The 115,343-nt window shown below is 45.8% G+C and carries 99 protein-coding genes (1 of these 99 only partly in view); 31 read left to right on the plus strand and 68 right to left on the minus strand.

Annotated features, from left to right (window positions below):
• The 11 genes from ACQW03_RS09400 to ACQW03_RS09450 form a co-directional block, all read right to left on the minus strand.
• Positions 1-428 carry the 5' portion of an FAD-dependent oxidoreductase gene (locus ACQW03_RS09400; protein ID WP_441949423.1) on the minus strand. Its footprint begins 1,183 nt before the window's first position, so 428 of the gene's 1,611 nt are visible here — the first part of the coding sequence; it begins with the start codon at positions 426-428; its stop codon lies beyond the left edge, outside the window.
• Between the two features lie 25 nt (positions 429-453).
• A complete protein-coding gene (locus tag ACQW03_RS09405) occupies positions 454-1,416 on the minus strand; it encodes an ROK family protein (RefSeq protein WP_441949425.1) in 963 nt (320 codons plus the stop codon).
• A gap of 129 nt (positions 1,417-1,545) precedes the next feature.
• Positions 1,546-2,385, minus strand: a complete 840-nt coding sequence (locus ACQW03_RS09410) for a MurR/RpiR family transcriptional regulator (protein ID WP_076293884.1) — start codon at positions 2,383-2,385, stop codon at positions 1,546-1,548.
• Entirely contained in the window at positions 2,363-3,082 is a 720-nt protein-coding gene (locus ACQW03_RS09415; protein WP_068938318.1) for an N-acetylmannosamine-6-phosphate 2-epimerase, read from the minus strand. The genes ACQW03_RS09410 and ACQW03_RS09415 overlap by 23 nt, the downstream gene beginning before the upstream one ends.
• Before the next feature lie 5 nt (positions 3,083-3,087).
• Positions 3,088-4,629 carry a DUF4127 family protein gene (locus ACQW03_RS09420; RefSeq protein WP_441949428.1) on the minus strand — a complete coding sequence of 514 codons (1,542 nt, stop codon included), beginning with the start codon at positions 4,627-4,629 and terminating at the stop codon, positions 3,088-3,090.
• A gap of 97 nt (positions 4,630-4,726) precedes the next feature.
• Positions 4,727-6,553 (minus strand): protein O-GlcNAcase, encoded by a 1,827-nt coding sequence (locus ACQW03_RS09425; RefSeq protein WP_071639229.1) that lies wholly within the window; start codon positions 6,551-6,553, stop codon positions 4,727-4,729.
• A 50-nt stretch (positions 6,554-6,603) separates the two neighbouring features.
• Positions 6,604-7,494 (minus strand): carbohydrate ABC transporter permease, encoded by an 891-nt coding sequence (locus ACQW03_RS09430; RefSeq protein WP_076293880.1) that lies wholly within the window; start codon positions 7,492-7,494, stop codon positions 6,604-6,606.
• Positions 7,494-8,375, minus strand: a complete 882-nt coding sequence (locus ACQW03_RS09435) for a carbohydrate ABC transporter permease (protein WP_071639225.1) — start codon at positions 8,373-8,375, stop codon at positions 7,494-7,496. Before ACQW03_RS09435 ends, ACQW03_RS09430 begins: the two co-directional genes overlap by 1 nt.
• Before the next feature lie 63 nt (positions 8,376-8,438).
• The gene (locus tag ACQW03_RS09440) at positions 8,439-9,713 is read right to left on the minus strand and encodes an ABC transporter substrate-binding protein (protein ID WP_025721754.1); all 1,275 of its coding nucleotides are present in this window, start codon (positions 9,711-9,713) and stop codon (positions 8,439-8,441) included.
• 183 nt (positions 9,714-9,896) lie between these two features.
• Positions 9,897-10,463, minus strand: a complete 567-nt coding sequence (locus ACQW03_RS09445) for a DUF420 domain-containing protein (RefSeq protein ID WP_420538170.1) — start codon at positions 10,461-10,463, stop codon at positions 9,897-9,899.
• Positions 10,464-10,752: 289 nt separating this feature from the next.
• Positions 10,753-11,028, minus strand: coding sequence for a GNAT family N-acetyltransferase (locus ACQW03_RS09450; protein ID WP_013308402.1), 276 nt, complete (start codon positions 11,026-11,028; stop codon positions 10,753-10,755).
• Between the two features lie 315 nt (positions 11,029-11,343).
• Between ACQW03_RS09450 and ACQW03_RS09455 the strand changes: the two genes are divergently transcribed.
• From ACQW03_RS09455 to ACQW03_RS09465, 3 genes are all read left to right on the plus strand, one after another.
• Positions 11,344-12,306, plus strand: a complete 963-nt coding sequence (locus tag ACQW03_RS09455; RefSeq protein ID WP_076293879.1) for an ATP-dependent DNA ligase — start codon at positions 11,344-11,346, stop codon at positions 12,304-12,306.
• Between the two features lie 111 nt (positions 12,307-12,417).
• On the plus strand, positions 12,418-12,960 hold the full coding sequence (locus ACQW03_RS09460; RefSeq protein WP_023986644.1) for a MarR family winged helix-turn-helix transcriptional regulator: 543 nt from the start codon (positions 12,418-12,420) through the stop codon (positions 12,958-12,960).
• Positions 12,945-13,868 (plus strand): alpha/beta hydrolase, encoded by a 924-nt coding sequence (locus tag ACQW03_RS09465; protein WP_441949431.1) that lies wholly within the window; start codon positions 12,945-12,947, stop codon positions 13,866-13,868. The genes ACQW03_RS09460 and ACQW03_RS09465 overlap by 16 nt, the downstream gene beginning before the upstream one ends.
• 60 nt (positions 13,869-13,928) lie before the next feature.
• Here the strand turns inward: ACQW03_RS09465 and ACQW03_RS09470 are convergent, their stop codons facing one another.
• Entirely contained in the window at positions 13,929-14,864 is a 936-nt protein-coding gene (locus ACQW03_RS09470) for a manganese-dependent inorganic pyrophosphatase (protein WP_441949433.1), read from the minus strand.
• Between the two features lie 363 nt (positions 14,865-15,227).
• Here ACQW03_RS09470 and ACQW03_RS09475 point away from each other — a divergent pair, with 363 nt between their 5' ends.
• Positions 15,228-19,520 (plus strand): S8 family serine peptidase, encoded by a 4,293-nt coding sequence (locus ACQW03_RS09475; RefSeq protein WP_441949435.1) that lies wholly within the window; start codon positions 15,228-15,230, stop codon positions 19,518-19,520.
• 83 nt (positions 19,521-19,603) lie between these two features.
• On the opposite strand, the gene ACQW03_RS09480 is transcribed toward ACQW03_RS09475, so the two are convergent.
• The gene (locus tag ACQW03_RS09480; RefSeq protein ID WP_220030611.1) at positions 19,604-21,094 is read right to left on the minus strand and encodes a sensor histidine kinase; all 1,491 of its coding nucleotides are present in this window, start codon (positions 21,092-21,094) and stop codon (positions 19,604-19,606) included.
• Positions 21,091-21,777, minus strand: coding sequence for a response regulator transcription factor (locus tag ACQW03_RS09485; RefSeq protein WP_441949438.1), 687 nt, complete (start codon positions 21,775-21,777; stop codon positions 21,091-21,093). The genes ACQW03_RS09480 and ACQW03_RS09485 overlap by 4 nt, the downstream gene beginning before the upstream one ends.
• A gap of 287 nt (positions 21,778-22,064) precedes the next feature.
• Between ACQW03_RS09485 and ACQW03_RS09490 the strand changes: the two genes are divergently transcribed.
• The 5 genes from ACQW03_RS09490 (at position 22,065) to ACQW03_RS09510 (ending at position 27,804) form a co-directional block, all read left to right on the plus strand.
• Positions 22,065-24,419, plus strand: coding sequence for a glycosyltransferase family 39 protein (locus ACQW03_RS09490; RefSeq protein WP_441949440.1), 2,355 nt, complete (start codon positions 22,065-22,067; stop codon positions 24,417-24,419).
• Positions 24,420-24,436: 17 nt separating this feature from the next.
• A complete protein-coding gene (locus ACQW03_RS09495; protein ID WP_071639214.1) occupies positions 24,437-25,528 on the plus strand; it encodes a glycosyltransferase family 2 protein in 1,092 nt (363 codons plus the stop codon).
• Between the two features lie 3 nt (positions 25,529-25,531).
• Positions 25,532-25,954 (plus strand): GtrA family protein, encoded by a 423-nt coding sequence (locus ACQW03_RS09500; protein WP_441949443.1) that lies wholly within the window; start codon positions 25,532-25,534, stop codon positions 25,952-25,954.
• Entirely contained in the window at positions 25,951-26,832 is an 882-nt protein-coding gene (galU, locus tag ACQW03_RS09505; RefSeq protein WP_071559450.1) for a UTP--glucose-1-phosphate uridylyltransferase GalU, read from the plus strand. The genes ACQW03_RS09500 and galU overlap by 4 nt, the downstream gene beginning before the upstream one ends.
• A 144-nt stretch (positions 26,833-26,976) precedes the next feature.
• Positions 26,977-27,804: a class I SAM-dependent methyltransferase gene (locus ACQW03_RS09510; protein ID WP_441949445.1), complete on the plus strand. Its 828-nt coding sequence runs from the start codon at positions 26,977-26,979 to the stop codon at positions 27,802-27,804.
• A 167-nt stretch (positions 27,805-27,971) separates the two neighbouring features.
• Here the strand turns inward: ACQW03_RS09510 and ACQW03_RS09515 are convergent, their stop codons facing one another.
• From ACQW03_RS09515 to ACQW03_RS09565, 11 genes are all read right to left on the minus strand, one after another.
• On the minus strand, positions 27,972-28,718 hold the full coding sequence (locus ACQW03_RS09515; protein WP_069080765.1) for a glycerophosphodiester phosphodiesterase: 747 nt from the start codon (positions 28,716-28,718) through the stop codon (positions 27,972-27,974).
• A gap of 88 nt (positions 28,719-28,806) precedes the next feature.
• Positions 28,807-29,868, minus strand: a complete 1,062-nt coding sequence (locus tag ACQW03_RS09520; RefSeq protein WP_441949448.1) for a hypothetical protein — start codon at positions 29,866-29,868, stop codon at positions 28,807-28,809.
• Between the two features lie 24 nt (positions 29,869-29,892).
• A complete protein-coding gene (locus ACQW03_RS09525; RefSeq protein ID WP_071639206.1) occupies positions 29,893-31,788 on the minus strand; it encodes an HSP90 family protein in 1,896 nt (631 codons plus the stop codon).
• A gap of 420 nt (positions 31,789-32,208) precedes the next feature.
• Entirely contained in the window at positions 32,209-33,723 is a 1,515-nt protein-coding gene (gene arfA, locus ACQW03_RS09530) for an arabinosylfuranosidase ArfA (RefSeq protein ID WP_025723872.1), read from the minus strand.
• 216 nt (positions 33,724-33,939) lie between these two features.
• The gene (locus ACQW03_RS09535) at positions 33,940-35,526 is read right to left on the minus strand and encodes a S8 family serine peptidase (protein ID WP_441949451.1); all 1,587 of its coding nucleotides are present in this window, start codon (positions 35,524-35,526) and stop codon (positions 33,940-33,942) included.
• A gap of 150 nt (positions 35,527-35,676) precedes the next feature.
• Complete coding sequence (locus ACQW03_RS09540; RefSeq protein ID WP_076293867.1) at positions 35,677-36,459, minus strand: muscle M-line assembly protein unc-89 Uncoordinated protein 89; 783 nt, start codon at positions 36,457-36,459, stop codon at positions 35,677-35,679.
• Between the two features lie 123 nt (positions 36,460-36,582).
• Positions 36,583-36,858: a peptide maturation system acyl carrier-related protein gene (locus tag ACQW03_RS09545; RefSeq protein WP_076293866.1), complete on the minus strand. Its 276-nt coding sequence runs from the start codon at positions 36,856-36,858 to the stop codon at positions 36,583-36,585.
• A gap of 13 nt (positions 36,859-36,871) precedes the next feature.
• Positions 36,872-37,996 carry a TIGR04066 family peptide maturation system protein gene (locus tag ACQW03_RS09550; RefSeq protein WP_441949454.1) on the minus strand — a complete coding sequence of 375 codons (1,125 nt, stop codon included), beginning with the start codon at positions 37,994-37,996 and terminating at the stop codon, positions 36,872-36,874.
• Between the two features lie 11 nt (positions 37,997-38,007).
• Positions 38,008-39,462 (minus strand): Cys-rich peptide radical SAM maturase CcpM, encoded by a 1,455-nt coding sequence (ccpM, locus tag ACQW03_RS09555; protein ID WP_256703340.1) that lies wholly within the window; start codon positions 39,460-39,462, stop codon positions 38,008-38,010.
• Between the two features lie 71 nt (positions 39,463-39,533).
• Positions 39,534-39,719 (minus strand): CLI_3235 family bacteriocin precursor, encoded by a 186-nt coding sequence (locus tag ACQW03_RS09560; RefSeq protein WP_071559456.1) that lies wholly within the window; start codon positions 39,717-39,719, stop codon positions 39,534-39,536.
• A 104-nt stretch (positions 39,720-39,823) separates the two neighbouring features.
• Positions 39,824-41,566 (minus strand): ABC transporter ATP-binding protein, encoded by a 1,743-nt coding sequence (locus ACQW03_RS09565; protein WP_441949457.1) that lies wholly within the window; start codon positions 41,564-41,566, stop codon positions 39,824-39,826.
• Between the two features lie 229 nt (positions 41,567-41,795).
• Here ACQW03_RS09565 and ACQW03_RS09570 point away from each other — a divergent pair, with 229 nt between their 5' ends.
• The gene (locus tag ACQW03_RS09570) at positions 41,796-42,371 is read left to right on the plus strand and encodes an RNA polymerase sigma factor (protein WP_441952356.1); all 576 of its coding nucleotides are present in this window, start codon (positions 41,796-41,798) and stop codon (positions 42,369-42,371) included.
• A gap of 159 nt (positions 42,372-42,530) precedes the next feature.
• On the opposite strand, the gene ACQW03_RS09575 is transcribed toward ACQW03_RS09570, so the two are convergent.
• The 8 genes from ACQW03_RS09575 to ACQW03_RS09610 all read right to left on the minus strand — a co-directional run bounded on the left by ACQW03_RS09575 (position 42,531) and on the right by ACQW03_RS09610 (position 52,322).
• Positions 42,531-44,378 carry an ABC transporter ATP-binding protein gene (locus tag ACQW03_RS09575; protein WP_441949459.1) on the minus strand — a complete coding sequence of 616 codons (1,848 nt, stop codon included), beginning with the start codon at positions 44,376-44,378 and terminating at the stop codon, positions 42,531-42,533.
• A 65-nt stretch (positions 44,379-44,443) separates the two neighbouring features.
• Complete coding sequence (locus ACQW03_RS09580; RefSeq protein WP_071639201.1) at positions 44,444-45,589, minus strand: hypothetical protein; 1,146 nt, start codon at positions 45,587-45,589, stop codon at positions 44,444-44,446.
• On the minus strand, positions 45,586-46,275 hold the full coding sequence (locus ACQW03_RS09585) for an ABC transporter permease (protein WP_071639200.1): 690 nt from the start codon (positions 46,273-46,275) through the stop codon (positions 45,586-45,588). The genes ACQW03_RS09580 and ACQW03_RS09585 overlap by 4 nt, the downstream gene beginning before the upstream one ends.
• A gap of 4 nt (positions 46,276-46,279) precedes the next feature.
• Positions 46,280-47,158, minus strand: coding sequence for an ABC transporter ATP-binding protein (locus ACQW03_RS09590; RefSeq protein WP_081366789.1), 879 nt, complete (start codon positions 47,156-47,158; stop codon positions 46,280-46,282).
• A complete protein-coding gene (papB, locus tag ACQW03_RS09595; protein ID WP_441949462.1) occupies positions 47,148-48,569 on the minus strand; it encodes a PapB family radical SAM/SPASM ranthipeptide maturase in 1,422 nt (473 codons plus the stop codon). Before papB ends, ACQW03_RS09590 begins: the two co-directional genes overlap by 11 nt.
• Positions 48,570-49,274: 705 nt before the next feature.
• On the minus strand, positions 49,275-50,129 hold the full coding sequence (locus ACQW03_RS09600; protein ID WP_071639196.1) for a carbohydrate ABC transporter permease: 855 nt from the start codon (positions 50,127-50,129) through the stop codon (positions 49,275-49,277).
• An 18-nt stretch (positions 50,130-50,147) separates the two neighbouring features.
• Positions 50,148-51,032: a carbohydrate ABC transporter permease gene (locus ACQW03_RS09605; RefSeq protein WP_071639192.1), complete on the minus strand. Its 885-nt coding sequence runs from the start codon at positions 51,030-51,032 to the stop codon at positions 50,148-50,150.
• A gap of 36 nt (positions 51,033-51,068) precedes the next feature.
• A complete protein-coding gene (locus tag ACQW03_RS09610; RefSeq protein WP_441949465.1) occupies positions 51,069-52,322 on the minus strand; it encodes a sugar ABC transporter substrate-binding protein in 1,254 nt (417 codons plus the stop codon).
• Between the two features lie 601 nt (positions 52,323-52,923).
• Between ACQW03_RS09610 and bglX the strand changes: the two genes are divergently transcribed.
• The 3 genes from bglX (at position 52,924) to ACQW03_RS09625 (ending at position 59,719) form a co-directional block, all read left to right on the plus strand.
• On the plus strand, positions 52,924-55,086 hold the full coding sequence (bglX, locus tag ACQW03_RS09615) for a beta-glucosidase BglX (RefSeq protein WP_081366788.1): 2,163 nt from the start codon (positions 52,924-52,926) through the stop codon (positions 55,084-55,086).
• Positions 55,087-55,111: 25 nt separating this feature from the next.
• Entirely contained in the window at positions 55,112-58,552 is a 3,441-nt protein-coding gene (locus tag ACQW03_RS09620) for a GH36-type glycosyl hydrolase domain-containing protein (RefSeq protein ID WP_441952359.1), read from the plus strand.
• 162 nt (positions 58,553-58,714) lie between these two features.
• On the plus strand, positions 58,715-59,719 hold the full coding sequence (locus ACQW03_RS09625; protein ID WP_441949467.1) for a LacI family DNA-binding transcriptional regulator: 1,005 nt from the start codon (positions 58,715-58,717) through the stop codon (positions 59,717-59,719).
• Positions 59,720-59,812: 93 nt separating this feature from the next.
• Here ACQW03_RS09625 and ACQW03_RS09630 read toward each other — a convergent pair whose 3' ends face one another.
• From ACQW03_RS09630 to ACQW03_RS09655, 6 genes are all read right to left on the minus strand, one after another.
• Entirely contained in the window at positions 59,813-60,490 is a 678-nt protein-coding gene (locus ACQW03_RS09630) for a hypothetical protein (protein WP_071639185.1), read from the minus strand.
• Positions 60,491-60,582: 92 nt separating this feature from the next.
• Positions 60,583-61,803: a stalk domain-containing protein gene (locus ACQW03_RS09635; RefSeq protein ID WP_441949470.1), complete on the minus strand. Its 1,221-nt coding sequence runs from the start codon at positions 61,801-61,803 to the stop codon at positions 60,583-60,585.
• Between the two features lie 349 nt (positions 61,804-62,152).
• The gene (locus ACQW03_RS09640) at positions 62,153-62,638 is read right to left on the minus strand and encodes a CcdC protein domain-containing protein (protein ID WP_076293857.1); all 486 of its coding nucleotides are present in this window, start codon (positions 62,636-62,638) and stop codon (positions 62,153-62,155) included.
• A 40-nt stretch (positions 62,639-62,678) separates the two neighbouring features.
• Entirely contained in the window at positions 62,679-63,446 is a 768-nt protein-coding gene (locus ACQW03_RS09645; RefSeq protein WP_071639181.1) for an ABC-2 transporter permease, read from the minus strand.
• Positions 63,443-64,156, minus strand: a complete 714-nt coding sequence (locus ACQW03_RS09650; RefSeq protein WP_441949473.1) for an ABC transporter ATP-binding protein — start codon at positions 64,154-64,156, stop codon at positions 63,443-63,445. The genes ACQW03_RS09645 and ACQW03_RS09650 overlap by 4 nt, the downstream gene beginning before the upstream one ends.
• Positions 64,153-64,566, minus strand: a complete 414-nt coding sequence (locus tag ACQW03_RS09655; RefSeq protein WP_023986610.1) for a GntR family transcriptional regulator — start codon at positions 64,564-64,566, stop codon at positions 64,153-64,155. The genes ACQW03_RS09650 and ACQW03_RS09655 overlap by 4 nt, the downstream gene beginning before the upstream one ends.
• Before the next feature lie 213 nt (positions 64,567-64,779).
• On the opposite strand from ACQW03_RS09655, the gene ACQW03_RS09660 reads away from it, so the two are divergent.
• Both ACQW03_RS09660 and ACQW03_RS09665 read left to right on the plus strand, forming a co-directional pair.
• Positions 64,780-65,352 carry a hypothetical protein gene (locus ACQW03_RS09660; protein WP_441949475.1) on the plus strand — a complete coding sequence of 191 codons (573 nt, stop codon included), beginning with the start codon at positions 64,780-64,782 and terminating at the stop codon, positions 65,350-65,352.
• 190 nt (positions 65,353-65,542) lie between these two features.
• Positions 65,543-66,088 (plus strand): GNAT family N-acetyltransferase, encoded by a 546-nt coding sequence (locus tag ACQW03_RS09665; RefSeq protein ID WP_071559460.1) that lies wholly within the window; start codon positions 65,543-65,545, stop codon positions 66,086-66,088.
• 51 nt (positions 66,089-66,139) lie between these two features.
• Here ACQW03_RS09665 and ACQW03_RS09670 read toward each other — a convergent pair whose 3' ends face one another.
• Positions 66,140-66,472: a hypothetical protein gene (locus ACQW03_RS09670; protein WP_013308359.1), complete on the minus strand. Its 333-nt coding sequence runs from the start codon at positions 66,470-66,472 to the stop codon at positions 66,140-66,142.
• Between the two features lie 187 nt (positions 66,473-66,659).
• Between ACQW03_RS09670 and ACQW03_RS09675 the strand changes: the two genes are divergently transcribed.
• Positions 66,660-67,478, plus strand: a complete 819-nt coding sequence (locus ACQW03_RS09675; RefSeq protein ID WP_071639178.1) for an alpha/beta fold hydrolase — start codon at positions 66,660-66,662, stop codon at positions 67,476-67,478.
• Between the two features lie 107 nt (positions 67,479-67,585).
• On the opposite strand, the gene ACQW03_RS09680 is transcribed toward ACQW03_RS09675, so the two are convergent.
• The 3 genes from ACQW03_RS09680 to ACQW03_RS09690 form a co-directional block, all read right to left on the minus strand.
• Entirely contained in the window at positions 67,586-67,801 is a 216-nt protein-coding gene (locus ACQW03_RS09680; RefSeq protein ID WP_013308357.1) for a cold-shock protein, read from the minus strand.
• A 131-nt stretch (positions 67,802-67,932) separates the two neighbouring features.
• A complete protein-coding gene (locus ACQW03_RS09685; RefSeq protein ID WP_007428290.1) occupies positions 67,933-68,133 on the minus strand; it encodes a cold-shock protein in 201 nt (66 codons plus the stop codon).
• 385 nt (positions 68,134-68,518) lie between these two features.
• Positions 68,519-70,954, minus strand: coding sequence for a LamG-like jellyroll fold domain-containing protein (locus ACQW03_RS09690; protein WP_441949479.1), 2,436 nt, complete (start codon positions 70,952-70,954; stop codon positions 68,519-68,521).
• A gap of 429 nt (positions 70,955-71,383) precedes the next feature.
• Here ACQW03_RS09690 and ACQW03_RS09695 point away from each other — a divergent pair, with 429 nt between their 5' ends.
• The 5 genes from ACQW03_RS09695 (at position 71,384) to ACQW03_RS09715 (ending at position 76,783) form a co-directional block, all read left to right on the plus strand.
• Positions 71,384-71,728 (plus strand): DUF805 domain-containing protein, encoded by a 345-nt coding sequence (locus ACQW03_RS09695; protein WP_076293853.1) that lies wholly within the window; start codon positions 71,384-71,386, stop codon positions 71,726-71,728.
• Between the two features lie 154 nt (positions 71,729-71,882).
• Positions 71,883-73,478: a spore germination protein gene (locus ACQW03_RS09700; RefSeq protein WP_220030597.1), complete on the plus strand. Its 1,596-nt coding sequence runs from the start codon at positions 71,883-71,885 to the stop codon at positions 73,476-73,478.
• 36 nt (positions 73,479-73,514) lie between these two features.
• On the plus strand, positions 73,515-74,720 hold the full coding sequence (locus ACQW03_RS09705; RefSeq protein ID WP_071639170.1) for a Ger(x)C family spore germination protein: 1,206 nt from the start codon (positions 73,515-73,517) through the stop codon (positions 74,718-74,720).
• 301 nt (positions 74,721-75,021) lie between these two features.
• Entirely contained in the window at positions 75,022-76,143 is a 1,122-nt protein-coding gene (locus tag ACQW03_RS09710) for a GerAB/ArcD/ProY family transporter (protein ID WP_071639168.1), read from the plus strand.
• 241 nt (positions 76,144-76,384) lie between these two features.
• Entirely contained in the window at positions 76,385-76,783 is a 399-nt protein-coding gene (locus ACQW03_RS09715; protein ID WP_441949482.1) for a hypothetical protein, read from the plus strand.
• Between the two features lie 81 nt (positions 76,784-76,864).
• Here ACQW03_RS09715 and pyk read toward each other — a convergent pair whose 3' ends face one another.
• Positions 76,865-78,280 carry a pyruvate kinase gene (gene pyk / locus ACQW03_RS09720; RefSeq protein WP_071639164.1) on the minus strand — a complete coding sequence of 472 codons (1,416 nt, stop codon included), beginning with the start codon at positions 78,278-78,280 and terminating at the stop codon, positions 76,865-76,867.
• 179 nt (positions 78,281-78,459) lie between these two features.
• Here pyk and ACQW03_RS09725 point away from each other — a divergent pair, with 179 nt between their 5' ends.
• Positions 78,460-79,248 (plus strand): helix-turn-helix domain-containing protein, encoded by a 789-nt coding sequence (locus tag ACQW03_RS09725; RefSeq protein ID WP_071639162.1) that lies wholly within the window; start codon positions 78,460-78,462, stop codon positions 79,246-79,248.
• A 218-nt stretch (positions 79,249-79,466) separates the two neighbouring features.
• Here ACQW03_RS09725 and ACQW03_RS09730 read toward each other — a convergent pair whose 3' ends face one another.
• The 5 genes from ACQW03_RS09730 to ACQW03_RS09750 all read right to left on the minus strand — a co-directional run bounded on the left by ACQW03_RS09730 (position 79,467) and on the right by ACQW03_RS09750 (position 85,874).
• Positions 79,467-80,885: a sucrose-specific PTS transporter subunit IIBC gene (locus ACQW03_RS09730; RefSeq protein WP_081366786.1), complete on the minus strand. Its 1,419-nt coding sequence runs from the start codon at positions 80,883-80,885 to the stop codon at positions 79,467-79,469.
• A 67-nt stretch (positions 80,886-80,952) separates the two neighbouring features.
• The gene (locus ACQW03_RS09735) at positions 80,953-82,428 is read right to left on the minus strand and encodes a glycoside hydrolase family 32 protein (protein ID WP_076293848.1); all 1,476 of its coding nucleotides are present in this window, start codon (positions 82,426-82,428) and stop codon (positions 80,953-80,955) included.
• 184 nt (positions 82,429-82,612) lie between these two features.
• Positions 82,613-83,635: a LacI family DNA-binding transcriptional regulator gene (locus ACQW03_RS09740; protein ID WP_441949486.1), complete on the minus strand. Its 1,023-nt coding sequence runs from the start codon at positions 83,633-83,635 to the stop codon at positions 82,613-82,615.
• A gap of 168 nt (positions 83,636-83,803) precedes the next feature.
• On the minus strand, positions 83,804-84,646 hold the full coding sequence (locus ACQW03_RS09745; RefSeq protein WP_220030593.1) for an aldo/keto reductase: 843 nt from the start codon (positions 84,644-84,646) through the stop codon (positions 83,804-83,806).
• A gap of 31 nt (positions 84,647-84,677) precedes the next feature.
• Complete coding sequence (locus ACQW03_RS09750) at positions 84,678-85,874, minus strand: MFS transporter (protein WP_071639155.1); 1,197 nt, start codon at positions 85,872-85,874, stop codon at positions 84,678-84,680.
• Positions 85,875-86,061: 187 nt separating this feature from the next.
• Here ACQW03_RS09750 and ACQW03_RS09755 point away from each other — a divergent pair, with 187 nt between their 5' ends.
• On the plus strand, positions 86,062-86,427 hold the full coding sequence (locus ACQW03_RS09755) for a winged helix-turn-helix transcriptional regulator (protein ID WP_013308345.1): 366 nt from the start codon (positions 86,062-86,064) through the stop codon (positions 86,425-86,427).
• A 77-nt stretch (positions 86,428-86,504) separates the two neighbouring features.
• On the opposite strand, the gene adhP is transcribed toward ACQW03_RS09755, so the two are convergent.
• Positions 86,505-87,521 carry an alcohol dehydrogenase AdhP gene (gene adhP, locus ACQW03_RS09760; protein ID WP_071639154.1) on the minus strand — a complete coding sequence of 339 codons (1,017 nt, stop codon included), beginning with the start codon at positions 87,519-87,521 and terminating at the stop codon, positions 86,505-86,507.
• 214 nt (positions 87,522-87,735) lie between these two features.
• Here adhP and ACQW03_RS09765 point away from each other — a divergent pair, with 214 nt between their 5' ends.
• Positions 87,736-88,572, plus strand: a complete 837-nt coding sequence (locus ACQW03_RS09765; RefSeq protein WP_071639153.1) for a carbonic anhydrase — start codon at positions 87,736-87,738, stop codon at positions 88,570-88,572.
• A 108-nt stretch (positions 88,573-88,680) separates the two neighbouring features.
• Here the strand turns inward: ACQW03_RS09765 and ACQW03_RS09770 are convergent, their stop codons facing one another.
• On the minus strand, positions 88,681-89,967 hold the full coding sequence (locus tag ACQW03_RS09770; RefSeq protein WP_025722590.1) for a Gfo/Idh/MocA family protein: 1,287 nt from the start codon (positions 89,965-89,967) through the stop codon (positions 88,681-88,683).
• A gap of 138 nt (positions 89,968-90,105) precedes the next feature.
• Between ACQW03_RS09770 and ACQW03_RS09775 the strand changes: the two genes are divergently transcribed.
• Positions 90,106-90,942, plus strand: a complete 837-nt coding sequence (locus tag ACQW03_RS09775; RefSeq protein ID WP_071639152.1) for a helix-turn-helix transcriptional regulator — start codon at positions 90,106-90,108, stop codon at positions 90,940-90,942.
• Between the two features lie 11 nt (positions 90,943-90,953).
• Here the strand turns inward: ACQW03_RS09775 and ACQW03_RS09780 are convergent, their stop codons facing one another.
• The 5 genes from ACQW03_RS09780 to ACQW03_RS09800 form a co-directional block, all read right to left on the minus strand.
• Positions 90,954-91,784, minus strand: coding sequence for a carbohydrate ABC transporter permease (locus ACQW03_RS09780; protein ID WP_013308340.1), 831 nt, complete (start codon positions 91,782-91,784; stop codon positions 90,954-90,956).
• Positions 91,774-92,646: a carbohydrate ABC transporter permease gene (locus tag ACQW03_RS09785; RefSeq protein WP_071639151.1), complete on the minus strand. Its 873-nt coding sequence runs from the start codon at positions 92,644-92,646 to the stop codon at positions 91,774-91,776. The genes ACQW03_RS09780 and ACQW03_RS09785 overlap by 11 nt, the downstream gene beginning before the upstream one ends.
• A gap of 38 nt (positions 92,647-92,684) precedes the next feature.
• A complete protein-coding gene (locus tag ACQW03_RS09790; RefSeq protein WP_071639150.1) occupies positions 92,685-93,983 on the minus strand; it encodes an ABC transporter substrate-binding protein in 1,299 nt (432 codons plus the stop codon).
• Positions 93,984-94,233: 250 nt separating this feature from the next.
• Positions 94,234-94,791, minus strand: a complete 558-nt coding sequence (locus ACQW03_RS09795; RefSeq protein ID WP_441949492.1) for a GNAT family N-acetyltransferase — start codon at positions 94,789-94,791, stop codon at positions 94,234-94,236.
• 118 nt (positions 94,792-94,909) lie between these two features.
• Positions 94,910-95,953, minus strand: coding sequence for an iron ABC transporter permease (locus tag ACQW03_RS09800; RefSeq protein ID WP_441949494.1), 1,044 nt, complete (start codon positions 95,951-95,953; stop codon positions 94,910-94,912).
• Positions 95,954-96,071: 118 nt separating this feature from the next.
• On the opposite strand from ACQW03_RS09800, the gene ACQW03_RS09805 reads away from it, so the two are divergent.
• Together ACQW03_RS09805 and ACQW03_RS09810 are read left to right on the plus strand one after the other, a co-directional pair.
• A complete protein-coding gene (locus ACQW03_RS09805; protein WP_441949496.1) occupies positions 96,072-96,926 on the plus strand; it encodes a hypothetical protein in 855 nt (284 codons plus the stop codon).
• Positions 96,927-96,939: 13 nt separating this feature from the next.
• Positions 96,940-97,554: a hypothetical protein gene (locus ACQW03_RS09810; RefSeq protein ID WP_441949498.1), complete on the plus strand. Its 615-nt coding sequence runs from the start codon at positions 96,940-96,942 to the stop codon at positions 97,552-97,554.
• Between the two features lie 70 nt (positions 97,555-97,624).
• Here the strand turns inward: ACQW03_RS09810 and ACQW03_RS09815 are convergent, their stop codons facing one another.
• The 9 genes from ACQW03_RS09815 to ACQW03_RS09855 all read right to left on the minus strand — a co-directional run bounded on the left by ACQW03_RS09815 (position 97,625) and on the right by ACQW03_RS09855 (position 107,346).
• A complete protein-coding gene (locus ACQW03_RS09815) occupies positions 97,625-98,080 on the minus strand; it encodes a hypothetical protein (RefSeq protein WP_076293842.1) in 456 nt (151 codons plus the stop codon).
• A 49-nt stretch (positions 98,081-98,129) separates the two neighbouring features.
• The gene (locus tag ACQW03_RS09820; RefSeq protein WP_441949500.1) at positions 98,130-99,113 is read right to left on the minus strand and encodes an ABC transporter ATP-binding protein; all 984 of its coding nucleotides are present in this window, start codon (positions 99,111-99,113) and stop codon (positions 98,130-98,132) included.
• On the minus strand, positions 99,085-100,122 hold the full coding sequence (locus tag ACQW03_RS09825) for an ABC transporter ATP-binding protein (protein ID WP_441949502.1): 1,038 nt from the start codon (positions 100,120-100,122) through the stop codon (positions 99,085-99,087). The genes ACQW03_RS09820 and ACQW03_RS09825 overlap by 29 nt, the downstream gene beginning before the upstream one ends.
• A 59-nt stretch (positions 100,123-100,181) precedes the next feature.
• Positions 100,182-101,027, minus strand: coding sequence for an ABC transporter permease (locus ACQW03_RS09830; protein WP_441949504.1), 846 nt, complete (start codon positions 101,025-101,027; stop codon positions 100,182-100,184).
• A 4-nt stretch (positions 101,028-101,031) separates the two neighbouring features.
• Complete coding sequence (locus ACQW03_RS09835; protein ID WP_441949506.1) at positions 101,032-101,982, minus strand: ABC transporter permease; 951 nt, start codon at positions 101,980-101,982, stop codon at positions 101,032-101,034.
• A 72-nt stretch (positions 101,983-102,054) separates the two neighbouring features.
• Positions 102,055-103,674 carry an ABC transporter substrate-binding protein gene (locus tag ACQW03_RS09840; protein WP_071639141.1) on the minus strand — a complete coding sequence of 540 codons (1,620 nt, stop codon included), beginning with the start codon at positions 103,672-103,674 and terminating at the stop codon, positions 102,055-102,057.
• Between the two features lie 157 nt (positions 103,675-103,831).
• On the minus strand, positions 103,832-104,194 hold the full coding sequence (locus ACQW03_RS09845; protein ID WP_023986563.1) for a DUF1304 domain-containing protein: 363 nt from the start codon (positions 104,192-104,194) through the stop codon (positions 103,832-103,834).
• A 129-nt stretch (positions 104,195-104,323) separates the two neighbouring features.
• Positions 104,324-105,835: a methyl-accepting chemotaxis protein gene (locus tag ACQW03_RS09850; RefSeq protein ID WP_441949509.1), complete on the minus strand. Its 1,512-nt coding sequence runs from the start codon at positions 105,833-105,835 to the stop codon at positions 104,324-104,326.
• 257 nt (positions 105,836-106,092) lie between these two features.
• On the minus strand, positions 106,093-107,346 hold the full coding sequence (locus tag ACQW03_RS09855) for a cation:dicarboxylate symporter family transporter (protein ID WP_023986561.1): 1,254 nt from the start codon (positions 107,344-107,346) through the stop codon (positions 106,093-106,095).
• A 211-nt stretch (positions 107,347-107,557) separates the two neighbouring features.
• Between ACQW03_RS09855 and ACQW03_RS09860 the strand changes: the two genes are divergently transcribed.
• Entirely contained in the window at positions 107,558-108,862 is a 1,305-nt protein-coding gene (locus ACQW03_RS09860) for a sensor histidine kinase (RefSeq protein WP_076293836.1), read from the plus strand.
• Positions 108,863-108,867: 5 nt separating this feature from the next.
• The gene (locus ACQW03_RS09865; protein WP_023986559.1) at positions 108,868-109,797 is read left to right on the plus strand and encodes a response regulator; all 930 of its coding nucleotides are present in this window, start codon (positions 108,868-108,870) and stop codon (positions 109,795-109,797) included.
• Positions 109,798-109,999: 202 nt separating this feature from the next.
• Here ACQW03_RS09865 and ACQW03_RS09870 read toward each other — a convergent pair whose 3' ends face one another.
• The gene (locus ACQW03_RS09870) at positions 110,000-110,503 is read right to left on the minus strand and encodes a MarR family transcriptional regulator (RefSeq protein WP_441949512.1); all 504 of its coding nucleotides are present in this window, start codon (positions 110,501-110,503) and stop codon (positions 110,000-110,002) included.
• 318 nt (positions 110,504-110,821) lie between these two features.
• Here ACQW03_RS09870 and ACQW03_RS09875 point away from each other — a divergent pair, with 318 nt between their 5' ends.
• Both ACQW03_RS09875 and ACQW03_RS09880 read left to right on the plus strand, forming a co-directional pair.
• Complete coding sequence (locus tag ACQW03_RS09875; protein ID WP_023986557.1) at positions 110,822-111,319, plus strand: DinB family protein; 498 nt, start codon at positions 110,822-110,824, stop codon at positions 111,317-111,319.
• Positions 111,320-111,550: 231 nt separating this feature from the next.
• Positions 111,551-112,750, plus strand: coding sequence for an MFS transporter (locus ACQW03_RS09880; RefSeq protein WP_441949515.1), 1,200 nt, complete (start codon positions 111,551-111,553; stop codon positions 112,748-112,750).
• 23 nt (positions 112,751-112,773) lie between these two features.
• Here the strand turns inward: ACQW03_RS09880 and ACQW03_RS09885 are convergent, their stop codons facing one another.
• Together ACQW03_RS09885 and ACQW03_RS09890 are read right to left on the minus strand one after the other, a co-directional pair.
• Positions 112,774-113,595, minus strand: coding sequence for an endonuclease/exonuclease/phosphatase family protein (locus ACQW03_RS09885; RefSeq protein WP_441949517.1), 822 nt, complete (start codon positions 113,593-113,595; stop codon positions 112,774-112,776).
• Between the two features lie 5 nt (positions 113,596-113,600).
• On the minus strand, positions 113,601-115,265 hold the full coding sequence (locus ACQW03_RS09890; RefSeq protein ID WP_441949519.1) for a PTS transporter subunit IIBC: 1,665 nt from the start codon (positions 115,263-115,265) through the stop codon (positions 113,601-113,603).
• Between the last annotated feature and the right edge of the window lie 78 nt (positions 115,266-115,343).

The raw sequence follows: 115,343 nt of genomic DNA on the forward strand, positions 1-115,343 counted from the left end.
TCCGTCTGAACGGCAATAGGCACGGTGTGATAGTATACATGAACACGCCCCGTATTCAAATAGGGAGCGAGCATATCTTCAAGCACCCGCAGAGCTACCCGTGGTTCATGGGCCAGACGGCTTACCCAACCGTTCCCAGGGTTAAGAATGGGATTATTCCGTGCTTCTTCGGTTAACGGATAGTTCTGACGGTAATAGTCACGCACACGATTACGGAACTCACGGTATGTTGATGTGCAGCCAAATTGTTCGATCCATCGATGCTCATCTGGGGGAACCGCCTGTGAAGTTAACTGCCCCCCTAACCAATCCGTCTCCTCCGTCACGATGACTCTCATGCCAGCCTTCGCCGCCGCAAGAGCTGCCGATGTCCCCCCCAGACCTCCGCCAATCACAACAATGTCGGTATCAAGCCGTTTTTGCGTCATGGTTCGTTCCCCTTTCATTCTTGTACTAGGACTCGGTCATTTCAAATGCAAGCCGTGCAGCGCCGATGATTCCAGCGCGATTGCCCAACAATGCCCGACTTACTTCCGTTTGAACTCCAAGTTGGTGCAGATGCTTTTCCAGCATGGGCCACCAGACCTCTCCCGCGTCCGCTACTCCTCCACCTACAATGATCACCTCAGGATCAAGAGGCACCGAGATATTAGATAGAAGCACAGCTAAATCTGCGGTGTAATCATCCAGCACCTGGATTGCTTCCTGGTTACCGTAAGCGGCCTCTTTCACAATCTCGTTCCCTGAGCGGTACAATTTACCGACGTGTTCCCTACCTCGACGTAACAGGGCGCTCCCCGATACATATTGCTCGGCGCACCCTTTTTTTCCACAATTGCAGGGATGTCCCCCCGGGAATAAAATACTGTGCCCCCAATCACCGCCGCTCCAATGAGCCCCTCTGCACAAGAGGCCATTTTCCATATATGCACCTCCGACACCTGTTCCCAACGTGAGCATCACCAAGCGTCGCTTGCCCTTCCCCGCTCCCTGCCACGCTTCTCCAAGTAAAGCGGCGTTCGCATCATTATCAGCAACCGCTCGTAAAGCCAGTTTTTCTCTAGCCCACGTTACTAAGGATGTACCTTGCCAGCCAGGTAGGTTATCTGTGGCATACACAACTTCGCCGCTCTCCACATTTACTCGGCCAGCAGTAGCAATACCTAGAGCGCCTACATCTATATGAGCACCGATGCTGGTATCTCCAAAAGAACGCAACAGTCCGAGCACAGATTCTGACACCCGCGACAACACCCATTCACGTCCACGGGAAGCGTCCGTATCCAGCCGGATTTCATCAAGCACCGATCCGTCCCGTGCCACTATGGCGGCCTTCACCGATGTGCCCCCAATGTCGATTCCAATGACTCTGTTCACGGCAGCTGCCACCACACCAACCTCCTTGTTGCCCCTCATAAAAGCTTACTAGCTCTTTGTACAAACCTTCTATTAATAGCAATACATGAAATACCCATTCATAAGCACCACAAACACAAGTCATTGAACTGTCGGAGCGCACAGTTTTCAATCCACAACTGAAAAATCTCAATAACTTCGTTCAATAACCGCCCTCGCTGTTTTTTCCTTCATCTGTTTGCTGTGACTCGTGTGCTTGCGAGCAAGCCCTTCGCAGATGAGGTCAATCACGAATAGTTGTGAGATTTTAGCGCCGATTGAACCACCTTCTATCGGGGCTTCCTTGCCTGCGGTCAGTAACACGATATCAGCAATGGAGGTAATGGGTGATTTCGCATAATTCGTAATTGCGATAACAGTTGCACCGTTTTGCTTGGCTTTGTGCAGCATATCGTTCGTATCCAGCGTACTTCCTGATACACTGATGCCGATAGCGACATCACCCGGGTTCATGGACACCGCCATCATCGACTGAATATGTCCGTCTGCCACTGCCTCGGCGCGGCGCCCAATCCGTAAGAAACGATTTTTAGCATCCTGCGCGGAAATTCCCGAAGCGCCTACGCCGAAAAATTGAACATAGCCCGCTTGATCGAGACACGCAATCGCACGACCAAGCTCTGAATGGTCCAGCAGTCCCATACTGGAGTGCAAAATATCGAGCATGTTGTGATACACCGTACGCGTAATATCTTGTTCGTCATCTGGGTCGATATTCTCCTCGCCCATATCGGTTTTACGATAAGTCTGGTTTTGTGCCAGGGACAGTCGGAAATCCTGATAACCTTTGAAACCAATTTTCCGACAAAAGCGCATCACCGTCGTTTCGCCTGTACCTGCAAAATCCGCCAGCTCCGTCACGGAGAAATATATGATATCTGCGGGATGCTCCAGTACGCACAAGGCGACTTTCTGCTCCGATTTCGTTAATGAAGGATAATACGTGTTAATTCGGTCGTTCATCTCCATAGATGCATTTCACTGCCTTCCTTGCGGCATCGGCAAACCGCTGCGTAATCAATTGGGGTCTGGTAATCGCCGAGCCTACAACCACTGCATGTGCTCCCATTCGGAATGCTTCCTCAACCTGCGCTGGATCATAGATTTTGCCCTCTGCAATTAAAGGAACAGGAACCAGTTCCGACGCTCTCCGAACCAGCTCCAGATCAGGACCCTCAATCTGAGTAGAGTACGGCGTATACCCGGATAACGTGGTGGATACGCAGTCTGCGCCAAGGGAGGCCGCATGAAGCGCCTCCTCCAGTGTCGATATGTCTGCCATGGAAGTGACTCCCTGCTCATGGGCATAATCTAGGAGCCTCTTCAGCTTGCATCCCGCTGGGCGCGGTCGTAATGTGGCATCCAGCGCAATGATATCCGCGCCTGCCTCCACCAGTTCCTCCATTTCACGAAGGGTAGGCGTAATGTAAATATCAGAATCATCATAATCCCGCTTAATCAAGCCAATCACTGGTAGAGAAATCGCCTGTTTAATCGCACGTACATCCGATGCGCCATTGGCGCGAATCGCTACAGCTCCACCTTGCTGTGCGGCACGCGCCATTTTGACCATAGAATCTGCTCCATGTAACGGTTCGCCTGGTAGCGCCTGACAGGATACGATCAGTCCGTGCTGAACTTTGGATAATACACCTTCCATTCCCATAGGAATCACCCTCTCTTCTCGGCATGATGCCGTACGGTTAATCCGACTTCAAAGGTGCGGTTCCACGGCATGTAGCAATCTGTAATTTCCACGCGGTCTTCCGGCCCGTTCACATATTCATTGAGCGCCTGCTCCAGCCGTCCGCGAATAACCGCAGCTACCGAGCCTCTCGGTCCATCGAGCATAAACTTGGTAAAACCCATCTGCTCCACAATTCCGTTATTCATAGCCGTACGTACCACAGCGCAATAACAGGCATCCTCGGCGTAGCGCAGCGACAGAAAATCCAAATGTTCCTCCGTAGAGCCATAGTGGGTATACAGCATGGACTGGGCAATGACGGTGCCCAGCGTGTTAGAACTGGTATTCCAGCCTGCATAACCTGCCAGCTTAAAAAGCAGTCCTTTTTGCTTTAATAGTCTAAGTAGCTTGAGATCTGCGCCGTTGGCGTAGCCCACATCAGCAACTGCAACATTTTGGCCTGCATATTGCAGCATATAAGAACCGTACTCAACCAGCTCTACTACATTCCGATGTACATCATATCCGGTCATTGCACGCTGCTGGGATGAAGCCTCTGCCATCGTGTCACCGGGTGTGTTAGCCAACAAAATCAAATCAGCCTCCGTTGCTGAGGAAGCTATCAGCCCACCTGCCGCCATAATCTGATATTTTAAGGTTTCGTAAAAATAGCGATCTTCAAAAAGCGGAACTACGAATGCCCCCTGCAAAGCAGACAATCGGGGATACACCAGTGGGACTACATTATTCATCTTGTTAACCCAACGAGCTAGCAACGTACAACCCACTTCATCTGCCCCCGGGTACATGTATACATTCAAATCCAGCCCAAGCTCAGAAATACGACTTCTTAGCCGCTGCTGATCTTTGGCGGTATAGCCGTAGGGAGCCGAATCATCCTGTGGGATAATCATAAAATCAATGATACCTTCTGCTACGAGATCCAGTGCAACTTCATTAGCCTCCAAATTCACATGGCGACGCCCCAGGTAATCATCCAGTATTTCCATTGGCAAACGCTCGTTAATATCAGTTAATTCGAGCAACTCTTCTGCGGTAGCGATCCCCAGCTCCTGACGATGCTCAATGAAGCCCTTTCGGAATATCTCACGCCCCCAATCGGCATAGTAATCCGGTTCTTCATCAGCCAAAGAGTATTGTGGACAACGCATAATTAGTTGAAATGCATACAGAGTCAGTTGCGGATATAGTTGCTTTAGCCTGCGAAGCCGATTCACTCTATCTCTGACCTGCTCGCTCGACATACCGTGTAGTCGAGAAGGGACGATTCCTCCGTACAGCAACGTATCCATCGCCACAATGGCTCCATCAGCAGTAGCCGCGCGTTCTTCGAGCCATGCCCATAGTCTGGTCGTATCGCCAGGGGTTTTCTTTTGTCCCATCCATTCTAATGGGGGTCGCTCCATTTCCAAGTCGGTGCCCTGTGCCAGTAAATAAGGAAATTGATAATTACAGGGCCGCTCATCCAGCGGTATAAAAAGTAATCGGGTGTTTGACTTCAACATACGTTCCACCTCTCCTGAAAATTACCGTTATCCTAACGGCAAATGATTATTTTCAGGGCAGCTATGCTGCCTTGGTTTCTTAATCCAACGCAAAAACTCACAAGATCAGTCGATATTTGCCTTGTTCGTCCTGATCGACATAACCCCACTGCGCGGCAGCACGGATCGCCGGATTGCTACCCAGCCGAGCCTCCGCTTCTAAGCAAGCAGTGATACCGCGTCGCAGTTCTCCTGCGATTTCGTCCGTCAGAGGCGACGGCTCTTGCCCGTCAACTGCTTCGCTCGGCATGCTGCTTCCCCTTGAATGTGCATCGTCCTGTCGCTCGCCACTGAGCGCAGCTTGGCGCAGCACATGCCACAGGCCTGCGTCCAGCTCGGCACGTTCCAGCCACGGCGCGGCCTGGGACACGAAACCTGCCGCCGGATCATCGGCAGGCACGTTCCGTAGGACGCTCACCGCCTGAAGCAGCCGCTCAAAGTATATATCCAGCGCAGGGATATCGCGCATTTGCAAAGCAAGATCCACGTCCTCATACGCGCTGCCGCCCAGTCGGCTGTTCCTGTTTTGACGACAGAAAAACATCAGTTCATCCGCACGCTCTCCCGCTAACTCTCGCGCAGCCCGTTCCCAAGATAGCTCAGGCATATACCGTTCACTGTTCCACATATAGTGGGACATCGTAATGAGCGTCACTTTGGAGCATTCCCACTGATTCATCGGGTTGGCCACCATACCGGTATGTCCGCAGTCTGGTAGCCCGGAATACCGTCCGCGCAGCGGATCAAGGAATAACCGATCATGGTCACAATCATTCACCGGGATGTTATCCCACAGCCACAGCTCATGCCCGAAGAATGCATGATTATCGGCGGCGTGCTCTCGACTAATCTGTGGGGCAAAAACAAAGTACCCCGTCCAGAACACCTTAATCTCCGGATGCAGCCGCTCACGGAAATCCTTTTTGTATTCGGTATCCCAATACGACCAATATTCCGAGGGACAGACTGTCAGTGTAAACTCAGGCAGCCGTTCAGCCAGCCATGTGTGAACCTTGTTCGTCAAAAAGACATGAGCGTGACCCGACCGGCCCAGCAAATGTCGATTTTCCCCTTTGAGTACATAATCAATATCATCCATTAATACAGAAAAATGACGTACGCCAATCGCAATCACGGCCGCCAGCTTTTCCGTCAATTTAAGGAAATCTTCATCGCTGCCAAAGCTTAGGTCGTTCCCTGGACTGATACAATAATGAAAATCAATCTCATGCCGTTCGCAGGCTTCCTTCAATTCGCGGATCTGGGCAAACGTATCCTCAGGGTACGGCTCTCTCCATAGCTCACGATGATATGGATCATCCTTGGGGGCATACATGAACGTGTTCATCCGATGCGCAGCCATAAAACGGACGGCATCCAGCCGATCCGCGAAACTCCACGGTTTCCCATAGAAGCCTTCAATAATTCCTCTGACCGGAAAGGAAGGCTCATCCCGAATAGACATCACTGGCAGAGTACATCGCTCCTGTTCCACCTGAAGCAGGGGATGCAGGGCATCCATGCCGTATTTGAGCCCTCTTTTATTGGAAGCATGGATTTCAATCCGCCCGTCCTTCTGAATGTCCAACCGATATCCGTCTGCAGCAAGCGTTCCGTCATATTCGAGCACCAACTGTACGCTTCCCCGTGTTTCAGTCGGTACACCCGGTCCTGGAGGCACAATGAGCTTGATCGGTCCCTCTGGGTCCAGCACACCTTCATACTCCTGATTCATTGCAAAGCGAGAGGACAGTTCACAGATCAGACGCGGTTCGGAGATAACCAGCCTTTCCCCGCTGTCATACACATCACGAAAATAATATTGAATCTCCTGCGGTGTTAGCCCTACATCTGAATGAGACCCCATTCCTTTGGACAATTTCATCGCAATCGTCTCCTTCCATTCACAGGCTCTTCGTAGCCGTGACTACTGGCTTATCCTTTTACCGCTCCCGCCAGGCCTTCCATATAGTAGCGCTGTGTAAACAGGAACAATATAATGATCGGCAGTACCGAAATCATTGTGCCTGCAGCGATCCAGCCGAAGTTATAGGCAAATTGACCGTTGAGATACGTGAGCGCAGCTGCCAGCGGATATAGCTCCGTATCATTCAAAATAACGATAGGCCATAGAAAGCTGTTCCAGAACGACATCGCCTCCAACAGAGAAATTACAGCGAGCGCCGGCTTGACCAGCGGAAGCACCAGCTGCCACCAAATTCGAAACTCCGAAGCGCCGTCCATTTTACCGGAATCACGCACATCGGTGGGAATATGAATAAACGTCTGTCGCATTAGAAAAATGTTGAACACGGAGACTGCCCCGGGCAACACCACACCCAAATATGTATTGCCCAGATGGAGCCCTTGAATGGTCAGATAATGCACAATAAATGCGGTGTAGGAAGGAATAATCATCGTGGCAATCAGCAGCGTAAATACCAGATTTTTACCCTTAAAACGAAATACAGCCAAGGGATATCCCGTCAGACTGGCGAGTACCACATTGAGCACAACGCCTAACACCGTAATGATGACCGTATTCAGCATATACTTTGGAAAATTCATGAACTGCCACACCTGAACATAGTTGTCGAAATCAATAAAGGTCGGAAAAATAGCGGGCGGCGTTGAAAAAATGTTACGACCTGGCATGAGGGATACGCTGAGCAGCCATAGGAACGGTCCCATTAAAAAGAGGGCGAGTAGCACTAGAAGCACGTAGATGACCGTCATTCTCAGCATTCGAGCAAGACTGCGCATGATGCGGCTGCTTTCCTTTTTAGGAAGAGATGAGCGTAGCAATTTGTCATCCTTTAGATTCATCAATAGGGATTGACACCACCTTTCCTATTGAATCGGAATACGATAATACTAAGTACGGCAATCATTGCACCGACAATTAAGCCAAGCGCTGAAGCATATCCAAAATTGAACTGCTCCATGCCCTTTTGAAAAATATACAAGCTGGATGTCAACGTGGCCGTTCCCGGTCCACCCTTGGTTAGTACATACACTTCATCAAATACACGAATAGCTGACATGAGCGATATAAGGGTACAGAACAGAACGTAGGGTCTCAGCAGTGGAAGAGTAATATGGACAATCAGACGCCATCGGCTTGCTCCGTCGACTCTAGCGGCTTCGTACAGATCTTGAGGAATATTTTGTAATCCAGCCAGATAGAGCATCATATAATACCCGAGTCCCTTCCACATTGTGATGAACATCAGTACATACAAGGCCAAGTTGCTGTCCGATAACCAGTGTATGTCTTTGCTAATCAAGCCGACCTGCATGAGCAAGTAGTTCACTACGCTGTTATTGCCCAACAGCCAGCTCCAAATTAAGGCTACCGCTACCATCGAAGTTACAACAGGGATGTAGTAGGTCGTACGAAATATTTTAATTCCCGGGATACGGCTATTCACAAGCACGGCCATCAGGATGGAGAAAATTTGGAGAAAGGGGACAATGAGCACGTACAACAATGAGTTCCAAATTGAAATAAGAAAGTTACGGTCCTTAAACGCCGCTTCAAAATTATCCAAGCCGACAAAATGGGTATCTGATATGACAGAGTAGTCTGTCAATGCCAGCGGGATGCTGTAAATAATAGGCCAAAATACAAAGACGGCAAGCAATAACAGTCCTGGCGTCATAAAGGCCCAGGCCGTAAAGGACTCCGACCTTAACCATTTGATCATGCTGCATCACCACCTGATTTTGATAAATGAACAGGGGAGTATTCATTTACTCCCCTGTCAAACCTATTGCTTTAAAATATCGTTCACTTCCTGCTCCAGGGCAGTAAGCGTCTGCTTCGTATCCGTGCCGTTCAATACAATATTTTGCAAAGCTCGCGCGATGGCACTGTTCACATCTTTGGCATTAGGCACACCGACCATATAATCTGTCGCCTTATCCAAGCTTTGCGCGGATACTACCTTGGCTTGTGCTTCTAATGATTTGTCAGACTGAGTAAAATATGGATCTTTAATGGAGTCTTTCGTGGAAGGTAGTGTATTCGCCGCTTTAGAAAAAGCTGTTTGACTCTCTGCGTTTGTCAAGAAAACAGCAAATTTCACTGCTTCGTCCACATGTGCAGACTTAGCAGGTACAACCAGGTCCATGGAGTTGGAGAGCCGCACATCAGCTTTACCGGTTGGGACAGGAACAGCAATTGTGTTCTTATAAACATCCGGCGCTGCCGTTTTGATAAAATTGATGAACGTTGGGCCTGCCAGCTCGAAAGCAACCTGCTCGCCGGCATAATATTTCACTTGTTGTGAGAAGTCAGCGTCTTCCTTGAGCACAACGCCATCTTCCATCTGTTTTTTTAGATTATCAATCATGGTGACTGCTTCTGGTGTATTGAACGCCGCTGCTGTCTTTTCTTTATTTAGAATGGGAATGCCGTCCACAGCGAAAAGTTTGGATACAAGCTGCTGCGCATAGCCTGCTTTGCCAATTTTTCTATTGATCTGACGGCCCCACTCAGACAATTCCTCCCGGGTTTTGGGCGGATGAGCAGGGTCCAATCCGGCGGCTTTGACCAGCTTTGTATTCATGTAAAGCACTTCTGTACCGGTATACCAGGGTAGCGCATAAGCTTTACCGTTAATGACTGTGGAATTATAAATACCCTCGAAATAAGCAGCTTTTTCCTCGGGCGACAAATGCTCATTCATATCAACAACAGCACCCTTGGAGCCCATTTGGCTAGCAAATTCTGTATTGAGATTGACTACATCCGGACTGCTGTTGCTAGCGATACTTGTCAACAGCTTGTTGGTTACTGCGTCATAGGGGTAATCCTTCCAGTCAATTTTGACATTGGGGTTCTTCTGCTCATAATCGGCAATCACCCGATTGAAATACGGGGTAAATGTAGGTTGTAGTGCAATGGTCCAAAATTGCAGTGTTACTTTCCCTCCGTCAACCTTTTCCGACTTTGATCCTCCACCACCGCAGCTGCTCAGCAGTACAACCAGCGCCAGCATAGATACAAGCAACCGTAACCTGCCTTTCGCTTTCTTTGTCACATGGTGACCCCCTTGTTCTTAGTTGATTAAGGCAAATTATAGCAGAAATACCGCTAAAGAAGGAACGTTTTTTCAATAAAATAAATTTAGAAGGAATAATTTTTCTTTTATTGGATACAAAAAAGACGCCTCTTCAGCAGAGACGCCATTTTCTTAAATCAACCCGCAAAGGGTTCACAACTATTAATAGTATGGGGCCATGAAAACGTACACCAGTACCCCGGTCAAGCTCACATATAGCCAAATTGGCATCGTCCAGCGCGCAATCTTACGATGTTTTGCTACCTGCATCGTCCATCCCCATACAACCGTGAACAGTGCCAGCGGGACAATAATCGCAGCCAGTATGCTATGCGAAATCAACAGCGTAAAGTAGATCGGCCGAAGGATACCCACACCACCATATTTTGCAGTTTCCGGCGAAATGTAGTGAAAGGTCAGATAGGAAAATAAAAATAAAACGGTACTGGCGAAGGCCAGCAAAACAAAGGTTTTATGAACCTTAATGTTCTTTTTGAAAATAGCAACCAGTGCAGCCACCAGGAAAATAAATGTGAAGCTGTTAAAAATCGCATTCAGCCTTGGGAAAATAGTGAGATCAAAACTCACACTACCCTGGTATCCGATCGGCGAAAAGAACAGCAGCAAAATAATCACGTTGGCTATAATGGAAACGGTGATAATCAAGGCTGTAAAATTACGATTGCTCGTTGGAACGTACTGCTTGTCCTCACTCGCTTTATTCATCATGAGCGTCTCCTTCGTTAAATTCAGGTTTTCGTTACTGTTGTAGTCATAACCATAATATATTATATAGAACTCATAGACAGCCTGTGAAGTGACAACAGTATGAACAATTTCACAGCCATCTGTCAGAAAATATGCTTCAACATTTAAAAATAGCCCTTTACTTCCCTATATCAACGGTAGAATGCATTGATTTTACAAGCTTTATGCACACAAAAAACACCGGGAAGGTCTGATTACCCGCTCCGGTGTTGTGTCGGTTATGCATTTAAGCAGCCTCGATGATCCATATTCATTGCTGCCATACGTCACTGTACTCCTGATGGCGCTTGAACAGCGCAAGCGCGTACGAGCAAGCAGGGATAACCTTTTTATGCTGATTCCTTGCCATGTCAACCACTCTGTCGATGAGCTCCTTGCCGATTTTTTGACCCCGTAACTGCTCGGATACAAATGTATGGTCAATGACCAATGAGTGGTCATCTATGGATTTATAGCCTACTTCTGCAACTACCTGTCCATCATCCACCATGACTACTGCATGGTCCTCCTCGCGAATTTGTCTCATGAAACCAATCTCCTTTCTGACTGAAGAAAATCCCGTTACAACTCCATGCTAACGAATTACTGCAATCACTTCATGCCGACGCTAGATATCCTTATCATTCCCCTATTTAGGAATTAGCGAAACATCACATACGAGGATTTTGCAAAAATCCCATAAGCGACTTCCAATGAACAAGATATAGATCGAAATGGTTTAGTTCGTCTATATCTTGTACTTCGGAGCGACTGGAATCGAATTTTGCAAAATCCTGATACATAAAATAAGATCTATCGTCGACACTATATTTATTCCAATTAGGGCAAGGGAGGTGCTGCGTTGCCTACAGAAATAAAACCTGTCATCCCGTTTGAGCCGGAACTGAGCGAAAAAGTACCTGTAGATCCGGGCCTTTGGCGTTACGAAATAAAATGGGACGGTACGAGAATTATGACGTATCACGACCAGGGCGGTACGCGTCTGTTCAACCGCAAGCAGCATGAACGAACGCTTTTATACCCGGAGCTTGCTCTCTTCCCCTCCTACTGTAAGGCTGATTCGGTCATATTGGACGGGGAAATGATCGCACTCGGTGCCGACGGTAAGCCATCGTTCCATGAAATTATGCGACGGGATCTGATTCGTCGGACGGATCGAATTCAGTCAGCCTATGAAGCTGTACCCGCTACTTACATGTTGTTTGATATTGTTTATCTGAACGGGGAGTGGGTTCATCTTAAACCGTTACAGGAAAGGCTTAAGCTGCTGCATCAGATCATCATACCGAATGAACGGATTCAACTGGCTCCCGCTCATCCTGATGGACAAGCTCTATTTCAGGTCATGTGCAGCCAAGGAATGGAAGGCATTGTTTGTAAAAAGCTGGATAGTCCGTACACATTGGGCGGAAAGGACGGACGATGGCTCAAGGTCAAAAATTATGGCGATATTATTGCCGTTATCGGTGGCTATACCCTAAACGGAGGCATTATCAATGCTGTGTTGCTGGGCCAATATGATAAACAAGGAATGCTGCGCTATATCGGGCATGTGGGGACGGGTAAGCTGACTCGGGAAGCTTGGCGTCAGCTTACCGAGCGCCTGCTGCCACATACCATATCGGAGCGACCTTTTAACAATAAACCGGATCGGCATCAGGACGCATTTTGGGTGCAACCCATGTATACCGCCAAGGTTCAATATAGTGAGTGGCGGTGGCAAGAAGGACGTACTCTGCGTCAGCCCTCCATACAAGCCTTTGTGAATCAGGGCCTCGATCAGTGTATCGGCCCCTGGATGTGACGTTTTACAGATATATTTTTAAAAAAATGCGGAACAAAGTTTGTATAAATCATTGCAACCAGTGGTTAATTAAATTACAGTTAACTAATTAACTACATCGAGGTGGATCGCATGTTCTTTTTTTTGGACTCCGAAATTCGTCAACTGGCCTATAATCTCTTTCCAGGTGGCAATAAACCGATTGGTGTTTTGGTAGATTTATTTTCCATAACGTATGAAATACGTAAAAACATGGAAAAACGTTCGCGTGAATTTGGTCTCTCCTACGGGCAATATATCGCGCTTTGTGTACTTTCGGCGCAAAGAGATGAAATGTCGTCTCCTTCTGCTTTGGCTGAAAAGATGGGGGTAAGCCGAGCAGCTATCAGTTCTATGGTTATTTCTCTCGAACAAGAGGGTTTCATTAATAAATATGACGATCCCAATGACAAGCGGGGAGTGTTCGTGTCCCTGAACGATAAAGGAAGAAGTAAAATTCAACAGATGGACCCCTTTTTCGTAGGGCTGGCTTCACGTCTGATGTCAGACTTTAGTGAGTCGGAAATCTGTCAGTTCCAAACCTATTTGTCACGCGTACGTTCTGCGTTTGAAGATGTCAAAGGTTCGCGTCTAACCGACTCCAGAGAGGAGAGAGAAAAATGGTGCGAAGACTGAGACAAAAACTGTTCGTCAAACTTGCCCGCATATCGGCTGGCAGAATGGTAGCTGCGTCCGATTTCAAACCTTCGCGTTCTCCCAAAGTACATCGGAAAGAAAGGATCATTCCCACCTCTGTTGGTGACTCCAGGGTGATTGTATATGAACCTTCTCACCGGTCTGCTGATCCACTCCCTGTATTTGTAAATTTCCATGGCAGCGGCTTTGTAATGGGCAGCGCCGAAATGGATGATCCCTGGTGTCCGGTCATTGCTGAACGTGCGAATTGCGTCGTCGTTAATGTCGATTATCGCTTGGCCCCGGAGTATAAATTCCCTATCCCGCTACAGGAAAGCTATGATGTGGCCCAATGGTTGTACAAGCATCCTGATGTGCTCAACGTAGATCCTCAATGCATTGCGGTCGGGGGACACAGTGCAGGTGGTAATCTAGCGGCAGCGCTGTGTCTTATGGCCCGGGATCGCAAGGAATTTCCGATTGTATATCAGGTACTGGATTACCCACCATTAGATATTGCTACAGATCCCAAATTGAAGCCCCAATTCGAGAAAGCGATTCCGCCACGAGTAGCAAAAATCTTTAATGAAAGTTATCTGCACTCACCAGATGAGGCGCGGAATCCGTTAGTTTCCCCCCTTTTTGCAGAATCACTACATAATCTTCCTCCTGCTCTGATCATAACCGCAGAGTTGGACTCCTTGGCTGACGAAGCCGAGTTGTACGCTAAGCGGCTGATTGAAGCGGATGTGCCCGTGACGTATAAAAAATACATGGGTGCCGCACATGCATTTACCCATAGCGGCGATCTCGCTGTAGCTGAAAATGCCTGGCACCTGATGAGCGATCAGTTGAAATTGGCATTTGAATTCCACATCGGAGACGTTCTAGTAGAACTGAAGAAATAAAAATAAGCCTCCTGCTTCCACTGCCATTATGCAGGGGTACAGGAGGCTTATTTTTTATCCTTACAAACTGTTAAAAGCGTCAGTCAATACAGGCACAATTTGCGATTTTCGCGATACAACGCCTTTTAGAACAGCCTTGTTGTCATCCAACTGTACATTATAGGCTTTCTCAACCGCTTGTGCTTGGCTTCCCAGGGCAATACCAATGGAATCACTGTTCACAATGTCTGTTACAACGAACAGGAACAGATCGAGATTTTTGGCCTCAATGGTTTGGGATAATGCAACTTCTAGGTCAGCTTGACGCGATAGCACATCGTTGACGTCTACTGCGTTCACTTGAGCAATTTCCACTTTGCGACCATTCATCTGAAATTCTTTGGCATCCAGACTTACTAACTGTTCAATGGTGTGACCACTCAAATCGGCCCCCGCTTTAAGCAAGTCAAATCCGTAACGATCTGCATCCACACCAGCAATTTCAGCCAGTTCACGAGCAGCAGCTACGTCTTGATCCGTGCAGGTTGGGGATTTGAACAACAGGGAATCGGAAATAATCGCGGACAGCATTAGACCTGCGATTTCTTTCGGAATCGCTACACCATTTTCCTTGTAGAGCTTGTTCAAAATGGTGGCTGTGCAACCCACTGGCTCAGCGCGGAAGTATAACGGCTGGCTTGTTTCAAAGTTAGCGATCCGGTGATGGTCGATGACTTCAGTTACACGTACTTTGTCAATATCAGCGACGCTTTGCTGGCGCTCATTATGATCGACCAAAATGACATTGTCCGTTTCAGCAGCAACCTGCTCAACTAGACGCGGCGCGCTCACTTTGAAATAATCCAGTGCATACTGCGTTTCCCCGTTCACCTCGCCCAGACGAACCGGCTCTACGTCCGCGCCCAGTTTGGTTTTTAAGTCTGCATAAGCAATAGCTGAGCAAATGGTATCCGTATCCGGATTTTTATGCCCGAAAATCAATGTTTTTGCCAACATAATCGACTCCTTTGCCTTAGGCATTTTACATGATTGTGAAACCTCAACAATTCCAATGCAGATTATATCATTAAATCTCGCATTCTCCCATTCCCCTTCGATTGTTTTTCAAAAATAATCTAGTAAATTCATAACATTTCCATGGAATCTATATGTGATGTTGCCCTTATTTTTTCTAAAAATATAAAAAACATATAGTAATATATCCCACCAATATGGTAAGATATGCCTCAAAACTGGCAAGTTAGTCACCAGTGGTCAATTCTATTATTTTAGATATTAAGGGAGGCGTGAGAACAACGGCAGTGGCTTCAAATCCTAGTATGTAGACATATCATATTTTGATTGAAAAGAGGGAAATCTTTGAAAAAGCCGATCATTTTGCAAAAAATACCTGTCGTATCACTCGCTCTTGCCTTGACGGTAAGCTTGTCTCTGCCGTCTGTCAGTTCTGCTGCTACCGCAGATCTGCAAATCAACTCATTTTTGGAAGCTCAGCAAGCATTGACTCTTGAGGCGACTCCGGCCTTCATTTCGCCAGAGCTAAGCACAGATTCTTCCCGCCAGGTCAGAGTTATCGTACAGCTTGATGGTGAGCCCCTAGCCGTGGACAAATATGCGGCACGTTCAGGCGTACAAGCTTTCACAGCTCAATCTGAGCAAAAAGCGGAATCCGCGATTGCCACCGAGCAAACTACGTTCGTGGACCAAGCCGCTGAGCATGGCATTTCTCTTCAGGTGAATTACCAGTACAACACGGTGCTTAACGGCTTGGAGGTCACACTACCAGCCAATAAGATTCCAGAACTGGCTAAACTGCCAGGTGTAAAATCCATTCATGAAAACAAAACGTATTATTCCATCCCCGTACAGGACCCGCCAACACTTACAGCCAGTGAAGCCACTTATGATAACGCACCGCTGGACCAGATTGGTGTTCCTGAAGCCTGGGCCAAAGGACTGAATGGCGAGGGAATCAAGGTCGGGGTTATTGATACCGGTATCGATTATGAGCATCCGGATTTGAAAGAAGCCTATAAAGGCGGATATGACTCTTTTGAACAAGACAACGACCCTTACGAGGAACCGTTCCTTGAAAAAGAAAATGACCCATACGGCACAGGTTTTAGCGGAACGACACATGGTACTCACGTCTCCGGCACGATTGCCGGTAAAGCCGCAAATAAATCCTCGGATATTGTGCAAAAGGGTATTGCCTATAAATCGGACTTATACGTGTATAAAGTGCTTGGACGCAATACCAAGACAGGTCGCTCCTCCGGTTCCTCCGCACAGGTCATTGATGGCATTGAACGCGCTGTCAAAGATGGTATGAACGTCATTAACCTGTCGCTGGGCTCGGATTCCGAAAAGGACCCGAACTCCCCAGATTCCATTGCTATTAATAATGCTGTACTTTCCGGCGTAGTCGCGGTCATAGCGAATGGTAATGCGGCACAGGAAGGCCCCTATTTTTATTCCATGGGTTCTCCCGCAACATCACAGCTGGCGATTTCCGTCGGTGCAGCTACTTCGCCGAGCAAAAGCTTCTCGGGTACAGCTTCGGTCACCCGTGACACCTATTGGGAGGCTAACGGTGAATTGAAAAAGACCGTAACTAATGATGCTTATGCACATTATGATTTTAATTTGATGGGCTGGGAGACAGGCAGAGAAGACTTTGCCTCCATTTTGGGAACTGCCCCTTATGAGCTCGTATATGCGAATCTGGGACAACCTGATGATTTTGAAGGGAAAGACGTAGCAGGAAAAATCGTCCTCGTTTCACGCGGCAACTTGGCATTCGTGGATAAAATCGCAAATGCGAAAAAAAACGGTGCGAAGGCTGTTATCGTTTTTAATGGGAATACGAAAGCGGGCGACATCACCAAAGCTGATTTAGGGGAAAGTATTTCAGGTCGCGATGACTACGTAAATTCCAATTTGGGTGACAGCTTTGACTTTATTCCCACCTTTGACATGAAAGGTAAGGAAGGTCGTGCGCTGGCTAAACAAATCGTAGACAACGCGGGAGAGAAGTTCTCCGTTTCCTTTGGAGCAGATTATATTCGTACAGATAATGCAGGCAATACGATGGCCGGATTTAGCTCCCGCGGACCGAACGGAGATGAACTGCTTAGCATCAAACCAGACGTGAGCGCACCGGGGGTTGGCATTTTGTCAACCTACCCTGCCTTCGCCAAGTTCTATCCAGATGCATCTTATGAGCAAGCTTACAGTCGTAGCAACGGTACAAGTATGGCATCTCCGCATGTGGCTGGACTTGCTGTGCTGCTGAAGCAGCAGCATCCAAACTGGACACCGTTTGATATCCGTGCTGCTCTGGCAAACACTTCGGTTACACTCTTCGATGAGGATAAAATCCAATATGATGTGTATTCCCAAGGTGCAGGCCTAGTAAACATCGCTAATGCGATTCAGACTCCCGCCCTGCTGGAAACTGTTGAAAAGATAACGATTCTCGACAAGAACTTTAATCGGCAGGAGGTTGTGAATTACAATCCTTCCGCCAGCTTCGGGGTGTTACGACCTGGTAGTGATGCGAAGCAGATTCAGCTTCAACTCAAAAACCTGTCCACTAACTCTGTACAGTATGAGGCGAGCTATATTTTACATGATATTGTAACCTCAGATCCCAAGAAGCCAATCGCCACGCCAGATGTAAGCAACCTTTCCGTTCAGTTGCAAGGTGTCGGCGCGAATGGAGCAATCTCGGCAGAACCGGGTAAATCGCAACCGTTCTTCCTGTCTGTACAACCAAATTCGGGCGCAGCCACAGGTGTATATGAAGGGGAAGTTATTCTGAAAAGCGCAGGACTGCCAACGCTTCATCTGCCGTTCGTCGTTCATGTCGGCAAAGAAAATCCTACAACTGGCTTCGGCTTGCAGGACTTGAGTGTCACCAACCCGATTATTTATCCGAGTCGTACAGGTGCTCAGCGCTCAACAGATTTGGCATTCCGCCTGACTACGGATAAAACGAACCTGATCGCGCTCTATGTGTACGGCGTAGATGACAAGTTAATCGGTCTGATCGATGGAATTACGACCTCCAAGGAACAAGGTGACAATGCACGCCTCAAACAAGGCGTCTACTCCTTTAAGGGCATTGACGGAAGTTACGCCGAATTAGATGACAATGGAAAATCTGTTCTGGATGCTAACGGTCAGCCCGTGATTCAGCATTTGAAGGACGGAGTATACAAGCTGGAAGTCAGCGCTCCGGAGTTGAATGCAAAAGGCGAAGTCGAGAGCACTACTAAAGGTCCTAAACTCTTCACCGCCACTAAAGCTATCCGTGTGGATAATAGCGCCGCATCCAGCGGTAGTGTTGGAGGCGGAGGTGGTGGAGGTGGCGGCAGAAGCAATACTACACCTTCTGCTGCAACGAACACATCCACTCCTGTTTCTACATCTGCACCTTCACTTCAAAGCGTTGTGAAACAAGGGCAGGCTGTTAAAACTGTCACTACAGCCGTTGCATTGAACAATAATGTACAGTCGCTGACAGTAACCGATGCAGATTTGCAGGCTACCGTGACAGCAGCAGGTTCCAGCCCGACAGCTATTGTACTGTCGGCTACTAGCCAAGCAGGCCAAACGACGAAAGCATCGCTCACTTCCACACAACTGGTAACGCTGGGCAAGGCTGCATCAGGAAGCAGCTTGATTGTAAGCAATACAGGCTCTTCTCTGGCTTTGCCAGTATCCGCTCTGAAAAATGTTCCTGCTGGTGCAGGCATTGAAGTGATAATCAGCAGCCAGACAGAGGCGAGTGGCACTTTTACAAGTAAGCTGAAAGGCTCCAATGTGATCGGCACCCCAGTAGGATTTGAAGCTAATGTTGTCACTGGTGGCAAGAGTCAATCGCTCAAAGTTGCTCCAGGACAGTTCATTAGCAGATCCTTTACCGTACCTGGTCAAATTGATTCCAATACAGCTGGTGTACTCTATATGGCAAACGGAAATGTCTATCCCGTTCCATCCGTCTTCACCAAGCAGGCAGATGGATCTACCGTCGTCAAGGTAAGCCGTCCGGGCTTCTCGACGTATGCAGCGGCGACACGTCCCGTTAGCTTTGAAGATATTTCATCGTCGTATGCCCAATCCGAAATTCAATCGCTAGCGAACAAGTTGCTGATCAACGGCACGACCGACACGACTTTCTCACCGAAGAAGAACGTGACGCGTGCAGAATTTGCAGCCCTGATAACCCGAGCACTCGGCCTGACACCAGGTACTGCTGCACCATTCAGTGATATTCCGGCAGGTAGCTGGTACTCCGGCGATGTAGCAGCCGCTTATGAAGCTGGATTGATTACGGGTCGCAACAGCGACAAGTTTGATCCGAACGCTAATATCAGTCGTCAAGAAATTGCTGTCGTGCTGGGTAAAGCTGTAGATCTGCTTCAAATCAAAGCAGCAGTCGATGGCCCTGCACGTACACCGTACCATGATGCTTCATCCTTTGTAGGCTATGCCAAGGACAGTATTGAAAAAGTAAGTGCAGCAGGTATCATCAACGGAGAAGCGATTAAAGGCTCCTCCTACTTCCAGCCGAATGCACCTACAACCCGTGAGGCATCTGCCAAGGTGCTGCATGTGCTTTTACAGAAAGCTTCGCTGATTAACTAACAATAGAAAAGCCTCCCGAGCCGTGTTATAACCAAAGCTGCGGTTCGGGGGGCTATTTTTATGTTACGCCATAATCTTAAATACTATACTGTTCCCGCTAAAGGTAACGTTACTTTGAATACACTTCCCGTTCCTGGTGTACTTTCGGCTGTAATGTTCCCGCCGTGTGCTTCTACGATAGACTGTGTAATGGCCAGACCAAGGCCCGCCCCGCCTGAGCTACGTGTACGCGATTCATCTCCACGATAAAAACGCTCAAATATCCGCTCCAGCTGTTCTTTACTCATGCCTGGTCCGTTATCACGAATTTGGATATCCACCAACTTCTTACCTGCAGACAGGTTTACCTGGATCACACCTCTTTCCATATCGGTATGCTGAACAGCATTGTGAAACAGGTTGAGCACTACCTGCTTGATTTTATCCCCCTCTGCCAATACCCGTATACCTGCCGTCATATCAAAAACCACTTTACGTGTACCTGCCAGCATAAGGAGCTGCGGTTTCATTTCCAGCAGCAACGCATCTAGTGATATGTCTTCCAGCTTCAACTCCGGTGTTCGATCCAGTTTAGCCAACAATAGTAAATCAGAGACAAGTTTATTCATCCGCTTGGATTCACCATACATACTTTCTAGTGCCGACTGAAGCTGCTTCGGATTAGATGCTGCCCCACGAAGCAGCACTTCCAAGAAGCCGTGAATAGACGTGAGCGGGGTGCGCAGTTCATGGGAGGCATCCGCAATAAATCGTCTCATCTGCATCTGCAATTCCCGTTCGGCAGCAAAAGAATGCTCCAGCCGTTCCAGCATCCCGTTAAATGAAACCGCCAACCGATCCACTTCATACTGACCCTGCTCGGCGTCAAAACGCTCGTCCAGATTCCCGGCATCAATACGTTTGACCGCCTCAACCATCCTCGAAAGGGGCACCAACGTACGGCGCAGCACAGGAAGCATGAGGGCCAGACCAATCGCAAGCGCAATCAGAGACAATAAAATAAAGGTACGGAGCTGATTAATCAGCTGCTCTTGCATGGAAGTCGTGGATACGCCCATTTGAAGCATACCTGACGAACGGTCAGGCGGACCAAGCGGACGGAACACAACCAGTTGCTCATTCCCTTGAGCATCCGTGATCAATTGATAGCCATGACGCATGCGCTTGCTCTGCTGCATCGCTTGATACTGCTCAGTGGTGAGACGCGGTGGGTTAAGTCCGTTTTCACTGGACAAGCTTCGGAAGGTTCCATCTATGCCTATAGCTGCGAGCGACATATCCGGCCAAAACAGGAACGGCCCCGGTCGATTATCCCTTCGATTGTTTCCTCCCTGGGGAGTAACACCCTCACTCTGCTCTTGCGAGTCCCTAATCAATAAATCAGCAGGAATGGAGTTTAACTGCGTTCCCATAGCATCTGCACGACTCCGATACAGAAAGTCTTTCATCAGAAAATATTGTAGAAAACCAATCAATACGAGCAGCAAAGCCAAAATGAGTAACGTTCTGGCCAAAAGCTGGGACCGGAGAGATCGAAGTGCATATTTTCTCCGACTTTTCCCGCCCGCCTTCATAGCAAATCCACCCGGTAGCCCACACCGCGCAGCGTACGAATGACCCGATGCTCCTTGTCTTTGAGTTTTTCACGTAAGGAGCGAATGTACACCTCAACAATATTATCCTCGCCCCCAAAATCGTACCCCCATACCCGGTCCAGAATACGACTTTTACTCAGCACAATCCCGTGATTAAGCACCAGAAACTTCAATAGTTCATATTCGGTAGGCGACAGCTCCAGCACCTGACTCTGATAACGAATTTCCTTCCGTCGATCATCCACTTGAAAGGGGCCGTGAACCACTTCCCCCAGCAGATCGGGGAACTGATTGCGCAAGCGCGCTTCAATGCGAGCCAGCAGCTCATTAAAACTGAAGGGCTTTACGACATAATCATCCGCGCCGAGTTTTAATCCCTTTACCCGATCGTCTACGTCATCCTTGGCGGTCAGCATAATGACCGCGATGTTATCCTCCGTCTCCTTGAGACTTTGGCACACCTCAAAACCGTTCATTTCCGGCATCATCACATCCAGCACCGCTACATGCGGACGAAACTCTTTTGCCAAATCGAGCGCTTTACTCCCGTTCTCGGCGGTTCTGACTTCATATCCTTCATTAATCAGTCCAAGCTCTAAAAATTGCAAAATATGAGGCTCATCATCTGCCAGCATAATTTTAACTCCGTGTATTGGATTCATTATTAATCTTCCCTTTCATGTTGCCGCATTTTTCTCATAAAAAAGTCAGTTCATTTTTCACCTGTATCTAATATACCTGAATCCTGTCGTAAAAAAAGCACCCCTGCTCAGCTTTCAGCTAACGTTCAGGGAGCGCTCAGAACCCATTAAGGTACGTATGGCATGATAATAGCAAGCCGGTAGTTCACCGGGCCAAGATCAGAAGCGACTGGTCATTCCGCAGTCCTGAAGATAGCGGCAGAACAACGGAATAAATACAAAGAATTTTCACAGGGAGTGGAATGAACATGATTAAGAAATGGTTTAAGACCAGGGCGGACATCCCTCTGATCATCATTATGCTGATATCCGCATTTTTGAACGGATACAACATCTGGCAAGACAAATATGTAAACACCTACTATACGACGGCCGTAGCAAGCATGCTACAGAGCTTTCACAACTTCTTTTTTGCCTCACTTGATTCTGCCGGATCGGTAACGGTAGACAAACCGCCTGTGGTGTTCTGGATTCAGACACTGAGCGCCTATATATTCGGACTTCACGGATGGAGCGTTATCTTGCCACAGGCGCTGGCTCAGGTCGGATCGGTCTTGCTCGTTTACTTACTCGTCAAACCGAGCTTCGGTACGATGGCCGCACGATTGGCCGCCTTCGCCATGGCAACGACACCGATAGCCGTAGCAGTTAGCCGTACGAATAATATCGACGCTATGTTGGTTTTCACACTGTTGCTCGCAACATGGCTATTGTTCAGAGGCATTAGAAATAGCAAAACCGGGCTGATCCTTGCTGCTTTCGCAGTCGTAGGCATCGCCTTTAACGAAAAAATGTTGCAAGCCTATATGATCGTTCCCGCACTGGGTCTGTTCTATCTGATGGCTTCCAAGTTTAACTGGAAGCGAAAAGCAGTAACACTGGTAGGATCAGCAGTTGTCCTTCTGATCGTATCGCTCTCCTGGGCAGTCGTAGTGGACTCCACTCCGGCAGATGAACGCCCTTATATGGGGAGTAGCGGTACCAACTCTGTGCTGAATTTAGCCTTTGGTTATAACGGCCTGTCCCGTCTGACAGGAGATCAGGGTACAGGTGGCAATCGTGGCGGCGAACGTACGGATCGGAACAATAACGCTATAACGAATAGCAGCAATACAAACACAGATCAAACTCAGAGGACTACAACATCGGACAGCACTACCACTACAGATGACTCTGGTGCCAACGACATGGCAGTAGGCGGATTCGGTGCAGGTGGTCAAATGCCACCGGGTGGATTTGGCGGCAACGGACAAGGTGGTCCTGGAGAAGGGCAAGGTGGTCAGGGGGGGCCAGGCGGTGGACCAGGAGGAAATTCCGGTGGCGGCATGTTCGGCACTGGCGAAAAAGGACCTTTGCGGTTGTTCCAATCTTCCCTGTCAGGTCAAGCCAGCTGGCTGCTTCCATTTGCATTAATTGCTTCCATCGGCCTGCTTGCAAGCATTCGACGTCGTAATATCACACAAAAACACAAAGAGGTCATCTTCTGGCTGGCCTGGTTGATTCCCGTAGCTGCATTTTTCAGCGTAGCAGGATTCTTTCATCATTATTACCTGATTATGCTCGCGCCACCAATTGCAGCGCTCTTTGGAGCAGGATTCGTAGAATTGTGGAAGCAGTATCGTGAGCGTTCCAACTGGCTCTCCTGGCTGTTACCCGCAGCAGTTTTGGCAACCTCGGTATTTAGCTGGTTTGTTTTGCAAAATTACAACGATACGATTGGCAGCGGCTGGTCCATCGCGGTATTGATCCTAGGGATCATCGGCACAGTGCTGCTGATAGTAGCACGAATGAAATCTGAGAAGTTCACAAGATTCGCCATCATTGCAAGTGTACTTGCTATGTTTATCGGTCCTGCATACTGGGCATTGACACCGATCATCTACGGGGGGAACAGCATGATTCCACAAGCCGGACCCACTCAATTTGGTGGTGGTGGCGGAATGCCAGGCGACAATGATCGCAATAGAGGTCAGAGCGCCAATGGACAACAAGCCGAAGGAACTCCAACTCCAACGAATAACCAGACCAATAATGCAGAGAACTCCAGTCCTGATGGAAGTACTTCAAGCACACAAACAAGTATAGACACGGAACAAAAATCTTCTATCCGTTCCAGAGGAATGGGAGGACCCAACGGTAGCCAAAGTTTAGATCAAAAAACGTTGAGCTACTTGCAAAAAAATAACACAGGTGAAACCTACCTTTTTGCAGCAAGTAATTATTCAACGGCTGCTCCTTACCTGGTCGAGGCCGGACAAAAAGTAATTATTATGAACGGTTTTGTATCTTCCGATCCAGTCTATACCGTCGATAAAATCAAGGCGCTGGTCGAAAGCGGCCAAGTGAAGTACTTCATGATTTCTGGTGGAGGCGGCGGACCGGACGGCGGTAACTCTGAAGTCACTGCATGGATCAAAGAACACGGCAAAGTGATCCCTACAGATGAATGGAAAACAACAACAGGCGAAACAAATACAGACGTTAAAGCAACCGAGAGCGGAAGCGACACCACGAACAGCAATGCGAACGCCCAGGATGGTCAAGGTGGACCTGGCGGAGACGAACGTGGCGGAAGCGGTACTTTATACGAAATCACATTATAAATGAGGAGGAACTACGAATGAGTGAACCCATCCGTTATTCCATAGTTATTCCGATGTACAACGAGGAAGCCGTTATTACGGAAACCTACCGGAGGCTGAAACAAGTTATGGGCTCGATGGGGGAGCCCTACGAGCTGATCTTCGTAAATGATGGAAGTTCGGACCGCAGCGTCCAATTGATCAAGGAATTCAGTCTCAGAGATGACACCATTGTATTGATTGATTTCTCTCGCAATTTTGGTCATCAGCTAGCGATTACCGCCGGGATGGATTATGCGGTTGGGGAGGCGGTCGTCGTCATTGACGCCGACCTCCAGGACCCGCCGGAACTGATTGTTGAGATGGCTAACAAGTGGAAGGAAGGCTATGAAGTGGTCTACGCCAAACGACTCAAACGCAATGGCGAGACTCGCTTCAAGAAATGGTCTGCCAGCCTCTTCTACCGTGTACTTAAAGCATCAACGGATATTAATATCCCGGTCGACACCGGAGACTTCCGCCTAATGGATCGCAAGGTCATAGAAGAATTGAAACGGCTGCCGGAAAATAACCGATTCGTTCGTGGACTGGTCAGCTGGATCGGTTTCAAACAAACTGCTGTAGAATATGAGCGCGACGAGCGGCTCGCAGGCGAAACCAAGTATCCGTTGAAACGAATGATCAAGCTCAGTCTGGACGGGATCACATCCTTTTCGATTAAACCGCTCAAACTGGCAGGGTATATCGGTGCACTTCTATCCATGTCCGGCTTCCTGTATCTGATGTACGTACTGTTTCTCAACTTTTTCACCGACTCCTATGTGATGAAGGGCTGGTCGTCTATGATTAGCATCAGCCTAATCTTCGACGGGGTGATCCTGATCATTCTCGGTATTATGGGTGAATATGTTGGACGCATTTATGACGAAACCAAAGCACGTCCGCTTTACATTGTCCGTGAGCATCTGGGTGGACAATACGAAAACGGTCCGACGCATGCTATGAAAGTCCCTGAACCCCGTGACTCCCTGTACATGCAAGGAGCCCGTGAGAGCCTGATTTCGACAGGACGCACAGTGCGCGGCAACAGTGCAATATATACCGGACCCAAATCCGGTCATGGAGCCTAACCCATGAAAAGTCGCATAGCCCAGCTGCTTCCTATGATCCGATTTGGCATCGTAGGTCTGGTGAATACAGGTGTAGATTATATCATTTTTATGCTGCTGGCTTGGGGCGGAGTACCGGTCATTGTAGCGCAGATCATTTCGTACAGCTGCGGCACAGCCAACAGTTATATTTTGAACAGCAAATGGACATTCAACAAACAACTATTAAACGACACAAACAAGCGTCAATTACCCAAATTCATCATCATCAACCTCATCGTATTAGGGATAACCTCCTTATTACTGCAAGTGCTTCATACTGGAACCGAGTTGCCACTTGCTTTAGGCAAGCTGATCGCGACCGCAGCCGGAATGATCATCAATTATATCGGGAGCCGATACTGGGTATTCGGTTCCCCATCCCGAAAGGAAAGTGAGTTTCTATGAGAAAAATTACAAAAGCTGTTATTCCAGCCGCCGGATTAGGAACCCGTTTTCTACCAGCTACGAAAGCTTTACCGAAAGAGATGCTTCCAATCGTAGACAAGCCGGCTATTCAATATATCGTAGAAGAAGCCATCAAGTCCGGAATTGAGAGCATCATTATCGTAACGGGGCGTAATAAAAAAGCCATCGAGGATCATTTTGACAAGTCTGTGGAGTTGGAGCAGGTACTGGAGAGCAAAGGTAAATATGATCTCCTACGTGAAGTTCAAAGCATCGGGGGTAAAGCAGTCATTCACTATATCCGTCAAAAAGAACCCCTCGGCTTGGGACACGCGGTAAGCTGCGCTCGTCAGTTCATTGGCGATGAGCCCTTTGCCGTGTTGCTGGGCGATGATATTATGAATTCCTCCATCCCGGCGATTCGTCAAATGATGGATGTTTACGAAGCGACTGGCAAGCAAGTAGTCGGCGTGCGCACAGTGGAAGAACAAGATGTGAGTAAATACGGTATTATTGACTCCACTCACCAGAACGGTCTCATTCACGAAGTCGGCGGACTTGTTGAAAAACCATCTCCGGCAGATGCCCCTTCGCGGCAGGCAGTCATTGGTCGGTATGTATTGGAGCCTTCCATTTTCTCCATATTGGAAAACCTGTCCACTGGAGCGGGCGGTGAATACCAATTGACGGATGCTCTTCATCAAGTAGCATTGCAGAACCAACTGCTCGCATTAGAACTGGAAGGCACACGTTATGATATTGGAGATAAAGCTGGATATCTGGAAGCCGTGCTCCACATGGGTATGCAACGCGAAGATTTGCGTCCAATGCTTGACTCCATGATGCGCGAGTGGGCGCTTGCTTCAATGATAAAATAGGGGGATTTCCTCCCTCCGAAATCCGACGGGTGCTGTGAAATCACGAGAGTAGATGGATGAACATGTAAAATTGTACAATATAGGAGTACAGCAGCATTTGAGTCTACACGGCCGCCCGGTCGATACTAAGGAGGAAAAGGACCTATGATACCTGAAGGAAATCTGCAAAGTAATGTGGATCGTTTCAACGGTTTTGCCGACAACTACGATCAGCACCGCCCAGAAGCACCGTCACTCGTCGTGGAAATCATCAGCCGCTATCTGGAGCGAAACGTAGAGCTAGTTGCCGATATTGGCTGCGGTACAGGACTTTCAACTTTCATATGGGAAAACGCTGCTCGGCAAATCGTCGGTATCGAGCCTAACCCGGACATGAGAGGAAAAGCGCAGCACAAGCTGGAGACAGCAGGAACGACAATGGCAGGAACCATTTCCTTCAAAAGCGGGTTCTCCAACAACCTGCCCTTTGAGGACGGAACTGTAGACGTCATCACCTGCTCTCAATCCTTTCACTGGATGGACCCCGAGAGCACGCTTCAGGAAGCGGGCAGGGTCTTGGCTCAGGGCGGCGTGTTCGCGGCCTTTGACTGTGACTGGCCTCCGGTGCTGCAATGGCAGATAGAGCAAGCTTATACAGAGCTTATCACCAAAGCGGATACCCTTTTGGAACAGGAAACCCCAGTAGAGCAACAAGCTCATAAATGGAGCAAGGATCAGCATTTAGCTAATCTGCACCGCAGCGGACAATTCCGATATGCCCGGGAAATTGTCTTCCATAACCGTGAGCAGTGTGACGCAGCTCGTTATACAGGGCTCGCTCTCAGCCAAGGGGGTATTCAAAGTCTCTTCAAACTTGGCAATCGAGCGCTTGACATCGATATAGCCCGCTTCGTGAAGCTGGTAGAGAATCATTTTAAGGGCAGAACACTAGACATCCTGTTCAGCTATCGTATGCGGCTCGGCATCAAGTAGAAATAAATCAAGGTCATCGTGGATGATACGCTCTTCGGCTTAGGGCAAAAAAAGACTCTCCCTCGCCTCGTAAAAACGAGTGCGTACAGGAGAGCCTTTTTGCTTCAATAAATAGCCACAGTCATATCCTTGCAACCCCTTAGTCACAGTTCCGATGTGTCTTCGACTTAGGAAGAGCGAACAGCCAATAAGTGCGCCAACCGATCAGGATAGTCCGTGATGATGCCGTTCACCCCGGCCTCCAGCAGACGCTTCATTTCTTCTGGCTCATTCACCGTCCATGGGTGGTAGACGACGCCTAATGCCAAAGCCTCTGATACAGCTTCTGGCGTAACAACTTGTTTGTAGGCATGAAGTGCTGTTACCCCGAATTGGGTTGCATACTCGGATGGACGAACCATAATTTCGATATACAGCGCCCCCGTCTTGATTTCAGGAGCAAGCTGCGCACAGAGCGCCAGTGATTCGTGATTGAAGCTGGATATGATTACCCTCTGTTCCAACCCAAAACGCTTCACGGCAGCAATGACCTCTTCCTCCATACCCGGATAGAGATAAATGCTGTTTTTCAACTCTAAATTAATAATTGTATTCGAGGACTGGGCTAGTTCCAGTAGCTCATCCAGCATCGGGACCCGCTCACCTCGGAATTTCTCATCAAACCAACCGCCCGCATCCAGTTTATTTAATTCCTCAAGCGTAATATCCCTTACATCCAGTGAGCAACCTGTCGTACGCTCCAGCGACTCATCGTGAATCAGCACCAGATGCCCATCTTGGGTACGCTGCACATCCGTTTCTATACCTGTTGCTCCCAGTTCCAAGGCGTGGCGGAATGCCGCCATCGTATTCTCAGGACATACACCTGAAGCTCCGCGGTGTGCGAAATTAATCACCTTTTCGGTTACAGTCACAACATAACCCCTCCTGTCATTTCACAGGAACATTATACCTGCTCATTGTTTGGGCTGTATAAAATATTCGTCACAGCTACCACTTCTTCTATGCCGTTTGAACAATTTTCCCGAGCCAATCGGAATAAAACGTATTCCCGTTCCGTCGATCAAAATCAGCCGCCGCTGACTCTGCCAGTGGCCTAAAATACGCAATGATTTCGGTCAATGTGTGATCCTCTTTACCCCATTCCAAAGAAGCCGGCAACCGGATAAATCGTTTTTCTCCCGAAGTATCCAACTTTTGTAGCAGACTCACCATCGTCGCGTAAAAATACATCTGCTCCAGCCCGCTCTCATAGTCTAGCGCCATATGTAGATGACGCTCTACTACTTCGATTCCTTGAACCGGATCAGCAATCGCCAAATATTCGATATGCTCCGCTATCGTTTTCAGAAAGTCGCGGTCATCCCGAATTAGGCGGTATCCTTTGCGATGATTGTCCTTTGCCTGATCAACCTCGCCTTGGCGATAAAGCGGCAATAGCACCTGCGAGAGCGTCACATGTGGTACTTCTGCACATTTCATGCGACCCGACAAAATCGGTTTTGCCACGGCAAGCGCCTGCTCGTCTTCTCCAGTCAAGTAATAGAACCGTACCATCTGGCTCTGCTCGCAGGCTTCACAATCACTCATACTGTCCGACTCAATCAAGCGGAAGGTGTCCAGATACCGCCGTGCTTCATCCAGTTCACCCATGTCCATCGCGATGCGGAACTTATAATAGTAATATGGACGCTCATTATACCCGTATTCGGCATAACGTCTGCGCATATCCTCCACCAGATCTTCTATTTGAGTCTTCGATATATTGGAAAAGCTGCACACCTTCCCGAGTATCCATTTGTAATTCCACAACAACTCAAACGGATCGTACTCCTCTGGATTTTGATCAAATTGGCCCAACTGCCACGAAAAAGCAATCAGCGACTTCAATGGATATCCGTTAAAAATAGCGCAGTCTACAATCTCTCCCCGGATTTCATAAGCGAGTGCCTTCAATCCGGAAGTGTCTGCCAAGCGGACTGCTTCTTCCAGAAGCGCCAGCTTTGCCGCCCCTCCTGGCAGATCCTGCGCCTGCTCCATCAAATCATATATCGTATCTTCCATTTGGATCCCCCTATAATTACGCAATTACGAATTTTGTCCGTTCCCTAATCCCCAATTGATAAAATGCAGTACACTCCGATTCATCAGTCCCAACTCACTGCGGTTCATCGGGTAGTGCCCCATCATAAGCGCATTCACATACATCATTTCTGTAGCAGCCGCGACCATCTGCGTATCGGTAGCTTCAAGAATTCGCGCCACCACTGGGTTGTTCAGATTAAAGTATAAGGTGGAATAACCCGAATTCTGCTGGACTCCTGCTTTCAGACTATCAAGCACATTGGAAAAAAGTGAGGTTGTCTCCTCAACCGTGTTTTCCATGGAGCGCAAGGTCAGTGCATCCTGAGAAATGGTATACAACACTGGCAAACTCGCAGGCTCAAAACGCTTCAACTCAGCGCGGCAACGCATCGGCTGCAAAGCAGCATCCATGACACGTAGCACACCGTAATAATTCTCGCGCTCTTCCTGTGTTAGCCCGGTAAATGAAAGAGATACTTCCTCAGGGCTAAGACGCTCTGTTTGCAGGTTAGAGTCAATCCAAGGCAGCTTTTCCAAAATGTCTGAATCATAAATATAGCCGCCATTGATCACCAACATGGATTGCGCCGCCGCCACATGCGTAATCTGACGATACTCATCTACTGTCGATGTGTAATGCAACGGACGTCCGTCCGCCTCTCGGATCAGTTCTTTCAGCTCACGCCGCCCAAACGTACTTTCGAAGGAAAACCAACGGTACATTATCCGCAAAAATTCATCATCCTCCACGGCGAGCGCCTTCATGGACAGCTCATGCAAACGAATCCAGTGCTGCAAGCGGTCTGGCTCATACTGCGCCATGCGTAGCAGTTCTTCCCGAATACAGGTCCCCAGTTCAGAACGAACATCGTCAAGTTGCTCATTTTCATAAAAATACTCACGTGATGCTGTTGGTTGCAATTCATCTGTCCAAATCAGGCTTTTAATGAAGAATGCCCATTCTGGCAAAACATTTTCCGCCTTGTCCGACACCAGCATATGCTTCAGGTACACCCGATGTAGCCGCTTGCTGTTCAGATTAACACTGCGAGGCAAAATGAATGCAATCCCGCCTGTTCTGCCTGATGCCGTCCGCAACGGTATAAAATCACTGAAGCGCTCACCCATCAGGCGATAGCCTAAATCCAGCACCTCACTACGGCGACTACGCAATTGTTCTGGGTCCTGCATCCAGCTCGTCGATGGAAGATTGACGCGCTTGGTCTCCCCGTCTACAGACAGCATGACCGGGTACGGCAGCAACGCCCCATAATAGATTAAAGACTCCTCTACGTGCGCTGGCTCATAATAAAACTCACTTCCCGGCTTGCAGCGCAAATAAATTTGCGTCCCTACAGGCAGCTCGGTCTCCAAGCGACGAATCGTATACGTCCCATCCGGCTTCCCTCTCCATTCCATGGAGATGCCCTCCTTCACCGAGCGGGTCAACACTACAATTTCATCGCTCACCATAAAGCAGGATAGTAACCCAATCCCAAAGCGTCCGATAAACGAAGTCTCAGAAGCCAGCAAATCGGCTCCCTTCTTGGAAGACTGACCGATAATCGACAAAAAACGGTGAATATCTTCTTCTGACAATCCAATGCCGTTATCCTGAATCATCAATACCTGATGCTCCCCAGAACCAGATAACTCCACGATGACTTTACCTTCATAGTCGTTACTCTCAGAAGCTGTATCTCCAAGGGCCTTGTCTTCTTTCAATACTTTACTTTCAGCAGCAACCTTCCGCAGCTCCTTGCGAGCCGTGATCGCATCTGTTGCATTTTGCAAAACCTCACGTATAAACACTCGTGGACTGCTATATAAATGATTGGCCAAAATATCAATCATACCGCCCAAGTTCACTTGAAAACGATATTGGTCTGTCTGACTCATACAGATCATTCCTTTCTCGAAATGCTACAACCATCATCTGGTTTTAAATAGACTGTCTTTTAAAGTATAACGTGGATTTAAGTCGGATTGCACACCCTGCATTTCAGATATCAATACGTTGACAACGATATAACAGGGTCTTTTTTCACCTGGGAAGTCTGGCACTGGGTCTAATTAACTTCATAAAAATGTAGAGAGTATGAGCAATTAGTGAATAAGGATCATCTTTGTTTAGTTAAATTTAGTAATAAACATAATATTTATTTAAAATCCACTCTTCTCTTAGAACCCTATATCTATGGAGGGACAAATGGCTCATTTTACGCAAAAAGCTCGCATTGCCGCTCTTGTAATACTCTTACAAGAGAGAATGCGAGCTTATTTAGATACAGTCGAAGCTCTACCTTTTACAGAAGAGAATTAATGAGACTTAGCGAGACGGATAACGTTCCACGATGCTTTGCCCAAATGAGCTTTTACAATTCCGTCTTCAAGCTTGGCGTTGCCGCCGTTGTGAGGAGTAACTTTTTCACCGGCTGGACTGTTGGTCGCTTTAAGATCATCATGCTCCAATACAGTATGCTCGACAATGCGGTAGCCTTCAAAACTGCGTACATCTACTGTCAACTCCAGCGATTCAGACAAATGACGGTTCACTGCAAAGACAGTCAGTGCGTCTCCCTCTTCATCATAAACTACAGCGCTGTCCAGATAAGGGATGTCTGTGAAGTCCTTGGAATCATATTTTTCCGAATCCACGACAGGCATCAGCGATACCCCACGACCATAACGGGAGGCATGCAGATACGGATAGAAAATCGTTTGTTTCCACGCCTTTCCGTTATTCTCGGTCATGATTGGCGCAATAACGTTGACCAGTTGGGCAAGGCAAGCCATTTTCACACGATCCGCGTGGCGCAGGAACGTAATCAACATGCTGCCTACCAACAATGCATCCTCAAAGTTATAGATGTCCTCAAGCTGCGGTGGTGCCACAGACCATGGATCAATTTTTTTGTCCGCATCATTGGAGTGGTACCATACGTTCCATTCGTCAAAGCTGAGCATCATTTTTTTCTTGCTGCGTTTCTTTGCTTTGATATAGTCACAAGTCGAAATGACCGTATGAATAAAATGATCCATATCCATAGAACGTGCCAGATAATTAGCCGTATCATTGTCATGATTGCCGTAGTATTGGTGCAAGGAAATATAGTCCGCTACTTCATAGGTATGATCCAGCGTGGTTGCTTCCCATTCTGGGAACGTCGGCATTGTGGAACTGGAGCTTCCACAGGATACAAGCTCAATGTCAGGATCAATCAGCTTCATGGCTTTTGCAGATTCAACAGCCAGACGGCCATATTCTTCTGCTGTCTTGTGACCAATTTGCCATGGGCCATCCATCTCGTTACCAAGACACCAGGTTTTAATCTTATGTGGTTGCTCTACACCGTGACTACGACGTAGATCACTCCAATAGGAGCCACCTGTGTGGTTGCAATATTCCACCAGATTACGCGCAGCATCAATTCCGCGCGTACCCAGATTAACCGCCATCATGACTTCGGAACCTACATCCTTGGCCCACTTGAAAAATTCATTCGTACCCACTTCGTTCGGCTCGACCGTTCTCCACGCCAGCTCCAACTGTCTAGGTCTGGACGCCACAGGGCCGACACCGTCCTCCCAATTGTAACCGGATACAAAGTTACCTCCCGGATAGCGTATAATTGGAACATCAAGCTGTTTTACCAACTCTTTAACATCATTTCGGAAACCGCTTTCATCACTAGTTGAATGAGTAGGCTCGTAAATGCCGCCATATACGGCACGCCCGAGATGCTCTACAAAAGAGCCATAAATGCGTTTATCGACTTCAGCAATACGAAAAGATTTGTCTACAATCATCTTTGCTTTTACAGCTGCTGCCACCTAAACCATCCTCTCTGAATGCGAAAATAAAATCCGTTGTACCACCAAGACTAAGAAGCCGTTTTATTTACGGTTTTAATATAACACACCATATTTATTATAGTCAACATTATTATTAAATACTTAATATTTTTATTAACATTAATGATAAACGATAAGCAATTGGTTACGTACTTCAAAATATTTCGTTTTATAAACAAACTTATTGAGTGAATATCAGTCTACCAACAGTTGTTCTAAATATGTATAAATACCTGCTATATCGCCCACGTTTAAATTCGAGAGGACCCATTCTTTCAAATAGCCCTGCTCTGTCCGTATAGATATATAAATGCGTTCAGTTTCCGCTTTCAACAGTAAAGAAAGCTCAATATCAACGTCTAATAAAACTCGTTCTTTGGTGCAATGCGTAATATTCGTAGCCTCTACACACAAAATAGCAATATCCGTATAAGCGTTATATGCCATTGTACCCGCATTATATAACAATTCCTGTAATCCATTGCTTGCATCCGAAGGGAGCGTATACTCCATATCATGCAACACTGCCGAGGACTGGTCCACCGCGATCCAGCTTTGGTATCCATCCCGGGCAAATTCCCCTCTCAACTCATGCAAAAAATAAATAATGTCAATGCCCTTGTCATAATAAATACAAATAAGCGGAATGCGAGAATCCTCTATTGCGATAGACTCCTCCTGCGACATAAAGAGCCCCCCCTCTTGCTGCCACCAGCGCAAATAACAAGATGAGAAATTCAGTGCGGGGATGTATCGTTGATTTTTAGAGATATAGACGACATGTTTTCCATAACGTGAAGCCAATTGCTCCACTTCCTGCAAACTCACTGGCTCCATTTCCCCTAGCAAGACAATCGTATCTGTAAGGTCGTATACCCGTTGTCCACCTTCGAGCGCTGTGTCCTGTTGTTCTCGCTCCTGCAGGATGGCTTGTTCGAAGATCGCAGCAATTTTGTCGCCAGAGAGTTGAGCTTTCCATTGGGTCTGAAAATAATAGGGTGCTTTCGAGCTAATTGCACAATCCTCTATAAACACATAGGCGCGCCGTATCCAATCCGGATGTCCGTAACGCATTACGGGGATTATGGTATCCTGTACCGGAAGATAACTATACTTATGTAAAATATGTTTTAGCTGTTCTATGGAAGGAACTGACTTGGACTGCTGCAAAACTTTACATATGTGTGCTGTAATCAATGGAGTGGCATAGCTATTGCTGTTGGAACATTGTACAGCCTCTCCAGCTGCACCTACCAGTTCATGCTTGGCAAAAGCGGTAAAATCAATACCACTTGAGAATGCTTTCTCAGCATCATATGTATATTGTCCTGCTGTGAGTATACCGCTATGATCGCAGCGCACACCAATCACATTGGCAAAGGAAGCCGGATAAGTAAGAAGTCCTCCGTTTTGTGCTGCACATACCATAATTAATCCCGCCATAGCTGCATTATTTACAGCTTCCCGCAGTATGCCTCGATCTCGATAATTTATACTTCCCAGGCTGATATTGGCTACCTGTACACCATGCTTTACACACCAATCCAGCGCAGCACAAAGCTGAGCTGCATTTCCTTTTCTATGGTTCATTGTTTTTACACTGCTGATGATCGCATCTGGAAAATACGTTTGTACAATAGCTGCACATAGCGTACCGTGATTTAAGGTGCGTCCATCTTCTACGTCTCCATTAGCTATTTCGACGTTATATAATAATTGGGTGTTTAAAAAGCCAGCATTAACCCCGTCGTCAATAATGGCTACATGGATCTTGCCATTCATTTTTTCTCCCCCTGTCTCTTCGGATTGTGAAATGAATCTCACGGCTCTGTTCCGTTCCATATTAGAGTAAGCGGAGGGTGCCTCTGCGAACGATAGCGTTCGTCTGAAAGCACCCTCCTAATTTAGCGAACCATGTACATGATAGCCGGATCAGACTGCAATATTTACCTTCGTGCCTGCAGTCTTCGCCCCGTCTTTAGCCGAGTCCAGATAGGCATTGAGCTCTTGTTCAGTCCACACCCTATCTGCCTCTGCATTCGACTCCTGCTCATCCTTAGGTTCAACCCGATCTGTAACCATCGGTTCGTTATTCACTGCTTCGCTGATACGCTCATTAATATTCGCAGCGATTTCCATGATCTTTCCATTAAGTCCCTCTGCCTTTTCACGCAAAGCCGCTGATTTTGCAGGGTTAGCGTTTTCCCATCCCTTAGCCTCGCTTCCCAACGTGATTTGTGCCGTTTTGGCTATTTTGGCACTCTTCAACTCATTGTTTGCAGATACAATACTATGCATTGTATAGGTGATCAATCTTTGCTGCTGCTCCTCAGCAGTCTTAGGCGTATATTCTTCCTTTTTGCCTTTCTGAGCTTCTTTTTTACTTTCCTCATCCATGCCTAAAGCCTTTTTTTGCTCTTCCAGTGACTGCTTTTGAATGTTCTCGTCAATTTGCTGAATCTGCTTATCTATCTCTTCCATTTCAGCTTTTACAGCTTCCGGACCGAGACCACGCTTGAGAGCATTACTTAAATAGTCCGAACGCCTCTCCATCAAACTTTGCTTTTGCTCTGTCAATTGTTCAATAACCTTGTTTTGTGGCTTGCCTATACTCTTCCTTTCAGCCTGAGCGGAAAGGGGGTGCCGTAGTTCAAGTCGGTTGTGATCTGCGGTGCGGAACGGCGATTGGTGAGATGATGTAAATGATACATTCATCCTAAAACCTCCAATTCTCTTTTAAATGAGGATTTTTCCAAAATCCTGAAATAAGTGATTCTAGAGGTTTATCGGATTTTTTTGTATGTTTTTGTATGTTTTATCATCATTTTCACAAATCCTTCATTCCTTTTCCACACTTAAGCAGTCCTTTATCGTCTCATACAAGCTGTTATATGTAAGCAACCCCCCTCCCACTATACGCTCTTCTGGAATTAGGATAGCAAAGCTTTTTTCCACTTCAAATAATAGATATACCAGATCTCTGGGGAACAACCCCATATCAGGACCCAGTAATGTAGCCTCTTTATTTATCTCACCCGCTTTTATTTTAAAAAGCTTCCAAAATATATTTTCCAGTTTCATTCCTGTTCCCGTTACATCCTGAGTAAAGTTCATGTTCTTCCCTCCATTACAACTGAACTACGTGATGATCAACCGAAAAATAATGTAAAATATCCTTCGTCAGCCTATTCATATCTTCATCGTTGGACAGATGGAGTACAGGCACGGAATAATTGGAAAACTCCTGCTTTTTCTCTTCCACGAAACGATGATCAACAGATGCATATTGCATATTGACTGTGGAAGAAGAGTAACTGTCGAATACATTGTTACATATGGCATATCCTAATAATGAAGAGGAAAAACGGTTTTCCATGTACTGTTTCACATGCTCCAAATATTTTATATTGTATTCATCATAGTGAAGACAACAGATCAGGCCATCCGGCCTAACAGCGCGGGATACCAAAAATGAGGTTACTCCAAAATAATTCGTGAACGTATTGTTAAAGGGAACAATCCCACCTGGAATGCCCACGAGTATTAGATCAGGCTTTTCGCTCTGCTCTATTTTTTTCAAATACCGATTAAACATGATAATCTTCTGGGTCTCCGTCATACCGCTCTCAAACATAAACTGTGGAAAAGAATGTGCACCAATCAGCTCCCCGCATCCATTAGATGTGATTTGCGACACCCGATATCCTTGTGCTTCAAGCTTCTGCCGAAGGTTAAGCTGCAAATTAAGCTTATGCGTTCGCTCGTTCAGCCCTAATACAAACAGAACCGGTGTAAAAAAATCATGAATAACAGAGCCCGCGTCAGGCGGTAAAATATCTTTCGTGCGTACATCAAATGTATTTTTTAAAATCAGCTTGTCATCTTTCTCCTCACAGGGTTCGATGAATTCCATACATGAGTCTGGCAAAGTGAAATTACACATGACTTTTTTGCCAAGTTGTCCAGCCTTCTTGATCACGGGAAGATACACCTCAGCTACATCCAGCTTGAAATTGGATTTCACCAGTAATATAGCATCACAACGCTCCATTTCTTGCTCCAAACAAGACTCCGGCTTCACTATGAAGCCTGTCGCTTCCCCCTTGTCCGTTACACAGGCATCTTTCCCGATCAACCCCGACCCTTGAAAAGAGATAAGTACAACTTCCTCATAACTTCCTAATAGATTTAAGTTCCTAACCAGGGCTATCGTTTCATAATCAAACGGAAAAATGATTAATTTATTGGTCATGGAGACACCCCTCATGCTTTTTCAAAATCGAGAATCGTATCCTCGGAGAAATCATAGCCCAGCTCATTCATCATGCAATAATCAAGTAAGGTATGCCTAATATCATTTTTGACTACCGAACAATGACTCAGCTTCTTTTCTTTGGACAAGGTATGCAAATCATCTGCTACAGCAACACACAGCGTACAAAAGCGGAAATTCCAACAGTTTTTACATGCATCCTCCGTGATTGTCCCTACATTCAAAATCTGGCTGATTTTATCCACTTCAAAGCCTGTGTCCACCTTTCCAATCTGCACCACCTCCGACTGCTCACTGACCCGTTCACATGGATACAGATTTCCATGCACATCCGCAAACAATCGCTGTACACCAGGCACACAGGGTCCGCCATGATGCGCTTCTATCGGCATTCCCGCAGAAGGCTTTCTATAATGAAACATTCGGAAATACATCTGAATATAATAGTCCTTAATCAGCTTGGAGACATGATTTTCATCTACTCTTCCAAACTTGGAAAGCATCATTTTAACTACCTCATAGCCTCTCTGCTCAATAAATTCATTTCTGTACAAAATTTCATCCTTCACATAAGCATCGTTAATGTAGGACGACCTTACACTGTACAGACTTTCGAAGGTTTCATAATTCGTATAAAAATCATTGATACAACCAAAATCATTACGGGTATCCAACACCACATTAAAATTAATCCATTCAAAGAGGTCTGGGTAATTTCTCTTAATTTTATCCACATTGGCAATAATCGTATCGAAGGAGCCCCGCCCGTTAACAGCAAATCGTCTGTTTCTGTCATGATTCTCTTGATCTCCGTCCAGACTGATCGTAAGCACAAAACGATGTTCATCCAGAAAGTCCAGAATATCGTCATTAAGCAGCGTACCATTGGTCGTCAAATGAAAGCCTACATCTCTATACGCTACCTGCTCCTTGATATATTCCACACACTTCTTGACCAACGGAAAATTAATAAGCGGCTCTCCCCCATAAAAACCAAAATCCAAACGGTCACTGTCTACTGACCTATCAATGACAAAATCGATACACTTGCGGGCTGTCTCAAAATCCATCATCAGACTGGTATGACCTCGATTGTCATATCCTCCTGAATAAACGCAGTAAGAGCATCTAAGATTGCAATTTTGAGTTACCTGTAAGGTGAGGGTCTTCAGCTGATGCTGAAGCATATGTTCCAAGTGCTTTGTTTTAGGATGATTCATAATCTGCGGACGCTGTGAAGATAAAAATCCGTTATCCAACAAGTCACGGATATACTGCTGCAATTCCGGTGTAGCCTCCATCTGATCCAGGTCGAAGCTGGAATGCGAATTCAGGAAATGGTAAGCCTCCTCTTTAATCCTCAAAATTAAATTGGTATTTACATCATATACATAATGGTGGAGTCTCGTCTGAAATGTGTATATAAAGGGTTGGCACATGTTCATGATTCACACCTACTCTGTTTTGATGTGGACAGAAGCCTGGAATGCCCAGGCTCCTCCATACAGATACAAGCTTAATAATTACCAATTCCAGTTCCGTTATCTCTGCGATAAGAACCGTCACTTTCACGCTGAGTATTGGAGCTTCGAGTCAAACTGCCTGCGCAATAACAGGAGCAAGGACAATAACAGGAACAACCACAGCCAAATGCCTCAATCGTGTCGCCTACATTCGTGCTTCTTTTCACAAGCTTACGCATGTTAAACTACTCCTCCCATTCATGATATGATTTAAAAAGGTGTTCACCTATACTAATTCCGTACATGGTGTTAAATCACTCTATGAAAGCGTTTGTTTTTTTCATCATTTTATGGAGACCTCTTTTTCCCCTAATACCCATCCTCTGTATTCTGCATGACAGGTCATAAAATGGGAGTGTGATCCTATTTGGGCTGGTTCGCCGTTCTCCAACAAAATAACTCTATCGACATGCGCTAATATCTCGCTGCGATGTGTAACGATGATTACGGTCTTGTCACGCAACCGGGTCTTCAACAATTGCTGAACATTTAGCCTAGCTGCTGTGTCTAGATTGGAGGTCACCTCGTCGAGAATAAACAATGGCGCTTCCCTGATCAATGCCCGGGCCATAGCAATTTTCTGTCTTTGCCCACCCGACAACATGGAGCCGTTCGAGCCTATGGGGAAGTCATCTGCCGAGTTCTGAACCAATTCTTCCAGACCAACCTCCGCGATAATGGCCTCTATTGCATCATTAGTGACTTCTGTGCCTATGCGGATATTACCAAAAATAGTAGTATCAAATAAATACACCTGCTGACTGACCAAAGCTATTTGACTTCGATACTCATCTATTTCATAGCTTTGGATGTCAATGCCGTCATAAGTTATTATCCCTTGATCAGGCTGGCTGAATCTCATAATCAGATCCAGCAACGTAGACTTCCCTGCCCCATTTGCTCCAATGATAGCTACTTTTTCCCCTCGGGCAATCCTAAAGCTCACGTGGGGCAGTACGGGTTCATCCTTGGTATAGGAAAATGAAACATTATGAAATGCAATATGATCTTCGAATGGCGGCTCAGTAAGAACAGACGCTGGAGTGACTGAATTAGATGTTTCTTCCTCTGCCCAATCCAAAAACTGATAATATCGAATGGCGGAGGGAACGACTTCAGCCAGCATGTAGCCAATGTTTAGAATAGCGAATACAGGAGTGGTAACATAAGCACTGTAAGAAACAAAGGCAAAAATCCCACCTACAGTAAGCTGTAAACGAAAGATAAGATTAGCACCTACAACGTACAAAAGCATCATTAGAAGCTGAATTAAAATAGATTCCGAAGCGATATTCCAGGCGTCCAGAAGTGATAATTTCCGTTCTGAATCTACAATTCGACGCTGCTTGGATGAGAACTGCTGATGCTTATGTGGAATAAGACCAAACATCCGTTGCTCCTTCATGCCCCCGACAGATTCCCCAAACCACTGAGCAAAATCACTACTGCCTTCAATTAAATTCCCCACTAGTTTTTTTCTACGCTTCACAAAATACTTCACCACAACATATTTGATGGGTAAAAAGCACAGCACGATTACAGTCATTTTCCAGTTAATGAGCAGCAAACCACATATACCACCAATCATGCTGAACGCCTGCATAATGACAAAAAATACTCCACTATCTGTGATCCTCGATACATTGCCTACATCCGTGCCAATTTGGTTCAGTAGCTCCGCTTCATTGGTTCGGTTAAAATAGCTCATTCGTACTCTTGTCAGATGCAGATACGCCTTTTCAAATAATGAAAAGGTAACCTGTGCGCTTAAGCCTGCCCGAAAGGTTTCTTTACACACATTCAACAGCTTGTCCAAGCAAACGATTAAAAACGCAGCAGATGTGTACAGGATTACAGCCTGCATATTCCCTTTCAGAAGACCTTGGTCCACAATAATCTTGCTTGTTAAAGGCAGTAATATATTCAAGCCCGCTGATAGGATGAGACATATCAAAATGATAGTGACCGTCTTCAGATAAGGTCTAAATGTTGCTGCCAAACGTTTATATACTATGGATTCTTTCATCCTTTTCCCCCTTTCACCAGATGCACCCTCTCCCCCTATTAACTAATTCCGTATCAGAATCAAAATCACCTTAAAATATCTCTTAACTGTTCTAGTAATTCCACATTTACGAGATTAAATATGATTTATGTCATTCTTGAAAATTGGAATTAATGTATATGATTGGCACATACAAAAATCATTTATTTTTTTATCCGTCCAAAGGGGGCTTGAACAAATGCCGACTACGATGGTTATCGACTGTTGCAAAGAGGATCAATGCAGAGGTAGTTCCAGATGCTTTTACAGAAAAATTTGTGAACTTTATCTGAGCGAGGTATATCGTTTCTGTATGCATTTAATCAAGAATCAGTCTTGCTTTAAATTTATGGCAGAAGAATGTACACAAGATACTTTTGTAGCGGCGAGACAGCAACTGGTCAAGCTCAAACATCACCCCAATGTGAAGGGTTGGCTATACCTTACGGCTAAAAATCTTATATATAAATCATTTAGGTGCTACTATACACAAAAAAAGCATGAAACTACGTTTGATTGTGAGAAGATATGTAGTTTCTCAAATTCGGTAGATGAGGAGTGTGAGAATCGAAGGCTGGGAGATGTGGATACGGTTATTGTTAATATTCTAATGCAGCTTTCAAAAAATGAATATGCGCTCTATCAGGACTACTTTTGTCGACAACTGGCTGTGCCCTTGCTCGCTACCAAATATAATATTTCGGTTACAGCTACAACGACTCGAATCTACAGACTGAAAAGAAAACTTCGTACATTATCCCATCAATATTGTCTAACTCATATATAAATATGTCCCTGTAAAGCAAAAAGGCGGAGCCCCTCCCAAAGAGAAGCTCCGCTGTTCGTTCTTGTGACTATGACTTGTGTATTCTAAATAGTCTACTTCTCTAGGTAAAAAAATAATACTGTTCACAGTCCAAATATATGCCGCAATCCCTATACACAGTTAGCGTGCATCATTAGTAATTAGCGCTTCTTGGAATGTATTAATTTCATCAGAAAATAAATCATAGTAAAGCCCTCGACTCTCAATTAGTTCTTGGTGAGTTCCTTCTTCTATAATCTGACCCTTATCCAGAACTAAAATTTTACCTGCATATAAAACAGAGGTATAACGATGAGAAATGTAGAGGCAAAGCCTATCAATAACAAAATTTTGAAATTGACGAAATACTTGTTTTTCTGATTCTGGATCAAGAAATGAACTAGGCTCATCTAATACGTAAACGTCAGCATCTTTGAAGAGCGCTCTGGATATAGCTATCTTTTGCCACTGCCCTCCTGAAAGCTGTATACCCCCTTCAAAGTTTCTTCCTAGCTGTTGTTCTAATTGATTAGGCAAATCTCGTATTACCTTATCTACTCCTGTATGTTGTGCTGATTTCCATATCCTAGTATCAAATTCAAGATGTTCTATACTGCCAAAACCTATATTTTCTCTTACTGAAAAATCAAATTGAACAAAATCTTGAAATATAACACCTATTTTTTTATAAAGTACTTCTTTATGATAATTTCGAATCGAGATAGAATTAATTAAAATATCCCCTTTATAATCTTCATATAATCCCATTAAAAGTTTTATCACTGTTGTTTTCCCTGATCCATTCCTGCCCACTAGAGCAAGAGATTCACCACGCTTCATTTTAAAACTTATATCTTTGAGAGCCAATTCTTTTTGATCTGGGTAGGCAAACGAAACATTTTTGAATTCTATGCATTCTATTGTTAAATCAGCTTGTATACCTGATTCTCTTAGCAACATACTAGAACTGCCTTGTTTATGTTTTATGTTAAAAAAAGCGAATAATTCATCTAGATACAGATTATGATCACACAATGAAATCAATCCTTGAGATACTGTGTTAATATTTTGATTAGCTAATAATACCGCTTGAACTAATGCATAAATACTGCCAACGAGAAATTCTTCGTTCCATGCTATTTGTATAATCATAATCAAAGCAATGGCTATAAACAATGTACTTATTACTTGAAAAGACAAATATAACGCAATACGTTTTTTGGCTAAATACTTATCCTCTTTGTAGAAAACATCAAAAATGCCCTTATATTTTGCTGTAAAGTAGTCACTAAGTTGATACAATAGGATTTCTTTAAAAGACTTCTCATTAGTCAATAAGTAATTAATATACCTGGATTTACGTTGTAAAGGAGCCCGTTTTTTCTTGGCTAAATATTGAATTTGTGTGAACCTCAATAAAGAATAAAAAGATGCTAGGGGGGAAACAACAAGAATGAGTAAGATCCACCATCTGAATGCTATTAAAATGGCGATACTAGAGCATAATGTAACCATGGAACTTAACAAATTAATGAGTTCTTTATAGATCTGAATAGGTCTATCTATTGAGTCGTTTTGCACTCTTTTGAGTTGATTATGTACTTGCGGACTTTCAAAATCCGCAAGATTAAATGTTGATGTTTGTGATACTATTAATGTTTGTAATTTATTTATCAGTGAAATTTGGAACAATTTATCAGAATATTCAATTAAACTTGAAATAAGCAAACTAGAAAACATCACGATAATTACAGGAAACACTGCACTTATTTGAAGCTTATGCCATACCGTGCTAGTCTCTAATTCAGAAACCAAATACTGTATGGAAAGAAGGTTAGCAATCGGGAGTATTCCTTTTAGTAGATAGCCAAAAATAATGATAATAAAGTAGATAGGTTCTGTACTCCATAATAACTTAGTTAACTTCGGCCAATATTGGAATGAATGAAATATAGCTCTGAAATTCAAATGGTCTGCCTCACGTTCCATGCATTCCATCCCTTTCTTTTTATCTACTATTATTTGTTCTTCATGAAATCTCGCTATTTTAGCTCTCAGTCACCCTGAAGTGTATAGACATTTTCGGGATTTTTTTCTCTAACTTCCACAATAATTTCATTTTTGAGGCGTTTAAAAGCGTCAACTTGCTCATTGGACAAGTGGGTCGATTGCGGCAAAATGTAATCAATCCACTTACTCGCCCAATCCATTCCGAAATTAAACTCTAAAAGCTTATTTGAATAAATATTGATTTGAAGTTTATTATGATTTTGAACTATTATTTTCGGCTCGAACGATGACATGGAGTGTATTCGGGTGATTTCCAAGGTATAGCGAACCGGGTGTGTCTGCTTTTTCTTAGCCACTTGATACAGCGTTTCAAAGAGGGTGGCAAATTGCTTCGCCTGATACGAACTAATCCCCTTATACTCTACTTGTGTTTGTCCCACAGTTATTTTTTGAAACGACGATGTCTGTACATTTTCATTAAATAGCCTCTCATATCCCCATACGCCAATCAGTATACTACAAGCAAGGACCATACTGATCCAAGGGATTATAGACTTTTTGCCGCCTCCGCGCCGACTGGATAACAATGTGCCTAATCCGTAAAATAATAAACTACAGCCTAAGAGTCCAAAGAGATTTCGCCAGTTGATCATATAGGGGTTGAATATATTCACTACAGGAGATATGTAACGAAACTTTTCATTAAAAGACCAGGAAACTAAACCTATAGGAAGGTAAAAAGCAATGAGAAAAGTGAAGGCCAACCCATAATGCTTTACTACCTGCCCCAACAAGAGACCCAACATCGATGAAAAAACACTAGAAAATAATACAATGATAACCAAATTCCATAATGATACATCAGCGAATGATTTCCATAAAAGTCCTACCATCATGAGCACGAGAGGAAACGAAAGAATTAAAGAAACATAAAGCTGGTAAGTGATAAGACGGTAATTAGGAAAGACAGAAATATATATATACGGCTCTGTATGATTACGCTTATGTATACTCGCAATCTGTAAAGAAAAAAAAGCTACAAATAACAAGTTAACGCTATAAGTTATTGCAATACTTTCATTCATTATTAAATTGAATAAAATAACCACACTAAAGGAAACGAGCAAGGTTACTGCTTGTTCTCTTCGGAGTAAAAGCTGTAGCCAGAAACGAACTATAATTCCACTCATTCTTGTACCCTCGCCATCCATAGATGATTACTGACTTTCATCAATACCCACATAAGCAAAAATAGGAATATTCGTCCGAAGGCAAACGACCGTGTAAAGAAATTGGAAATAATCCAATCTGGATTAAACCAGATTGAAATGTAGGGCAAGTTGATAGTAATACTGGTTAAAAGGTAGACGAGCATTACAATGTTCACATACAGTTGTTTACGTAAGAGCAAGTTCAATATGACGGTAACTTGAACAGAATATCCCATAGTTGCTATACCCGCTACTGTTAGATTAAGCAGTGTCAAGAATGGAGCCATACCATGAGTCGTCCATTGAACTACACAAATCATAGCTAAAGAGACAAACTGAAATAAGCAAACCACTCCCCACAATACACAACTCTTACAATAAAAATATTGGGCTCCTTTATGCAATTTAGGCATAATAACAGAAGAGATCATTTTTTGCTTCTCGCCATCATAAAGAACAGAATACATTAACGGCATTAGTAATATGGTAAAGAACATTTGTCCATGATGCAAAAATATCCAAAACTCGTTATTCTTATTCCCTGCTCCTAGATATAAAAATAAAGGAATTAAAAAACAAGAGAACGTTAGTGCTATAAAAAACACTACACTTTTCTTCATAAGCAAAACTTCAAATTGAACTAGGGCTCTGATTACTTTTCCCATTCTGCTAACTCTCCTCCGGATCGGAAATGTACAGATACGCATCCTCAAGATTAGCCGTTTCGGGTGTGACTTCTGTACAACAATCTGGAGGGTGGTTACACAATAATCGAGCCTGAATTCTTCCTTCCTTCCGCACAATGGAGGTGATTCGAGCTTGTTGACTTAATTGTTCCAATTGACGCTTGCCAACATCAACCAACCATACTTTACCCTCGACAGTTCGAATCATATCGTCTATAGCCCCTTGATACAGACAACGGCCTTCTTTTAAAACGAGTAGTTTGTCACATGTGCTTGAAACGTCAGGAACAATATGAGTAGATAACAATATAATCCGGTCTTCTCCATAATTCTGAAGCAAGTTTCGAAAAGCAATTCGTTCTTTGGGATCCAGTCCAACCGTAGGCTCATCAACAATTAACAACTTAGGCTGTCCTAACATAGCTTGGGCAATTCCTAAGCGCTGCTTCATTCCCCCAGACAGCTGTTTTATTTTTTTATGAACTTGATTGATAAGTCCCACCTCAATTAATCGCTGTGATGTTTCCTCTTGAATATGACGCTTACCTTGAATACCTTTTAAAGCCGCAAAATAGTTCATAGATTCCAAAATGGTTACATTTGGAAAAAAATCAAAATGCTGCGGCAAGTAACCCAGTAAAGAACGAATAGCATCCGGTTCTTTTTTCAAAGAATGTCCGAATATTTCAACTTCCCCTCGGTCGAATCTAAGTAAAGTGGCAAGAATTTTCATTAAAGTGGTCTTACCCGCCCCATTGTCTCCGAGCAGTCCGAATATACCATTATCAATGTGGAAATGAAGCTCGTTAAGTACTTGGTGAGAACCATATGACTTACTTAAAGCTTGAATATTAATTGTCAAATGAGACATCCTCCAATAGTTGCTCCCGCTGCCGCTTAGCAGAGAACAGGTTTTTCTTGTCTTCTTTAGTTAATCGTAAATACAATTTCATACAATCCATTATTGCACTACGAGTAAAGTTACAGTATCTATCCACTGGCTCATTAATCGAACCACTAAGCACCATATTTTCTTGAGGACAACCTCCACCACATAGATTCTTAGCCCAACATTCTCCGCATACAGTTCTCTTCTCTAAACGCATCTCACTAAGCATGCCACTCTTCTTTCTTACATCCATCCCTCCCCTTACATTCCCTAAAGAATAATCCTTTTCATTAACAAATCGTTGACAAGGATAAAGATTACCATGTACATCAACGGCAAGCATATGCGAGACCGCCCCACAAAAATAATCTCGCTTAGAAGAAGAATGAATCATCTTCAAGTATTTTAGAATGTTCGATATTTGACGTGCTTCCCCATATTTTTTAGCCTGAAGCAAAGATTCAAAATGAACAACCAATTTGGTGAATTCTTGTGCATACTTCTCAAAGTCTTCCTCACTAAGCATCTCGACTGCAGGATACATCGCAACATGGCGAATACCAATCCCCATTAAATGTGTAAGTGTATGTGTTATATCCAATTGTACTGGTGAAATCGTAGCTCTTGCTGTTATGACACCTTTTTTTCTTAAACTTTCCGTTCTATTTAAAATGATTTCATAGGTACCTTTTCTGTTCTGATAATATCGATTGAAATCGTGCGTCATTTGATCACCATCTAGACTTATCTGAATAGAAACATGATGATCTAATAAGAAGTTTTCAATTTCTTTGGAAATCAAGGTGCCGTTCGTTGTCATACTATATGTAACACGTTTATTTGATTTTTCTTGTTTTAGCTTAGTGTAGGCTACAACTTCTTTAATAACTTCAATGTTCAGAAGTGGCTCCCCTCCAAAAAAGCAAATATTCAGTTCTTCTTCTTCGCCAGCATGATCAAACAGATAATCAACTGCTTTTAATGCGGTCTCTGTGTCCATCCGTCCTCGATCATTATATTCTCCGTCTCCTCCATAACAGTAAGAGCATCTTAGATTACACTCTTGAACCAGCATAAGGATTATAGATGATAGACTTACTTGCTCATCATTGCAACTTTTACATTCCTTTTGAATAGACAAATCTTTATTATATATAACCGATGCTTCCTTCAGACTGGCTAATAACCTATCTACCTCTTCTCTACTAGAACGATGCTTAAGTAATTCATATATTTCTTCAATTTCCTTACCTTCGCTATTACATATATCTACTACGACATCATCAATCTGAAAAAGCCCATTTGTTTTTATATTGTATAAGTATAACTTTTCATTTTGTTCTATGATTTTGACGGGATTTTTTTCAAATGGAGCACTAATCACTATTAATCATCCTCTCAAAGTTACAAAATAGGAGGAAGTCCAAGAAGATTAGTTCCCAGACCTCCTAATTGACTATCTGTGTTTGAACCCCTATCGTTGCGAGTTTTACTTCAATTAATCGCTATCATTATTAGTACACCAATGACCACTTTCTTTGCTACAAAACCAATCGGTAGCATCACAACCTACACAACGATCACGTGTATCACAAAAAACACACGTCATAGGAGAAACGCTTCCTTCAGCTACTTGATTAACAGGATCGAACAATTTGATTCACCTCATTTTTTATATATTTTTCATTTCTTTTCCAATATAATCATTTTTTTCGTTACACTCTATACTTTTTTTGAATTAAATATGTAAAATTTGTTAACATATTATTTTTGAAATATTTTCAATTAAATATAATAAAAGTATATTTTTGCCGAAAAAAGCCGATCGTTGTTAATGTAATGCATACCCTAATGATTCTGGAGGCCGCAACTTTTATTCACCTTCGTAACACTCAATCTGAATTCTAACTTTTTCATTTTTTTGTTCCCCATATATAAACAAAATCCTGATGCAGCTTCTCTAAGAATGAACATGAGCTGACCAGGATTTTTCGTTTTTTTCTATACACAAAAAAAACGGAGGGCTTCTTTTGCTCAAACTAGGAAGTCCTCCGTTTTTTTTGTTTTTATCAATTTACGTATTAAACTATTACTTAATCCCCGAAATTGTATAATTCTCGATAATATACTTTTGGAAAATAATGAAGATAATCATGATAGGAACGACCATGAAGGTCGAGCCTGCCATTTGAAGGGCAAATTGACTTTCGTTCTGCCCCTTGAGCAGTGACAACCCGACGGACAAGGTGTACAGCTTCTCATCGTTCGCAATAATGAGCGGCCACAAGAAGCTATTCCATCCACCGATAAAGGTTAAAATGGCCTGTACTGCCAGAATTGGTGTCGAGATAGGCAATACGATTTGCAGAAAAGTACGGAACTCCCCTGCTCCATCGAGACGTGTCGCCTCCAGCAATTCTTCCGGGATATCGGACATAAACTGCCGAAACAGGAAGATCGCGAACGCGCCTACCAATCCAGGAAGGACAATCCCCAGCATGGAATTGGTCAATCCCATCTGGTTCAGGATCAAGTAGACGGGAATCATCGTCACTTGACCTGGAATCATCATCGTTGCCAGTACCAGGTAGAATAGAAAACCTTTGCCTTTAAATTGGAATTTGGCAAAGCCATAACCCGCCATGGCATTGAGGAATAATCCGAAGAAGGAAGCTAAAACAATGATCAGCGTATTCGTCAGATAGGTTCCAAAAGCCATGCTATCGAATAGTAATTTAAAATTATCCAGTGTAAAATGCTGCGGCCAGATGGTCGGAGGAATTTTGGTTACCTCACCCTCTGTCTTAAAGGAGGATAATATCATCCACGCAAAAGGCAGCACCATCAACAGACCTCCCACGGTCAGGAGAATCGCCACGAACCATTGAAATGTTTTTTCACCACTGCGCGTATTGGCGCGGGCTTGCTGAACAGCTGTTTTCACGTTCATCACCTCTCTCTATCAGGACTCCGCTTTATTTTGCAAACGGAACTGAATCAGCGTCACCGCGATGATCGCGAAGAACAGAATGAACGATCCCGCCGCGGCATACCCGAATTTACTAAATTGGAAGCCGTTATTGTAAATGAACAGGGATGCCGTCAGCGTGCCGTCGAGCGGCTTCCCTTTGGTCATGACAAACGGTTCCTCGAAAAATTGCAGCCAGCCGATCATCGTCGTGATGGACACGAAGAAAATAGCGTAACGAAGCTGCGGAAGCGTAATATAACGAATTTGCTGCCATGTATTGGCACCGTCAAGCTGAGCCGCTTCATAATAAGAACCCGGAATCCCTTTAATAGCCGCAATAAAAATAATCATGTTTAAGCCGATGCCCCGCCAAACTGCTAACACAATCAACGAAACTTTCGCTACTGTTGGATCGGTCAGCCATGGGACGGGACCTAAATTCATCATACCAAGTACATAGTTGAATAATCCAAGCGTCGGATTATACAGGTAGCTCCAAACGACTGCGACTGCAACCACATTCGTTACGGACGGTAGATAGAACACAACGCGGAATACTTTGAAAGCACGTGATTTACCCATGTTAATCAGAATCGCGATGCTAAGCGAAAATATCAGCACCAACGGAACACCGATGATGACGAAGAACAGGGTATTACCAAGGGACTTTATAAAGGAAGGGTCCAATAGTACGTTTGTATAATTTTCCAGACCTATAAAGCGAATACTATCATAATTAACAAGTCCTGACAGATCCATATCCGTGAAGCTGATTACGAGCGCCAGTAGAATCGGCAACAGCGAAAACAGCGTCAACAGGATGATGGAGGGACCGATAAACAAGTATGGCGCAAGCTTCTGCGAGCTTCCTTTCATGCCTTCACTCCCTTTGACAATGACGGATATGGATCATTATTTTTTCATTATACTTGTAGCCTGCTGATTAAAGTCATCCATTTCCTTCTGTACATCGGCATGACCGCGGTAAATACGTTCGAAGCTCTTGATGAATTGTTGAGAAACCTCTTCCCATGCGGCCAGTTGCGGCAATGCTGCGGAATGATCCAACTGTTTGCGAATCGTCCGAAGCATCGGATCACTCTTCAGTTTGGCATCTTCCCACGATTTAGTAGTTGCAGGCAAGTTACTGGACAGATCCATCCATTTCAGCTGTGTTTCTGGTTTGCTCATGTAAGCCAGGAATTTGGCCGACTCCTCTGGGTGCTTGCTGAATTTCATAATTGAAAGGTTGGCTCCACCCAAAACGGACAGGTTGTTTACTTTGCCAGGAAGCTCCGCTATATTCCACTTACCTTCCAATTCTGGTGCCTTGCTCTTGATTTCTTTAATCATGAAAGGACCGCTGATAAACATTGGAACGATACCCTCGCCTTGCAAACCTTGAACGGAATCAATTCCAATATCGACTGCGTTAGAGCCATTTTGGAAAAAGGTATTCACATACTTCACAGCATCCACAAACGGTGGTTGATTGAACAGCGGATTGCCCTGCTCGTCAACCAGCTTGGAACCGTTCTGGAGAGCAAACATAAAGCCCATAGACTGCTCCTTTGCACTAAAGGAGATGCCATATTTGCCCTTGCCCCGAGCCGCCAGCTTTTGAGCAGCATCGGAAAGCTCTTCCCACGTTTTAGGTGCTTCATTATATCCGACTTGTTTCAGTAGGTCAGAACGATAGAACAAAACTCTCGTTTCAGTGTACCAAGGCACACCGACTGGTTTCCCTTCAAATTTTGTCGTACCTACAGCACCCTCGAAGAAATTCTTCGATTCCAGTTCAGGATACTTGCTAATATAAGGGGTAATATCCGTCAATGCACCCGCAGACGCAAGTTCGGGAACCCATGATGTACCTAACTGAACCACGTCCGGACCGGATTTTGAAGCAACTGCTGTCAGCAGCTTATCGTGAGCGTTATCCCAAGGTAACGCCTGTACATCAACGTGAATATCTGGATTTTCTTTCTCAAAATCTTTTACAATTTCAGGCAGCAGTTTTCCTTCCGCTCCCATGCCCCACATGGTGATAGTCGTCTTGCCGTTCGCATCTTTGCCAGACGAATCATCCTTGGACGAGCAGCCTGCCAGCGCGCCCCCCAGTAATAAGGTACTTGCCAAAATGATCCCCAATGTTCTTTTCATCATACGACTTCCTCCCGAGATGATCGGTAAACCGATCATGCAATATGATAACGGATTCAAATACGAGGATTTTGCAAAAATTCAATAAGCGACTTCCAATGAACATTATATAGATCGAAATGGTCTAGTTCATCTATATATTGCACTTTCGAGCGACTGGAATCGAATTTTGTAAAATCCTGATGCATGTAAATACATAGCGATTAAAGCATACCGCTATAACACTTATGTTCAAAGCACAAGGACCATACCCGTCAATAGAAACGTTTCGATAGTCATTATAGAACAAATTGAAACCGTATTCAATAGAAATATTATTTTTTATTTGCACAGAATCCCGACTTTTTTTCATTTATATCATCTTTATTACGTTATTTAGCCTATAAAAACCCCCTGAATTGGATTTGACTCTCCATTTGAAAGCGTATATAATCCAACTGAGTTCAACAATAGAAACGTTTCGATTAATAATACGACAGAATATTATGCTTCTATACTAGCTATTAGCCTGTTCAGCACTTTTTTGAATCAATTTTATCCAAAAAATCTCATGAATCTGAAAAAAAGAGCTGTCCACCAACAATACAGCTTATGGAGGATTATGATGGAACAACACCTGAATTCCTATTTAGAAAACATGACGCTTGAAGAAAAAGTCGATCAACTGCTACAGCTTGTGGGTGCCTTCTTTGAAGAAGCGGGAACGGATAGTCAAATTACCGGCCCCATGGCTTCTCTCGGCATCACAGAGAAAAATGTCCATAACGTCGGTTCCGTGCTTGGTATCGCAGGGGCCAAGGAAGCGATTCGTGTTCAGCAGGCTCATTTGAGTAAAAATCGTCTGGGTATTCCGCTTTTAATTATGGCAGATATTGTACACGGCTTCAAAACGATTTTCCCTATACCGCTGGCCATTGGTTGCTCATGGGATATGCAACTTGCAGAAGAGAGCGCTACCATTGCAGCCCGCGAGGCGGCTGTATCCGGTGTTCACGTCACATTCGCTCCTATGGTCGATCTAGTGCGTGACCCGCGCTGGGGCCGTGTGATGGAATCTACAGGGGAAGATCCTTACCTCAACAGCGAATTTGCTCGTGCGTTTGTGCGCGGGTTTCAGGGTAAAGATCTGACGAACGATACCGACCGGGTGGCCGCATGCGTGAAGCATTTTGCCGCATATGGAGCTGGCGAAGGCGGACGGGATTACAACACTGTAGATGTATCCGCATGGCAGCTGCGAGAGTATTATCTCCCCTCCTACAAAGCTGCTTTAGATGAAGGCTGCGAAATGGTGATGACGTCCTTCAATACCGTAGAAGGCGTAGCAGCAACGGGCAATAAGCGCCTGATGCGTGATTTGCTTCGTGATGAATGGGGCTTTGATGGTGTGCTCATCTCGGATTGGGCCGCCATCAAGGAGCTTATCCCTCACGGCATCGCCGAGGATGAGCGCGAGGCAGCGAAGAAAGCACTGCTGGCTGGCGTAGATATTGAAATGATGACCTCCTGCTATAACGGGCATCTGCCTGAGCTGGTTCGCAGCGGACAACTGGATGAAGCGCTCATTGATGAAGCCGTGATGCGTATATTGAAGCTCAAGCAAAAGCTGGGCTTGTTCGAAAATCCGCTACGCGGCGCAGACCCTGAGCGTGAACGTGAAGTTGTGTTCTGCGAAGCTCACCGTACGGTTGCCAAAGAATTAGCTATTAAATCTTGCGTGTTGCTCAAAAATGATTCCGTTCTTCCATTGAATCGCAATCAACATATTGCGTTGATCGGACCTTTTGCAGAGAGCGGTGATATCCTGGGCTCTTGGTCGTGGAGCGGTTCACAGGAGGAAGCTATTCGCGTTGTCGACGGGTTCCAATCGAAAATATCCTCCTCGCTGCTCACGGTTGCGGCAGGTTTCTCTATCGACGATATAACTGAGGAGCAATATGCGGAAGCTCTGCAAGCAGCCAGCCAAGCAGAGGTTATCGTGTTGGCGCTTGGTGAGCGCTCCGATATGAGTGGTGAAGCAGGCAGCCGTTCCAATATTCGCCTGCCACAAGCCCAGTTGGAACTGGTGAAGCGCCTGAAGACGCTGAACAAGCCTATGGTAGCCGTATTATTTAATGGTCGTCCGTTGGATCTGCACGGTGTCATTGAAGAAGCAGACGCCGTATTGGAAGCCTGGTTCCCTGGTGGTGAAGGCGGCGCGGCGATTGCCGATTTGTTGTACGGTGATGCCGAACCTACGGGTCGTCTGACCATGTCCTTCCCGCAAACGGTCGGACAGGTGCCCGTGTATTACAATCATTTTAATACGGGACGCCCGCAGTTAGATCCGAATACAAAAGAACGCTACGTGTCTCAATATCTAGACGTACCAAACGAACCTTTATTCCCGTTCGGCTATGGACTGAGTTACACCGATGTAGCCTATGACAGCGTACAGCTTTCCGGCGATACCCTTATACCTGGTCAGGAACTGACCATTAAAGTGCAGGTAACGAACACAGGAACACGTCCGGTCGAGGAAACCGTCCAGTTCTATGTTCGTGATATCAGCGGTGATACAGTTCGTCCAATGAAAGAACTGAAGGATTTCTGCAAAGTCCTTCTTGCCCCAGGCGAAAGCCGGGAAGTGGAATTTGCATTGACCGAGCCTCAGCTGCGCTATCATCATGCAGATTTGAGCTTCAGCAGTGACAGCGGTGAATTTGCCGTCTTTACAGGACCTAACAGCCGAGATACTAGTGAAAGCCGTTTTCGGTTAGTGAAATAAACAGGAAAGTGAGGCGTTCCCTTTGATGAATACAAGTCTGGATCAAAATATTTTGCTGCGGGCCGGCGACCTGTCTTTTACCTTCTTAAGCAGTGGTGATGTGTATAAGATCGCCCACGGCTCAACGATGATCAACCAACTGTTGACCAATTCAGTCGACGGTTCCTTGAACAATCTGTACTTGAGATTGTACCGTCCGTCCGGTGTAAGTATCACTCCCCTGCTTGGAGTTCGCTCACCGGGAGTAATCCGACAAACGGATCAGCAGATTATTTGGGAAGGTTTCACCGCTGGTGTAGGCTATCAGGTGACCTTCACGCTAAGCCGCCTGGGAGTATGGTTCTGGGATGTAACCCTACAGGGCGATGACGTGGAAGCAGATATCGTGTACGGTCAGGATATCGGCATTGCCGATACCGCTGCTGTGCGCAGTAATGAAGCTTATTTGTCTCAATATATTGACCACACCGTCTACCATGATGAACAAAGAGGCTACACCGTTTGCTCACGTCAAAACCAGCCTCAAAGTCAGGCGTTCCCATACATTCAACAAGGTTCGTTAACCCGCACTGTTGGTTACTCGACTGACGGATTTCAGTTCTTTGGACTTTCGTACAAAGAAACGAATGAGCCGGAAGCACTCCATCGTGACTCGCTCGCCAATGAAGTGTACCAATACGAATTCGCCTATACCGCGTTGCAATCTGAGCGGGTGAAACTTGCAGGGGAAGCTCGCTTTACTTTTTACGGTCTGTTCCAGCCCAATCATCCAGCCGCAGTGACAAAGCTAGAGTATCAGGAGCTGGTGACAAAGGCACGCAACGAAGTAGCTACCGTTCTAGCGGACGCTTCCGAGACCAGTATACCGGCACACGCGACAAGTGATCTTCAGGCAGGGCGTGTGGCTCCAGCTCAAACCATCGGTGAGCCGCTGCGCACGCTGGACTTAACCGCTGCCGAAGTGAATCAACTTTTCCCGAAACGGCAGGAAGAAGAACGGGATGGCGATGAACTACTTTCCTTTTTCACGGACAGATATGAGCATGTTGTACTCAAATCCAAAGAGCTTCGTGTAGAGCGTCCCCATGGGCACATTTTAATGGGCGGGCATTACTCAGGAGGTAAGGAAGAAACCATTACAACCACCTCCTATATGTACGGGGTGTTCAATTCCCAGCTCGTTATCGGCAATACGAATTTCAATAAAATGATCACCAACGCGCGTAATGCGCTCAATATTCCCAAGACATCCGGTCAGCGTATCTATGTCGGAATCCAAGGGAAATACCGCCTGCTCACGATGCCTTCCCTGTTCGAGATTGGCTTCAATTATGTGCGCTGGTACTACAAAACGGCTGACGATACATTCATTATTACAAACCATACGAATGCCGATAGCCCAGAAGTACGGCTTCATATGCGTGCGGCAAGCGGCAAAACCTATCCGTTCCTCATCACTCAGCAAATGTCTATGCATGTGAACGAATATGAGCTTCCGTTTCATATGGAACGTGAAGGTGACGCCCTGCTCTTCCGGGCAGACTCTGCTTCCCTGAGCGCCGAAGCCTATCCAGACCTGCTGTACCGAATGCACATAGAGGGCGCTCCATTACAGCATGTGAGCGACGCTCACGTACTGCTACAGGGGAATGCTTCCCCTGATGCGTCTCTGGTTGTGCTGGAGCTGGGTGACAGTAGCGAATGGACCTGCACCGTGCAGGGTTGGCTGAATGGGCCTTCAGCCGGGCAAGAATCAACGCACAAAGAGCGTCACGCTTCCTTTGAAGATGAGCGCGAGCGCTATCGGGAATATTTTGCCGAGCTTATGAACGGTTTCCATCTGTCGCTGGGTCAACACGAAACGAGCGAGCTATTCCGTGTGAACGCAGTGGCTTGGTGGTACACCCACAATATGCTCGTTCACTACTCTGTGCCTCACGGTCTGGAGCAATACGGCGGTGCAGCCTGGGGAACACGTGATGTGTGTCAGGGGCCTGTGGAATACTTCTCAGCTACGCAAAAGTTCGACGAGGTTCGTTCCATTCTGCTGACTGTTTTCAGCCATCAGTACGAGGACAGCGGAAACTGGCCGCAATGGTTTATGTTTGACAACTATACTCACGTGCAGCAAGAAGAAAGCCATGGGGATATTATCGTCTGGCCGCTCAAGGTACTGGGCGATTATTTGACCGCTACCCGTGATTACAGTATTCTGGGAGAAAATGTACCTTACACCCATCGGCATACTTTCGATTATACCAAGCAGACCGCGACTCTCATGGAACATGCCCTGAAGGAAATCGAATATATTCGGGAGAATTTCCTTCATGATACGTATTTGTCGGCCTATGGCGACGGCGATTGGGATGATACCCTCCAGCCAGCCAATGCTCAGCTGAAGCAATATATGGCGAGCAGCTGGACGGTTGCACTCACCTACCAAGTTATTAGTAACTTTGCTGCTGCTTTGGAGCAGGCCCCCGCAGGTGTAGTAAGCGAAGCCGACAAGATCGCACAAGATCTACATCAAATGGCCAATGGCATCCGTAAAGACTTTAACCGCTACATGCTGGAGAGCGGAATTATTCCGGGCTTCGTGTATATGGAAGAGCCCGGTCAACCTAAGCTGATGCTCCATCCGTCTGACACCGAGACAGGAATTCATTATCGGTTGCTGCCAATGACACGCAGCATGATCAGCCAGCTGCTCACGCCTGAGCAAGCATTGGCTCATGAGCAGCTCATCCGTGAGCAGTTCCTCTGCCCGGATGGTGTGCGTCTGATGAACCGCCCTGCACAGTATGATGGCGGTGTGAGCTCGCACTTCAAGCGTGCAGAGCAAGCGGCCAACTTTGGACGTGAGGTCGGGCTGCAATATGTGCATGCTCATATCCGCTTTGCGGAAGCGATGGCCAAGTTGGGACGCAAGGATGACGCTTGGCACAGCTTGAAGCTCATCAATCCGGTCGGCATCCGTGCGTCCGTACCGAATGCTGAATGGCGCCAAAGCAACGCCTATTTCAGTAGCTCGGACGGTAAATTTAACACCCGCTATGAAGCACAGGAACGGTTTGGTGAACTGCGTGAAGGAGCCATCCCCGTCAAAGGCGGCTGGAGAATCTATTCCAGTGGTCCGGGAATTTACATGAATCAGCTCATATCGAATGTCCTTGGTATTCGTCAGTCGGGCGGAGATCTGATCCTGGACCCTGTGCTACCGGATCATCTCGACGGATTAGAATTTGAATTTTCCTTTGCAGGAAAACCAATTACCTTCGTCTACCGCATGCTGCAAGAGCGTACTGGTAGTGAGCAAGGCCGTGCAGTATTGAACGGAACACCACTGGAAAGCGTGCCAGCCGATGATAATCGTTACCGCTCCGGTGCCTTGCGTATCAAACGTGAGATTTTCGAGCAGGCCTTAGCAGAACATGACGGTGTACACCGTCTGGAGATTATTTTATAAAGAGTTTTTGATGCTAAATCTAGTATAGGCAACAAAGGGGTGGCGATCTTGCGGGATCGCCCTTTGCTGCTTATGTGTAGGACTACGACATTTGGAATAGATATGTGGTTAATAATGAATATACAATAGCAATTATAAGACGGACGACAAGGAGGTGACGATGTGGTCAGCATTAAGGATATCGCCAAACAGGCGGGCGTTTCCATATCTACCGTTTCATATGCCTTGAATGGTAGCGATAAGGTAACAGAAGAAACTTGCGCACGTATTTTAGCGATTGCCAAAGAGCTTAACTATGTGCCCAATGCCGCCGCACGTAATCTCAAGAAAAGGCAGACCAAAATTATTGGCGTTTTCCTGACTGATTTCCGTGGAGACGTTTATGGAGATTTACTGTACGGCATCAAGGAAATTTTGAACCGCAAGGGCTATGATCTCATCGTATGCAGCGGTAAGCAGTCTCACCGAATGCTGCCGGAACGCATGATCGACGGCGCCATTGTGCTGGATCAGACGTTTGAAAGTCAGGAGCTACTGAACTATGCCGAGCGAGGACATAAAATTGTCGTATTGGACCGTGAACTGAATCATCCTAACATTAACCAGGTGCTGCTGGATAACAAAGCGGGCGCCGCTCTCGCAATCGAACATTTATTGGAATTGGGACACCGTAAGCTATATGTGGTTACCGGACCAGAAGGTTCTTACGATTCATGGCAACGGATGCAGGCGGTCAAGCAGACCATTGAGCGTAGCGGCGTCGCTGAAATGATCGAAATTGACGGCGATTTTGAGAAATCGGGTGGCGAACAGGCGGCTGAAATCATTTTGCAGCAACAAGTTAGCCCGGGTTCGGAACCTGTAGCCGTATTTTGTCTCAATGATGAAATGGCAGTGGGCTTTTACAATCGAATGGCTCAGTCAGAGCTGACGATTGGCAAGGATATTCATATCGTCGGCTTTGATAATATCGAGCTGGCGCAATATATTCAGCCCCGTCTGACAACGATTGACTATTCCAAACGTAAATGGGGCGCTGTAGCTGCCGAACAAGTTCTCAAAATCATTGCCGGGGAAGACGTGGAGCATGAACGTTTATACGTTACGCTTGTCCAAAGAGAATCGGCAGGCGCAGCATTCATCACCCAAGATCAACAGAATCTGTAATGAACAACGCAGAAGTAACCTGCTCGCCAGCCTCAAAAAAAGAACTTCCATAGTCCCAGAACACGGGTTGGAAGTTCTTTTGGTTATACTTTTTTAACCTAACAAATCCTCAATTAAATTCGACAACGACCGTAAGGGATTGCCAATCGTTTCCCCCGTCTCCAGCTCCACCTGTAACGCAGCATCAACCATAGACAACTGTGCTACAGCCAGCCCTCTGCTTGGATCAGCCTTCCTCAGCTCATACAGCGAACGAACCAGCAATTCCTTATACTCGTCTTCACGTCCCTGCATAATCAGTTCAAAAGCGTCCTCCACCACCTTAACCTCTATCCAAGAAGAGATATCTGGTTTGCCTAACAGAGCAGCCGTATGATAAAGACGCTTCATCGTTCCCTCTACAGTAGCCGGATTCGTGAATACCAAGGTCCGTGGCAGCAAATCATCGCATATCTCATGAAAAAAGGGCTCATCCAGCGCGATTATTGGTGTAGACATGGTCAATTGAGCCTTTTCCGCCAAAACGATATAATTCGTGCACGTTACCAAAATAACGTCTATGTCGCTTTGGGCAATCCAGCTTAGTTGCTCTTCTACCTTGCGACTGGCATCGTCCGCAGAAAAATGCGGGTCTGACGAGATCCGGCGCATAAGCCCAGGGTCCACAAAATGTATCAGCTCCACCTCATAAGAAGCAAAAACTCGTTCCACATAGGCTATGTTCGAGTGATGTGCATGCAGGCAGCCCACACGTTGCTTTAAGCCTTCCATCGTTCAACCCCCTGTTATATGTTTGCATCATTTTAACAGGAACAGGACGGTTGGAAAAGCGTGCAATCAGGCCATACCACAAACGCACTTTCTTAAAACTTGCCGTTTGTATTTTTCCACTCTGTTTTAGCTGGAACCTCCTGAACTACGTCCCAATGTTCTGCTACCTTGCCGTTCTCTACCCGGAACAGATCATAGACAGCGGCTGAAGTTCCCTTAGACGATGTCAATTCACTCACAACCAGCACGAAGTTGCCTTCTCCAATAACCATGTGGACCTGACCATACCCAAAAGAAGCTCCTTGGCTTCCCGCTGCGGAAAATGCTTGCTTCAAATTGGATACACCGTCACCAAAAAGAGGATTATGCTGAATGTACTGATCACCATTATAATAACTTTCCAATGCAGCACGATTTTTGCCAACTAGAACATCATCCACAAACTTGCGGATCAGCGTTTTGTTCGTCTCGGTTTGGTTGAGATCCGTGATCTGTGTTGTTCCATCAATCATGGTGTGTCCGCTTGGATTGGCTGGGGCCGAGTCCTGCATGTTGTCCCAATGCTCAACAATTTTACCATTGCTATCGAAGCGGAAAATATCAATAACAATGCTCGTTTTCCCTGCAGTGGACTCTTTATAATGAACCGCTACATAATTACCATCCTGAATTACACGTTGGATTTCAACCTGTACATTGGCTCCCTTCGACTGGCTAATCCCTTGCAGCAACGCTTCTCTTCCGCTAGCAAAGCTCAGATTGTGCTGGATGTACTGATCTTTGCTGATCCAAGTCTCGGCCGCTTTCGTGTCTCCGGTTTCAAAGCTTTTCACGATTTCAACGACCTTATCCTTGTTACTCACCCCAATTCGCACCGTTTGGCTGGCCGGGTCCCAAATCACTTGCTTGCCCCATGCCTCTTTGACAACATCAACCGGTACATAGGTTACCCCTTGCTTGGTCAATAGGGTCGAGGTGGATAGCGGTACCTTAATCCCGTTGATTTGCGCTTCCGGACTGCCAGATACCAGTACAACCGTCGCCTGATCATATCGGATAGTCGTGCTTTGTCGTGCCGTATTGAACGTAATATGCTTGGCATCCATCGGAATTCCCAAACTGGAGGCCAATTGTCTCAAGGGAATTAGAACCTGCTTATTTCTCACGATAGGCGCAATTTTGTAAGCCTCCTTCTTGCCATCTACCCAAACCTGAATACCCGTAGTAGGTTTTACCTCGGCTGCTAAAGCCGGTACAGCAGAAGACAGAACGAGCAAGCCAGCGAGTGCAGCAGTAACCGTATGTTTTTTCATGAATGTAAGCCCCTCTCAACATATGAAATAGAATATGGAAAACAATTTCCTTTTATGTAACTTATATAGTTACAGCTAATTACAAAAAATGAGCTTTTCTCGTCCTACCTTATCTTTAACCCCGATCTGAATCTCTTGAAACCTCAATACCCCTCCTTTCAAAATTTTATATGTGTAGCCCATTATGCAGCAAGCTACAACTCTAGAATAAAGGATATTGGGGCTAATAACAATGTATGCTTATGGGCTTACAAATGAATTTATGATGAAACCACAAAAAAGCGGCTCCTATCGCCAAGCGAATGAACGCTTTTTGAATAGTAAGCCGCTGTTAACCCCATTGCTATTGTTATACGGATAACGTTCTCCGAAACTTGATAAAGCTCCCGATTCGCCATATTGAGATATATACCAGCGCCATCGTAATTGCCAGCATGCTAATTCCGGTCGTACCCAGACTACTGAGGTACTGGGTCAAAACAACGCGAATCAAGATAATAGCGATAATAATATATTTAAAATATTGGTTCGGCTTGGGATAAATAAGACCGTCATCCCGTCTTTCATACGCCGTATGCAGCAAAATAACATAGCCAAACAGAGCCCCTAATAGCCCGGCAACCAGCAGTTCCCAAAAGGCGGGGGGCGCGTACGTTTGACCGGGAATATGCATTAATTGGTACACAGACATCATCATAAGCGGGAACGCGATAAACAAGGGGAGCAGAATCCGGATTCCGTTTCCTTTTACCGGCCCCCCTCGTCTTTTGGTTCTCAACCAGATCATCAGCCCCACCAAAACAGCCAACAATGCATATATAAATATCGTCGTCATGGTGAAACTCCTTCCTCATAGATCCTATAGATACGCTAGCCTAAATCGACAGTTTTTTCTCCAGTAGATAAGCGCTCAAGCGGATTAATACATATGCAGCAACCCAGCTGATCAACACCGCAATCGGGAAATGCCAGGTAAAAGAAAACCATTGTCCTGTTTGAACATGGTCAAACTGCTCATAAAGCCCCTGATCGCCTGACCAATAAAAGACACTCCCGCCACCCATCAAAAGAATCCAGAGTATCGGGCTAATCGGCCGCAAGGTGCTGTATTTGGTACTGGCCGTCAGCAGACCCAACGCAATAACCAACGGTGTGAAAGCGATAATCATCACAAACCAGTTCAATCCAGCTATAATAAAGGACGCTGCATCCGCAAACGTATAAGGCTGGATGGTGGATGAGATGAACAGCGCGTACAGAGAACCTACCACAAACAGGCACAAGGTCACGACCACGGCTTGTAAAATAGCAGCAATCCATTTGGCGCTAATCAGCCACATGCGCGGATAGGGCAGAGTCAGCCACCATCCGTAGGTGTCATTCTCCCATTCTCTTCTCAGACTTCCCACACCCATGAAAATGATCATGTAGGGCAAGCCCAAGGTGACATACCACAGCCTTGTCAATTCGAGCTGGTTGTGAAGCGCGAAATACAAGGAAATAACGAACGCCACAATTAGAAATAGTGAGAAATATACAAGTCTCCACGATCTGGGCAGTCGATTGCGGCTCTGCTTTCTCCAGCTTCCTTTATTTCGAAATTCATGGCGTATCAAATCTTTGAACAGCCCTGATGAATTCACGCCTTCCACTCCTTTTTATACAAATTGCGGAACACCTGATTCAGCGAGCCATGCTCTGCACGCAGATCATCCGAATCACCAGACCATATGACCCGTCCGCGGTCCATCATGACCGTGTAGTCAAACAAGCCTTCCACTTCCTGAATATCATGCGTGCTAATGAGTATAGACTGCTGGCGACCCTCCAAATAATCAATAATCCCGGCCACGATCGCTTCTCTGGAGAGGACATCAATGCCCGCAAACGGTTCATCCAGGATCATGAGCGGAACCTCACGCGCCAGACATAAAATCAGTAGCACACGTGCCTCCTGTCCGCGACTCAACCCGGCCATTTTCAACTCCAACTCTACGTCCATATGATCAGCAAGTTTATAGGCATCTTTTATATTGAAGCCAGGCAAAAAGGATTCCCCCCACTCCAGTATCTGCTGCACCGTATGATTAGGGTACCAGCGAGCCCTGTCAGGCAGATAGGATATGCCACGATTGGTTTCCCAACCTGGCTTTTGTCCCAATACCTGAAGCTCGCCCCCATCCGGTCGAATTAATCCGGTGATTGCTCGAAAGAAGCTGGACTTCCCACAGCCATTGGGTCCAAGCACCCCTACAATGCGTCCCGCCGGAATGACGACATCCAAGTGGTCCAGCGCTTTTTTACTTTCATATTGCTTCGTCAGATGACTCGCAACCACAATAGATTCCGTCATGCCCCTTCGCCTCCTCCCTCGTCATTTCCGTCCTGTTTGCTTCTTATATACTGCTGTACATCTTCCCACGATAACCCCAGACTGCTCATCTGTCCGAGAAACTGATCTATATACGTTATAGCCAATTGTTCCCGAAAGCTGGCAATCCGTTCACTGGACGAAGTAACATAAGTGCCTAACCCGCGCCGCTTCTCAGTCAATCCGTCCCGCTCCAGCTCCTGATACGCCCGCATCACAGTATTCGGATTCATGCGTAGTTCCTGCGCCAGATCACGAACAGATGGCATTTTGCTTCCCATTTCGATCTCCCCTTTAGCAATGGAGCTTCGTACTTGATTTAATATTTGCTCATATAATGGCTGGCTGAAGTCAATTAAAAATCGGAACGAGCCAACCCGTTGTTCTTCCATGGGTGTTTCCCCCTAATCGGCTGTATCTACCGTGCCTGTAGTGTATTATATCACTTAATACACGTAATACAAGTACCATCTTATTAAAATGTTAGTCATGCTCTCCAAATTTCATTCAGTAAATGCTCAGCTTGCACTCAGATAGCATTCAAGTTGATCCCTTATGATGTATCACGTACCAAACAAACCATAACCGAAAGGTGGAAAATGAAGATGAAGAGCACCAAGAAGGCAATTTTGGCCGGAACGATGGCCTTGGCATTTTTAGGAGGCGGGACACTCTACTCCACAAGCGCAGCCCATGCTGCTTCAACTACACCTGAGAAGGCTCCCATTGCAGACAAAGCACAGGCACCTAAGGGTAACCCCGGCGATGCTAACGGCCCTAAAATCGCAGGAGGAAACTATGCTGAGAACAAAGCTCTCCTGAAATTATTGAAATTGTCCTCCAGTCAGTTGGATACACAATTGAAAGCAGGTAAATCCCTTGCTACAATCGCCAAAGCACAAGGTGTGAGCGTAAATTCCGTTATTGATGTGATGGTTTCAGATATGAAAGCGAAATTGGCTACGGAAAAACAAAACGGCAAGATTACAGCAACTGAATATAACCAACGTGTCTCTGATCTAAAGAAAATGATGACAGATATGGTGAATGGCGTGAAACCATCCAAACCACCAGTAGATGGCGGTAAAGCCGATGCAGGTAAAGCTCCTGCTCAAGGAGATGCAGCCAAGGCTCCTGCTAAAACCAATGCAGCTAAAGCCTCTGCTAAGCAAAAATAGCTACCGCCACCCATGTATAATAAATCTCCATCCGGCTTCCCTGTACGGATGGAGAAATCAATAAGCTTGTCCCCTGCTGCTGATACAACAGGAGGGGACAAGCTTATTTGTCATGTAAACAAGATAATATGTGGTAGACTAACATGATCCAGAGGTCATTTTCACTAAAATTCATAATAAGGAGAATGTAATGAAAATAAATAAACAGGAATTTGATATACGAGGAATGAGCTATACGATCAGATCTGCCATGATTCAAGATGCGAAGAATTTGTCTGAAATCCGTTTGCTGATTGATGGAGAGACTGAAAATTTAGACAGAGAGAAGGGAGAAGCGTTTATAAGTACATCCGGTTTTGAACAGCTCATTGAATCAGATACAGAGAATAACAGAAACCTATTTTTAGTTGCGGTAGTTCATGATAAAATCGTCGGATTTTCAAGATGTGAGGGCCATGTTCTGAGCAGATTCTCTCATAAGGTTGAATTTGGCGTATGCGTACTAAAGGATTTTTGGGGTTATGGGATCGGGACGAATCTTTTAAAAAAATCTATTTCTTGGGCTGACTCCAATGGCATTAAGAAAATAACTCTACAAGTTTTGGAAACGAATGATAAAGCCATTGAGCTCTATAAAAAACATGGATTTGAGATCGAAGGGTTATTAAAAAACGATAAGGTTCTTTCAGATGGCAAATACTACAACACCATAATCATGGGGAGATTTCATAAATAAAAAAAGACCCTGTTCAACAGGATCTTTCATCTTTGTATCGCCACACTTACCCTAGTAGCGATAATCATCATAAGGATTGCGATTACGATACTGATCACGCGGCTGCTGGGCTGCGGTAATCATCAAAAATATGCCTGAGATCAAATGCATCAACCAGCCCACAATCGGAATCCATCCAATAACCGAGGTCACGATCCCTAAAATAGATCCATAATAAGACTCTCTATTCGTCACCGATAGCACCAACGTAACAATGTGGAAAATCAGCATAAAGAACAATATAGTATACGCGGAATTTACGACGAGCAGCCCGCCCAAAACGGGAATAGCTAAAAACAGCTCCAATCCGCCTGTAATCCATTTTAATGTTTTTGATGGTGTCATTGTTCCACTCTCCCAATGCTGTTTCATTCCATAATTATATCCCATCCCTATGTAGGATGACATACATTTTTTAACATAATATATGCTTATATCGTGACAGTCTCACCCCTTTTTCGAATGAGCTAAGCCCTGGCTACATATATGTGAGAGAGAATGAAATTCCGTGATTTCTAAAGGGGTGAACACGATGGGATATTATATTGAGGTGGAACGCGGCGTGAAGCTGTATGTCGAGGATATTGGAGAAGGCATCCCTGTTCTGATGGTTCACGGCTGGCCGCTGGATCACCGAATGTACGAATACCAGGCCGCCTTGTTGCCTGCTTACGGGTATCGCTGTATTCAGGTTGATCTTAGGGGGTTCGGCAAGTCTGATCGACCATGGCATGGATACAATTATGATCGATTGGCGGACGATCTGCTGGCTGTTATGCAGGCGCTTCAGTTAAACCAGGTACGGCTGATCGGTTTTTCGATGGGGGGAGCTATTGTCACACGCTACATGAGCAGGCACCGGGGATTTGGCGTCAATCAGTTGATCTTGATCGGAGCAGCTACGCCCCGATTCACCCCAACCAGCGACTTCCCTTACGGTACTCCTGTCACAGAGGTAGATAAACTCATCAAACAAGCCTATACAGATCGTCCACAACTGGTAACTTCTTTTGGCGAGATGTTGTTTGCCAATCCCGTCAGCCAGAGCTTACGCGACTGGTTACGCGATCAGGGTTTTGCGGCTACAGTTCATAGCATGGCTTGTACTTTGTATTCACTACGTGACTCTGATTTGCGCCCTGATTTGCCATGTATACACGTGCCTACTTGGATTCTACACGGCAAGCTGGATCGGGTCTGTCCTTTCCCCCTGGCTGTCCAAACTCAAAAAGGAATTGCCGGATCAAAGCTTATTCCTTTCGAACGAAGCGGGCACGGTGTATTTTACGAAGCGCTACCCGAATTTAATTCTATCTTACTGAGCATACTAGCCCCATCCTCCACACCATAATTGAAAGCCTGTTCATTCTTATGTATATTTATATTTATAAAAAACAAAAAGACGCCTCAGCGCCGTTAATGGCTATGGGGCATCTTTCACTACAAACATTTATCCGTTTAGGATTGTTTGGTATGATTGAAGCTCGTATTATTTAAAACAGCCAGCTTTTTCTCGCCCTTCACCATGGCAGAACCGCAAATGGGGCATGTCGGCTCGACAGAAAAAGCGAAGTTATCCCGCATCCAGCCGTTACATGTATCGCTGGCGCAATTCCAGACAGTTGTAATTTCCTCAGGAATCTCATCCATTGGCTTTTTCCGTGAATTGTACATAAACATCCCTCTTTCTTCATGATTTATAAAGCGATAAGATGTAATCAGTTCAAAAACGGTCTTGTGAACAGATAAAAACAAATGCCCCAAACGCTATGTTCGGGGCATCTGAAGTAGGCTGTAATTTTAAATTACAGTTTTACAACGTTCTCAGCTTGTGGTCCACGGTTTCCTTCAACTACGTTGAATTCTACGCGTTGGCCTTCGTCCAAAGATTTGAAACCTTCGCCTTGGATTGCGGAGAAATGTACGAATACGTCGCTTCCACCTTCAACCTCGATGAAACCGAAACCTTTTTCTGCGTTAAACCATTTAACTGTACCTGTTTGCATGGAATTACCTCCAAAATGTATTTATATGACCTTTATTTTTTACAAATAAAAATTCACATATTGCACAAGGTTATTTCAACCTAAAACAATAACCCTCTACAATATGTGAATCTCAGGTCACAATTTCAATATACTCATATTACCATAAGTGTATTGAAAACGCAAGCACTGGAGAATTTAATTTGTGCAGAGTGCTTATGTTCTCTATTGCTGCTTCAAAGCTGTGTTCATTCGGCGGCAGTGAGTCATTAACGCCTACTTAAAACATTATATCCGCAGTTGCTTCCTATTATACCAGCAATCAAGAAATAAATATACAAAACATTGTGCAGGAGACGAACTTCTTAATAAAGCCCATCTCCTGCGTTTATTTGCTCATTTTGAATTACAATTCTGCCAGTGCTTTAATTTCCTCTGCTGTCAGCGCTTTGTTATACAATTGAACTTCATCCAGGCTGCCATTGAAGTAAGCATCGGCGGCAAAGCGGCTTTTGCCGAGATAAGCCTCGCTCGTCAGCAACTCATTGGGATTAAAGGTAATGCCGTCATTAACAGCTACTTCCTCACCATTTACATACAGCTTTCCTATATTCCCTTCCAGTGTAACCGCTACATGCGTCCACTGGTTTAGAGGTAATGATGATTTGGAAAGCAAGCTTTGATCCGCACCCTCATGGATTGTAAACTGGAGCACACCGTTTCCTTGGGAAGGGGTAAGAAACATATGCCGGGCTTGGCCGTTGCCGAAGTCAAAAATCCGTTGCCAAGCTGCACCGCCCTTCCAGTTCACCCAAGCAGAAAAGGTAAAATCCTTCGCATCTGTTACTGTATTTGGTAGTTGCACGTAACCATCCTTACCGTTTAGGACAAGCGCACCTCCAAGCTTCCCGTCTTTATCCCATGCAGCACCACCATAGGCCTTACCATCGAATTGATTGTATGTGCTGTCGACAACCGAAGTTCCTTGATCTTCACTCCACGAATAGCGTGCGAGCTGAGGACCCTGGGCCTGCCCGGGAACAATGGCTGTAAAGTTTTTCTTAGCTGTGGCTTTGTCCTTTTTGATGGTCGCTGTCAATATAACTGTTACTGGCTGAGAACCGGCTTCTGGACGGTATACTTCACCTGTCACAGAAATATTCTCCGGGTGGGTGGATTCCCATGAAATAGTGGTATCTTGTGCTGCTTGAGTAGGTAGCGTCAGATTATAAAGAACATTGCTCGTATCGCCCAGGCTCAGATCCTTTTGCACAGCAGCTACAATTTTGCTGGCCTTCAGGTCAGGCTTTAGCGAACCCCATACCGCAACACCCTTGGAGGACAACGCGGTAAAAGCAAGCGTCTTGGCACCTGTGTCCGGATCACGGTGCCGCAGGAATACACCTTTGTACTTCGTGCCCTCTGCTGTAATTTCCAGCTGATTGCCTGCCCCCAACTTCCATGTACCGTTCACTCCACCAGACAGCTTGCCGCCGCTATCCAGACTGACGTTAACGGCTTGCTTAATATTTGCCGTAATTTCCTTCCCGTGATTTACATACGAATATTGACCGAGGACATCCTTTTCTGACAGCTTTTTAAGTGAATCTTCATCTCCCGAATAACGATAAGGAGCAACCACAGGCCAACCGTCAGCGTTCATGAACATTTCATGTACCCGCACTTCAAACTGTTCGCCTCTCCCCGGGAAACGGGAATGGAAAATGACAAAATGCTTTTTCGTCTTGGAATCATAATAAGCCGAGTTGTGTCCGGGCGACACATAGCCTACACCCAGTCCAGTACCCGGATCACCAATTTCTCTGGGAATCAGGTAATTACCTATCAGTTTGACACCGTATGGTTCAATGGAAGCGTCATCAAAAAGTGGTTTGTCAGGATTCGCCTTAACCTTGATCATATCATTGCCTTCAGCATCGTAGAAAGGACCATCTGGTGTTTTGGACCGAGCCACCCGCAGGTTGTATCCGCCATCCGCTGACAATCCACCATAAGACAGGAACAAGTAATAGTAGTCCGTTTGCGGACTGTATTGTATGTACGGTCCTTCCATACGAGCATGGTTGCCGCCTGTCAGCTTTTTCCCGTAGCCTTGACCAGGGAGCGGCTTCCCTGTTTTTTCATCCATCTGCATAATGAAGATGCCTCCTGAGTAGGAGCCATATACCATCCACAGCTTGCCGTTCTTATCATAAAAGGTGTCCGGGTCTACGGCATTTGGATGCTTGGTTGCGTCATAGATCGTCCCATCCTCACTCGGTTGGTCCCACATGCCGGATTTTAGAAAAATGCCTTTATTCTTATAAGGCCCTTCAATCTTATCAGCAACTGCTAGGCCCATTGCTGAACGCGGTGAGTCACCCTTGCAAGCGTTATAATACATATAGAACTTGCCATCTGCCAGTTGAATGACATCTGCTGCCCACAGCGTGTCTGTCTGTGCCCAATCCAGTGCTTCCTTTAATTCTTCTTTGACGTTAGGAATCAATGCGTTACCATTCGCCACTCCTGTAGCAATCGTATCCCAATTCATGAGGTCTTTGGACTTGGCAGCCGCCAGATGTGAGCCAAAAATGTAAAATGTGTCTTTCACTTTCAGAATGGATGGATCATGTACGGAAGTCTCCTTGAAAGAGACAGCCTGTTTACTTTGAATTGAAAAGTTTTCTAGGTCTTGAGCTTGAAGGGAAGTCTGCCCCACATTTTGAATTCCATTTGTATCTGAATTGAGTGTTTGCTCGGCACCTACAAAAGAAGCAGGCAACAACAGCGCACCTGCGAGTGAAGCTGCCGCCGCTTTACGAACGAATGTTTGCTTCATAAATCAATCTCCTCTCGTTTTGAACATCCCTGATAACATAAAACAATATTGAGAAAGCGGTCAGGATTATGTTTGTATTAACTTCTTCCTCCTCGAATTTAATGTTGCTCATCCCTCCTGTTTCGCATTAAAGCGCTTTCAATTGATTTGAAAAATAAAGCACCTTCTGTTAAGAAGGACGATTCAAACCTGGCGGTTAACCGTACCTCTATATTATTCAATGGATATGGAAAATTCAATATGTAATTTTATATTTTTATGAATTATTCATTGAATTATTAACATTAATAAATGTATTGCGTAAATTTCTAGTTTAAAGTTATAATTTTACAAGTAAAATTCTATATGTTTCCTGCCGATATACCTACAAGGACAACTTTACGGATACTGTAAAGCAACTTTTAGATTTTATAAGGAGGTGAAAAATATATGCAATGGTATTTAAATGCATTAAAAAACTATGTAGGGTTTCAAGGTAGAGCAAGACGTACAGAGTATTGGATGTTTGTACTATTTAGTGCAATCGCTAGCTTTGTAGTCAGCCTGATCGATAGTCTTGTAGGCTTATCACCGGTATTGACTTTGATTTATTCTCTTGCTGTCCTGTTGCCATCCTTGGCCGTTATGGCCCGTAGACTGCATGACACAGGTAGAAGCGGATGGTGGATTCTAATCAGTCTGATCCCTCTGGTAGGGTCAATTATTTTGATTGTATTCTTCTGCCAAGACAGTCAGCCTGGCGACAATAAGTATGGAAAAAACCCTAAATTGTAATGGTTGTAGATGTCTAAAACCTCTTTCACTTTTGTGAAGGAGGTTTTTTTCATATCTGTATCTCCCCCATCAAAATTTCAGCAGTAAGTTTATCTAGAGACCCCGGCGTCCATACTGGATTAAAAAGTATCCTCAATAGAGAGGGAGAACGTTCATGCGTTTTCGGAAAAGAACCCCCCCTAACAAAATTAAAAAGCCGCCAGTCCAGCACAGCGAAAGTAAGCCTGAGCATTCAGGAGAGCAGCTCAGTGCGAATATCGGAAGCAATCTTCAGCAAATCAGACAAGCACTCGGTAACAGCACCGATATCATCATAAGAGAAATTCGTATCGGCAAGGATGGTGACCAGCTCATTGCAATCCTCTATACGGACGGTTTGGCGGACAAAAATATAGTCTCCGACTTCATTATGGAATCGATGATGCTGGATAGTAACTTGTCCAGAGACGTAGAGTGCAGGCTCCAGAACTCCTCTAGTGTCATGCAAGTATTGAAAGATCATGCCCTAACCATCGGGGGCATCCGGGAGATTATAGACTTTGAAACCTTATATAACGCGCTGTTTTCCGGGGATGCTGTCATTTTGATTGACGGTGAGACACAGGGATTAGTTGCCAGTGCACGTGGATGGAAGGATCGCGGTGTCACCGAGCCTGCCTCGGAAAATGTCGTCCGTGGGCCGCGAGAAGGATTTTCTGAGACACTGCGCACGAATACGGCATTGATTCGGCGTAAGATTAAAGATCCGAATTTGTGGCTGGAAACCAAACAAATCGGTCGTGTAACCCAGACCGAAGTCGCTGTCATGTATATCAAGGGGATTGCGAACCCTAAATTGGTCGAGGAAGTGCATGAGCGATTGAATCGCATTGATGTGGACGGCATTCTCGAAAGCGGGTATATCGAGGAATTAATCCAAGACGAAACTTTTACGCCTTTTCCGACAGTATACAACTCTGAACGCCCGGACGTGATCGCCGCCGAGCTGTTGGAAGGAAAAATCGCGATCCTGGTGGATGGAACCCCGTTTGTGCTTGTCGTGCCTGCGCTGTTTGTTTCCTTCCTGCATGCCGCGGAGGATTATTATCAGCGTGCAGACATTAGCAGCTTCATCCGGGTTCTTCGTTACACCGGAGTTTTTATCTCCCTGCTCGGTCCGTCCTTATATGTTGCCATCACTACGTTTCATCAGGAAATGCTGCCGACCTCACTGTTGATCGGTCTAGCGGCACAGCGGGAGGCTGTTCCCTTCCCTGCCTTTATTGAAGCACTCATGATGGAACTGACTTTTGAAATATTGCGGGAAGCTGGCGTTCGTATGCCAAAATACATCGGGGCAGCCGTCTCTATCGTGGGCACACTCGTCATCGGACAAGCTGCCGTCGAGGCGGGCATCATATCTGCTGCGATGGTTATTGTCGTATCGATTACTGCAATTTCCAGCTTTGTACTTCCTGCCTATAATATGTCCATCGCTTTTCGTATGCTGCGGTTCCCCTTGATGGGACTTGCCGCTTCCTTTGGGCTGTTCGGGATTATCGTTGGAGGCATTGCCCTGGTCCTGCATATGTGCAGCCTTCGTTCGTTCGGCGTTCCCTATATGACTCCTTTTGCACCTCTAATACCGTCGGACACCAAAGATACCATATTTCGGTTTCCTCACTGGATGATGATTTCACGTCCCCGGTTAGTCGATCAGAAGAATGTCAAACGTCGAAACAGCGCTCCACCTCGCAAATCAAGGGAATAAAAGAAAAGAGAAACAGTCGGAAAGGAGTGGATAATCATGAAGCGGAAGAAAGCGATTCTGTTCCTGATTCTTGCACTCGTTTTACTTCTGACGGGCTGTTGGAATCGCAGGGAGTTGAATGAGCTTGCCATCGCCGTTGGTATGGGGATTGATAAACAAGGAGATCAATTCCGGGTCTCTCTCCAAGTGGTGGACCCTGGAAAAGCATCAGCCAAAAAAGGATCAGGCGGTGGTGCTCCAGCCACCTTGTATACAGAAGAAGCGGATACCATATTTGAAGCGATCCGAAAAATAACAACGATTAGCCCCCGGAGAATGTATTTTTCTCATCTGCGTATATGTGTAATCGGTGAATCGATGGCCACCGAAGGAATGGCGAAATCCTTAGATTTACTCTCCAGATATCATCAGTTCCGAACCGATTTTTATATTGTAGTGTCCAAGGGCACTAGTGCGGAGGATACGTTGAAAATTATGACACCTTTAGATCCGATTCCCGCAAATGACCTTTTCTCCTCTCTGGAAACATCACAAAAAAACTGGTCACCCAGTACGACAGTAACTTTGGATGAATTGGTATCAGCACTCACCAGTGAAGGAATGCAGCCTGTCTTGACAGGACTCCGAATCGTTGGCGATAAAGAAATGGGAGAAACAAGCGGGAATGTGCAAAAAATCGCCCCGCCCGCCCGATTACAGTATTCGGGACTTGCTGTATTCAGAAAAGACCGATTAATCGGTTGGTTAAATGAAACTGAAAGTAGAGGATACAACTTCATCCTCGGCAAAGTGCAGAGTTCTGTCGGTTATGTGGCTTGCCCCGGGGGCGGCAAAGTCGTCTCGGAAATCATTAGAACCCAAACCTCTATAAAAGGGAGCGTTTATAGGGGGGAGCCCCAGATCAATATAAAAATGCAGGTTGAGGCCAACCTGGGGGAAGTTGAATGTACCGGCCTGGATTTGACCCAGGTGGGGACGATTTATGACCTTGAAAACAAAGAGGAAGAAAAAATAGAAGAGTTTATGAAAATGGCTGTCAGAAAAGCCCAAAAATCATACAAAGCTGATATCTTCGGATTCGGTGAAGCCATTCACCGTGCTGACCCGAGGACCTGGAAATCCATTAAAAAAAATTGGGATTATGAATACTTTACAGAATTACCTGTACATATCAAGGTGGATTTCAAGATTCGGCGCTTGGGTACGATTGGCAGCTCATTTTTGAATGATATTAAGGAGTAAATCCCTTACCCTACAAAGAAGGTGTTTTCCAAGATGCTGTCTCATATGGTGAACGTTTTGGGCATATTACTGATCGCTGCTGCAATCAGCTTGGTCGAGATCCCCTACATGTGGAAAAAGGGATTTAAAAAAGAACTTTGGTTATTTTCCATCCTTCTATTTGTCGCAGTTGGAATTAGCTGTGCCAAGGCATTACACTGGCAAATTCCCACTCCCCTGGATTGGATAACAGCCGTATATAGACCATTTAGCGATTTCCTGACCCATATCGGTCTAATCAGATAAGACGAGGTGAACATTGGTGCCCGGACAGATTAAAATTTCAGCACGCCAAATTATGATTTTAACAGCTTTATTTACGATCGGGAGTGCTATCCTCATCGTCCCTTCAGGCATGGCATCGGTAGCCAAACAAGATGCGTGGATTGCCGCGCTCGTTGGAGTCGGGGCAGGGCTCCTTATCTTGTATATGTACAGCAAGATTGCAGCTCTGTATCCAGAGATGACGCTGATTGGGATTATGGAAACCCTGCTCGGAAAATGGTTAGGCAAAGCCGCCGGTCTTTTGTTTTTCATTACACTATTCATCAATGCCCCTGCACCCGTTTTATTTTATATAGGGAATTTTATGACTACTCAAATGATACCGGAAACACCGATTTTAGCGGTAAATATTCTCTTTGCGCTTATTGTAGTATTGGCTGCCCGCCTGGGTCTCGAAGTGGTGGCCCGTTCAGCCGAACTGCTGTTTCCGTTATTTACTCTGCTTTATATTTCTTTTGTAGGTTTAGTGGTGTCCGATATTAAGCTGGAAAATGTTCAACCTGTATTGGAGGCGGGAGTTGGACCTATTTGGCCTGCTGCCCTGTCCTTTTGTAGCACTGTGTTTATACCTCATATTATTTTTCTAATGATCTTCCCGGATTCTATAAATCGTTCCGATCAAACCCGTAAAGCCTTTTTCCTAGGTAGCCTGATTGGCGGATTGATGTTGGTCGTGGTGGTTACATTGGCGATTTTGGTATTAGGTCCTGACTTAACAGCAAGAAATCTATATCCTAGCTATGCGTTAGCCAAAAAAATTAGCATCGGCAATTTTTTACAGCGCATCGAGGCTATCATGGCTACTATGTGGTTTATTTCACTCTTTTTTAGAATTACGCTGTATATTCACACGACGGTGACAGCAATAGCCCAAATCTTCCGTTTGAAAGAAGACCGACAATTGGTGCTTCCTCTCGGAATGGTTGTAGTCATCCTGTCCATTATCGTGTATCCCAATGTCCCTTACCAACAAACCTATGATACAAAGACGTGGGTTCCTTACTCACTATCCATCGGGTTGTTTTTCCCCTTACTATTGCTCTGTATTCATGGGATACGAACAATGTGGTCAAAGAAAAGGGCAGAATCCAAAGGGTAAATCACATCCATTATTCGCATCCGTGAATTTTTTTTGGCTTTACCTGTTTACATCCTCCTCTTTTAGTTTATTTTAAACGAGTATTAAGCTGGCGCTAAGATTGGGTGTGTATGATGTATATTAGAATCTGGTAACTACATAAGCCGGATCGGCTAAAGGCATAAACATTACTCCCGTTGGATATCCATATAAGGCTCCACCCTGTCAGAAATTGAATGAAACACAAAGGAGATTTACACTTATGAATCGAAAACGAATGTTGGTCATCTGTACACTGTTGCTGGCGTTATCTATTGGGCAGTCTTCTACTTGGGGAAGTCGGGCTAATGCTGCTACACTGGCTCCAGAGAGAGCCCCTCAGGTACAGGATAATGAAGCTTCCAAGGATGATGAACTTTTGAAAACACTGGGCGCATCCTCGGATGAGCAATTGTATGATGCGTTATATAACGGTCAAACCTTGGCAGATATTGCACAATCCAATAAACAGGACGCACAGGCTGTTGTTGATTTACAGGTAGCTCAGTTAACGGAGCAGTTGGATCAACGACTGGCCAATAAGAGCATTACGCCTGAGCAATACCAAGCCCATAAGGCAGAATTGACACAGGTCGTTGCTAAAAGTGTGTTCGGGCTGTAAGCAATAACACGACAGAATGTGAAAAAGGCGCTGAACCCATGGGGGCCAGCGCCTTTTGGCTTGTCTATATTTTATTGTAGATTACACTTGATATACTCGGATCAAGTTAGTGGTGCCCGCCTCAGCGACAGGAACACCTGCCGACAGAACTACAGTATCCCCTTTATGGATATATCCTGCATTCAGGGCGTTACGGATGGAGGATTCAAACATTTCATCCGTTGTCGCTACTTTATCCCCTTTGATCGGGAATACACCGGATAACAGGCAAATTTTAGCGAATACCGTATTATTCGGAGTAACCGCAATAATAGGTGCCTTCGGACGATATTTGGATACCATACGTGCCGTGAATCCACTGGCAGTTGAGGTAATAATCGCTTTGGCATCCAGCTCCAGAGACGAACTTACCGCACCTTGACTAATCACTTCGGTAATATTGGTGCTTTGGCGTGCTCTGCGCTTATCGAACTGCTCCTGATAATCCAATTGTGATTCTGCACTGGCAGCTACCGCAGCCATGGTCCGTACAGACTCGACAGGATATTTACCTGCAGCAGATTCACCCGACAGCATAACAACATCGGCTCCTTGCATAACGGCATTAAACACGTCACTAACTTCGGCTCTCGTCGGACGCGGGTTCACCTGCATGGATTCCAGCATGTGGGTAGCTACAATAACGGGCTTGCCGACCAGATTACACTTGTCGATCATTTCTTTTTGCATCACAGGCACATCTTGAATCGGCACTTCGACGCCCAGATCGCCACGGGCTACCATAATACCATCGGAAGCTTCGATAATATCATCCAGGTTTTCCATGCCTTCAGCGTTTTCAATTTTGGAATAAATTTGTACATGCTCAGCATGATGTCCCTTCAAAATCTCACGGATTTCACGGATATCGTCGCCTTTACGCACAAAAGAAGCCGCAATAAGCTCAACACGCTGCTCCACCCCAAATTGGATGTGCTTCACATCTCGCTCCGTCACGCCTGGAAGGGTCGTATGAATCCCTGGCAGGTTCACACCTTTTCTCGGCTTCAAAATACCGCCGCTTACAATATTACAAATCATTTCCGTACCTTCGATGGAAGTTACAGTCAGATCCACCAAACCGTCGTCAATGAGAATGCGGTCGCCTGGTTTGATGTCCTTCGGCATATCCGGGTAATTCACTGAAATACGATGCTCGTCCCCTAGAATCTCTTCTGTGGTCAGAATGAGCTGGCTACCTGGTTTCAGCAGACAAGATGCCTCTCTCAGCTTGCCAATCCGTATTTCCGGTCCTTTAATATCCATCATGACAGGGATAAAGGTATTCATTTCCTTCGCAGCCTGACGCACATTTTCGATACGTTTAACGTGATCTTCCAGTTCACCGTGAGCCATATTCAAACGGGCTACCGTCATACCAGCCTGGATCATTTCTTTTAACAACTGAATGGAGTCACAGGCAGGTCCCATAGTACAAATAATTTTCGTTTTAAGCATAGTAATGTCATCCTCCTGAATGTCTTTACTGTATGGTTTTCTATTCCACTTTGCTTCTCTATCTACATTAAACTTATATAGCTCTATTCTACCTGTACCCGTGCACCAAGACTATGAACTATAGTATGATGAATGTACTACAGTATAATGAGTGTTGAAGACATCGGGGAGTGAGTTTCGTGATTACATTGGTGGATATTCGGCAGGACAACGGTGTGGACTGGTATGAAAAGGCTCGCGCAAATAGCGACAACGATGACTTACTGTTCATTTTGGTCACCTTTGGCAAATGTGTATATTGGGTGAACGATTGCAAATTCATTCTCGGTAAGGGTGAAACGCTGCTTTTACCCAGTCATCTGGATTACTATGGCAAGAGCATTCCTACGCTTTTTCATACCAAGTATGTGATACATTGCCGCAAAACATGTACAAACAGCACACTTCCCATATTGAATACTGACAAGCCGTTGTTGATCAAACCCGGATGCTACGATATGCTGCATGAACGGATCAAATCGATGTACTATCAATGGACTGAACACCCAAGCTACTACACCATGATGGCTGACTGTCTGCTGACCGAGGCAATGATATATATGAATCAGGAATGGGACAAAGGCACCATTTCTTGCGATCGAGAGCGACATGTGGAACATATGAAACAGTATATCCAGAACCACTACCGTGAAAAGGTAACCAAGGAGGAGCTTGGCGACGCCATTCGTAAAACCCCCAATTATGCCGCGACGCTGCTGCGTGAGGTAACACGCCAAACGATCAGCGAGCATGTACATACACAACGTATTAAAACCGCCATTTACATGCTGACCGAGTCCCGGCTAACGATCCGTGAAATTTCGGAGTATGTGGGATATAGTGATGTTTCCTATTTTCATCGAATCTTCAAACGGTTGACAGGCTGCTCACCGTCCGAATTTCTGGATGAACGTTCCTCAATCGTTTAGAACTACAGAAATAGGATTATGGGAAGATGATGATACGAAGCGGATTTCATAGTTCAAGATTTTTGCAAAATCCTTAGTTAATAAAAATGGTCGTTCCACCTGAAATCCTGCTCCAGTAGCCCTTTTTCATTAGGGACCAAGAGCGTTCCATGTAGAACGACCACCATATTTATGCTTACGTGCATGAAGCTGCGTGTATTCGTACCACCTGGGTGGCGTTAATTAGAAGAACCCGCTGTTTTGACCTCTTCCAACATTTTATCGTTATAGCCAAACATCCAGGTCAGGACAAACGCTACAACCATAGCAGCCAAGTTCGCCAAAATGTAAAGCGGAAGCTGATGATTCATGTAGAGCAACGTGCCCGGAATGACCGTAACTGCCATACCTGTAGCCGCCAAATGGAAGACCGAAGCGATAAAACCACCAACCGCCCCACCGATAAGGCCCATGACAAAAGGCTTCATGTATCTCAGGTTGACCCCGAAAATAGCCGGCTCCGTAATCCCCAGAAAGGCAGACAACGAGGAAGGAAGTGCTAACGCTTTCAGCTTGCTATTCTTCGTTTTCAGTCCAACCGCCAGACAGGCAGCACCTTGAGCAGCCATAGCGCAGGTAATGATGGCATTAAAGGCGTTTGCGCCGTTCTTTTCAAGCAGTTGAATCTCCAAGAAATTAAATATATGATGCACACCTGTAACGACGATAATCTGATGCAAAAAGCCGATGACAATCCCTGCAATACCGAAAGGCAAATCCAGCACAAACGTTGTTCCGTGCAGCACCCATTCTTCGAGTGAATGGAAAATCGGACCGATGGCAAACAATCCCAAAGTAATCATGATCAACAGTGTTAAAAATGGTGTAAGAATCAGATCTAACGCTTCAGGCACCCGTTTGCGCAGCGCCCGCTCCAGCTTGGCTCCGATCAAGCCCACGAAGAAAGCTGGCAATACCGAGCCTTGATAGCCCACCACAGGAATGAATCCGAACATCGTCAACGGGTGAGCTGAGCCGTCCGCAACACTATAAGCGTTGGGCAAGGCCGGGTTTACCAGCATCAGACCGAGAACGATACCCAGCACTGGACTACCACCAAATACTCTAAAGGCTGACCAAGCGACTAACGCTGGTAGAAAAGCAAAGGCCGTATCCGTTAATACTTGTGTGTATAATAGAAAATTGGGTGAAATGTCCTGTGGCGTCATGCCGAGTAGAGCGAGAATTTGTGGCTGAGTGAGCAAGCCACGTAGCCCCATGAACAGCCCCGTAGCAACCAGCACAGGAATAATCGGTACAAACACATCACCAAAGGTACGAATGGAACGCTGGAAAACGTTCCCTTCCTTTTTCGCCTGACTCTTCACCTCTTCTTTAGATGAACCGGTTACGCCAAGCTTTTCGACCTCTTCAAAAATTCGATTTACCGTACCCGTACCAAAAATAATCTGATATTGCCCGGAATTGAAAAAAGCACCCTTGACCTTGTCGATCTCCTCAACTTTTTTCTGATCAATCTTCTCCTTGTCATGCACCATAATCCGCAAGCGTGTCGCACAATGAGCAAAAGATGCAATATTTTCTTGCCCACCGATTGCCTGGATCACTTCTTTAGCTATTTCTCTGTTTTCCGCCATGATGTTCATCCTCTCGTTCATTCCGTTATGTTTGATGATTAACGATCCACTTGATGTTTTAGCCTACTCATGTAAAATCCCATTTCACCGCCTGGAAGAGAGCCTCTCCCTTGTCGGCAAAAAAGCGTATTTCGTCACTCTCTGGATGCGGAAAAATACGACTGGTGAACACCTCTTCCCCATCATTGACGAAAATCTCAACTGAAGACGTATCTACAAACAAATGTAGTTTGATATGATCTTTATCCCATGAACACTGCCGTACCTCACCATACGAAGTGGCTACAGGCTCACCTGATTGCGAACGGTCCAATACAAGTTTGCGGCTGACGGCATTATATTTAATCACCGTTTTCTCAGTCTCGCTCGCACGGAATTCAATACCAAACACCTTAGCGCTCAAAAGATCTACCTCACAGATCAGCTCATAGGCCGTACCTGTAAATCCTTCATAGGTTTTGCTCTCTGAGAATAACGTGTCAGCTACCCGATCCTCACGATTTCTACGCAGCGTAGTCAGCTCAGGGATCGGCCGCTGCAAGAGTTTGCCCTCATGAAGCGTAAGCTCCCTTGGTAATGTCAGGCAATGAGCCCATCCGTTCGGATCTGTGGGATATTCGATATCCGGCAGGCCCATCCATGCCACCATAATACGCCGCCCCTGTGGGTCAATCATCGTCTGTGGCGCATAGAAGTCAAAGCCTCTATCGAGCTCGTGGAATGCGCCGTGCTCCAGTCTTCTTGTTCCGGTATCCAACGGCTTGCCGATTACATAGCCCGATTGATAAATATTGTGATTTTCATCCCCAGAAGGCTCCAAGCCCTGAGGAGAAAAGATCAAGACTCCCGCTTCGTTCAGTTCAAAATAATCTGGACATTCCCACATGTAGCCAAACGACTCCAGGCCTGTGCACAATTCCCCCTCAAACTCCCACGTACGAAGGTCGGTTGATCGGTAGAGGACGGCGCAGCCTGTTAAATTCGTTCTCTGGGCACCAATCACACAGTAAAAGCTATTGCCGTCTTTCCATAGCTTGGGATCACGAAAATGGTCTGTATACCCTTCTGGCACATTGGAAATAACGGGGTGCTCCCATTTAGTAATATGACCATTCTCGTCCATAACAGCCATGCATTGATAAGGATGTCTGATCCAGTCTTCATCTCGTGCATTTCCCGTATACAGCATATATAATTTGCCCTCATGCTCCAGTGCGCTGCCCGAATAAGCCCCATGCGAATCAAAATAATCCCCAGGTGCGATACCAATGCCCGCACTATTCCATGTGACCAAATCTTTGGATTTCAGATGATACCAGTATTTCATCCCATGATCCGTTCCGAGCGGAAACCACTGATAAAATAAGTGGTATTCACCTTGGTAATATGAAAAGCCATTGGGGTCATTGAGCAAACCTGTCGGTGGCTGGATATGAAACGCCTGCCGCCATTGACATTGCTCCACTCTCTCCTCCAAGCTGGCTATTTCACCGGGCTCTGCCTGCTCGATCATTCGATACTTTTGTTCTCTTGTCATTTTCATAGGTGTACCTCATTTTTATTAAAACTTTCGCTTCAGGAACCGGTTCCAAATCAATGAAAAAAATATTTGATCGGAACCGGTTCCCATGCAATTAAAAAAATATACTCATCCATGGATTTGCAACCGATTCCATTTGTACCCGAATGCTATGGAACCGGTTTCGAAGAAATTATAATCCACTTGTTCAGCGTTTGTCAACGCTTTCTCTTTCGATAAGGGAATAATTCATGACCGTCACTTTTTCTACCGATTTATGTTCTACCAACCGCATAATATTTTGCGCTGCTACACGTCCAGCCTCCATATACGGATATTGAACGGTTGTCAGGGCAGGGTGAATGACCTCCGTAATATCGTATCCCCCAAAGCCAGTTACCGACAAATCTGACGGAATGACAATCCCTCTGGAATAAGCCGCATTGATTACGCCCAGCGCGATATTATCCGTAGCACACACCATTAACGATGGCTTGAAATTGTCCAAAATGGCGGATGCAGCAATCCGTGCATCGGACATTTTAAATCCGGTCTCATAGTATCTGATATCATACCCTGCTGCTCGCATCGCATCGTCCGTATGAGACTCAGCAGGCAATGCATCGCGAACAGCCTGCCTAAAGCCCTCCTTGCGCTGCACACCGACGGCAACATCCTTTTCAGTAACACCAACGTAGGCAATTTCGCGGTGTCCCTGTGACAAAAGGTACGTGCCGATATCATATCCTGCACGATAGTCATCATGGATAAGGCTATGAAGCTGCTCGTGCTGCTGGCCCACCAGCAACACCGGAATACCGATGTCACGAATCGCGGTCAGATGGTCGTCTGTAATTTGAGCAGCCAGCAAAATGATACCCGAAATCTTTTGTCTTCCCAGCTCATAAATGGCTTCGATTTCACGCTGTACATCCTGACTCGTATTCGAGATCAGCATCTGATAATGCTGAGAACGCAGTTCCTCATCAATCCCCATCAGCGTATGGGATGTCGCAAAAGAATCCAGACGCGGTACAACGGTGCCGATAATGTTGGTCCGCTTCGCCTTAAGACTCTGGGCAAAGGCATTGGGCACATACCCCGTGGCTTTAACCACTTTTTCAATTTTACGTTTCGTATCCACGCTGACAGACCCGCCGTTCAAAAAACGGGATACCGTGCTCTTGGATACACCAGCCATTTGGGCTATATCTGCAATCGTCTTATTCATGAAGTCCCCCGGAGATTTTTCATATTCATATGCTTCCAAAACGTCTCTTTTCACATAACCCTATAATACCATATGGCGGGATTGGATTGCTGTAGCTCCAGATCCATCATGCACAAAACGCCGTCCCTTCAGTGAAGAAGGAAACGGCGTCTCATGATGAACGTAATTTTAAAAATCAAAGTTATCCGGATCTGGGCCTACTCGAAGATCGGCATTTAACGCCTGAATTCGATCCATATCCTCGCGCGTCAGTTCGAAGTCAAAAATGTCGGCATTTTCGACGATCCGATGCGCCTTGGTAGACTTGGGAATGGTGACAACTCCCTGCTGCACATCCCAGCGTAAAATCACTTGCGCCACCGATTTGCCATACTTGGTCGCTACGTCTTGTAATACCGGATGATCGAGCAATTGGCCTTGCATTAACGGGGACCAGGCTTCCATTTGAATGTCGTTCTTTTGACAGAATTGCAACAGCTCGGCTTGGGTTAATTGTGGATGGAACTCCACCTGATTGATCATTGGCTTGATTTCAGCATCCTTCATGAGATCTTCCAAATGATGAATCTGGAAATTGCTGACTCCAATTGCCTTAATCCGTCCTTCTTTATACAAGGATTCCAACGCTCTCCAAGCTTCTTTATACTTTCCTTGAACTGGCCAATGAATCAGATATAGATCCAGATATTCCAGACCCAGCTTATCCAGACTGGCTTCATAAGCTGCTCGTGTCTCTTCATAGCCTAAATCTGCATTCCACACTTTGGACGTGACGAACAGATCTTCTCTGGACAGATTATTTTCCTGAAGGGCTTCCTGAATAGCCTGCCCTACACTGCTTTCATTCGCATAGATTGCAGCTGTATCTATACTGCGGTAGCCATGCTTTACAGCAGCCTTTATAGCATCGACCAGCTCCGAACCTTCTTCCACTTTAAATACCCCGATGCCAAACCAAGGCATGTGAACTCCGTTGTTTAACAATGTTGTGCTTTGTAAGTTTTGTGTCATTTTGTATCTTCCTCTCTATTTTTTAAAAGCTTTAACCTGTAATGGTGGTTGTATCCCTTTTTTCGAGCATACGACTCCAGCCTGTGAGCAGAACCGCAACGAAAACCATAATGCCCCCGATCCACGTCGTATGAATGAGGCCCAGTGAATCAGTTACAATGCCCCCTACATATGCTCCGATTGCTATCCCTGCATTGAAAGCTGCAATATTAACAGCAGAGGCGACATCGACAGCTTTGGGTGCAAACCGTTCGGCCAACATGACTACATATACCTGTAGCCCGGGCACGTTCATAAACGCAAGCAATCCCATAAAGAAGATCGTAATCAGTCCTGCCGTTTTAAAAGGTGCCGTGAACAACAGGAGAAAAAGGATCACGGCTTGAATCAGAAACATGTAAAACAAAGCTGAAAGCGGCTTGCGGTTGGCTGCTTTTCCGCCAATGACATTCCCGATGGCAATCGCAATTCCATACAGCAAAAGTATAAACGTTACCGTACTTTGCTGAAATCCGGTTATGTCGTGAAGTAATGGAGATAAATAAGTAAACACCACAAATGTGCCTCCATACCCCAAAGCTGTAATGATAAATGCGAGTAGCAAGCGACCATTGGTAACCAGTTTGACCTGCTCGCGGAAAGGAGTCTTGTTCCCTTTGCGCAGCGTAGATGGCAGCAGAATCAGATTGGCGATGAGTGCCACTACACCGACGACCACAATCGCCATAAATGCAGCCCGCCAACCCCATTGCTGCCCAATGTAGGTGCCCAAAGGTACACCTGTGACCGTGGCTACGGTCAATCCGGAGAACATAATGGAAATTGCACTCGCTCGTCGATCATCCGGCACAAGATCGGCCGCGATGGTGGAACCGATAGACATGAACACCCCATGGGCGAACGCTGAGATCACACGTGCTATCAGCAGCAAGGCAATTCCGCTAGAGACCGCAGCGAGGCTATTACCTGCAATAAATATAATCATGATCCACAGCAGCAACGTTTTACGGGGAACACTTGATGTTAATGAGGTCAAGACAGGTGCCCCGATGGTAACCCCTAATGCATATAGCGTTACAGTTAGTGCAGACATCGTTACAGATATGTGCAAGTCTTCAGCAATCAGGGGAAGCAGTCCCACGCTGATGAACTCGGTTGTTCCAATCGCAAAGGCGCTTACGGCTAGAGCCAGTAATGGCCATATACTTCGTTTTGATTCTGGCGACATGTTTTTCGCTCCTATCTATAGAAATCTTCGACCAGCAGATGTTATTATGAGTTATTCAAGCAAATATGAACAGTACGTACTTTTTAGTGATATAGGTACTAAAAAGTACCCTAGATAAAGTTCTTTTTGATTAAAACAGGTTGTTAAGGTATGTATAACAGAAGCGATACACACGGGGGGATCTGCATTGGGGAAGAAAAAATACAACATCTCTGTTGAGGCGACGTTAGAGGTGATCGGGGGGAAATGGAAATGCGTGATTCTGTGTCATTTGACACATGGAAAGATGCGGACAAGCGAATTAAAACGAATGATGCCTTCCATAACACAAAAAATGCTGACTCAGCAGCTTCGTGAATTAGAGGAAGACGGTATTGTCAATCGGATTAGCTATAATCAGGTTCCACCCAAAGTTGAGTACGAGCTTAGTGAATATGGATGTAGTCTGAAAGGCATTTTAGATTCTCTTTGTGCTTGGGGAGAAAGACATATTATTAAAGAATACGGGGATAAATCTGCAGTTTTGGAAGATAACATTCTGAATAAGCTGTAAAGCCAAAAAGAGCGCCTGCATACATCAGCAGGCGCTTTCTCTCTCCGAATTCCAAGGGTTACGAATTGGACATCATTTTAATTTGTGAAATCAATGACCATGCGTCCTTGGATTTTGCCCTGCTCCATCTCCTCGAAGATCTCATTAATGTCTTCGATCGGACGTTTTTGTACAAGAGGGACGACTTTACCTTCTGCAGCGAACTGGAACGCTTCTTTAAGGTCTTCACGAGTGCCGACCAAGGAGCCAATAACTTGAATGCCGTCCAGAACCAGACGTGGAATGTCCAGATCCATCTTATCGGTTGGAAGACCTACAGCTACAACACGCGCGCCAGCCTTTACAACGTCGATGGCCTGGTTGAAAGGTGTTTTGGCAACAGCAGTAACCACGGTTGCATCCAGACCAGCACCGTTTGTTAACTCCTTAGCTCGGGCGACCGGATCTTCTTTCATGCTGTTAACGATATAGTCAGCACCAATTTGTTTAGCCAGTTCTAGTTTTTCATCACTAATGTCAAAGGCTACAACTTTAGCATTGAATACATTTTTGGCGTATTGCACAGCCAAATTACCTAAGCCACCAATGCCGAAGATACCAATCCATTGTCCTGGTTTGATTTCACTTACTTTAACTGCTTTATATGTTGTAACCCCTGCGCAAGTTACACTACTTGCAGCAGCAGGGTCAAGACTATCTGGTACTTTGACTGCGTAGTCAGCTGTGACAATACATTGCTCTGCCATTGCACCATCTACGGTATATCCGGCATTTTTAACTTCACGACACAACGTTTCCCGGCCAGTTAAGCAGTATTCGCAGTGACCGCAGCTTTCGAACATCCAGGCAATGCTTACGCGATCGCCAATCTTCAGACTGGTTACTCCTTCACCTAACTCAATGACTTTTCCGATACCTTCATGCCCCAGAACTCTGCCTGTAACATCACCAAAATCTGCATTTTTCACATGTAAATCCGTGTGGCAAACTCCGCAATATTCGACTTGAACTAACGCTTCTCCATGTTTCAGGGAGCGTAAAGGTTTCTCTTCTATACTGACTTTCTTGTCTTTTGTAACAATCGCTGCTTTCATGTAAATCTCTCCTTTAATTACGCATGGAATTATTTTGTAAAGTACATTGAATATTATATAAATTTTTAACTACAAAGGACAAGCATATTCTAAACTAGGCCATTTAATCACTAGATGCTTGTTCCTAAGTCCTTGTACCCTTGCAGGAACTTTCTACAATAATTTACAATGTAAAAAGTTTCACATACTCTATTTGGAAGAAGGATACAAAAACATGAAAAAAAACTGGAAAGGTTGCCTGTTCAGCATATTTGCCATTATCTTGGTCGTGTCGGTAACAGGATGCAATTCACAGCCCGCCATTTCTAGTACCACCAGCACTTCATCCTCATCAGCTAACAACGCTCATGCAGTTGTTCAGAAAGGCCCACACTGGTCCTATGCAGGAGATCAGGGACCGGAACATTGGGGAGAACTGGAAAAAGACTTTGTTGCATGTGGTAACGGCCACGAACAATCTCCTGTTAATATAGAGCATACCCATCTGGAAGCATCGCAAACACAGCAACCGCTACAAGTTCATTACACCAATACAAAAGCATCCATTTTGAATAATGGGCACACTGTGCAAATCAATGTTGCCAATACCAGCAATAACATCATGCTGGACGGTACTAAATTCACTTTAAAGCAGTTTCATTTTCATCACCCGAGCGAACATCAAATAGATGGTAAAAATGCTGAAATGGAGCTTCATTTTGTCCATCAAAGCGACAACGGAAGCACAGCTGTCTTAGCGGTCCTTATCCAAAGTGGCAAAGAAAACAAGGCTTTCAACCGCATCTGGTCCAAACTGCCGAAAGATATTTCCCAAGAAGCAGCTCTGGATGAAGAAATAAATCTCGCTGCGCTGCTGCCAAAAGATTTGCACTCCGTTCGCTACAACGGATCGCTGACTACCCCACCATGCACAGAACATGTAAATTGGACAGTGCTGGAGCAACCTATTGAAATGTCCGCAGACCAAATCAACCGGTTTGCTGCCATTTTCCCCGATAACCATCGTCCTGTACAACAGCTGGGAGCCCGGGAGCTGACTGCCGATAAGTAATAAATTGTCGTTAGATATAAGGTGCATTCTATATTTGAATACCAAAAGAAGACCCCTCTGTTCGAACTATTTAGAGGGGCCTTCTTTTGGTATTAAGTTTACTACTCATTACAAGCGTACCAGTTCCTCCACCTTCACTGGCTGACCTGTACGCATAGAGCGGTTGGCGGCGATGCCTGTTAAAATGGACCATGCACCGTCGATATGTGAGGCCGCACGATGAAACCGATCCTCTGCCGGCTTATCAAAAATATCACGCAGCATAACTGGATCTCCTCCGCCATGCCCCCCTTGGCCTTCCTCCACTTCGACCTCATAAGGTGCTGCAAAGTGGGGATAGATGGTGATGGTCTTCTCTTTTAGAGCACCCTCATCTGCCTTGCTGCCGCCGGAATTAACATAGGATTGCTCGGATACCCGAACCTCCATCCGTCCCTTCGTGCCGTTAAATACGATGATAAAGCCCTCCCAAGGCATGTAAGCATTCAGTGAATAGTTCATCACCGTCTTGTTCTGATACTTCACCATGACACTCAGCGTATCTTCAATGCTGATATTGTCGCCAAATACACTTTGATCCCGCACATAGCCATCCTCATGCTCAGCGTCCAGATACATGCTTTTTAGATGCTCGTTACGGTCCAGGTGTAGCGCAAAGGGGTCATTTTCCGCTGCCTTGCTGCCGTAAGCTCGTTGATAAAACTCCGTCACGCCACGCTGCTCCGCATTTTCCCGTCCGTAAAATTTCAGATCCCCCATTGCATACACCGTCTCCGGTTTTGAGCCAAGCCAGAAGTTCATCAAATCAAAATGATGCGTCGACTTGTGCACCAGCAAACCGCCGCTATTGCGCTTGTCCCGATGCCACCGACGGAAATAATCCGCGCCATGCTGTGTATTCAGCAGCCATTCGAAATTGACTGACAACACCTCTCCGAGCGTTCCGTCCATGATCAGCTCACGGATTTTCGTATTATGCGGCGCATAACGGTAGTTAAAGGTAACGCGCAGCTTCCGTCCCGTGCGGTCTATGGCATCCAAAATGTCTTGGCATTTATCTTCATCCACCGTCATCGGCTTCTCGGAAATGACATCACAGCCCAGCTCCATCGCCCGGATAATATACCGATGATGCACCCGGTCAATGGTCGTGACAATGACGATATCCGGCTTCGTTTCCGCGATCATCCGATCAAACTCGTGAGCTTTATAGGTCGGAATCGGCTCATGCTCGTATTTCTCCTGCAACAGCCGATTGGCATAATCCATTCTCGTCTGATTGACGTCACAGAACGCGATCAGCTCCGAGGTATCTTTGAAAACGGTAACAACTTCACCGTAAAAAAATTCGGCTCTTCCTCCAGTACCCACAAGTGCATATTTGATTTTAGCCAATTGGTTCACACCCTTTACATGAATTGCTTTTATTTTATAGTATAAGAAAGAGCAAAATCTTCGCTTTTATTATGATTTTTCTCATAAAGTGTACATATATTATCCTTATGCATTCTTTTATTAAAGGAGACTATCGATATGATCGCTACACCCCGTTTTGCCATCGAGCAAGCACTGCGGAAGGTGCCATTCAGCATGTCTGCCGACCATGTCCACCAAGCGCACGAAATCTATTATTTGCTGGCAGGAGAGCGCTACTACTACATTAATCAGCGGGTATACGCGCTCCAGAAGGGCGATCTGATTTGGATCAGCAAACATGATTTCCACCGTACGAGTAACAAGGGTAGCGGTAGCCATGAACGGATTTTGATTAACTTTGATGAAGAATTTGCAGCCTCGTCAATGAATGTCTCTCCCTCCAGCGATCAGAACCAGCTTCTTCTGCCAGAAAAAAGCTTTCTGCTTCGCCCCTCCGTGGAAGAACAATGCGGGCTGGAGCATCTATTCCGGCAAATGCTAGATGAATACCACCAAGAACATGCCTACCGCCAACTATATCTCCAAAGCTTGCTACTCCAGCTCCTTATCCGCATCCGGCGCATACAATCGGCCACTGCCGATACCATTGCACCGGAACGTAGCGAAAAGCAGCAGCGCGTGTACTCGGTCATTGCATACCTGCATGCTCATTATGACGAGAGCCTGTCGCTAGATCAGCTGGCTGAGCATTTTTATATTAGCAACACGTATTTGTGCCGTATTTTCAAGCAGACAACAGGTTTTACTTTAGTAGAATATCTTCAGGATGTGCGAGTCCAGCAGGCTCGTGCATATTTGAGAGAAACAAACTGGAAGGTGACTTCCATTGCTGAAAAAACGGGTTTTGACAGCATCGCTCACTTTGGTCGTGTATTCAAGCATCTTACCGGGCACACCCCGCTACAATACCGAAAAAAATACAAAAAGGAGTAGAGAAAATAACTCTACCCCTTAATTCCCGTCAAGGTGATACCTTCAATAATTTGCTTTTGGGCAATGATATAGACGATCAGCACCGGGACGACAGAAATGGTGGTACCCGCCATCATCAGTGACCAATCGGCGGTATATAACCCTTTGAAATTGTTAAGTAAAAGCGGAACCGTGAATTTCTCCGGTGTGTTGAGATAGATAAGCGGATCAAGAAAGCTGTTCCAGGCCCCCAAAAAGGTGAAAATCCCTATCGCCGCCAATGCCGGACGAATGAGTGGAAGAATGACGCTCCAGTAAATACGAATGTAGCCCGCCCCATCCATTACTGCCGCTTCCTCCAGATCGCGTGGGATACCCATAACGAACTGGCGAAGCAGAAACACCGCGAATGCATTAAACAAGGCTCCAGGCACGATCAGCGACCAATGCGTATCCAGCCACCCAATGCGGTCCATCACCAAATATAACGGAATCATCGTCACCTGCTTAGGCACCATCATTGTAGCGAGGAACAAAATAAATAGTATATTAGAGCCTGGAAAACGGATTTTAGCAAAGGCATACGCCGCCATAGACGCGCTAATCAGCGTCGCTGTCACGATAATCACCGTAATGTAAAAGCTGTTCATATATGCCTGTACGAAGGGCATCGCCTCCAGCGAGGCCGGATAGTTGCTCCATACGAACGGATCGGGAATCCATTGAGGCGGGACGACAAAGATTTGGGAAATATCCTTCAGGGAACTGAGAACAGTCCACAGGAATGGAAAAAACATGACTAAAGAGCCGACAGCGAGCAGCACATGGCGCAGGAATACCCTACCTCTGGAACTAATCTCCATAGTGCACCCACCTCTTTTGCATTTTAAATTGCAGCAGTGTAAATACGAGAATGATCACGAACAAAATCATTGCTGCCGCAGCACTTTCTCCCATCGTGAAGTCAATGAACGCCTGATCGTAAATGTGGTACACCAGCGTATAACTTGCTTTGGCTGGCCCTCCATTCGTCATGACGAACGCCTGATCGAACACCTGAAAAGAACTGATGACCATCATGATGGTCACAAAAAAGGTCGTTGGTGACAACAGCGGCAGTGTAATATACCTTAGCTGCTGGAACTTGCTGGCCCCGTCAATTTCGGCTGCCTCGTAATAGCTTTTGGAGATACCCTGGAGTCCTGCCAGAAAAATGACCATATTATATCCCAGTCCCAGCCATATGCTCAAAAGCGCAATCGACGGAATCACCCACTGCGTATCCGTAAGCCACATTGGGCCTGTAATCCCAATCGCTCCTAGCAGATGATTTAAAATGCCAAATTCGCCGTTCAATATCCACATCCAGATGACGCCAACCGATACCGAACTGGTTACGACAGGCATGAAAAAGAACAAGCGATAAATTTCCTTGCCCTTCACTTTGTTGAGCACAATGGCTACGAGCAGAGCCAATATAATCCCCGCCGGGATGACCAGCACCATATAGTACATCGTATTCATGAGTGCCTTCCAAAAATCAGGATCAGATAATTGCCCCTTGAAATTGTCTAAGCCAACAAACAAGGGTACGCCAAATCCATCCCAGTTTACAAAGCTTAAGTAAAGCGCATATAGCAACGGCAACAGCGAAAAACATAACAGACCCAAAAACTGGGGGCCAATGAATAGATAGCCCCACAGCGCTTGATGCTTTTTCTGCATCTTGTCACCTTCCTCCCCGGTCACGGCCCATCCCGTGCCTACTTGACCGCCTTGGATATGATCTGATTCAACTTTTCAATGGTTGCCGCAGCATCCTGCTTGCCCAGGAACATCAAGTCGATGGTTTCCGTGATATCCGAGTTCAACCCCGGCACCTGAGCATCATAGGCCAGTGCAGATCCATGAGCATGCCCTATGTTACGTCCCTCAGTCAAATAGCTTGAATGCTCAATTGTCGCCTTTTTCATAATGCTATCATCTGCCGCAGCAAGCGTACCCATGGCATTCCCGCCTTCAACCAGCCGGGCCTCCTGCCCCTTCACAGAGACGTAGAATGCTGCCAGCTTCATGGCCTCTTGCACATGCGGACTATTTTTGTTTACAGCTACATAGGCAACCGGAATGGCAACAGGCTCATTCTTACCAGTATTGGATGGCCAGTAGATATAATCGAAGTCGAGGCTTTTGTTTTGACTAAACAAGGGCTCTAGCCATCTTCCCGCCGCCAGCATGCCGACTTGATTGGACATGAACATCGCGTCAGCCCCTTGCCCTTTGGGAAGCGAGCCGAGATATACCGCATTTCCCTTTTTTACCATATCGTACATAAAACTAAAGGCTTCCTTGCCCTTTTCATTGTGGTCCAGCACATATTTGCCTTGTTCATCAAAGATTTGACCGCCATTCGACCACACCCATGAATACCAGTGAGCCCACCAGTTTTCCGCAATATAACCCTGCTTTCCGGCTGCCTTCAGCTTGGATGTAACCTCCTCAAAAGCATCCCAGTTCCACTTGCCTTCGTCATAGTATTCTTGCGGCGTCTTCACGCCTGCTTCCTTAAATACCTTTTTGTTGTAATACATGACCATCGGGTTGGAGTCGGGAGTGACCCCATAGATTTCCCCGTCACGCTTTGCCGGTCCCCACAATCCTTCCGGAAAATCCTCAGCCTTCACATCACTCGCATCACTTTTTAAAAACTCACCCAAAGGCTGTACCTGCTTCGCCCCGATCAAACGCGCAATCGTCGGTTCATACGAATAAAACACATCCGGTCCGCGACTTCCCTGAAGCTGTGTCAACAGCTTTTGCTCATATTGGTCTCCCGGTACAGGCACCAGCTTAACCTCGATATTTGGGTTTTCCTTTTCAAATGCATCCAGCGCCCGCTGATACACCTTCACCTCCGCAGGATTACCCCAAGCCTGCATCGTAAGTCGTACTTTTTGCCCTTCTGTGTTCTCGACTTTTGGGGAAGTAGTGCAGGCCGCTGCAAGTAAAAACAGAACGCTGAGGAAAAATCCAATCTTTATCCAGCTCATGTAATTGTCCACCTTAACCGCCTCCTGTAGCTTCGCATGGTTGTATGTCATCCTTTTTTGAAGCGCTTACAAAACTTTCCCTATCATCATATGTAGGAGGGGGAGACACGATATCCCCATTTTCATTTTTATATAATTTTTTTCTTTTGGGTGGCCGTGATTTGACAGTGACCAAGAGAAAGTAAAGACTCCACAACAAAAAAAGAAGGATGCAGATCACCTGCTTCCTTCTTTCGTATTCCTTGAGCTATAATTCAATTTTCTAAATCTTTATTAGCATCTTTTCAAAAATATTATAGCCGTTCGTTTCGCCTATATACGTATAACCGCATTGTCTGTAAAACTCGCTAAGCTTGTCATTGCCCGCAATACAGTCCAAACGGATTCGATCCTTGCCTGTGAAGTGGATACCTTGTTCAATCCATTGCATCAGCTCACGCCCTAGCCCCTTCCCGGTGCTATCGCGATCCACAACCAAACGATGCAGATATACTGAGGTTCCTCCCTCAGAATCCGTTTCGTCTAATCCCCACAGATTACGGTCCCATGCACTGGGCTGCTGCTGCAAGATCACTGCGCCTGCCAAGCCATGATCCTCTGATGCTCGGAAAATAATCACTTCTCCACGTGCAATAGCGCCGCCTAGGTTGTGATCATCTTTTCCTTTTAGTAAGCGTCCCCATTGCGTAGAGCCTTTGCTGTGCAGCCATCTGGCCGTCTTTAAAATTAATTCCTGAACCTGCTCCTGATCTTCAGTGCTTGCCTGAAAAGCCATTAACCCTGGTTTGACGGATGATTCGACAATAGTCATTGATGTCATGCTGCACCTCAACTCTCAAATTTTCCTTATGTATAAAATATAGCATAAAAAATGAGCGTCTGATGATCTAGCAGAGCACCTATGGTACAGTCCAGTGATCTGGGAAAAGTTTTCTCGTTCAAAATCTACTGCTTTCAAGCAGAGAGCTTCTTTTCCATTCCACCCACACCATAAAGATCAAAAAGGGTATGCCGATACAGGCCAGCACCGGGGTTACGGGAAACCCAACCGGCTCGTTGATTTTAGCGGAAATGACTTTGACTAGCATCAACAGACCTCCCCCCCAAAAGGCGGAGCCCAAAATGAGAAGCCGTGGACGGTTTCCTATCATACAACGCATGAAATAAGGCACAATAAGTCCTATATATCCGATGGTACCACATGCCCATACAGTAACGGCGGTCAACACAATCGCGAAGGGAATGTATAGCGGACTAAGCTGCTTGGGGAATGCAAAGACAGAGCACACAACGAGAATTGTAAGCAATGCAAGCCAAAACGTGAATGATCCTTCTCTTATTCCCCAACCTCCCTGAGATATTGCCCACTCTTGCTGATATTCTCCATATTCTCCAAGTAACACAATAAATTCCGACGCTGATCGAAGGACAACATCAATAATGAAACCAATCATGAATAAATGAACTCCCGCAGACCGTCCTCTAATGAAACGGATTTTATTCAATGTAAATACAATGAATCCCCCAAATACCGCTCCTGCAATACAAAGAGCCATACTACCAAAGGAATCTATGTCCATCCCAAGTAAAAGGACAACACATAGCCCTACCATTGCCCCAGGCATAAGTCCGGTTAAGGTTGGTGATGCAAAGCGATTAGCTGTTCGTAATTGTAAAAGAGTTCCTGAAACGGCCAGACATCCCCCAAGCAACAACATATCCAATGCAAATGGCATACGAGTATGGTATACAACTTCCACAAGCATAGGATTGGGATTTGAAGAAAACAACACTTCCAATACCTCTGCATAGCTGATAGGAAATATACCTGTGATTAGCGACAGAAACAAACCAAGGATCAATAAAATAAATCCTGCAACCAAGGTCAAAACAATTCTTTGTGGACGTGGTGGAGCTGCGTTCGGTTCAACAACAATCGTCCCACCTCCACGTTCACCCACATGTATTTCTTGTTCACTCATCAGATTTAAAAGATCCCCTTTCCTCATTTACCATAAAATATAAATATTACTATACTCTTATCGGTCATTTATGGTGAAAAATGTAACCTTTCTAATCATTTCAACCGATGATATCCGTATGAGAAAAGATGGAAAGGTTGTGAATGAGGTGCCAAGCCGTAATCCATATCTCCTCAAAAAGATATTTGGCATAAACAAAGAACGTATACTCATCTTCGCGCTGCTGCTGATCCCGGCTATCGCTGCCTTTATTGGAACACGGCCTATGCCTGCACAGTATATTTTGCAAGGAGAAATGCATCCGGTTAAAGATCTTGGCGTTCAGGGAAGCGTGTTTTTTGCGTCTGTTCAAACGGGTATTGCTAACAATCTCCTAGAGCGTTGGAATGTATATTCCAGTGAAAATGTATCCGGGGGAGCGATTACATTTGAACCCCTTGCCCCTGATGAAGTGGACTCTTATTTGAAGGACCTCACAGAGACGGACACGCTAAAATATTCTGCCATGCAAGCCGTACATGCAGCGACGGAATTAAGCGTAGACAGCGACACAGCTGAGGCTACGGCGACATTCTCGAATCTTAGCCAATTGGAGGATGCTCGCTATGCCGAGCTATTGACTCATTTGCAGGATCTTTCGGGAAATTCCTTGGGTCTGATGACAGGCATCGGACTGTATGAGGAAGCCAATAACATCGACTTTTCAGATGGCGGACGTCACAAAATTGCTGGCTCTGGCACGATGGAAGAATACGGAGATGTCGGATCAGTCGGTGGACTGGAGCAAAAGCTGCTGGGAGCCGAGGCCGCAAAGGTTGATCTATTTTTCGTACCGGCAGATTATGAATGGTACGGTGAGGAAGGCAACGAAGCAGAAGCTGCCCGAGTCCAAAAGGAGTATGGACTCAAGCTACGCATTATCCCCGTAGAAACACTGGAGGATGCTATCGTGTATTTGAAGCAACTAGACTAGGAGGAAGCACATCTTGAATGATTCAGATTCCAAAGCATTCCCGTCCAAGACGGCTGGCAGTGTGCATCAAGCCTTACTAGCAGTGGGCACTATGGGCGAATTTCTCATCCTTATTTTTACGTTAGTGTATATTTACGCAAACGATTTTTATTACGATCATCTATACGAGCTGGAGCAAAAATTTACAGTTTTTAGCTTTGTTCTGTACTACATGTGTTTTGTAACCTATCTGATCTGGCTAGTTCAAGTACATAAAGCCATCCGGCAAAAGCATTCCGATTATCCGATTCGTACCGTGGGAGCCATTGCCCGCATGATTCCTTTTATTAACTTGTGGGGATTCTCCAATACATTCACCCATATTTATAGGTACTTTGCGCTCCACCCCGAATTGGAGCGCAAAGCGCGTTATATTCAAAAGATGATTGTTCCGCTATATTTTGTCTGGTTTGGTGAAGGGATTATTAACCGGATTCTTATCTTACATTTTTCCCATATGGAGTCGATGCCCATGTTGCTGGGAGCTATTATGCAAACCACCAGAATGGCCTTCTTTTACTGCATGACACGGGTCATCCACAATAGTCTGGGCATGTTGAATAAAAAATATGAAGAAGGATTGCATTAAAAAAACGAGCTGGCCTTCACGGTCAGCTCGTTTCGATTTCCGGTAAAGCGTCTTACTCCATAAACAATATTTAATTCGTCTGTGCAGCAGGTACAATTCGGTATAATCCTGAAGTCTCGCCAGCCGCGGGACGTACTTCCTGGATGAACCATCCTAATGACAGCACCCGCTCCAGCCGATCATACTCAGCCTTCGTCAATTCGGATGTAACGGCTTCGCTTCCTTCCTCCAGTGACAGCTCAGGCTCCCGCCCGAACGCAACGGCAATCCACGAACGAATGCCCCGGATCGTATTGTACTTGATCTGATATCCGTCCGTTACCGCGCTGACAAACACCTCCGGCTCTTTGGACGCCAGCCCGGTGACAAGCTCTGTATAATCAAAATCGGATGGTCCGTCCGTTGGCAGTTCATTTTGCTGCACCCGACGGATTAATTCCTCTTGGGACCAGCCTAAAGAGCGTAATGATTCCAGCAAGAGCGCGTCCCATTGGGAAATACGTACTCTTTTCGTCGATTCAGTCATCGTTTTTTGCCTCCTTTGGGTCATGCACATCGTACAACCGATCTCAACCCTAACGGTTAACCGGGTACGCTACATAATGGCCGGGACTGATTTCTCTCAGCTCGGTTGCACTGTTGTTATCCTTGTCCCATACTAATGAGCCGTCTGGTTGGGCCAAGCCTCCCTCCAGTCCCTCCCGCTCTCCGACTGCTCTCGGATCGGGCACAGGGATAGAGGACAGCAGCGCCTGCGTATAAGGGTGAGCGGGCTGCTCATACAACTCATCTGCATCAGCTACTTCTACCAGTCGCCCATGGTACATCACACCGATTCGGTCTGAAATATGCCGCACCATCGACAAGTCATGGGCGATGAACAGGTACGTCAGCCCGAACTCCTGCTGGAGATCCTCCAGCGTGTTAATGACCTGCGCCTGGATGGACACATCCAGTGCCGAAATCGGCTCGTCACAGACGATGAACTCGGGGTTCACGGAGAGAGCACGAGCAATGGAAATCCGCTGGCGCTGCCCGCCGCTGAACTCGTGCGAGTAGCGATACAGATGTTCCCGCTTCAGCCCTACCTTTTCAAGCAAAGCCACTACAGCATCCTTACGCTCACTCCCCTGATGCAATCTGTGAATATCCATCGGCTCACCGATCAGGTCAAGCACGTTCATACCCGGATTAAGAGAGGAATATGGGTCCTGAAAAATGCTCTGAATACGCCGACGCAGCGGCTTAAGCTGTTTGTCGTTCAGCTTGGAAATATCCTGACCGTCAAAGCGTACCGTACCTTCTGTATAATCGTATAACCGCGTCAGACAGCGTCCAACCGTCGATTTGCCACTCCCCGACTCACCGACCAGTCCGAATGTCTCACCACGCTTGATTTGAAAGCTCACGCCATCCACCGCCTTGAGTACCTCAGAGCTACGCCCTAATAAATCCTTTGCGGTCACAAAATGCTTCTTAAGCTGGTGTACCTCTACCAAGGGCTGATGCTCACCCAATATATCGTTTGCTTCACTCACCGTTATTCCCCCCTTCCGCATGGCCCGCTTCGGGCGTCTCGTAGACTCCAGCAGGCACTGCGTCCGGCTCGTTCAACCAGCAGGCTGCTCGCTGATCCGGGCGCAGCTCCACCATCGGCGGCCGCTCCACACAGCGGGCAAACGCATGCGAGCACCGTTCCATGAACGGACAGCCCGATGGCGGGTTCAGCAGGTCTGGCGGCGTGCCCTCAATCGGCACCAGCCGCTCGCGGAAACCGTTCGTGCGCTGGGGCACAGAACGCAGCAGGCCCTGCGTATACGGGTGGCCCGGACGATAAAAGATATCGTCCACGCGTCCCTCCTCCATCACCATGCCGCCGTACATGACGATGACACGGCTACACACCTGGGCGACGACGCCCAGGTCATGGGTGATTAGAGCAATCGACATGTCGGATTGCTGCTTCAGCGTCTTGAGCAACTCCAAGATTTGCGCCTGAATCGTTACGTCCAGCGCTGTAGTCGGCTCATCTGCAATCAGCAGCTCCGGGCTGCACGAGAGCGCCATGGCAATCATCACCCGCTGGCGCATCCCGCCACTGAATTGATGCGGGTATTGGTTCATTCGGCGCTCCGGCTCGGTAATGCCTACTTGTCGCAGCAGTTCTACTGCTACTTGCGTAGCCGCTTCCTTGCTCAGTCCTCGATGTCTGCGAATCACCTCAACCAGGTGATAGCCAACCTTTTTGACCGGATTCAGTGAGGTCATCGGGTCCTGAAAGACCATCGCAATCTGGTTTCCGCGTATTTTGCGCCATTGCTTTTCCGTCAGAGCGGTCAGACTTTGTCCCCGATAACGGATATCGCCGTTCAGTCGCTTGCCCGGCGGGGCAATCATCGACATGATCGCTTTCGCTGTAACACTTTTGCCGCTGCCGGATTCTCCTACGATTCCTACCGTTTCTCCAGCATCAATATGAAAACTAACCCCTCGAACTGCCTGATTTTCCCCTTCACGAGTGAAAAAGGAGACCTCCAGCTGTTCGACGGACAGTAGATGTTCTGTCATTGTGTTTTCGCTCCTTCCTGTCGCTCCTGGAGCCATTTGTAATGGATCTGTGCTATGAATCATCGTTTTACTAATTTGGGTTCAAAGCCTACACGAAGCACATCTCCCAGAACATTAAAGCTCAACACAGTCAGTAAAATAAGTAGACCCGGGAATAATGCCATATATGGGGCCTGTGCAATATATCCTTGGGCATTATTCAGCATACTGCCCCACGTAGCGTTCGGCAGCTGAACACCAAAGCCGAGGAAGCTCAGTGACGATTCCATCATAATCGCTGAAGCGATATTGTTCGTCGCCCCTACGATAATTACCGGAATCAAATTCGGTACGATGTGCTTCATAATAATACCAAACGCACTTTGTCCCGAAGCTTTGGCGTATAGTACATACTCCCGTTCGCGCAACGTCATTGTCTCTGCACGGACCACCCGGGCAATATTCATCCACATAAGCAGGGCGATAATGACAATGATATTGCCGACGCCCGGCTTCAAAAACACACTCAGCAGCAAAATAACCAAGAAAGACGGGATCGACATGATCAGCTCTAAAACCCGCATAAGCAGATTGTCGATCCATCCTCCAAAATATCCGCTCACAATACCTACCACTGCACCGATACTGGTCGCAATAATCATGGACGCAAAGCCTACCAGCAAGGATACACGTCCACCGTACAGTGCTCTTGTAAAATAGTCCCGCCCATAATCATCCGTCCCAAACCAGTGTGCCGCTCCCGGCGGTTGGAGACGCTCCAGCACGTTCAACTTATTCGGGTCCTGCGGCGATAAAAATGCGAAAATCGCCCCCAGCGAGAATACGATCAATAGTATGAGGGCGACGGCGCCCATTTTGCTCGTCATCAGCTCGATCCCGATGTTGCGCCATTTGCTCCGATTCATGAATTCACCTCGTTGATTTAATTCTCGGGTCCGCAATGCTGTATAAGATATCTGCAAGCAGATTACCCAGGATCAGCAGCAGAGCGGAAAATAAAGTAATCCCCATGATGACGGGATAATCCATTCCTTTTACCGCCGTCATGCCCAGCGAGCCAATACCCGGCCAGGAAAATACCGTCTCCGTCACAATGGCTCCAGCCACCAGGTCCGCAACCGACATTCCGAGCAGCGTAATGATGGGCAGCAGCACATGCTTGAGCACATGTCGAAACAAAACCAGTCTTTTTCCAGACCCAAACGCGTATTGAATCTGCACATACTCTTCCTTTAGCTGCGTAATCGTGCTGGAACGGATGTACCTCACATACACAGACAGAAAGCCGAAGGCCAGTACAAAACATGGTAAAATTCCATGCTTAATCACATCCAGCACCGAGTCAGTACCGATGGTGCGCATCCCTGTACTCGGAAGCCAGTGCAGATAAATCGCAAACAAATAAATAAGTAAAATACCGAGCCAAAACAGCGGAACAGAAATCCCGATGTACGACATCAGATTAATGAACTTGTCGATCCAGCGATTCCGATTAGCTGCAGCAATCAAACCAAGTGGGATGGCAATCAGCACAGCGAGTACGATGGAGGCGCCCATTAACCCGGCTGTGGCCGGGAGGCGGTCGAGAATCTGATCCAGCACAGGCTGGTGATTAATTAGCGAGTAGCCGAGATCACCCGTTAGGCTCTTTTTAAGCCATAATATGTACTGTACATAAGCGGGCTGGTCCAGCCCCAAGCTATGCCTCATTCGTTCAATGTCTTCCAGATGCATATTCGGTGTAACAAAAGAGAGAACCGGATCACCTGGAGCCAGCTTGATCAAGCCGAAGCAGACGATGGACACAAAAAATAGCATCGGTATAACTTGCAGCAGCCTTCTGGCGATGAGTTGTCTCATACGTTTTCCTTCCCCTTGCTGTTTTCGAAAAAAATAAGCTGGTTAGCCCAGCTTATTTTTGAAAACCCTGTCTTATTTGTGATAAATTTTGGACAAATCCTCGAAAATCACGACTGGCTTCAGCACAGCCTGATCAATACCGCCATACTGCTTATCGAAAGCTACAATAGTCTTGGTGTAAGCAATCGGGTAGATGACAGCATCCTCAGCCAGCAACTCTTGTACCTTTTTATAAATTTCTCCACGTTTAGTCGTATCCGACTCACCCGCGCCCTCTTCCAGCAGCTTATCCACTTCTTTATTTGAATAATGCGAATAATTGGAGGACGATCCGGTGCTATACAAAATACGATACGCGTCAGGGTCATACCCCATGATATAGCCGCTGATCGCCAGATCGAAGTCCTTGGCATTCGTATCGACGAACTTTTGCGACCATGCCGAGGAATCCATGCTGTTCACGTCCAGCTGAACGCCTATGTCCTTTAACTTCTGCTGGATATAGAGCGCTTGTGCTTCCTGTACCTTGTTGCCGCCCGGAATGATAATGCGCAGCTTCAGTCCTTCAGCTCCAGCCGATTTCAGCAGCTCTTTTGCCTTGTTCACATCATTATTGAAAAATGCAACGTCGTTCGTGTGATACAGTACGTCCTGTGTCAGAGCAGATTTCGCAGTATCTGCATAATCCTTGGAGCCATAGGATACCTGGATCAATTCATCCTGATTCAATGCATAAGAAAGCGCCTGACGTACTTCTTTTTTGTTCAACTGCTTCGTATCACTGTTTTCATTAAACATCAGATAAGCCAAGCGACCTTCGCTGTAAGGGAAAATGTCAAACTTATCTGTTGCTTTAATGGTCTCTACATTTTGTGGATCGAGATAGTTTACATTGATCTCACCATTTTGAAGGGCCAAATTCGCAGCATTTGAATCTTTAACAATCCGGTATGTTACTGTATCCAGATGCGGCTTGCCGCCAACATAGTTATCGAACCGTTCAAGTGTAACGTACTCACCGGTTTTGTACTCTTTAAATTTGAAAGGACCTGATCCAATCGGAGAGTTGTTTTTTGTGCTTTTCTCAATATCCGCTTCATTCTCAAAAATGTGCTTCGGAATTGGGGATACCTGTACCAGTGCTGCCTCAAAAGCAGGAGCTGGCTGAGGAAGCTTGAAATCCACCGTTGTATCATCAACTTTGCTCGCCTGAACCGGTTTGCCATTAACCATAAAATTACTTCTCAAAAAGCTGTGCTGCTTCTCGTCCAAAATTTTGTTAATGGTGAAAACAACATCGTCAGCTGTCAGCTTCTCGCCATCATGCCAAGTCAGATTTTTTTTCAGTTTTAGTGTATAAGTCAGCTTGTCTGTTGAAGGAGTCAGACTGTCTGCCAAATAAAATGTCTTTTTTCCATTGTTCACCTGAAACAATGGTGCGAATATCGCTTGGTCTATCGTCAGACTTACCCGATCACCCGCATAGTTTGGATTCAGCACCACCGGATCAGCTTGTACGCCAATGATCAGGCTACCGCCATCTTTAGGCTGTCCGTTATCAGCTGTTGTGGTAGCTGTACCGGGCGTATTCCCATTCGTCTCAGACGTAGATCCTGAATTCCCGCCGGAGCATGCACTTACAACCAACATTAATACAATGAATACCAATACACCAGTCAAATTACGACGCATCGCTCTAGCCCCCGTGTCCTCTTAGTATGTAATAAATTTATTATAAATCGGAATAGTCGGATTTACAATCGGTCAAAAACTGTTTATTCCCCTTGTCATTAGCATTCCAGACATTATGTGATCGAATCTAGAAAAAAGACACCCGGTAAGGGTGTCTTCAGAGTATCCACAAACTGATCAGTGCCAGGATGGCAGGCAGACCTTGCTTTAATAAAATAGACTTATTGGCAGTTAATGCACCATACAACGCAGCCACTACCACACAAATGACAAAGAATAATTGGATTTGCCGCCCGATCACAGTATCCGGATAGAACAAGCCCCACACCAATCCGGCTGCCAAAAATCCGTTGTACAGCCCCTGATTTGCAGCCAGGGATTTGCTTGCTTCCGCCAGCTCCTTCGAGGTGCCGAACGTACGCATCGCCCGCGGAGTCGTCCACAGAAACATTTCCAGTATTAGAATGTACACATGCTCCAGAGCTACAATTCCGACCAATATTGAACTAAGTAAGCTCAAGTATATTCCTCTTTTCCACATAAAGTTACTATGAGGTGATTTTAGATCTATCCTCGAAAAGTATAGTTCATTTTCCAAAAATAGTAAAGAGGCCGAACCTAAGGCCCGGCCTCATTTCTACATGAAGCCTTACATCGTTCTCGCAAAATCCAACAAAGCTTTGGACATGCTGTTAATCTCGTCTGTAGATGCATTCACTTGCTGCGTTAGCGCGGCTTGTGTCTGTGTCAGCGTAGACATGTTACCGATATTGTGCAAAATCCGCTCTATGAGTGTCTTCATTTCGTCCAGACTAGTCTCGATATTTCCGGTTGCATCAGCACTGTGAATGGCAAGTTTTCTCACTTCATCTGCGACTACCGCAAAACCCCGCCCCTGCTCGCCCGCACGCGATGCTTCAATGGCAGCATTCAGACCCAGCAGATTTGTTTGATTCGCAATCTCTTTAATGAAGTTGGAAATGTTTTGGGTTTCTTCTGCACTGACTTTGGCTTGATTCGCCGCCTCTGTCGATTGCTCCTGAGCCGTTGCCAGCTCCTGCGCCTGGTTACTAACCGAGTTAACGCCGTTCACCATTTCCGTAATGGAATCGGAGAGATGCTGGATTTTGAGCGTAAGCTCATCCGCGACAGCCTGCTTTTCCTTTTCCACTGTGATATCACGAATGGTCCCGGCAATACGAATAGGCACTCCCTTACTATCGCGTATGCTTCTTCCACTGTTTTGATACCAGCGATATTCGCCATTTTTACTTTGCAAGCGACACACCATGTCATATGGCGTACGATCTGAATAGTCATTTAAATGATCAACTACAGCCTTAAACGCATGCTCGGCATCGTCAGGATGTATACGCGAACTCCAACTGCTTAGTACACTCGGGAAGTCCTGCTCATCCTTAAAGCCCAAGGTGTGGCGGAATTGCTGGGACCACCAAAATATATTATCCGGGTTTTCAATGTCTCCCTCAGCCAGAATGACATCATATGGAGCCTCCACCAAAACACGATTGATGAGATCATATCTTGTAACTAGAGCCTGCAACTCCTCGGACTTAATCTTCTGGTCGTGCACATCCAATAGAGCACCCGCAATTCGAAGCGGCACTCCCTGCTGATCGCGGATCGTCGTTCCGGTAGCCCGGAACCAGCGGTATTCTCCATGCTTCAGCTTCAAACGATACTGTACGTCATAAGGCGTCTTTCCCGTAAAATCCAGCAAATGATCTGACAAAGCCGCCAATGACCTGTCATGATCTTCGGGGTGCAGCCGGGATGCCCAGCTGTTTAATACATTGGGGAAGTCCTTTTCGCTCTGATACCCCAGCATAGCACGAAATTCTTCTGACCATGTGAACGTATTACTTGGATTGACAGGATCACCCGCAACCACCTCCATGTCCCATAAGCCAATCTCTATAGCCTTGGTAACAAGCTTCAGACGGATGTCAACATGTTGAGCATCCTTTTTCATGGACTCAAGCGCTTGGTTGACATTGTTTGCGATTTCTTGAACCTCGGATGATTTGGATGAAACTTGTATTGCGGCGGAATAATCCTTCTGCTGTATTCTTTGTGAAAGTTTGCGGCTTTCTTCTACTAAAGGAGCAAGTGAGTGGGTCTCATTTTTTTTAAGAAACATATATGCTCTTCCCTTCTAAGCCAATATATAAAACGATATAGTTTAATATCGGAATTTTATTAAGAATCATTATAAATAAATTTAAAATTACATAGGTAATAAGAATCATTTTTATGTCCATATACCTATATTTTCATACAAAAAATATCGAAAAATGTCGAAAAAGGAAAGGTCTTAACAAGTCTGGAAACGAAAAGAACACCTTTGCATTACTTCGCAAAAGTGCTCTTTCTGTCAACTATTCAGTTCATTGCATCTTATTTAATTGAAGCAACGTATTCCTCGCCCTTTTCTTTATCATATTGGCCTTCCCATTTGGACATGACCACAGCGGCAAGCGAGTTGCCTAATACATTGACTACCGTACGCGCCATATCCAGAATGCGATCAATACCAGCGATAAAAGCCAAACCCTCCAGCGGGAGGTTCACTGCTCCAAGTGTAGCGAGCAAAACGACAAAGGAAGCACCCGGCACCCCTGCAATACCTTTGGATGAAATAATCAAAACGAGCACCAGCGTGATTTGTGTCGTGATTGGCAGGTCAATGCCGTACATTTGGGCAATGAAAATCGCAGCCAGTGCCTGATACAGGGTGGAACCGTCCAGATTAAAAGAATACCCAATCGGAATGACAAAGGAAGTAATTCCTTTAGGACATCCGAACTTCTCCATCTTCTCCATGATCTTAGGCAGAACACTTTCCGAACTGGCCGTCGAATATGCAAGCAACAGCTCACTTTTCAAAATTTTAATCATAGTCCAGAGACGGGTACCGCAAAGCTTGGCGATAATTCCGAAAACAATCACAATGAACAGCGCCATGGAGCCGTACACCGACAAAACAAGCTTCAATAATGGCCATAACGACGCCAATCCAAACTTGGCCACTGTCGTTCCAATCAGTGCGAATACTCCGAACGGAGCCAGGCGCATGACCTGATTGGTTACCCAGAACATGGCGTCGGCTACGCCTTCAAAGAAATTCAGCACGGGCTTGCCCTTGTCGCCAATCGCCGCTACCCCTAGTCCAAACAGTACGGAGAAGAATATAATAGCCAGCATATCTCCCTCGCCCAGAGCTTGAATAATATTGGTAGGAACAATATGCACAATCGTATCTATAAAGCTATGGCCTGACTTCTCTGCAGTCTCCACATAGGAATGGATATCACTCTTGGCCAGGTGGGACATGTCCACGCCGTCACCAGGTCGAACCAGATTGGCAACAAGCAGTCCGAAAAGGATGGCGATTGTCGTTACAATCTCAAAGTACAGAATAGACTTGCCGCCAAGTTTACCCAGTTTTTTCATGTCGCCCACGCCGGCAACGCCGATAATGAGCGTTGAGATCACAATAGGCACGACAATCATCTTGATCAAGCGAATGAAAATATCGCCGATTGGCTTTAAGTAGACTTCCACCCCTGAATTGCCGTAAAATAAGGCACCAATAATAATACCTAAAGCCAGACCGATAAAGATTTGCATCGTCAAATTAATCTTTTTCACTTCGTGTCCCCCCTGGCTGGTTTGTATATTTTTGCAGTATGCTGTTCTTAATATTCAAATGATGTTATTTATACTACAATCTGATCTATAAAAAACGACAATTATCTACAGCTGCATTTATTTTTTTCTATAAATTCACAAAATTTAACGGCGAGCCTGTGAATTTAGCTCACATTGACTTTCTGACTGAATACCCAGGAGGTGAATATGGATGAAGTTGAATACGCTCCTTTTCCTGCTCATGCTTATCTTTGTACCGCTCGCAGGTGAGCTGAATATTCACCCGTTCGCTAATACATTTCGTCTCAGCTTTGGCACGCCTGTATTTTTTTTCTTTCTGTTATCTATTCGTCATATACCGCCTGCATTATCGGGAGTGTTTGCAGGGATAGCGGTAGTCGCCTTTCGCATCTTACTTAATCATTACACTCAGCTCGGCCTTTCCTTTGAAGAGTTGCTGACACTGCACGGCCCTACCTTTTTTTATTACATGGTCTACGGGCTGCTCTTTCAGGTTCTTAACATTAATGCTGAGCCTTACCGCGCGCTCCGCGTGGGCATCCTCTCTGTAGGGATTGAGGTTGCCGCAAGTGTGTCGGAACTTAGCGTCCGGTGGAGCATTGACGGCGATTTCTGGGACATCATTAAGATCAGCAAAGTAGCTTTCATGGCTATGATCCGCAGCTTCTTCGTGCTTGGGTTTTATAATATGATTCGGTTAAATCAATCGGTTCAGCATGAAGAGGCACAAAGACAGCAGACAGAGCGAATTTTACTCCTTGTATCGGACTTGTATGAGGAGTCGGTCCAGTTAGGCAAAACGCTGTCACATGCAGAACAAATCACTCGTGAAAGCTACGAGCTGTACCGTGAGCTGCAGCAGGATGAATCTCTGAAGGACAGAGAACATTACGCCAGACAGGCACTCCGTATTTCCGGACAGGTCCACGAAATTAAAAAAGACAGCCAGCGGATTTTTGCTGGTTTGTCCAAGCTGATTGATGCCGAAAGCGGAGTGCATTACATGGCTTCTCAAGAGCTTGGGGAGCTAATCATCCGAACGAACAGCAAATACGCGCAATCGCTGGACAAGTCCATTCGTTTTACCCTAGATGTCGATCCTTTGTTACCCAAGCTGCATGTTTATACCGTTTTGACACTTATTAATAACCTGACAGCCAATGCGGTTGAAGCAATGAAGGACAACGGAAGGATTGTCGTTTCCCTTCGCTGTCTCCCGGGAAAAGAGGATATAGCTTCCTTTAGTGTTACCGACAACGGTCCGGGTATTCCTCAGCGGAAACGGGAAATGGTCTTCACACCGGGGTATACGACCAAGTATGATGAGGAAGGACAGCCGTCGACCGGTATGGGATTGTTTTATGTGCGTGAGGTCGCGGAGAGCCTTGAAGGAACGATTGAACTGCAACAGGATGAAGAAGAGAATACAGATAGATTACAGACCACTTTTAGAATTACATTGCCTTTACGGAAACTGACGGAGAAAGGAAGATAGCCCGGATGCGTTTTTATATTGTGGATGACGATCAGGGAATTCGTTCTATGCTGGCAGATATTATTGAAGACGAAGGTCTAGGGGAAGTCATCGGGGAAGCAGAGGATGGTACCTACGTGAATAGCGGCCTCCTGGAGCTGAACCGGATTGATGTATTGCTGATTGACCTGCTGATGCCGCTTCGTGACGGCATTCAGACCGTGCGTGCACTCGGCGATCAATTCAGCGGTAAAATCATTATGATTTCTCGCATCGAATCCAAAAACATGATCGGCGAGGCGTACTCGCTCGGTATTGAATATTATGTTGCCAAGCCTTTGAATCGACTGGAGATTATTGCAGTTATTCATAAGGTGGCTGAGCGTCTGCGCATGCAGCAGTCGATAACGGATATCCAGCGCACGCTTCAAGGGTTGTCGATGTTCACATCGAATAATCCAACGGCAACGATTGAACCGACCCGAAACATCGTAACTTCCGGGCAGTTTCTGCTCTCCGAAATGGGGATGATCGGCGAAGCCGGGAGTATGGATTTACTGGACATGCTGGAATTTCTGGACCAGTATGAGGAGGAAACAGGCAATCTATCTCCCTATCTGTTCCCGCCGTTGAAGGATATATTCGCCAATGTAGCGTCCAAACGGTTAGGGGCTTCAGCCTCAGCAGTAGAGCTGAGTAAGGAAATCAAAGCATCGGAGCAACGTGTCCGCCGCGCTATTTTCCAGACGCTAAGCCATATAGTATCGCTCGGATTGACCGACTATACGCATCCTAAATTTGAAAATTATGCATCCAAATTTTTTGACTTTACAGAAATCCGCAAAAAAATGCTGGAGCTGCAAAACAATGTGGAGCCTTCACTGTCCCAAGCCCGCATTAATACGAAAAAGTTCGTACAGGTGCTCTATATGGAAGCAAAACGGCTATTACACTAAGCATTTTGCATAAATCCCAAGAGTATTCACAATCAGCAATATATAGATCAGAACGGGTTAGTCCGTCTAAATATTGTACCCTCGAGTGTTGGGAATCGAATTATGCAAAATGCTGACATTAAAAGAAAAGCACCTGCATCTCCCCATGTATCTATTACTCGGAGATAAAACAGGTGCCCATCGTTGATGATTCGATATCCCTTTAATCCAGACTCTTGTCCTGCCACTCCATAGCTTCCAAGAGATCTACACCATCGGACAGCAGACGTTTCAAGACATTCAGTTCTTCCGAGCTGTAACGATCTAAAAATTCAAATAACTGCTGCTGTACCTTAACATGCAGTTGTTCATGCACAAGAAAGAGTCTTTTCCCCAACGGAGTTAACCGAAAATAAATTTCTTTCTTGTTGTCGTTAAGCTGGGTTCTGCGAATCCAGCCTTCCTTGAGCAGCTTGGTGCTGACTTTCGAAACTGTACCCTTGCTCAGCTCCATTCGATCCGCTAATGTCGTAACATTAATCGGCTCATGCCTCCCAATACAATCCATAACGTGCACATCCGTTATATTGAGCGAAGTCATTCCATCAAAGTGCTCGCGGATTTCTTCAAGAAAGGTCATGCTCTCTCTTTGCTGATGCTGCTCCAGCTGGTGATTCATCTTAATAAGCAAATCATAGACATGCTGAACCGATGTCGCCTTCTCCATACTAACAAGTAGTCACTCCTTTGGCATACTCCTCCTTTCATTATAGCCGACATTTGTTTCATAGAAAACAATATATGCATACGGAAAGCTCCCCTTTAACATTTCCGTATATATACAGAATATATCTGTTGTTTATACTTTGTTTCCTTTGAAACAATTTTATTTTAATGCAATTGAGAATGATTATCAACCGTTTTTTTAAATCATTTCTGTTTCTCTCCAAACTACGGGGGTATTTCCATTTTGGAAAATATAATTGTATAATTGCTAAATGGGAATAAGCTAGAAACAAGTTCTCCATAGAAGGGATGATTATACATGTCGGATGCCAACCAATTATTCGGTCAAGCACTGGTTAAATCACTGGTCGGGGAACGTGGGCATATTCGTGTGGCTCGGGCTTTGCCAGACATTGACGTCGAACTGGCAGGGAAGAAAAACGCGGAAATGCCTTACAGCATTTATCAACTGCTGAAGCATATGATTTACTGGCAGCAATTTATGCTGGAGCATTTGGAAGGACGGAAGCCCCAGCTTCCGGGCAATGTCATGGAAAGCTGGCCCGAAGAGACTGGGCCGCAAAGCGAAGAGGCATGGCAGGCTGTCATTAACGAATTTTTACAGGGCGTAGATCAGGCTGTGCAAATTGCCGAAACCGCGCAACTGGATGATTCACTAGCTCATTTCCCAGGTGAAACGAAAGCAGGACTACTGCGGAATATCGCTTCCCACAATTCATATCATTTGGGTGAAATCGTACTGCTACGCCGGATTTATGGAGCTTGGCCACCACCAGGAGGCGGCTTTCCCGCTTAAAGGCAACACCATGCCCTGGTCATACGAATAGAGCATAAATTAAACAAAAGGATTTCCCCAATCTGCTGCTTTATACCTCCATCATTGCATTGGGATTTAGGCACCACGAGAAACTCGCTTGCGTACCCTGTATGGGAACCCGCTAACTCGATCTGAAGCCGTTCATCCGTAATCAGGTGCAATCCGAATAACGGTTCCCATGATGCAAGATCAAAGAGAGGTTTCGAGGTTATGGTGAGACACTTATATTTAAATCGTAATATCGCCTGTATGATCGTGATCAGCCTTATTGCTAACATGAGTGGGAGTATGATCCTTCCACTCTTTGCTATTTATGTAGAGCAATTCGGGATATCTACACTCGGCATGAGTATTTTATTTTCTCTTTTTTATGTGGGAAGATTTCTTGGTGGAGGCATGGCAGGACGAATTTATGAAAAGATTGGCGCAAAACGCTTGGGGTTGAGCTTACTCATTGCCGAAATCGCTTGTATGCTCCTGTTTCCGATTGCAACAAGCTTCATCATTCTAGCCATACTAAGACTCCTCCAAGGCTTGGTAGCTATAGGGCTAACCGTCTTTGTAAGAGTCACGATCAACCATATGAGCACCGCAGAGAATCGAGGCACACTCAATGGATATATCAGCAGCAGTGAAGGTGCCGGTATGATTTTGGGGCCTCTTATGAGTGGAGCTATTGTTTCTTATTTTTCTTTATCCATTCCGTTTTATTTCGTTGCTATTTTCTCATGTATATCCTTCGTTGCCGTCTCCAGAATGACCTTCCCCAGTCTCTCTTCCAAACCTCAGCAACAGCACGCACCCCTTCATGAGTCGAAAAGAAAAACCATGCTAACGAAACAGCTACTGCTCTATTCCACCGTTCATTTCCTTGAAATGAGTGCATTCGCTATATTTTTAACGTACTTCTCCATATATGCAACCTACAAGCTCCATTGGAGCCCCGCAGAAATTAGCTTAGCTTTTACAATTATCGGCATATCAACCTTCATATCAGCGCCCTTTATTGGCAAAATATCTGATCTACTTAAGGATCGCTTGATGCTTTGTATCATCGGTCTATTGTTGATCATGGTGGAAATCATCTTATTTCTTTGGTTCACAGAACCATGGATCGTATACTTAGCGATGTTCATCGGAGGTATAGGAGGAGCCAGCTATCTGGATTCCTTTTACTCGCAACTAGGGGATGTTATTCCTGAGGAAAATAGAAGCTCATTTATCGGCAACGTCGTATCTTTGTCCGAATTGGGGGCCATTGTGTCTCCGATCATCGCAGGTGCACTCATGGAACGGTTTAGCATCAACACTCCCTTTTACTACAATTTGATTTTGGTGTTGATCGCTATAGTTATCCAATATGTCATTCGTTTCAAGTCGAAATCTATAAGAAAAAGGCCAATTGCATAAGCAACTGGCCTCCTTTCTTTTCATCACAGCTCTAACTCAACTGCAACCCCAAAATGATCCGATACAACTGGTCCTGTCTTCCCGTTCAGTACAACGGTTGAGGATTGAACCTGTGCAGCCTTATTGGAGAAGATAAAGTCAATGCGGAGCGGCTCCGCGTTACTTTCCCAGCCAGCAATAGCTTTAATCACCGTGTGGCCTTCATCACGTACTGCTGCATTCGGATAGGTGTCCGACCAGCCGGATTGCAGTACATAGTCATATCCTTCTCCACGTACTTCGGCCGCGTTGTTGAAATCACCCATCATAAACACAGGAGTCGGAGCAAAAGAATTTAGCACTTTTGTTGTACGATCCCATAGTCCACGGAAGGATTCTTCATCATTCCACCAGTTATAATGTCCACTGACAAACCAGGCCTGTACTCCGTCCACCACAGTTTGAATGCCAACAATTTTACGCGAGCGGTAGTTGTCATAATCCTGTAGCGAGGAAACATATTCGTTCACCGTAGCTGTAATCGGCGTTTTGGACAGAATCGCCAAACCCTCGTCGTATTTGGCAAAACCAACATGCACGGGAGCCCACGTCCAATGATAGGCGTTGGACAATAGCCTGTTCAGCACATAAGCATAGTTATCACGTTTAATGACAACCTCAGGATCTGCGCTATGGTAGGCGCCCAAATCGTCCGGCGACAAAGGAGTCTCTTCCATAGACTGGTTCACTTCCTGCAAAGCAATGACATCAAACTGCTGTTCATCAATAAAAGCAGCCAGTTGCTTTAGCTTATCGTGCTGGTTTTCTTCCATCCAAGCATGTGCATTTAGGGTTAACAACTTCAAAGTAATCACCTGTTGAGTATGTCTTGTATATCTGATTTAAGCACATCAGCCTTCGGTCCGTAAACTGCCTGCACCCCATTATCTACTTTTATCAAGCCCAAGGCACCCAGTGCTTTCCACGTCTTTTCGTCCCCAACGGCATCTGTATCCTTCACCGTCACACGCAGACGGGTCATGCAAGCGTCCACCTCGACAATGTTCTGCTCACCCCCAAGCGTCTTGATGATATCCGTAGCCAGTTGATTTTGAGTGGAAACAGCTGCCACACCATCTGTCTTCGTATTCCCCACCTCGGAAGTGCCCTGAGGCTCCTCATCCGTATAGTTCCCTAGTCTTCCCGGCGTAGCCATTTTGAATTTACCGATCATAAAATACGCGATAAAGTAGGTTGCTACCGCAAACACCACACAAGTCAGCACGAAGTTAATAATATCCTGCACCAAACCTGCATTTATAGACAACGGCATTCGAGTCAGCAGTTCAATCATACCAAACGAATGTAAACGCAAATGTATGATGTCGGCCATTCCGAACGCAATACCAGTAAGAATAGCATAAACCACATACAGCACAGGCGCTACGAACATAAACATGAATTCCAGTGGCTCCGTTACCCCTGTTAAAAAGACAGCTGCGGCTGCCGAAAAGATCATCGACTTGTACTTGCTGCGTTTATCTTTGTCTACACGGCGATACATAGCCACCGATAGTCCCATAAGGATTCCTGCTCCACCGATCATTTGTCCTACCTTGAAGCGGGCAGGCGTGACACCTTCCAGCAAGCTATTGTAGGCTGCCGAATCGGTACCGCGAAGCGCACTCAGGTCACTTGCCCAAGCCAGCCACAGCGGGTCTTGCCCGGCAACAACGCTACCTGCCCCGGAACCCGTAAGTGTCGTGTAAACGCCACCAAGTTGAGTATAGTTAATAGGAACAGTCAGCATATGATGAAGTCCAAAAGGAATCAGTAGTCTTTCCAGTGTACCATAGACAAATGGCGCTACAAAAGGAGCCGACTCTCCCGAAGTCGCCAACCAAATACCGAACTGATTAATCCCCCCCTGAACAAATGGCCAGATGGCAGACATGATCAAACTTACGATGACAGACCATAAAATCACGACAAAAGGAACAAAACGTTTACCGTTAAAAAAGGCTAAAGCGTCTGGCAGCTTGCGGTAATTGTAGTACTTGTTAAATACCACGGCCCCGACAAATCCGGAGATGATACCGACAAACACACCCATATTAAGTGCAGGCGCCCCTAAGACAGAGGTAAAATAGCCACTAACCGGAATGGATGCACCAAAAAGAGTGTGGGTGGTGGCACCCTCCTGGGTTAGCATTTTCGAGGACACACCCAAAATCGTTCCTGTTGAAATATTAATGAGAATAAAGGCAATTAAGGCAGCAAAAGCCCCGCCCGCTCGTTCCTTAGCCCAGGAACCACCAATCGCCACTGCAAATAGAATGTGTAAATTATTGATAATACCCCAACCCAAATTCTCCATAACCCCGCCGACAGTCAACCAGAAATGGATATCGCCAGCCAACATCGCCACTACTTTACCGAGCGAAATCATAATCCCTGCTGCCGGCATGACAGCAACAACCACTAGCAGTGCTTTCCCGAGCTTTTGCCAAAAATCAAATGATAGAAGTTTTTTCATGCTCCTTCAATCTCCATCCCTTATAGTATGTACAGCGTTGTTCGTACCCTATAAACATTATGCAATCGGTTGCACAAT

This window comes from Paenibacillus sp. DRB1-1 (assembly GCF_052119485.1).
Lineage (GTDB): Bacteria > Bacillota > Bacilli > Paenibacillales > Paenibacillaceae > Paenibacillus > Paenibacillus polymyxa_B.

Bases quoted from the DNA above. Each gene is read 5' to 3' on its own strand.
- ACQW03_RS09640 (WP_076293857.1), bottom strand. From the start codon at position 62,638: ATGACGACGATATTTATATATGCATTGTTGGCTGTTTTGGTGGGGCTG.
- ccpM (WP_256703340.1), bottom strand. From the start codon at position 39,462: ATGAACATGTGCCAACCCTTTATATACACATTTCAGACGAGACTCCAC.
- ACQW03_RS09695 (WP_076293853.1), top strand. From the start codon at position 71,384: ATGCAATGGTATTTAAATGCATTAAAAAACTATGTAGGGTTTCAAGGT.
- ACQW03_RS09510 (WP_441949445.1), top strand. From the start codon at position 26,977: ATGATACCTGAAGGAAATCTGCAAAGTAATGTGGATCGTTTCAACGGT.
- ACQW03_RS09865 (WP_023986559.1), top strand. From the start codon at position 108,868: ATGCGTTTTTATATTGTGGATGACGATCAGGGAATTCGTTCTATGCTG.
- ACQW03_RS09700 (WP_220030597.1), top strand. From the start codon at position 71,883: ATGCGTTTTCGGAAAAGAACCCCCCCTAACAAAATTAAAAAGCCGCCA.
- ACQW03_RS09435 (WP_071639225.1), bottom strand. From the start codon at position 8,375: ATGATCAAATGGTTAAGGTCGGAGTCCTTTACGGCCTGGGCCTTTATG.
- ACQW03_RS09620 (WP_441952359.1), top strand. From the start codon at position 55,112: ATGAATACAAGTCTGGATCAAAATATTTTGCTGCGGGCCGGCGACCTG.
- galU (WP_071559450.1), top strand. From the start codon at position 25,951: ATGAGAAAAATTACAAAAGCTGTTATTCCAGCCGCCGGATTAGGAACC.
- ACQW03_RS09430 (WP_076293880.1), bottom strand. From the start codon at position 7,494: ATGAATCTAAAGGATGACAAATTGCTACGCTCATCTCTTCCTAAAAAG.
- ACQW03_RS09465 (WP_441949431.1), top strand. From the start codon at position 12,945: ATGGTGCGAAGACTGAGACAAAAACTGTTCGTCAAACTTGCCCGCATA.
- ACQW03_RS09605 (WP_071639192.1), bottom strand. From the start codon at position 51,032: ATGAAAGGAAGCTCGCAGAAGCTTGCGCCATACTTGTTTATCGGTCCC.
- ACQW03_RS09570 (WP_441952356.1), top strand. From the start codon at position 41,796: ATGGTTATCGACTGTTGCAAAGAGGATCAATGCAGAGGTAGTTCCAGA.
- ACQW03_RS09880 (WP_441949515.1), top strand. From the start codon at position 111,551: ATGGTGAGACACTTATATTTAAATCGTAATATCGCCTGTATGATCGTG.
- ACQW03_RS09815 (WP_076293842.1), bottom strand. From the start codon at position 98,080: ATGACTGAATCGACGAAAAGAGTACGTATTTCCCAATGGGACGCGCTC.
- ACQW03_RS09745 (WP_220030593.1), bottom strand. From the start codon at position 84,646: ATGACACAAAACTTACAAAGCACAACATTGTTAAACAACGGAGTTCAC.
- ACQW03_RS09420 (WP_441949428.1), bottom strand. From the start codon at position 4,629: ATGTTGAAGTCAAACACCCGATTACTTTTTATACCGCTGGATGAGCGG.
- ACQW03_RS09680 (WP_013308357.1), bottom strand. From the start codon at position 67,801: ATGTACAATTCACGGAAAAAGCCAATGGATGAGATTCCTGAGGAAATT.
- ACQW03_RS09460 (WP_023986644.1), top strand. From the start codon at position 12,418: ATGTTCTTTTTTTTGGACTCCGAAATTCGTCAACTGGCCTATAATCTC.
- ACQW03_RS09415 (WP_068938318.1), bottom strand. From the start codon at position 3,082: ATGGGAATGGAAGGTGTATTATCCAAAGTTCAGCACGGACTGATCGTA.
- ACQW03_RS09685 (WP_007428290.1), bottom strand. From the start codon at position 68,133: ATGCAAACAGGTACAGTTAAATGGTTTAACGCAGAAAAAGGTTTCGGT.
- ACQW03_RS09580 (WP_071639201.1), bottom strand. From the start codon at position 45,589: ATGAGTGGAATTATAGTTCGTTTCTGGCTACAGCTTTTACTCCGAAGA.
- ACQW03_RS09610 (WP_441949465.1), bottom strand. From the start codon at position 52,322: ATGATGAAAAGAACATTGGGGATCATTTTGGCAAGTACCTTATTACTG.
- ACQW03_RS09795 (WP_441949492.1), bottom strand. From the start codon at position 94,791: ATGACATCAATGACTATTGTCGAATCATCCGTCAAACCAGGGTTAATG.
- ACQW03_RS09500 (WP_441949443.1), top strand. From the start codon at position 25,532: ATGAAAAGTCGCATAGCCCAGCTGCTTCCTATGATCCGATTTGGCATC.
- ACQW03_RS09765 (WP_071639153.1), top strand. From the start codon at position 87,736: ATGAAAAAAAACTGGAAAGGTTGCCTGTTCAGCATATTTGCCATTATC.
- ACQW03_RS09750 (WP_071639155.1), bottom strand. From the start codon at position 85,874: ATGTCGCCAGAATCAAAACGAAGTATATGGCCATTACTGGCTCTAGCC.
- ACQW03_RS09735 (WP_076293848.1), bottom strand. From the start codon at position 82,428: ATGAAAATGACAAGAGAACAAAAGTATCGAATGATCGAGCAGGCAGAG.
- ACQW03_RS09565 (WP_441949457.1), bottom strand. From the start codon at position 41,566: ATGAAAGAATCCATAGTATATAAACGTTTGGCAGCAACATTTAGACCT.
- ACQW03_RS09630 (WP_071639185.1), bottom strand. From the start codon at position 60,490: ATGGAAGGCTTAAAGCAACGTGTGGGCTGCCTGCATGCACATCACTCG.
- ACQW03_RS09635 (WP_441949470.1), bottom strand. From the start codon at position 61,803: ATGAAAAAACATACGGTTACTGCTGCACTCGCTGGCTTGCTCGTTCTG.
- pyk (WP_071639164.1), bottom strand. From the start codon at position 78,280: ATGCTTAAAACGAAAATTATTTGTACTATGGGACCTGCCTGTGACTCC.
- ACQW03_RS09470 (WP_441949433.1), bottom strand. From the start codon at position 14,864: ATGTTGGCAAAAACATTGATTTTCGGGCATAAAAATCCGGATACGGAT.
- ACQW03_RS09450 (WP_013308402.1), bottom strand. From the start codon at position 11,028: ATGAGACAAATTCGCGAGGAGGACCATGCAGTAGTCATGGTGGATGAT.
- ACQW03_RS09655 (WP_023986610.1), bottom strand. From the start codon at position 64,566: ATGGAAGAACAACGGGTTGGCTCGTTCCGATTTTTAATTGACTTCAGC.
- ACQW03_RS09550 (WP_441949454.1), bottom strand. From the start codon at position 37,996: ATGACCAATAAATTAATCATTTTTCCGTTTGATTATGAAACGATAGCC.
- ACQW03_RS09675 (WP_071639178.1), top strand. From the start codon at position 66,660: ATGGGATATTATATTGAGGTGGAACGCGGCGTGAAGCTGTATGTCGAG.
- ACQW03_RS09705 (WP_071639170.1), top strand. From the start codon at position 73,515: ATGAAGCGGAAGAAAGCGATTCTGTTCCTGATTCTTGCACTCGTTTTA.
- ACQW03_RS09665 (WP_071559460.1), top strand. From the start codon at position 65,543: ATGAAAATAAATAAACAGGAATTTGATATACGAGGAATGAGCTATACG.
- ACQW03_RS09780 (WP_013308340.1), bottom strand. From the start codon at position 91,784: ATGGAGATTAGTTCCAGAGGTAGGGTATTCCTGCGCCATGTGCTGCTC.
- ACQW03_RS09805 (WP_441949496.1), top strand. From the start codon at position 96,072: ATGAGAAAAGATGGAAAGGTTGTGAATGAGGTGCCAAGCCGTAATCCA.
- ACQW03_RS09525 (WP_071639206.1), bottom strand. From the start codon at position 31,788: ATGAGTCAGACAGACCAATATCGTTTTCAAGTGAACTTGGGCGGTATG.
- ACQW03_RS09785 (WP_071639151.1), bottom strand. From the start codon at position 92,646: ATGCAGAAAAAGCATCAAGCGCTGTGGGGCTATCTATTCATTGGCCCC.
- adhP (WP_071639154.1), bottom strand. From the start codon at position 87,521: ATGAAAGCAGCGATTGTTACAAAAGACAAGAAAGTCAGTATAGAAGAG.
- ACQW03_RS09485 (WP_441949438.1), bottom strand. From the start codon at position 21,777: ATGAATCCAATACACGGAGTTAAAATTATGCTGGCAGATGATGAGCCT.
- ACQW03_RS09535 (WP_441949451.1), bottom strand. From the start codon at position 35,526: ATGAATGGCAAGATCCATGTAGCCATTATTGACGACGGGGTTAATGCT.
- ACQW03_RS09740 (WP_441949486.1), bottom strand. From the start codon at position 83,635: ATGAATAAGACGATTGCAGATATAGCCCAAATGGCTGGTGTATCCAAG.
- ACQW03_RS09800 (WP_441949494.1), bottom strand. From the start codon at position 95,953: ATGAGTGAACAAGAAATACATGTGGGTGAACGTGGAGGTGGGACGATT.
- ACQW03_RS09480 (WP_220030611.1), bottom strand. From the start codon at position 21,094: ATGAAGGCGGGCGGGAAAAGTCGGAGAAAATATGCACTTCGATCTCTC.
- ACQW03_RS09405 (WP_441949425.1), bottom strand. From the start codon at position 1,416: ATGAGGGGCAACAAGGAGGTTGGTGTGGTGGCAGCTGCCGTGAACAGA.
- ACQW03_RS09410 (WP_076293884.1), bottom strand. From the start codon at position 2,385: ATGGAGATGAACGACCGAATTAACACGTATTATCCTTCATTAACGAAA.
- ACQW03_RS09850 (WP_441949509.1), bottom strand. From the start codon at position 105,835: ATGTTTCTTAAAAAAAATGAGACCCACTCACTTGCTCCTTTAGTAGAA.
- ACQW03_RS09860 (WP_076293836.1), top strand. From the start codon at position 107,558: ATGAAGTTGAATACGCTCCTTTTCCTGCTCATGCTTATCTTTGTACCG.
- ACQW03_RS09560 (WP_071559456.1), bottom strand. From the start codon at position 39,719: ATGCGTAAGCTTGTGAAAAGAAGCACGAATGTAGGCGACACGATTGAG.
- ACQW03_RS09820 (WP_441949500.1), bottom strand. From the start codon at position 99,113: ATGCGGAAGGGGGGAATAACGGTGAGTGAAGCAAACGATATATTGGGT.
- ACQW03_RS09520 (WP_441949448.1), bottom strand. From the start codon at position 29,868: ATGGAAGATACGATATATGATTTGATGGAGCAGGCGCAGGATCTGCCA.
- ACQW03_RS09585 (WP_071639200.1), bottom strand. From the start codon at position 46,275: ATGGGAAAAGTAATCAGAGCCCTAGTTCAATTTGAAGTTTTGCTTATG.
- ACQW03_RS09545 (WP_076293866.1), bottom strand. From the start codon at position 36,858: ATGAACTTTACTCAGGATGTAACGGGAACAGGAATGAAACTGGAAAAT.
- ACQW03_RS09690 (WP_441949479.1), bottom strand. From the start codon at position 70,954: ATGAAGCAAACATTCGTTCGTAAAGCGGCGGCAGCTTCACTCGCAGGT.
- ACQW03_RS09825 (WP_441949502.1), bottom strand. From the start codon at position 100,122: ATGACAGAACATCTACTGTCCGTCGAACAGCTGGAGGTCTCCTTTTTC.
- ACQW03_RS09425 (WP_071639229.1), bottom strand. From the start codon at position 6,553: ATGAAATTGTCCAAAGGAATGGGGTCTCATTCAGATGTAGGGCTAACA.
- ACQW03_RS09835 (WP_441949506.1), bottom strand. From the start codon at position 101,982: ATGAGACAACTCATCGCCAGAAGGCTGCTGCAAGTTATACCGATGCTA.
- ACQW03_RS09830 (WP_441949504.1), bottom strand. From the start codon at position 101,027: ATGAATCGGAGCAAATGGCGCAACATCGGGATCGAGCTGATGACGAGC.
- bglX (WP_081366788.1), top strand. From the start codon at position 52,924: ATGGAACAACACCTGAATTCCTATTTAGAAAACATGACGCTTGAAGAA.
- ACQW03_RS09840 (WP_071639141.1), bottom strand. From the start codon at position 103,674: ATGCGTCGTAATTTGACTGGTGTATTGGTATTCATTGTATTAATGTTG.
- ACQW03_RS09870 (WP_441949512.1), bottom strand. From the start codon at position 110,503: ATGGAGAAGGCGACATCGGTTCAGCATGTCTATGATTTGCTTATTAAG.
- ACQW03_RS09650 (WP_441949473.1), bottom strand. From the start codon at position 64,156: ATGACGGAATCTATTGTGGTTGCGAGTCATCTGACGAAGCAATATGAA.
- ACQW03_RS09715 (WP_441949482.1), top strand. From the start codon at position 76,385: ATGAATCGAAAACGAATGTTGGTCATCTGTACACTGTTGCTGGCGTTA.
- ACQW03_RS09730 (WP_081366786.1), bottom strand. From the start codon at position 80,885: ATGGCGGAAAACAGAGAAATAGCTAAAGAAGTGATCCAGGCAATCGGT.
- ACQW03_RS09540 (WP_076293867.1), bottom strand. From the start codon at position 36,459: ATGAATGTATCATTTACATCATCTCACCAATCGCCGTTCCGCACCGCA.
- ACQW03_RS09890 (WP_441949519.1), bottom strand. From the start codon at position 115,265: ATGAAAAAACTTCTATCATTTGATTTTTGGCAAAAGCTCGGGAAAGCA.
- ACQW03_RS09495 (WP_071639214.1), top strand. From the start codon at position 24,437: ATGAGTGAACCCATCCGTTATTCCATAGTTATTCCGATGTACAACGAG.
- ACQW03_RS09660 (WP_441949475.1), top strand. From the start codon at position 64,780: ATGAAGAGCACCAAGAAGGCAATTTTGGCCGGAACGATGGCCTTGGCA.
- ACQW03_RS09670 (WP_013308359.1), bottom strand. From the start codon at position 66,472: ATGACACCATCAAAAACATTAAAATGGATTACAGGCGGATTGGAGCTG.
- ACQW03_RS09775 (WP_071639152.1), top strand. From the start codon at position 90,106: ATGATCGCTACACCCCGTTTTGCCATCGAGCAAGCACTGCGGAAGGTG.
- ACQW03_RS09445 (WP_420538170.1), bottom strand. From the start codon at position 10,463: ATGATGAATAAAGCGAGTGAGGACAAGCAGTACGTTCCAACGAGCAAT.
- ACQW03_RS09875 (WP_023986557.1), top strand. From the start codon at position 110,822: ATGTCGGATGCCAACCAATTATTCGGTCAAGCACTGGTTAAATCACTG.
- ACQW03_RS09490 (WP_441949440.1), top strand. From the start codon at position 22,065: ATGATTAAGAAATGGTTTAAGACCAGGGCGGACATCCCTCTGATCATC.
- ACQW03_RS09575 (WP_441949459.1), bottom strand. From the start codon at position 44,378: ATGGAACGTGAGGCAGACCATTTGAATTTCAGAGCTATATTTCATTCA.